This is a genomic window from Ruegeria sp. C8, assembly GCF_056537565.1.
In genome coordinates, this window is record NZ_JBQFRV010000005.1 from 173,015 (window position 1) to 266,999 (window position 93,985).

Consider the following 93,985-nt stretch of genomic DNA (forward strand, 5'->3'; position numbering starts at 1 on the left):
TCATCTGATTGTCGGCGGTGAAACCCTGTCGCTGCGTAACCGGGAACTGCGCCTGTTGGAGTTCTTCATCAACGCGCCCGGTCAGGTGTTTTCGAAACAAAAGCTGGCGGACAGGCTATTTTCCTACGACGACGATGTCTCGGACAATGCTATCGAGGTCTATGTCGCTCGCCTGCGCAAACATCTGGAGCGATCGGAGCTGAAGATTACCACGTTGCGTGGCTTGGGCTACAGGCTGGATCATGTCAGCTAGCCCCGCGGTTTCAGGATCCCTGCGCAACCGTCTGGTGCTGACCTTGATTGGGGGCGCGGCCATTCTGGCGTTGCTTTTGTTCTTTACGGTGCGCAGTTATGCCGCTCGCGTCGCGCAGCAAGGGCAGGACAATATCCTTGGTGCCTCCGTCACCTCGATCCTCGATGCCGTCGCTCTGCGGGACGGAGAGCTTGAGGTCGACATCCCCTACGCCGCCTTCTCGATGCTAAGTACGCCGTCGGATGATCGGGTGTTTTACGCCATCTTTCAGGACGGAGAACTGTTGTCCGGCTACGACGATCTTTCAGCCACGAATGGAACGCCCAATGGCGAATGGACTTTTCAATCGGGCGAGGTGCGCGGAGAGACCATTCGCCAGGTCAGCGCCAGTCGCACTCTCGTGGGTTTGGGAACCCGGACCGAAGTCGAAGTAGCCCTTGGTCAAACGCAAGACGCATTGGCCGAAACCCTCAGGCAGATTTCACGAAACGCGGCGTATCTGGGGATCGGCTTCTTCGCGCTGGTCGCCGGGTTATCGTTCTGGGCAACGTCAGCCACAATCGGACAGTTAAACAAGCTGACGACGTCGGTGACTCGCCGTGGCCCTCAGGACCTCAGCCCGTTCAGAAAGCCGGTGCCACGGGAAATGGCCCCGCTTGTGTCGTCGTTGAACTCTTTGATGGGGCGTTTGGATCAGTCGCTCAGCCAGTCCGAGGATTTTATAGCCGAGGCGGCGCACCGGGTTCGGACGCCATTGGCAACGGTTCGGTCCTATGCGGACGCGACGTTGCAACGCGTTGAAAAGGAAGAAAATCGAGAGGCTTTGCGCTCGATGGTACGGGCGATTGACGAAAGTTCTCGGGCGGCGGGGCAATTGCTGGATCACGCGATGATCACCTTTCGCGCCGATCATCTGGAGCGGGAAGAGATTGATCTAGTCGCTCTCGTCCGCGATCTGGTTCAACGCCTCACGCCCATTGCCGAGATGAAGGACCTTTCCCTGACCTTGGTCGGGGACCCTGTTGTGACCTATTCGGGCGATCCGATCCTGATCCAGAATGCGGTGCGCAACATGGTCGACAACGCGTTAAAATATGCCCCTGCCGAAAGCGTAGTCGAGATCGAGGTCTCGCAAGGGGCGCAAGCTCAGATAAGCGTACGTGATCAGGGGCCGGGCTTTCCACCAAGTGAAATTGACACGCTCACCCGGCGGTTCGAGCGCGGTAAGAATGCGGCCGGGACCATTGGCTCGGGGCTTGGCCTGACCATCGTTCAGGATGTCGCAAAGGCCCATGGCGGCGATCTGATCCTGACCAACCGAATAGGCACAGGCGCATGCGTTACCTTATTGCTTTGATCGTCACACTTCTGGCCTCGGCCTGCATGGCAGAGGAGTGGGAAGACCAGCGGGTGTTCAACGCTGCCGCTGATGGTCCGCGTTTGCGCATCATCTCCAGCACCGACACCGCGCTTTTCGCGCCGTTGATCGAGGGGTTCCTGACGCAAAATCCAGATGTCTCCGTCGAGTATCTAGTGACGGGAACCGCCGATCTGAATGCGCGTATGCGGGCAGCGCCTGAGGCGTTTGACATTGTCATTTCCAGCGCGATGGATTTACAGCTGAAACTTGCCAATGATGGGTTCGCAATGCCGCTGGAGAATATGCCCGGTTCGGACTGGGCCCAGTGGCATGACAGCCTTTTCGCCTTTACGCAGGAACCTGCGGCTATCGTCATCAACCGTGCGGCCTTCGCTGGGTATCCCGTTCCGCAAACCCGGCAGGAACTTATCGAGGCCCTGCGCGCGCGCCCCGAAGCCTTTCGTGGAAAGGTCGGCACCTATGATATCCGGCAATCTGGCTTGGGTTATTTGTTCGCTACGCAAGATGCTCGCGCGTCTGAGACCTTTTGGCGTCTGATGGAGGTCATGGGCGGGCTGGACTTGCGTCTGTATTGCTGCTCGGGCGACATGATTGACGATCTGACAAGCGGTTCAATCGCGGTCGCATATAACGTGCTTGGCAGCTACGCAACGGCGCGGGTTGAAGGCAAAGAAGCGCTCGAGGTCATTCTGCCCAGCGATTTTCAGACCACCATGATGCGAACGGCAATGGTGGTGAAAAACACGCAATATCCTGCCGCCGCCGAGGCGTTTGTCCGCCACCTGATCGTTGCAGGGCCTGAGCTGGCACCTTTACCCTTGCTCACGTCACAGCAGGAGCAAGAGGCCGCAGTTATCACGCTGGAGCCCGCTTTGTTGACCTATCTCGACACGCTCAAACGCAAGAAATTCCTGACGGCCTGGGAAGATGCCGTCATTCAGAAATAGCGTGGCCCTCAAGCGCCTTTAGCTCAAGCTGCAGGCCCTTTTCATAGTCTGTTGATCCGTTCTCAAACCGCCACAGGCAATAGGCTGCCATTCGCCACGCATACCACGGACGCAATGCTTCGTAGCGGGCAGCTGTTTCGTGCTCGCCATACGCGGTTAGGAACTGCGCGTGCTCATCTGGGTTCAGTGGTGCGCCGCGATACAGATGCTGCATGGCAGGCGATAGGAACAGGGCCAGATCCTCGCAGGGATCGCCAATTGCCGGGCATTGCCAGTCGATCAGGGTCAGGTTGGAACCGTCCACCAGAATGTTCCCGGCCACAGGGTCGCCGTGGATAAGACACGTTCTTTTTGTTGGCGGCACAGGGTCCTCGGGCCGCATCGCGGTGACGCGATCTTTAAAGCCAGAGGAACACAACGCCAAAAGCTCGGCCCCGTGGCGAGCCAGATCAGCGCTGCCGTTCCGTCCTGTAGGCAGCGGCAAGTCGACCGTAGCGCCATGCAATCTGCGCAGCAAAGAGGCGACCTGAGCCGTGTCACTTTCCCACGGGCGACCCGGCGCGTGATCGTACAGAACCCAGGCGTCGCCCTGATGTTGCCCCGTTGCCCGCAACCGGGGTACGAACCCGTCCTGCTCAAACGCGCGCAGGCACAGCGCTTCGAGGTGGGCATCATTGCGGAACAAGGGGTTGCGCAGTTTGGTTCGGTAAAGCTTCAATACCGTGTCGCCACTCTCCCCCAGAACCTTCCACACCATATTGGTCCGACCCCCAAACAGGGGTTCGAACTGCACGGACCCCGTGATCAGCCCGCGCGAGCGCAGCTGGTCAATCAAGTCTGGTAGAGGCGCGTTGGCATGGGGCAGAGGACGTACCGCTCAGCAAGGGAATCGTGATTTGCCAAGGTTTGGACTGCCTGCCCGACCAGATCAAGCGCCTGTTCGGATCGCCGTCACCTCATCCGAGCGGACAGTGGCCCCACTTTGCAGGGACAGATGCACCGTCCCATCAGCGACTTGGGCCTCAACCACGCGGTTATAGCTGGCGGCCAGACGTTGCGACAACAACTCGTCATCCCTGTAGCTCTCCAACGTGGCGGAATAGGTGCCTTGTCCCAGCGGATTGCCAGAAGCATCGGTTCCAGCCCAGAGGAATTCAGTGTCTGTGTGATTGACTGGAATGCGGTCGATCACGGTACCGGTTGAATTGCGGATCACCATGATGGCCTCATCACTTGTTGCATCGGCCTGAGCAAACAGAGTGACCGGCTGGCCTTCGAATCGAAAGGCCGAGGCTGATCGAACATCAACGCCCACCCAATTGGACAGCTCACTCAGCTTTTGCCCGCCCAAAGCCGTGCTCAAGGAAGACAGCAGGTCATTGGTTTGAACCTGCTGTTCAACCATCGAGAATTGAGCCAATTGAGACGCGTATTCCGAGGAATCCATAGGCTCCAGCGGGTCCTGGTTTCGTGCTTGTGCGGTGAGCATCAGCAGAAAGGTTTCAAAATCCGAGGTCAGCTTGGACGCTTGTGATGCGGCCGAGGTCGGGGTCTGTGCTGCCGTCTGGGCGGAACTTGTAGGAGTGATCATTGGTCAAAGCCTCATATCAATGCCACGGCCCGAAAGATTTCGGGAAATGACCGGAGCGTTTGGCGTATCCGATTCAGCCGAAAGGGAAGGGCCATAGTCGCTTGCCTTCGGGTTTGCGGTATCATCCTGCGCATCGTCCGATGTGCTTAGATCAAACGAGATGTCGCCATATCCAAGGCTTTGGAATTCGGCCTCCAACACGGCAAGATGCCGGCGCATCAGGTCCAGTGTTTCGGGGCGCTCGGCGGCTATTGCCAGGACCATTCCGTCCTCGCGACCGTTGAGCGTAATGGAGACCCGCCCCAGTTCCTCGGGGCTGAGTGCAATCTCGATCGTACCGGAACCCGCGCGAACCTGAATCGCTGCCGCCATCTGCCCGGCGATGGTTCGGGTGATTTCAGCCTTGGCAGCCTGTGTGGCTGGATGCGCAACCGAAGCCGTGTCGCGGACGTTCTGAGACAAGGGCTCTTCGCGCGTGGCAATCACGCCGTCAGTTTCGCGGATCTCTGTGGCAGTTTCGGAATCTGCGTTCCGCACAGACGCCATCACCTGCATCTGCGCGAGAGTTGGTGTGGGTTTGGAGGGCTGAGGCGCAGTTGTCACTGCATTGTTCTGGGGGGCAGCGGCCGGTTCAGTAGGTTGCATCGCAGCCAAGGTTTGTGCCCTCTCAGTTGGAACAGGCTGCCCCGCAATCGGCTTCGCAGACAGGACGTGACCGTCTGAGGCTTTGGTTGAGACCGTTTGGACGGTGTTGGGTTGTGGCTGAACAGGTGAATTGTGCTTGTTTTCGACCTCAAGCCGCTGCGGTGAAGCAACTGAAACGTTATGCATTGCGCCAGAGTCGGTCTTAGGTGCTTCTGCACCCTCGAGTTTCGATGGAATAGGTACAGTTTCAGACCCTTGCGTTACCTGCGTCTCGCTCGGCACTGGCAGTGCGGCCAAGTCCCCAAACACGTGTTCCTCAGGAGCGTCAGGCTGGGTTGGCAGAGGGTCTGCAAGAACTTCTTCTAGGGCAGAATCCTCTGGCACAATGTCCCGTGCAATGGCGGTTTCATCCTCGGCTGCTACCTCGACTTCAGGCTGCGGCGTTTCTTCCTCAAGAACATCCTGAAAGCGCGTGGACGTCTCCGATGTGGTTTCGCGCGTCCCCGGTTTCGTGGCCGTGTTTTGCGTGGGTGTCATCAGCGTAAGAGGGTTAGGCATTTTGCTCCGGCTCCGTCGTGGTTGACGGTCAAACTGCCCAAAGGAGGTTACGTTTATTTTAACCGCTTTCGTCTTTGATCAAGAAAGTTCGATGCAATTTTCGGAGAAGCCGATGAAAATCCCTCCCCTCCAGTCGATGCCGCCGCCGCCCTCAACCCATGAGCGCCTGCAAGCCGCCACAGTCGAGCTCGAGGCGGCGTTTCTGGCCGAAATGCTGAAATCCGCAGGCTTAGGAAAAGCACGCGATTCGTTTGGTGGCGGTGCCGGTGAGGACCAGTTCTCGTCCTTTCTTGTTCAGCAACAGGCCCGGCAAATGGCGCAATCCGGAGGTGTTGGCATGTCTGAACTTCTGTTTCAATCCTTGATGGAGAATTCCGATGACACATCAGCCTAACCTTCTGATCAAATCACTGGAGGAGGTCCTTGACCTTGAGCGCGCCGCGCTTGTGGACGGTGATCTAGAGCGTCTCAATCATATGGTCCCTGAAAAAGAGAAACTGATCGGTGCGATTAACGATCTTCAGGTGCTGAGCAGCGATGATCTGCTTCGCGTCCATCAAAAGGTGGAGCGCAATCAGGCGCTGCTGAACAGCGCGGCCGAGGGGATTCGCGCGGTGGCCAACCGTATGGCGGAGCTGCGCCGCGTGCGGCAGGAATTCAGCACCTATGGGGCCGACGGGCAACGCAACGGATTCACCGTGCGAGGTCAGGCAAAGCTGGAAAAACGCGCATAGGACCAGAGTTGATTCAAATCTGAAATTTCGAGTTGGGCCGCTTTAGCACTCCGTTAGGGGATCGAGGTCAAAGGTGGTGCTGCACCTGAAACAGCGGGTGGCGCGAAGGGCCGGACGGCGCATCGCACAGGTCAGAAAGACACCAAAGCCCGCTGGTCTAGCGGGGTGATCTTGGGCGCTGAAGCCCTAACGCAAAAGGATGGAACTATGTCCAGTATTCTGACAAATAACGGCGCGATGGTTGCGCTTCAGACCCTGAAATCGGTCAACAAAAACCTCGAGATGACCCAAAATGCGATCTCGACCGGCAAGGATGTCGCAACAGCAAAAGACAACTCGGCCGTCTGGGCGATTTCCAAAGTTATGGAATCGGACGTCAAAGGCTTCAACGCGATCAAAGACAGCCTCTCGCTGGGTGAATCGACGGTCGCCGTTGCGCGGAACGCGTCTGAAACTGTCACCAACCTTCTGACCCAGATGAAGGAAAAGATCGTTGGGGCGCAGGAAGACAACGTGGATCGCGCCAAGATCAACGCTGACGTGAGTGCGCTGAAGGATCAGATCGAATCTGTTGTTGGTGCGGCGCAGTTCAACGGTCTGAACCTGGTGAACGGGTCCTCGGGTCCGGCGTCGATCCTGGCGTCTCTGGATCGTGATGCGGCGGGTGACGTGACCGCGTCTTCGATCAGCGTCGCTGCTCAGGATCTTTCGGTTGGTGGCTACACCGCCAAGGGTGTTCTGGCAGGTTCGGACAACGTGACAACTGACAACGACACTGCTGGTTTCACCATGGATAAGACCGGTGGCAGCGGTGACATCGTGATCGACAGCTCGACCGACAACTTCGAAGCGGGCGACAAGATTTCAATTGCGGTGGGTGATCAGGTTGCGACCTATACCGTTCAAGACTCTGATCTCGATCCCTCGGGAACCTATGATGCCGCTTACACGGATGCGATCGTCGCCGTGGGGCTGAAGAACAAGATCGACTCCTTGGGCATCACGGGTGTCGCGATCGACTATGACTCCGGCAGCCCGGGAACCCTGAGTTTTGTGACCGGTACCGCAACGGCTGGTGCTGATGCCGATCGTGACGTGACCATCGCGGCCCAATTCACAAATGCCGGCGCGGGTGGCCTTGGTGCTCTGGATTCGATCGACGTTTCGACCGACGCAGGGGCACTGGCTGCTCTGGGTACCATCGAGGGTCTGATCGACACGGCCATCGATGCTTCGGCCTCTTTCGGTTCGGCGCAGGGCCGGATCGAGACACAGAAAGAGTTCATCTCGAACCTGTCGGACTCGTTCAAATCGGGCATCGGCTCTCTGGTGGACGCCAATATGGAAGAAACCTCGGCCCGGTTGCAGGCGCTGCAGGTGCAACAGCAGCTGGCCACCCAGTCGCTGTCGATTGCGAACCAAGCGCCGCAGTCGATCCTGTCTCTGTTCCGTTAAATCCGGAACCTGGCCGGGGCGTGAATACCGCGCCCCGGTCGTGACTGCCTGAAGACGGCCTATTGGAAGGATTTCAAGTGACACTGCAAAGCTACGCTCAACGCGCCTATGCGCAATCTACCGCTCCGACCCGCACGCCGCGGGATACGGAGTATGAGGCGATCTCGAAAATCACTCATCGGCTCAAAGCAGCAGCGGCCCGGAAGGCAACGGATTTTTCCGGATTTGTTCAGGCATTGCATGAAAATCGGCGGTTGTGGACAGTGCTGGCGACCGGCGTGGCGGACTCGGATAACTCGCTTCCGAAGGATTTGCGCGCGCGGATTTTCTACCTGGCCGAATTTACGGAGCAGCACAGCGCACAGGTTTTGGGGAACACCGCGACGGTAGAACCTTTGCTCGAGATCAACATGGCCGTTCTGCGGGGTCTGCGACACATGAGGGCCGCCGGATGAGTGGCCTGGTCCTGAAACTTGCCCCGAAAGAGCGGGTGTTGATCAATGGTGTGGTGATCGAGAATGGAGACCGCCGCAGCCGGTTTTCGATCATGACACCGCAAGCTAACGTTTTGCGTCTGCGAGATGCGATCCACCCAGACGAAGTCACAACGCCTGTGCGCCGCGTTTGCTATGCCGCGCAGTTGGTACTGTCCGGTGATATGGAGCCTGATCAGGCGCGTCAGCAATTGCTGCGCCGGGTTGAGGAGTTGAGCCAGGTGTTCACGGATTCAGACAGTCGCCGAGTCCTGAGCGAGGCGACCGAAGCGCTGGTGGCCGAACAATACTATAAATGCCTCAAGTCTCTCCGCTCCTTGCTGCCGCGGGAAGAGCGGCTGATGGCGTACCAGCAATGACGTTCCAGCCTGTCATACCCTCTGGCGGCATTGTGGGCTGGCGTTTTTTGCAGCGGACCTATGACGCGCAACTGGAGAGCTTTACGAACTCCAGCGTCAACCAGAGGGACAGGCAGTATTTTCTGGAAAACATAAGCAAGGTTCAATCCGCCGAAGACTTGGTGTCGGATCGCCGGTTGCTACAGGTGGCCTTGGGCGCCTTCGGGTTGGAAGAGGACATCAACAATCGGTTCTTTATCCAAAAGATATTGGAGGATGGAACCAGAGCCGATGATGCTCTGTCCAACCGGTTGTCCGACAAGCGGTATCGGGAGTTTTCTCAAGCCTTCGGTTTTGGCCCCGGCGAGGTGCGCAAAACCGGACTGATCACGAATATGGAGCAGATTGCCGAAGACAATCTGGTGTCCCGTTTCGAAGTTTCTGTCGGTGAGACAAATGAGACAATGCGGATTTCCCTCTATGCGCAACATGCGCTTGGCGAATTGGCTGCCGGTGACAGCAGCGCGGATACGAAATGGTTCGATTTGATGGGCTTGCCGCCCTTGCGTCGCATGATGGAGACCGCGCTTGGCCTGCCATCCTCGTTTTCGCAGCTCGATCTGGACAGGCAGCTTGAGGTGTTCAAGGACCGTTTGTCAGGCGTGACCGGATCGGATGATTTGGCCCAATTCACCGAGCCTGAAGCTATTCAGAAACTGACGGATACCTATCTGGCTCGCAGTCAGATCGCGCAACTGCAAAGCACAATATCACCGGCGCAGACCGCTTTGATCTTGTTGGGTGCGGGCTAGAGTTGTTGCATTCTGCACCAATCTTCAGGGCGGCGGGATAGGCCCCAGCTTACGTTGCGCCCCCCTTTTGTCGAAGCAGATCAAACGCAGCGAGCTTAATAATTCGCCGAGGTTAAGCTGGATCACCGACCTCAACATCAGCCGCCGTTCGTAACGCAAAACATGTGACCGGCTGGGACACGTTGCGCAGTTTGATATCGCCGAGCGGGATTGCATTGCAGCATGCGGGCTCAATATCTTGCGAGACGACAATGCGGTACCCGGTCGATTTACTATGCTCACCCAGACGCGCTGCGACGTTGGCGGCTTGTCCGATAACGGTGAAATCCAGCCGCTCGCGCGAGCCGACATTGCCATAGGTCACCCGGCCATAGGACACGCCGATTGAGCAGTCGCAGTGGATATTAGGATCCGCTGAACGCAGTTCGGCGAGTTTTTCGACGATTTCCGTTGCCGCCTGTTGGGCATTCGCGCGGGCCTGCGCGGGTTCTTCGCCCGCTGGGAAAACGGCCAGAACGGCGTCGCCGATGAATTTCAGAACTTCGCCCCCGTTTTCATCCACGATACCCGAGACCGTTTCAAAGAACTCGTTCAGCAGATTGATATAGGCATCCCGGTCAAGGCTCTCCTCCAGGCTGGTCGAGTTTCTCAGATCGCAGAACATGATGGCCGCATCAATCTCATCTCCGTCGCCGCGTCGGATCTCTCCGCCCAGCACGCGCGCGCCTGACCGTTTGCCGACATAGGTTTCCAGCAGAACTTGCGCATTTTCGCGCTGCATAAACACCTCGTAAAAGCGGGCAATAACGGCAGAGCATTCGAACACTAGACCAAGGTTCTCTGTCGTGAACCCATCGGGATGATCGCAGCTGAGCGTAAGTACGTTTGTTCGACCGTCCGAGAAGGGCAGCGGCATGGCGACATAGTCTGTGGCCCCTTTGGCGCGCAGATCCTCGATGATGGGAAAGCTGTTATGTGGGTTCTCGTCGTTCACCCTTTGGCGCACGCCTCCCAGCCCGTTCGAGACATGGCGCAACGGGCTGTTGATAAATGCGGGGTGGTCGTAGATTTCATAAGTGGGCGCGCGGGTCAGGATCTCATCCTCACCCTTTTCCCAAATGAAGTGTTTGCCCGCGATCAAGGGGTGCAAGGACCATGCAAGAATGCTGAGGCGCTGGATCGCTATACCGTGTTCCAGCATCTTTTCGGCCAGCGCCTTGGTGAATGCTTCGGGTGTATCCGAAAGGGACGCCCCACGCATAAGCCAGTCGATCAGCGGACCGCTGATATTGGTGTCTTCGGTGTCGCGCAGTTGGTTCTTGCCCAGGTCGATATCCGTATAGGCACTGGGCATGAACCCAATATGCCCTTGAATTGCAGCACTCTCTGGCAGGGCGTCGTCATAGGCCCATACCGAATTGGCCAGGCGATCTCCGGGCAGATTGATATCGTGATAGGTCGCGGTTCCTTTGAAAGGGCAAAAGGTTTGCAGGCCGGTTTCTCCGCTCAGGTCGACGCAAACATCCGAACGAGGGACGTAGATCGTCGGCGGCAGCCGGGTTTCATACATCACCTTGGCATTCTGGCTTTCGGCCAACAGAAGGCCATCGCGAAAAATCGCGATCCTGTCGGACAGATGTTCGACCGAGATGTCATAACCGTTGGATTTTGGTGTGGTGTGGACGTTCATCGCCATCCCTCCCTTGCCCGGGGTCCCTATAGAATGGGCGTTTTGGTCGGGCATTCCAAGAGGGGCGCGGGTTTTACTGCGGCCAAAAGCGTTTCAAGTTTATGTTGTATCGCTTATTCGCTGCCTCTCCCTTCGGTCGAACGCGAAAAGCGATACAGGGCGCTTCAACGAAAACTCGAAACGCTTTAAACCATCTGGATGACGTCTTTTTCGATCGAAAGCATATAGCCCTTTTTGGCGATGTTCTTGACCAGCAACTCACTGACCATCTGATTGCCCAAGGCGTCGCGCAGCCGTTTGATGCGGGTGGCGCCTGCGGCCTCGTCACAATCGGCTGCATCGCGCCCCGATATCGTCGCCTCGATCTGAGCGCCTGATAGGACCTCATCATCCAAACGGGATTCCGCCAGCACCGAGAGGGTCTCCATGGCCGCAGGGGTCAGTTTGAAATCCATGTTGTTGAGGTAGACGGTGTTCTCTTCGCGGCTAATCAGCAGGGATGTCACCTGGATGCCGGTGCGTTCGATCTGTGCCATGCGCCGGTTCAGCAGTGCAAGCATCACCAGAAACACGAGGGCCGAGATCATCATTGCGCATGCAAAAACCAGCAGCACGTAAATCACCATGCGGTAGCTGGACAGCGTATCGGCAAAGGCCGTCCCCGATTGGGCCAGAATCTCGAGCAACCGGATTTCGGTTTGTGAGGTCAGATCCGCCTCAACAAATAACCGTTCGACGCGGGCGTTGAAGGCATTGGCATCGGGCAGTGTCCAGAACAGGAACAGCGCGGCGGTGATCAGGATCACGACAATGGCGGCAATGCCCAGACCGACAAGGCGCACGCCCGAGCGTCGCGCCTCAGAAACGGAGATAGAATTTTCCGGCATTGGCCTTCCTTTGATCCAACCCTTCCGGCCCGAAAACGGACTGGACATTCAGCAGGGTCCACCCTGAACCGCTGAGGCGCTGGGCGACTTCACTCGTTGCCTGACCCTTGTCGCAGGACGACACCTGCATCACGCCGTAGTGCAGGCGCAGCGGGTTGTCCTGTTTGGCCTTGTAATCGGCATAACATTCCGCGGCCAAAGCCACCGGGGCCACCGATATCAGCGCAGCTGCGACCAGAGAAGAGAAGATCTGTTTCATAAGCTGCATCCTGCGCATGGCTTGGGCTGATATTCAATGACCAAAGGGGTTTGCAGCGCCTGATATCCAATAACACGGGGCCGATATTGCTTGTCTGAGGGGGGTGGACCCAGTGTTGAGGCATCAAAGACGCGGTCCATCACGGGGTCGCCAAAAATCTCGGAAAGGACAGGCATCATGCACAAGAAATTCATCGCTCTGATCATCGCGACGGCTATGGCGATTACCGGCGTATCGGCCTCAAAGGCGCGTGCTGCGGATACGGGGGATATCCTCGGGGGGTTGGCCGCGATCGCGATCATTGGCGCGGGGGTGCATTACTATAACAAGGAAAAGCGCAAGGACCGTGAGAAGGCCGCGCGACAGTACAACCACGTGCAAACCGCGCCTCAGGTCAAGCATACCAAGGTGAAGCCTTTGCCCAGACACGTGGCACGCTATGACCTGCCACAACGCTGCCTACGCCAGCATGACAATTATGGGCAGCGTCCGCTGCTGGGCACAAAGTGCCTCAAAAAGCACTACAAACATGCCAACAGCCTGCCGCAAGAGTGCAAGGTCGGGTTCTGGAATGGCAACAAGGTGAAGCGGGCGTATGAACCTGCATGCCTGCGCCATCACGGATACCGCGTCGTTTACAAGTAACACGGTCGAGCAGGAGCGGTGCGAAACAGCACCGCGCTGAGAGAGGGTGGCGCATGCTGCCCTCTCTTTTTTGTTGCGGCGGCTTTGAAAACGCGGTTTTCCGAAGGGATGACAAAACCGACTTTTGAAATCGAACAGGGGCTGTGCGCGCAGGGCCATATCCGGATTGCAGGCGTTGATGAGGTTGGGCGCGGCCCGTTGGCCGGACCTGTGGTTGCCGCCGCCGTGATCCTGAACCCAGACGATATTCCCGAGGGGCTGAACGATTCCAAGAAGCTCTCGCTCAAGCGACGCACAGCGTTGGAGGCAGAGTTGCGGGAACGGGCCGAGATCGCCGTGGCCGAGGCCTCGGTCGCCGAGATTGATGCGCTCAACATCCTGCGCGCCTCGCATCTGGCCATGGTTCGCGCGGTGCAGGCACTGGAACCAGCGCCCGATTACCTTTTGATCGACGGGAACATGATTCCCAATAACCTGCAGATCCCGTCCGAGGCCGTGATCAAGGGGGATGGCAAATCTGTGTCGATTGCGGCGGCTTCGATCATCGCGAAAAACTGGCGCGATCAGCTGATGGTGGATTTAGCGCAACAGCATCCCGGCTACGGCTGGGAGGCAAACGCCGGATATCCGACAAAACAGCACCGCGAGGCGCTGCAAAATCTTGGCGTGACCCCACATCATAGGCGTTCGTTCAAGACGGTACACAATATCTTGTATCAAGAGTAAATCGTAAGTCGCTGATTCAAAAAAGAAATTGACGGCGAATCGTCTTTGACTCATCCTTGTCTCAACCAAATGAGCGCAAAAGCGCCGTGGATACTTGAGGCAGTGATATGACAACGACCACCAAAAAGGGCGCAAAAGCGCTCCCTTTAAACACGATTCTATCTGGGGACTGCATCGATGTGATGAACAGTCTCCCCGAGGCGTCGGTTGATCTGATCTTTGCGGATCCGCCCTATAATTTGCAGCTAAAAGGCCAGTTGCATCGCCCCGATAACAGCCAGGTGGATGCGGTCGACGATCACTGGGATCAATTCTCAAGCTTCGGTGCTTATGACCAGTTCACGCGTGAGTGGTTGAAGACGGCGCATCGTCTGCTCAAGCCGAACGGCGCGATCTGGGTGATTGGCTCGTACCACAACATTTTCCGCGTGGGCTCGGCCCTGCAGGATGCGGGATATTGGATTCTGAACGACGTCGTATGGCGCAAGTCGAACCCGATGCCGAATTTCCGCGGCAAGCGGTTCACCAATGCGCATGAAACGATGATCTGGGCGTCGAAGCGCGAAGGCGCGAAATACACGTTCAACTACGAAGCTCTGAAAGCGCTGAACGAGGGCGTGCAGATGCGCAGTGACTGGGTTCTGCCGATTTGCACCGGGCATGAGCGCCTGAAGGACGAAAACGGCGACAAAGCGCATCCGACACAGAAGCCCGAGTCTCTGCTGCACCGCGTTCTGATTGGCTCGACCAATCCGGGTGACGTGATTTTGGATCCGTTTTTTGGCACAGGCACAACAGGGGCTGTCGCCAAGATGCTGGGCCGTGAGTTCATCGGCATCGAGCGCGAGGAAAGCTATCGCAAAGTGGCCGAGAAGCGGATCTCGAAGGTGCACAAATTCGACCGCGAGGCGCTGGAAGTCAGCGCCAGCAAACGCGCCGAGCCGCGTGTTCCTTTCGGTCAATTGGTCGAACGTGGGATGCTGCGCCCGGGCGAAGAGCTGTATTCGATGAACCAGCGCCACAAAGCCAAAGTTCGCGCCGATGGCACGCTGGTTGGCGACAACGTCAAAGGCTCGATCCATCAGGTTGGCGCACATCTTGAGAACGCCCCTTCCTGCAACGGTTGGACCTATTGGTGCTTCAAGCGCGACGGCAAAACGGTGCCGATCGACGTTCTGCGCCAGCAGATCCGGGCCGAGATGCACAACTGATATCACGAAAACCGCCGGTGCCTGTGGCCTGACACAAGGCACTACGCCTTGCCCCGCCGTTCTCGGCGGGGTCTTTTGTTTTCCGATCAGAGGTGATTGCATGGGCGCGTCGCCAGCACCGCCTCAGAGGTTCCTGTCATGAGCGAGACAACTGCCAGCCCATCCAGACTGGAACGGTTCGCCGTTACGCAGCCGGATGCTGTGGATATGGACAACAAATACACCGAAGCCGCGATGCAACGGCACAAGCAGGAGGGTCTGGAACTGGCCGTCCGCGCACGGTGGATTGCTATGGCCTTGACCGGCGTTCTACTGATCTTTCTGAACCCGCAATGGGAGGTGCTGTGGTATCATTTCATCCTGCTTCTCATCTGCGCCAATGGCTGGTTGATCCGGCGGGCAGGGCGGGTTGGCCAATCGCGAACCGAGCTGTTGCTGATCTTTGTCGATCTTCTGATCATGACGCTTGGGATGATTGTTCCGAACCCGTTCAGCGATGATGTGCGGCCGCTGGCCATGCAGTACCGGTTCGACAATTTTCAATATTTCTTCATTATTCTGGCCGCAGGCACGTTGGCCTATTCGTGGCGCACGGTTGTGGCAATCGGCTCCTGGACAGCACTGATCTGGACGGCGGGTTGGATCATTGCCTGGTGGGTGGCCACGCCGATACCGGGGATCAGCCAGAAGGTGGCGGCGGCTTTGCAGGGCTATCCGGACGTCGCAGAGCTGTTGGATCCCAACAGTTTCGATATTCCGCAGCGCGTTCAGCAGGTGATCGTGTTCGTCATGGTTGCGGTGACGCTTGGCGTGTCGATGCGACGGCTAAATCGCTTGTTGATGAGCAATGCAGGGCTGGAGCGGGAGCGGGCCAACCTGTCGCGTTACTTCTCGCCCAATGTGGTCGATGAGCTCAGCCAGAACGACGAGCCGCTAAAGCAGGTGCGCAAGGCGGATATCGCGGTGCTGTTTATCGACATTGTGGGCTTTACGAAATTTGCAGCCGGACGGGACCCCTACGAGGTGATCGAGGTTTTGCGCGGGTTTCATGCTCGGATGGAGGCTGAGGTGTTTCGCCATCATGGCACTTTGGACAAATATCTGGGTGACGGGCTAATGGCGACTTTCGGCACGCCGGTCGCAACGCCTTTGGACGCAAGCAATGCGCTGGGCTGTGCGCGCGCGATGGTTGGCGTCATCGACGATTGGAACCAGGAACGGCTTCGTGCGGGAGAGCATGATATCCACGTCGGGATCGGCGTGCATTTTGGTTCGGTCGTTCTGGGGGATATCGGGGCCAACCGGTTGGAATTTGCTGTGATTGGCGATGCGGTGAATGTCTCGGCCAAGCTGGAGGCGATGACCCGTGATTTTAACGCCCGGATCGTGGTCAGTGATGCGTTGCGGGAGCGGGCGTTGCGCGAGAATCCGAATGGTGGAGCGTTTATGGATGGGTTCCAGAAACGCCTGGGTCAGACCGTTCGCGGTGTCGAAAACCCTATGGATATCTGGGTGTTGTGAACGGCTCCCGCCTGTTTGGACAGCATCAATGATGCAGCCCCTCCAGTTGGGCCGGGCAGCGCGCGGTGCGCGCTGCGGTCACGCCCTTGGGCAGGGGTTCAGTGCTTTGTTATAGGGGTGCCAGTCCGTGATCTCGGGGTAGTAGTGCCGCCGCCAAACGCGCACGCGCGGGTTCATAACGCGGCGCCATAAGGGTGGGATCATCGCGGCGACTGTCATGACCGGGTAGCCGAAGGGCAGTTGCGGCGCGTCCTCTTGCGCGTGGTTTTGCAGCAGCGGGAAGCGACGGTTGGGTTTGTAGTGGTGGTCCGAGTGTCGCTGCAGGTTGATCAACAGCCAGTTCGACGCTTTTTGTGAGGCGTTCCATGAATGCCGGGGTAGAACGTGTTCGTATTTGCCCTCGCCCAAGTGTTTTCGCGTCAGCCCGTAGTGTTCCACGTAGTTGACCAGCTCTAACTGCCAGATCGCGACGCCCGCTTGCAGCAGGAATAGGGCGAGGCCGGGCCATCCTCCGATCAGGGCAGCGAGGATCAGCATGCCGGTTTGCAGGGCCCAGTAGCGCCAGAACGGGTTAGAGCGGTCAGTCCAGGGGCGATCCTTGCGGGCCAGCTTGTCGCGCTCGGCCCGGAAGGCCGAGATCAGGCATTGCCTCAGGACACGGGGGTAGAAGCGGTGGAAGCCTTCGTTGTAGCGCGCTGTCACCGGGTCGCGCGGGGTGCCGACGTGGCGGTGATGGACCAGCAGATGCTCGGACCGGAAATGAGAATAGAGGACCATCGCGAGAAGGAGATCGCCCAACCAACGCTCGGACCGCGATTTCTGGTGCATCAGCTCGTGACTGTAATTGATGCCGATCGTGCCTGAGATGACGCCCATGCCGAAGAACAGCCCGATTTTCGACCAGCTCGACAGGTGATCGCTGTGGGTTGCGTACCAGATCAGGCCAAACAGCGTGAAGAATTGGACAGGCACCCAGAGCTTGGTCAGCAGGATGTACCAATGCAGCGCATCATCGGGGGTTTCAGGGTCGGCGTTTTGCAGGTTTAGGCCGGTCAAGCGGTCCAGAACCGCAAAGGCCCACCATGTGGAGAGGGGGATCAGCAAAACCCACCACCCCCCTGCAAAGGCCGTGGCCCAGATCAGCGGGATCAGCAGGAAGGACACCCAATAGGGTAGGGCGGCTTGCCAGCGCGAGAGGGTTTGAGTCGCGATCATCCATGATGCTCCGAATAGGCAGGTGAACCCTAGCCGGACGGACCGGGCTTGCCCAGCGGGCTTATTGACCCCGCCACAGGTCGTAGGCTTTGCGCATCACCGTTGGCAGGTCGCTTGGTTTGAAGTCATGCTTGGGCAATATCGTCAGCCCATCGGGTTCGGTGCCCTCGGGCAGCGGTGCGATCCAGATCCGCAACACCAGATGGAAATGCGTGAACGTATGGCGCACCTCACCGTTCAGCGCGCGCCACTCTGCCGAAAACGGAGGGGTCTCGGGCGGGGCCTCGGACCAGTCCGAGCCGGGCCAGCCCAGCATGCCGCCCAGAAGACCCTTGTCGGGGCGGCGTTCCAGCAGCAACGCTCCGTTTTGGTGTTGCGCGATGTAGACATGGCCGAATCGCGTGGGTTTCGGCTTTTTGGGCGTCTTCTTTGGCAGTTCCGGCTGCGTGCCAGCAGAGCGGGCAAGGCAGGGGGTCTGTACGGGGCAGATTCCACAGGCCGGGGATTTGGGTGTGCAGATTGTGGCTCCCAGATCCATTACGGCCTGCGCGTAGTCTCCGGGGCGCCGCTCGGGTGTCAGAGCGGCCGCTTTCTCTTTCAGAACAGGTTTTGATCCGGGCAACGGGTCGTGAATGTCGTAGAGCCGCGCCATCACCCGCTCGACATTGCCGTCGAGCACGGTTTCGGGCCGGTCAAATGCAATGGCCGAGATCGCGGCGGCAGTATAGGGGCCTATACCCGGCAGGTCCAACAGCGCGACATAGGTGTCGGGGAACCGTCCGTTGTGCTTATCCGCCACTACACGGGCGCATTTCAGCAGGTTGCGGGCGCGGGCGTAGTAGCCGAGGCCCGCCCATTCCCCCATGACCTGATCATCGGGGGCGGCAGCCAGCGCCTGCACGGTCGGCCAGCGCGTGGTGAAGCGGGTGAAATAGTCCCGCACGGCGGCGACGGTTGTCTGTTGCAGCATAACCTCGGACAGCCAGACCCGGTAAGGGTCCGGCACCACGCCTGCAGCGCGATCGGCGGGGCCAACACGCCATGGCATCTCGCGCGCGTGGCGGTCATACCAGTCGAGCAATTCAGCGCTCAGGTTAAATTCGGGGCTGTCACGCAAGTTTTATCTATCTCACTGTCGGGTTTCGCTGGCGCCTGCTGGCCTGCCTACTACAATAGCGGTGCAGGAGTTGGAAACCAGATGCAGCGCAAACGTTCTTCGACACGCGGGTTCAAACGCACCGCGACATTGCTGAACGATCAGATCAGACGCGCCGGCGAAAGCCGGGGCTTTGCGGTTTCGCGCCTTCTGACGCACTGGGCTGAGATCGTGGGCCAGGACACTGCCGCCATCGCAAGACCCGTGAATGTGGGCTATGGCAGGAACGGAATGGGTGCGACCCTGACCGTCCTGACAACCGGGCCACAGGCCCCAATGCTGGAAATGCAGAAAGAACAACTGCGCGGGAAGGTGAACGCCGTTTACGGCTACAACGCGATCAGCCGTGTGCGCATCACCCAGACCGCTCCGACCGGATTTGCCGAGGGGCAGGCCAGTTTCGAGCACAAGCCGAAACAAGCGAAACCAGAGATCAAACCTGAAATCATGGCCGAAGCGGGCAGAGTCTCGCAGGATGTCCATGATGAAGATTTGCGTGCGGCCCTTGAACGTCTGGGCCGCAACGTTTTATCCAAGCAGAAACGCTGAGAAAGGGCTGAGAATGAGCCGTATTGCAACCGTAATCTGTGCGGCTGTCGCCGTGGCCGCTGGTGGTTATTGGATGACAGCTTCGAACACGACCTCCGTCAATCCTCTGGTCGGCAGCGCCATTGCGCAAGAGGCCGATCTGGACACCTCCACGATCATCGAGATGGTGCAGGGGGCCGAGGACGCGCCGGTCGAGATCATCGAATATGCCTCCTACACCTGTCCGCATTGCGCCACCTTCCATCAGGGTGCGTATAAGCAGCTGAAGAAGGACTTCATCGACACCGGCAAGGTCAAGTTCATCTATCGCGAGGTCTACTTTGACCGCTATGGCCTGTGGGCGTCGATGGTTGCGCGCTGCGCAGGGCCCGAGAAGTTCTTTGGCATCACCGATCTGATCTATCAGGGCCAGTCCGAATGGACCCAAGCAGGTGGTCCAACCGAGATAGTGGACGAGCTGCGCAAGATCGGCCGTCTGGCGGGTATCGACAATGACCAACTTGAGGCCTGCCTGCAGGACGGCACACGCGCCCAGACTCTGGTGGCGTGGTATCAGGAAAACGCTGAACGCGATGATGTGACGGGCACTCCGTCCTTTGTTGTGAACGGCAAGAAGGTTTCGAACCAGTCCTATGAGGACTTCAAGCAACTGATCGAAGACGAATTGGGCAGCTAATTGCCTTTTGGTCGGCCTGTTCTCAGGCCGACCATTCCGGTCAATTGGGAGATGGGGCCGCCTTCAGGATCATCTCTCTGACCTGCTCTGGGTCATTCACTTGCAGCCGGACGGGCAGGGTGACGACCTTGTTGCGAAAAGCTTGCGGTAAGCGCACTGCGTCTTTTTCCGTTGTAACCATCTGAGCGCCAAGCAGGCGGGCCTCGTTTTCAAGCCGGGTCATCAGAGCCGGGGTTAGCGGTTGATGATCGTCGAGTGCCTCGGCACGCAAAAGTTCGGCCCCTTGCTGGCGCAGGTTTTGAAAGAACTTCTCAGGGTGGCCGATCCCAGCAAAGGCCAGAACCCGCGATCCAGCCCAGTCCATACCGGTTTGCAACGGCGCGACAACGCCCGTTGCATGAGGCGCTGATAGCTTGTGGTCCCATTGCGCCACGAAGTCTTCTTGCGCTTGCGTATCGCCCAATGAAAGAATCAGATCGGCGCGTTTCAAGCCGACCTCTACGGGTTCGCGCAGGGGACCGGCTGGCAGGCACAAGCCGTTGCCGAACCCACGCTGGGCATCCACCACGATGATCGAGAAATCCTTTGCGACCGACGGATTCTGGAAGCCATCATCCAGAACAATCACGCTTGCGCCCGCCTCTGCCGCGGCGCGCGCACCTGCGGCACGATCCTTGGCGACCCAGACCTCGGCGAACATGGCCAGCAGAAGCGGCTCATCCCCGACCTGAGCGGCGCTGTGTTTGGCGGGGTCAACCCGAACTGGGCCTTCCAGCGACCCGCCATGTCCGCGCGTGACGACATGCGGCTCGTGCCAGGCGTTGCGCAGCTGTTCCAGTACCCAGATCACCGTGGGGGTCTTGCCGGTTCCGCCTGCGTTCAGGTTGCCGATGCAGATTACCGGCACACCCGGTTTCAACCCGGGATGAGAGCTGACCCGGCGAGCCGTCGCCGCCGCATATAGCCGCCCCAATGGGCTGAGTAGTCGGGCACGCAGCGCCGGGCGTGCGGGGTCCGAGTTCCAGAAGTCAGGGGCGCGCATCGTGGTTACTCCGCTGGTCCAAAAGGTCCTGCAGCATGTCGACTAGCCGCTCGGCCTGTGGTGCACCTTCGGTGATCGCCTGCCAACCTGCCAGCGCCATCCCCGCCGCGCGATCCGGGGCCAGAAGGGCGACGACCGCATCTCCAAGCTCGGTCGCGGTTTTGACAGGATGGGCGGCACCGGCCTCGGCAAGGCGGGCATAAACCGTCTGATAGATATCGACATGAGGGCCATAGATAACCGCCGATCCCAACGCGACAGCATCCAGCGGGTCCTGCCCGCCCGCGCCGCGTTCCAGCGAGCTGGCCATGAAGGACACAGGTGACACACGCTGCCAAAGGCCAAGATCTTCGGGCTCAGAGCTGACAATCACCTGCGTCGTGTCCTCGATAGGGCCGCCGTCATCCCAATTGGAACAGCGCAAGTCCATGGTTTCAAGCCGTCGCTGCAGCGGAGCGGCCTCGGCCCGGTCTGCCACCTGCAAGATCAACGCCAATCGCGGCAGAATGCGCAGCGCTTGCCGATGGGCGCTGAGGACCGAGATGAACTCCTTCGCCTGAACCCGCGCCGCCAGCCAAACCGGACGTCCGGCGAGGGCGTGGTTGGTCTCGATCAACTCGTCCTCGGGCCAGGGTTGCGGGTTCGGGCTGAACTGCAGCGGCGGCGCTTTGCGCACTTTGGAGGAGGCAACCCCCATTCGCCGGATCTGGCGGGCCGTTTCGTCGGTGGTGGTGAGTATATGTTCGAAGCAATCGAACGTATATCTGCTGATATCCGGCAGCCACCGCGCATTGCGGGACAAGACGACATCCAACTGCGCCTCAATCAGAAGCATCGGGATTTTGCGCTCTTCCGCGCGGGTGATGATGCTGGGCATCAATCCCCCTCCGACCCACAGACCCAGATCGGGTTTCCAATGGTCCAGAAAAGCCCGCGCTGCGCCGGTTTGTTCGGCGGGCAGGTTGACCATGGGAAAGGGGCTTCCTGTCCAGCGGCTCAGGTCGATCTCGGGCGGGGCGCTCAGCAGGATCGACAGGCCGGGTCGGGCCTGTTGCAGTCTGAGGCAAAAGTCACTGATTGCACGCAAGCGGTCGCGTGTTGCGATGTGAACCCAGACAAGCTCTCCGTCCGGGCGGGGCTGATCTGGTCGGATGTTTTGCTGTGCACCCCCCCAGGACAGGACCCGGTAGGCCGCAAGGCTTAGAGATCGCGGTTTGCTCATGGGGCGATGCCAGGGCCGTTCGGATCAAGCCGGGACGAAAGCTGGTTGTGGATATCCTGCGCCGTGGCAAGAACGCCATTCAGCTGGGGGCGCGCGTTGTTGAACCGCAGGGGCTGGCCAGCGCGGTCGGTGCATATCCCTCCAGCCTCGCGAATGATCAGGTCGCCCGCCGCGATATCCCATTCCCAACTGGGTCGCAGGGTCAACATGCCGTCAAAACGCCCCTCGCCGACCAAAGCCATGCGATAGGCCAGCGAAGGGCGATAGGCACGGTCAAACACCGGCACGTCACCATCGCGCCAATGGTGGCTGTTCATGTTGGGCTTGGCGGCAAGAATTGTGGCAGCCCCAAGCGTCGAAGCCTCCGAGGCGCGGATTGGCGCACCGTTCAGGGTGGCGCCCTGACCTTTCGCCGCCGAATAGAACAGGTCGCGCAGGGGCAGGTAGATCACAGCTGCGGTGACTTCTCCGTGCTCAGTAACGGCCAACGAATGTGCCCAGGTGCGCGAGCCTTCGGCAAAACTGCGGGTGCCGTCAATCGGGTCGATAATGAAGGCGCGGTCCCGCGATAGGCGGTCCGGACTATCCTCGGTCTCTTCGCTGAGCCAGCCATAGTCGGGCCGCGCCGTGGGCAGCATCTGTTCCAGCATTTCGTTGACGGCCAGATCGGCCTCGGTCACCGGTCCGGCACCGTCGGGCTTGTCCCAACGCTGGGCCTGCGCGCCCGAGAAACGGGTCGCGATCTCTCCGGCCTTGCGTGCGGCGTCAATCAGCAGTGGCAGGTCAGTTGCCGGCAAGGGTCATCCCTTCGATCAGCACCGAGGGCACAACGCGCGACAGATAAGTGCGCGCGTCATTGGCCGGGATGATCCGTTTCAGCATGTCGCGCAGGTTGCCCGCGATGGTGCATTCATTGACTGGATGCGTGATTTCACCATTCTCGACCCAAAAGCCAGAGGCCCCGCGCGAGTAATCCCCCGTATTGGGGTTGATCGTCGATCCGATCATCGAGGTGACCAGCAACCCGGTTCCCATATCGCGCATCAGATCCGCGCGGCTTTGGGTGCTCTGGGTCAAGCTGAGGTTCCAGTTGCTTGGCGAGGGCGGCCCCGAGACACCGCGCGCTGCATTGCCGGTTGAGGTCATGCCAAGCTTGCGGGCGCTGGCCAGATCCAGCGTCCAGCCGGTCAGCACTCCGTTCTCAACAATCGCCCGGCGGCGCGTTGCCAGCCCTTCGGCGTCAAACGGGCGTGAGCCTGAGATACGTGGGCGGTGCGGGTCTTCGATCAGCGACAGATGCTCGGGCAATACCTGTTCGCCCAGACAATCCTGCAGCCACGACGCCCCACGCGCGATCGCCGCGCCGTTGCTGGCGGCCAGCAAGTGCCCGATCAAAGATGATGAAATGCGCTCGTCAAACAGTACTGGAAAACTGCCCGTTGCGGGCTGTCGCGCGCCAACCTGTCCGACCGCGCGTTCTCCGGCCAAGCGCCCGATCTCCTCGGCGTCCCGCAGGTCGGCTTGGAAGGTGCGGCTGTCGCCGTCAAAGTCCCGCTCCATCCCGGTGCCTTCGCCCGAGATCGCAACGCAGGATGTTGACCGGCTACTGCGCGCATACCCGCCCGAGAAGCCGTTGGTGGCAGCCAGATGCACCCGATGTGTGCCATAGCCCGCCGCCGCATCCGAGACTTGCGATACGCCGGAAACAGCCAGAGCTGCGGCCTCAGCCGACAGCGCATCTTGCATCAGCGCTTCGGCAGAGGGTTCGGGGGAGGGATCAAAGAGCTCAAGCGCGTCGAGATCCCAGCTGTTGGTCAATTCCTCGCTGGCCGCCAGACCGGTAAAAGGATCTTCGGGCGCTTCGCGCGCCATGGCGACGGCCCGTTCGGCCATGGCCGTCAGCGTTTCGGGACGGCTGTCAGAGCTTGAAACAATGGCCTGTTGCTTTCCCAGAAACACCCGAAGCCCCAGATCGGTGCCTTCTGAGCGTTCCGCATGTTCCAGCGCGCCGCCACGTACCTCGACCGATACGGAAGATCCGTCGATCACGATGGCATCTGCCGCCTCTGCCCCGGCGAGGCGTGCGGCGTCAAGCAATTGCTGGCTGATTTCTTCTGGTGTGCGGGTCATGCGGCCTCCGGATGTGTTGCCAAGGACCTAGCCTTGCACCGCGCCTCTCGCAAGACCCTGACGGTATTGTGTGGGAGGGCCGATCACTAGCGGCCCTCTCTAATATCATTACTTAATGCGCTGACCATTGGCCTTAATCTGACCGTCTTCAGTGAATTCGATTGTCGAATTCAGCGTGTCGGGTTCATCACCCGGAACAGCCATCATGCCCATCATCATACGCGCACCCAAGGCGTCGTTGTCGGACATCAGGCCCATGCCGATCAGTTTGTCGATCAGTGCGTTGGCCCCAACCAATTGCAGGTTCGCAACGCCAGTCGGAATGGGCATGCCGAATTCGTCGAGATTCTCGTTGTCCAACGTAAAATCACCGTCCCCGGTCAAGCGCGCGCCAACCATCGAGACCAGCAATTCGTTGATTTTCAGCGAATGCAGCTCGGCTGGGACTTCTGCTTCTTCTTCAAGGGCTGCAGCCTGCTCAGGATCGAAGATGTTCAACAGAACTTTCGCCGTGCCGGTCGTGTCCAGCGCAATGGTGGCCGGATCGCGCGGCAGGTTGCCTGCCGGGTCGAAAATGCTCCAGAGGACATCTGACATGGTGAAATCGGTCAGGTTCAGGCCGAAGGCGAAGGGCGCGGCTTCCTCCGATTCTTGCACTGGGATGTCCAGGTTCAGACCCGCCTTAGCCATCGCGATCTCGATGGGAAAGGGCAGGTCACCGGTCGTCACTGCCAGTTTCGCGTCATTCTGTTCAAGGTCATAGGCCACACGCTCGCCATCTACGCTGGCCTCAAGTCGGCCACCTTGGGACGAGCTTGCCATGGTGAATTGCTCACCTTCGCTGACGCCGCTGATGTCTGTCTTGCCCGAGCCATAGGCGACCATGCCGGAAAAGGCGAAGCCTGCGTCATACAATGCCTGCGGATCAGCCAGATCGAACCCAGAGGGCAGGACACTGTCGCCGCTGGATGTCAGGCCGTTCAGTACCCCGTCAATCAACCCCGATTCCCCGGTTTCAGGGTCTTTGAAGCTAAACTTATAGGCCATTTGGTCGGCGTCGAGCGTCTGCGTGATCTCGCGATTGTCGCCGATCAGCATGCGCGATGTGCCAGCCATACCTGTAAATTCGATACCACCTTCCAGCGCATCTTCGGGAATTGGCTCGTCTCCGCCCTCGATCGAATCCAACACAATCCCGAGGGCTGCCGCCGTGTAGTCATAAGTCATGTCGGAAGGATCACCTGACACAACCATTTCCAGATCTGTCTGGCTGTAGGTCAGGTTTGCTGTGAACTTTTCATCTTCGACACCGCCCGAAATGACCATCGGAAAGCTACCGGGGAAGCCGACGTTGACGGTGCCATCGCCGTTTTCGGTCAACGTGACCTCGGGCATGGTCATCTGGAACTGGCCGTCCTCTTCAGGGAAGTCCATGGACAGGGTCATGTCGTTGATGGTCATGACATCGCCAGCGCTGCTGGGTTCGCCCTCGACCGTGTAACCTACGGACCGGAAATACTCTTGCCAGTCGTTCCAGACGTCATTTGCAGTCAGGTCGGCATATGCACCTTGAGTTGCGACGGCATAGGCCAGAACGGCGCCACAGCTGCGGCGGATGAAAACAGACATAAGGTAACCCTTCTTGATCAATTTGCGCGCATGGTCGGGCTTGTGGCAGGCATCGTCAAGGGGGCAAGGGCTGGACCCTTTCCCCGTTTCCGCGTTACGCCTGTAGCCAAAGGTCAGCCCAAGACGTGAGGAGCGTTAAATGCAGGGAAAAACAGTACTCATAACAGGGGCCAGCCGTGGAATCGGTGCCGAGGCCGCGCGCGTGTTTGCCGCAGCAGGGGCGAATGTCGCGTTGGTGGCCCGTAGTCATGATCAGATTGACGCGCTTGCGGCCGCTTTGGGAGACAATGCGATGGCGCTGGCCTGTGACGTCAGCGATTTCGCGCAGGTCGAACAAGCGGTGGCCGATTGCGTCGCGCGTTTCGGCGGTTTGGACGTTCTGATCGGCAATGCCGGAGTGATCGAGCCGATCTTTCACCTATCGAACGCTGATGTCAGTGCGTGGAGCCAGGCCATAGACATCAACCTCAAGGGTGTTTTCTACGGTATGCGGGCCGCTCTGCCGGTGATGCGGGCCGCAGGTGGAGGGACGGTTCTGACCGTTTCGTCAGGCGCTGCCTCGAACCCGGTTGAGGCATGGAGCCACTATTGCGCCTCGAAAGCCGGTGCGAAGATGCTGACGGAATGCCTGCATCTGGAAGAGGCTCATAATGGCATCCGCGCCATGGGCCTGTCACCGGGCACAGTGGCAACTGACATGCAGCGTGTCATCAAGGCCAGCGGCATCAACCCTGTCAGCCAGCTAGACTGGGATGTTCACATCCCGGCGGATTGGCCCGCAAAGGCACTGCTGTGGATGTGTTCTTCGGACGCCGACGAATATTTGGGGGCCGAGATTTCCCTGCGCCAAGACGATATTCGCCAAAGGATCGGCCTGACGTGATTGAACTGACTAAGGAAGACGGATTGTGGACCGTCACGATCAACAATCCGGGCAAGGCCAACGCACTGACCGGCGCGATGCTGACCGAGTTGGCCGAAATTTCCGAGGCCGCAACCGAGGCGCGCGCCCTGATCCTGACCGGCGCTGGCAACGTCTTCAGCGCCGGTGCTGATCTGGAGGAAGCCCGCGCGGGGCTTGCGACCTCGGACGTCTGGGAGCGGTTGTCGGGTGCAATCGCGGCGCTGCCCTGCCTGACCGTTGCGGCACTGAACGGAACGCTGGCGGGAGGTGCAAACGGCATGGCCTTGGCCTGCGACCTGCGAATCGCGGTGTCTTCGGCCAAGTTCTTCTATCCGGTGATGAAGCTGGGCTTTCTGCCGCAACCCTCCGACCCCAAGCGCATGGCCTCATTGATTGGTCCGGCGCGCACCAAGCTGATTCTGATGTCAGGCCAGAAGATCTCAGCTGAGGAGGCGTATGCGTTCGGTCTGGTGGATCGCATCGTCTCGCCGGACGAGCTAATGCCGACGGCACGCGAGCTAGTTGCCGATAGCCTCGCGGCCAAGCCAGAAATCGCAGCGGGGATTGCAGAGCTTTGTCGCTGAGGTTGTCCGCAGTCAGGCTGCGCGTTGCTGATCCGGCTCGTCTGGCCGGGTTCTATCGGGATGTTTTGGGTATGTCGGTGCAGGAAATCGGCGAATCCTGGCGTGTGGGATACGCCGGCGAAGATGCTGATCTGCTGCTGCTACCGGGGGGTACGGGGTATTCCCACAATCAGGGGCATCGCTATTGGAAGATCGGGATCACTCTGCCCGATGTCGATCTGGCCGCCGAGGCGCTGCGGGCCAAAGGCTATGCTGTCAGCGAACCGCGTCAGTTCCTCGATATCGGGTATATGGCGCATCTCAGCGACCCTGAAGGCTTTGTGATCGAGCTTTTGCAGCATGATTTTGAAGGCAACCGCCCGGAAAATGCCGCCGACCCCGCGGCCCCGTTTGCAGGGGCACGAGTGGGTCAGATCACCTTACGCACAGGAGATATCTCCGCCGAGGATGCGTTTTGTCGCGCTCAGGGTATGGAGCTTCTGTCGATGCAGGACGTAGCGGCCTATGGGTTTGACCTGCATTTTTATGCCTTCACGCTTGAGGCTCCGCCCGATCCTGACCTTTGGGCGGTTGAGAATCGCGAATGGCTCTGGAAACGACCCTACACAACGCTCGAGTTCCAGCATGTGCAAGACGCCCAATTCGCGCCTGTTCCCGACTATCAGGGGATCGAAGTCGAGGGGCTACCCGCCGCGCTTTCGGATGCGTTTGGCGATCCGGTTCTGCCCGGCTAAAGCGTTTTGCGTTTTAATTGAGGTGAGATCATCGAAATCCGCGTTCGACCGCAGAGAGAGGCAGCGTATTTCGATTCAAATCAAACGCAAAGCGATCTGATCAGCGCCCGCGCCGCTTGCCCGGAACTTTCGACCGGAAACCGGGCGGACGCTTGCGCACCCAGTTCAGGAATTTCTCAAGCCTTGGATGGGCGCGCAGGGCCTCAACCGTGTTGAAGCTGCGCGCCAGCTCGGCCTCGGACAGGGTGGCGTGGACCTCTTTGTGGCAGATCTGGTGCAGCAGAACGGTTGGTCCGCCCTTGCCTCCTTTGAGTTTTGGGATCAGATGATGCAGGCTGCCGCCGCCATCGGGAATGGGGCGGTCGCAAAGCGGGCAGATCGGATCGCTGTTCGTCATGATTGGGAATGATGCGCCTGCGGGCGGCGAAGGCAAGAGGGCGAGGATGGCGCAGGCAGTGGTGATCGGGGCAGGACCGGCCGGGTTGATGGCGGCCGAGCAGCTTGCCCTTGCCGGTCACTCGGTTCTGGTGGCCGAAGCCAAGCCTTCGGTCGCGCGCAAGTTCCTCATGGCGGGCAAGTCGGGTCTCAACCTAACCAAGGATGAGTCCCTTGAGACACTGATTCAATCTTATGATGAAGCCGCAGGCTGGCTTCGCCCGATGCTGGCTGAGTTCGACGCGCAGGCTGTGCAGGACTGGGCGCGCGACTTGGGGCAAGAGCTTTTCACCGGCTCAACAGGCCGTGTTTTTCCAACCGTTATGAAAGCCTCACCCTTGCTGCGTGCATGGCTGGCGCGTCTTTCGGATAGTGGTGTCGAGATCCGAACCCGCTGGCGCTGGACTGGGTGGGAGGGCGAAGCTCTGGTGTTTGATACCCCGGATGGTCCGCAACGGCTGCAGCCCGACGCAACCGTGCTTGCCATGGGCGGGGCCAGCTGGGCGCGGTTGGGCTCGGACGGGGCCTGGGCGCCATGGCTGGCAGAGAAAGGCGTGCAACTCGCACCGTTTGCACCCGCAAATGCTGGGCTTTTGATCGACTGGTCAGATCACATGACCGTGCATTTTGGCGCGCCGATCAAAGGGGTCGCGCTACAAGCCGGCACCCAGCGCACACGGGGCGAGGCGGTGATCTCGGCCCGCGGCTTGGAAGGCGGAGGCATCTACACCATCTGCAAGCCGGTGCGAGAGGGCGAGCCGCTGACGATTGACCTGATGCCTGACTTGTCGACCTCGGAAGTGGTCGCGCGCCTGGCAAAACCGCGCGGCAAGATGAGCTTGTCCAATCACCTGCGCAAAGCCCTGAAACTTGGACCGGTGCGAACTGCTTTGCTGATGGAGTTTGCCCGCCCCCTTCCAGACGCACCCGACGACGTGGCCGCACTGATCAAAGCCCTGCCGGTACGCCACGCAGGATTGCGCCCGATGGATGAGGCGATTTCGACCGCCGGAGGCATCACACGCGCTGCTGTGAACGACGAATTGATGCTAGCCGCGATGCCCGGAGTGTTCTGCGCTGGTGAGATGTTGGATTGGGAGGCACCTACCGGCGGCTATCTTCTCACCGCCTGTCTGGCGACGGGGCGCTGGGCAGGAAGGTCGGCGGGCGACTGGCTGAACCGCTAACGCGACCGGGCCAGCATCGCCAGCCGGATCATCGCGCGTTCGACCAAGGCCATCGCGGGGGCCGTTTGCCCTGCCGAGCGCAGCGACAGGTCGGTATCTGTCAGCACTGTAAGCGCCGTCTGCAGCTTTGGCGCACCCCAACCTTGAGCCTGCCGCAAAATACGGTCGCGTCGTTTGCCATAGACCGGCGGGCGCAGCTTGCCGATTCCCTGCGCTGCTCCGCCGGGGTCGGAGGCACAGGCGTAAAGCGTGCGGAAATGCCGAGTCGCGCCGATACACAGCGTCACCCCGTTGGTGCCCTGCGCCTGCAGGCGACGGATCAGCGGCCCGATCTCTCCGGCGCGGCCTTCGGCGACCACATTCAATACATCATCCAGCGCCGCTTCGGTTGAGCGGGGCGCGCAGGCTTCGATATCTTCCAGGCTGAGCTCGCTCTCGTCGTCGCGTTTATACAGCGACAGCTTTTCGACCGTTTGGGTGAAATCTCCGGGGCTGAGGCTGACCGCCAACTCTCCCAGCGCCGACATCGCGTCGCGTGGGATGTTCTGCAATCCGGCTTGAGTCAGAATCCGTTCAACCTCGGCCCGAGAGGGCGGATCGTCATAGATGCCCACCGCATAGGCTGCTGGATGCGTTTCGAAGGCCTTGCGGATTTTCGAGCTGGCTTTCAGCTGGCCAGCCGTCACGATGATCTGAGCATCTCCGGGCGTCCAATCCTCAAGCGCAGCAAGGATCGAGGGTGCGGCGGTATCGGTTGCCTCTTCCACGAACACCGCGCGGGGGCCGGGGAAAAAACCAACCGCTTTGACCGCATCCAGCAATAGCGCCGGGTCGCCGCGCAGATCGCTGCCAGGCATTCGGGTCAGACGCATCTCTTCTTCGGCATTTGCCCCAAGCAGGGCGGTCAAGACCTGTTGGCGCTTCAAAGCCACGCGCATGGTATCGGCGCCGTAGATCAAAAGCCCGGTTTTGTCCGCGTCCGGTCTGGCAAAATACCCGTCAGCCTCGCGCGGGCTCAACTTCATGAGGTCAGGTCCGGCGTCGCATAGAGGCGATTGACGATCTGGTCGGACAGAATCACCATCAGGCGCTCTCGGGCGTCGCGCTCATCCGCCAGGGTCGAAACGGTGGAACCTGCCGCCGAATAGCCCACGAAATCCGTGACTTCGCCCGAGGCCAGAATCTGCCCGGTTTCATTCGATTTCAACGTGTATTCGGCGCGCCCGTCGATGGACAAACGGTTGATTTCGTTGGTGGACGTGATCGCAGCAGCCTGGACGGCGGTCTCAACACGGACATCCAGACTGTAGGCATTGCCTGAGGTCGCGCTGCGCCCCAGCTTTTGTTCGAGGTTTTGAACCAGCAGGTAACTCTCGACCGTGTTCGGGGCCGATACCTCAACCTTGCCAAACAGTTCCGAGCCCGCCCCACCGGGCGCATAGATCGGTTCAAACCCGCAGGCGGCCCCAAGAAAACAGGCAGCCAGCGGGGCAAACAAAAAACTTCTGCGGTTAAACGACGACATTCACGATCCGGCCCGGGACAACAATCACCTTCTTCGGCGCGGCTCCCTCCAACGCCTTTTGCACAGCTTCGGTGCTGAGCGCGATTTTTTCAACCTCATCCTTAGGCATATCCTTGGGAACGCTGATTTCCGCGCGGCGTTTGCCGTTGATCTGGATCGGCAGGGTGATCGTATCATCGACCAACATCGCCTCATCCGCGACCGGCCAAGCAGCTGTTGCCACAAGACCCTCACCACCCAGCAGCTGCCAGAGTTCCTCGGACAGGTGCGGCGTCATCGGCGACATCAACTGTGCCAAAGTCTTAGCGGCTTCGCGCTTGGCCTCGGTCCCTGCTTTCGACTTCGCCAGAGTGTTGGTGAAGGCATAAAGCTTGGCAATCGAGGCGTTGAAGCCAAAGGATTCGACTCCGCCCGAGACATCATGGATCGCTTTGTGCATCTCGCGCAGAAGAGTTTCGTCTTCTCCATTGGCCGGAACGTCCGACTCGGCGATTTCGGACGCGATGCGATGGACACGGCTAAGGTGCTTGAACGCGGCCTCGGCGCCGGAGGCTGTCCATTCCACATCCCGCTCGGGCGGCGAATCGGACAGGACGAACCAACGGGCGGTATCTGCGCCGAAGGCCGAGATGATGCTGACCGGGTCCACGACGTTTTTCTTGGATTTCGACATTTTGGCCGAAGGGATGACTTCAACCTGTTCGCCCGTTGCTTTGAGAACGAAACTTGTTTCCCTGGAAACTCGGGGCGATCCGTCGGGCTTAATCACCAACCCATCGCCAGAAACCTGCACCGCTTGGGTGTTTTTGGCGAGGTTCGCTTCGTAAGCTGCCGTTGTCGTCACATCCTCGGGCAGGTGATAGACCGGGCGGCCATTGGCGTCGCGCGTCTGGTAAATCTCATGCGTCACCATGCCCTGAGTGAACAGCGCATTGAACGGCTCGATGGCCTTTTTCGGCAGATGGCCGGTGATCTGCATCGCGCGGGCGAAAAAGCGGGAATAGAGCAGGTGCAGAATCGCATGCTCAATACCGCCGATATACTGGTCGACATTCATCCAGTACTCGGCCTCAGCCAAATCAGTCGGGGTTTCCGCGCGTGGAGCGGTGAAACGGGCGTAGTACCAGGACGAATCGACGAACGTGTCCATCGTGTCGGTTTCGCGCTTGGCCGGAGCGCTACAGGACGGGCAGGGCGTATCCCGCCAGCTGGGGTGGCGGTCCAGCGGATTGCCGGGGATCGAAAAGTCGATGGCTTTGCCGTTGCCGTCATCATAGGGCAGCTCAATCGGCAGATTCTCTTTCTTTTCAGGAACCGTGCCGCATTTTTCGCAGTGGACCACGGGAATCGGGCAACCCCAGTAGCGCTGGCGGCTCAGACCCCAGTCGCGCAGACGGAATTTGGTGACACCTTCGCCCCAACCGGCCTTTTCTGCAAAATCGACGGTGGCGTTGATAGCCTCTTCGCCGGTTGCTTCGGCCAGGCCCGCGAAATGGTTCACCCAACGGACTTTCTCAGTTTTAGGTGGAACGAATGCGAGCTTGTCGACCGGAGACTCATCGTCCAGTGCAAAGAACGTATCGACCACTGGCAGGCCGTATTTGCGGCAGAAATCCAGATCGCGCTGATCATGAGCCGGGCAGGCGAAGATAGCGCCCGTGCCGTAATCCATCAGGATGAAATTCGCGATCCAGACCGGCAGTTCCCAGTTCGGGTCCAGAGGGTGCTTGACCTTGATGCCAGTGTCATAGCCCAGCTTCTCGGCGGTCTCGATGGCCTCTTCAGTGGTGCCACCTTTGCGGCATTCAGCAACGAATTCAGCAACTTCCGGGTTTTCAGCCTCAAGCTGTTTGGCAATCGGGTGATCTGGCGAGATGCCGACAAAAGACGCGCCCAGCAGAGTGTCGGGGCGAGTCGTGTATACGGTGATCGGCTCACCTCCGTCCGTGCGCTCAAAGCCAAATTGCAAGCCACGCGACTTGCCGATCCAGTTCTCCTGCATCAGGCGGACTTTGGCGGGCCAGTTTTCAAGCGTGTCCAGAGCGTCCAGCAGCTCCTCGGAGTAGTCCGAGATCTTGAAGAACCATTGCGTCAGCTCGCGCCTTTCCACCAAAGCGCCCGAGCGCCAGCCGCGCCCGTTTTCAACCTGCTCGTTGGCCAGAACGGTCATATCCACCGGATCCCAGTTCACGACGGCGTTCTTGCGGTAGACCAGACCGGCCTCTAGCATATCGAGGAACAGCGCCTGCTGCTGGCCATAATATTCCGGGTCACAGGTGGCGAATTCGCGCGACCAGTCGATCGACAGGCCCAGAGGCTTCATCTGCCCGCGCATGTCGGCGATGTTGCCATAGGTCCAGTCTTTCGGGTGGCCGCCGATTGCCATCGCGGCGTTTTCTGCGGGCATCCCGAACGCGTCCCACCCCATCGGGTGCAAGACATTGTGGCCGGTCGCCAGCTTGTGTCGCGCGATCACGTCGCCCATCGTGTAGTTGCGCACGTGACCCATATGGATTCGGCCAGACGGGTATGGGAACATCTCAAGCACGTAGTATTTCGGCTTGTCCGCCTTGTGGTCGGCGGTGAAGATTCCGGCCTTGTCCCAGGCCTCTTGCCATTTTGCTTCGATTTCACTGGCCGAGTAGCGCGACATCATGCGGTCCTTCGTAACTGAAAACGCCGGGTAGGAACCCGGCGTGGTCTTTAGAGCGATTTTGAGCGGGTTGCTAGAACTTGTTGTCTGCAATCCGTAGCTGTCTTGCACGCGAGAGGATCGCATCCTCAACCGCGCGGGTGGTTGCGGCGCTGACCGGAGAGCCCCCGCTGGACTGCAGCGCAACCGAAAGGGACCGCGCCGCAAGCGCCGGGTCACTTATATGCACGGTGGCGCGATATTGCCGCCCACCGCCCGGAGGGGTGCCGTAACCCGTTACGATTACTCCGGTAAAGGGATCGACCTCTTGCACGGGCAGGAAATTCAGAACATCCAGTGACGCCGCCCACAGGTAACGGTTCACATTGGTGGTCTGCTCGGCATTTTTGGGGCCAAAGACATCCCAGATGGTTGTGCGTTCTGGATCATCCAGCTCGCGCTCTTCCGTGCGGGTGCTGCCGGTACTTAGCAAATCCGGGTTGGTGACGGCACTGCGATTCTGTCCGCATGCTGCAAGAGTGGCAGTCAGAAAGATCAAACCCAAAGTCGTCGGCAAGCGCATCGTCGGTCGGTCCTGTTTCGCTATATTTGCGGTCATTGGAAGCTACTCCTAGCCAAGGACCCTTTGCGCAACAAGCCTATTCTTATCAAATCCCACTATATCCGCGTGACAGGGCGGTGATCAGGACTGTGGCATCCTTGCACCAATCCAACTTCAATGCGGTCCTGTTATTTAGGCCAACCTTGCGCAAAGGGGGGGAAAAGAGCGAAACGATGTCCGTGCTGAGACATGTGCTTTGCATGTGTCGAGTAGAAAAACTTTTTGAAACCGAGGGAAACAAGATGAAAAAAGTTCTCTTTGCAACGACGGCGCTGGTAGCGACCGCAGGCGTTGCAGCAGCTGAAGTGAACTTCAGCGGTTATGGTCGTTTTGGTATTGGTTACCAAGAAGACCGCACTGAAACCCAAACCTTTGAAGGTCCTGGTGCAGACGGCGTATCCGGAACTGCCGATGACGTCTTCGCGGCAGGTGTCAATGAAGACGTTGACGACACCATTTTGGTTTCGCGCTTCCGTCTGAACATCGACGCAATCGCTGAAACCGACGCTGGTGTCCGCTTCGAGGGTCGTATCCGTCTGCAAGCCGACGACGATGCTCTGGGTGAAGCCGCAGAGGATCAGGCAACCCTGAACGGCGCGCGTTACTCGGTCATCTTCGGTGGTCTGCGTGTTGACGCCGGCAACATCGCCGGTTCGTTCGACAACCTTGCAAACTACTACGGCTACGAAGTTGGTCTGGAAACATTCCTGGGTCAGTACTCGGGTGTTGACTATGGCTTCGCAACATACAGCTCGACCGGCGAAGGCGTAAACGGCGTCTTCTTCCAGTACGCTGTTGGTGACTTCGCGTTTGGCGCGTCCTACGACCAAGCGGCCACCACTGTGGCAACAGTCACCGGTACTGGTACTGTTCCTCCTGCTGATCCTGCTCCTGCAACGATCGTCAGCACTGACGCAGACCGTTGGGACATCAGCGCGACCTACACCTTCGACAACGTTACTGCCGCTCTGGCCTACGGTCAGACCGACGGTGGTGATGGCGACGACCCAAGCCTGCTCGTTTTCACCTTGGGTGCTGAGTTTGGTGACTTCGCAGGTACTCTGTTTGTTGCAGACGATAACACCGAAGTAGATGCCACCGACGGCACTGCATACGGTTTGTCGGTTGCCTACAACGTTGGCGCTGCGACCACCATCCAGTTCGTCTACGGTGACGGTTCGGCTGATGGCGATACCCGCAACGTTGGTATCGGCGCTCACTACGACCTGGGCGGTGGTGTATCGCTGCGCGGTGGTATCGGCCAGATCAAAGAAGGTGAAGCAGACAGCTATGTCCGCGCCGACTTTGGTGCCCAGTTCAACTTCTAAGTTGATCTGAACCAGACGGTTCTAGGGCGGGTCTTCGGACCCGCCCTTTTCTTTTGCACCGACTTGGTGTTTGTCTCGCTGCAAACCAGATTTGAGGATCATCATGTCGCTGTCAGAGATTTCCGCCCGTATCGCAAAAGCCGAAGCCAAAGCAGGGCGGGCTGCCGGGTCGGTGAAGCTGATCGCCGTATCCAAAGTGCAACCAAACGAGCGTGTGCAGGATGTGCTGGAACAGGGTCACCGGTGCTTTGGCGAGAACCGCGTGCAGGAGGCCGCCGGTAAATGGCCCGCGTTCAAGGAACAATTCGCCGGAATTGATCTGCATTTGATCGGCCCTTTGCAAACCAACAAAGCCCGTCAGGCGATGGAGCTTTGCGATGCCATCCACTCTGTCGATCGCCCGAAACTGGCGAAGACTCTGGCGCGGTTGACGCAGGAGCTCGGGTTCTGCCCGGACCTCTTCATTCAGGTCAATACGGGAGAAGAGGAACAGAAGGCCGGTATACTCCCCGCAGATGCGGATGGGTTCATTGCGGAATGCCGGGCGCTGGACCTGCCCATACGCGGTCTGATGTGCATCCCGCCGGTCGAGGAAGAACCCGCACTGCATTTTGCCTTGCTGGCGAAGATTGCCGCCCGCAATGACCTTAAGGGTCTTTCAATGGGCATGAGCGGCGATTTCGAACAGGCGATTGCGCTTGGGGCCACCCATGTGCGCGTCGGATCGGCGATCTTTGGCGAACGGATCAGACCTCAGGAATGATCAGGCGGGTGCCGGGCGTGATCCGCTCGGCTATCCAGCGCAGGTGATCGCGCCGGAAGGCGATACAGCCCTCGGTCGGATAACCCGGTCGCCGCCATTGGTGCAGGAAGATGGCAGAGCCTTTGCCCGGCACCGCATTCGGCCAGTTCCAATCGGTCAGCAGCACCAAGTCATAGAGAGGGTCCGCGCGGCGCAACCGTTCATGGCTGAACGGATAGGGGGCAGTGACCAGTTGATTATAGCGGCTGTCTTTCGAATCGTCTGACCACAGGTCTTGCGGGCCGATTGGAATGGCCCATGACGCAGGCGCCGATATCCGATCCGCGCGGTAGAGCATTCCAACAATGCGATGAACACCGACTGGTGTGGCGCCATCGCCTTCGCGTTTGGTGGTACTCCGCCTACCTTTCCCGATTGAGCAGGGAAAGGACCGTCCCCGGAACCGAACGCCTCGTGGGGTCAGCACCAAATCTGTGGGTGTCACAGCAAATGTCCGGATTTCGCAGCCTTGGTCTCAAGATATCCGCGGTTATGGGCGGTCTCCCCGACTTTCAGCGGAACCCGCTCGGCGACGGCGATCCCTGTGCGCTCCATCATGGCGATCTTCGCGGGATTGTTGGTCAGCAACCGGACCGAGCTGAAGCCCAGAGATTTCAGAATATCCGATCCGAGGCGAAAATCGCGCTCATCATCTTCAAATCCGAGGCGATGGTTGGCTTCGACCGTGTCAAAGCCCTGATCCTGCAGGAAGTAGGCGCGCATCTTGTTGGCCAGCCCGATTCCACGTCCTTCTTGATTCAGATAGAGCAACACGCCTGCGCCCTCGGCACCCATCTGAGCCAGTGCGCCGCGCAGCTGAGGGCCGCAGTCACATTTCAGGCTGCCCATGATGTCGCCGGTAAAACAGGCCGAATGAAGCCGAGCCAAGACGGGCTTGCTGCGATCCGGTCGCCCGACCTCGACCGCGTAATGCTCTTCCCCGCCGTCTTCAGGGCGGAAAACGTGCAACCGACCGGCCTCGGACACCTCCATCGGCAAGCGCGCGGCGACAACCGGGTGCAGGGCGCTGCGATCTGCCAGATGCGGCGCGGCCCGGGAGTGATCTATGCAAGTCAAACCGTGGGTCGCCACAAAACTACGGCCGTCTTCGACTGGCAGCACCACGGCAGCAGGCAGCAATCGGGCGGATTTGGCCAGAGCGATGGCAATGCGGTGCAGGTTGGCATTGCCCTGCCTTTCCGTCATCAGCGGGCCTTTCATCGGCGCATTCAGATCGTCCGATGGATCCGCCACGGCCTGCACCCATGCCATGTCTGCATCTGCCGGAATCAACACCCGCGCCAGATCGCCGTCGTAAGCGCGCGCTTTCAGCGTTTCCGCCCGTCGCCCGGTGATGGCCACCACAGGTGCCCCACCCAAACTGCGCAGATCGGCCAGTCGCTGGGGCGTAATCGTCTCGGCCGAGATGGCCAGAACGCTGCCGCCATTGTCATCCACCAGCACGATTGGCACGCCCATCCGCAGGTCAGCCCGCGCGCGCGCCAGCAATTCGGTGATATCGGGGATGAGACTCATCTATGTTACCCTATAACGTTCGACCCTTTTCCTAGCGCTTTCGGCTGGAATTGTGAAACATTTCCGCTGCGTCTGACACGAAGGCGTGAAACGGTTGCAGTAAATCTTGTTGATTGCATATTCCACACGCAAGTGATGGGAAAGGCTTTGGAGGACCCAAGAATGGCTCAGCTCAAGAAAATCCTGTTGGTGGATGATGACGAGGACCTGCGCGAGGCGCTCAGCGAGCAACTTGTGATGACCGAGGATTTCGACGTGTTCGAAGCCTCTGACGGAGCGTCCGCGATGGAGCGCGCGCGCGAAGCGATCTATGACCTCGTGATTCTGGATGTGGGTCTTCCCGACACGGACGGTCGAGAGCTGTGCCGCCTGATGCGCAAGCAGGGTGTCAAAAGCCCGATCCTTATGCTTACGGGCCATGACAGTGACGCCGACACGATCCTGGGTCTTGATGCCGGTGCCAATGACTATGTCCCCAAGCCCTTCAAATTCCCGGTTTTGCTGGCCCGCATCCGCGCGCAGTTGCGTCAGCATGAACAGTCCGAAGATGCCGTATTCGTACTTGGCCCCTACACGTTCAAGCCTGCAATGAAGATGCTGATCACCGAGGAAGACCGGAAAATCCGTCTGACCGAGAAGGAAACCAACATCCTCAAGTTCCTCTACCGCTCGACCGATGGTGTGGTGGCGCGCGACGTCCTGCTACATGAGGTCTGGGGCTATAACGCGGGTGTGACGACCCACACGCTCGAGACGCACATCTACCGCCTGCGTCAGAAAATCGAGCCTGATCCGTCAAATGCTCGCCTTTTGGTCACAGAGTCAGGTGGATATCGACTGGTATCTTGATCCGAGGTGGATTGATTTGGATCAAAGTGATACGCTGAAGTCATAATTAGGTTACTCCCAACCCGTGCATGTCCGGGTAATGACATGTACCTCCCTGTTGGACTGCCGGGCCAGATGGCCCGGCTTTTTTTCGTTGAGCGTGTCCACAATCGCTCATGCCCCGGCGTTGGGCTGCCTATCACTACCCGCTCAGAAAATGTTTGTTCAATCGGCAAGATGCGTCAGTTGAACCAGTGTCTGAGGTATGGGTCCTTTTGCGACCTCCGCAATTCAGGGGTTGCACTACGGTCGACGGAATGTCATTTGTTCCTGATATGTTCCATATATTTCGCGAGGTATACTATGTCCCTAAATTACGTGATGATCGGTTCAAACGATGTAGCAAAGGCGAGGGATTACTTCGATGCCGTCTTGCCCCTGATTGGTGGAACGGTGGTCATGGAATTCATGCCCCATGGGTTTTGCTATGGTCTGCGCGGTGGTGGGCGGATTTGGGTCGCTCCGCCGTACAACAAGGAAGCAGCAACGCCAGGCAATGGGAATATGGTCGGTTTGCTGTGCGAAAGCGAAGAAGAAGTGCAGGCAGCCCATGCGGCGGCTCTCTCTGCTGGCGGAACCAACGAAGGGGAGCCGGGACCACGCCCGCAATATGGCCCTGACTTCTATGGAGCTTACGTCCGAGACCTTGATGGCAACAAAATGAGTTTCGTCTATTTCGGCGACGCGGACTGAGCGCATCAAAAGCTCGTATCGCCCGCATAGCAGTCATTGACGAACCCTAGACGTTTATGGCCTGTTCTCGTGGCGCCCAACGCCGTGCCACGCCAAGCCCGGCTTCGACAAAGGATTCCCCTATTATGCCCTTCACCCTTGCCACCTGGAACATCAACTCGGTCCGCCTGCGCGAGCCTATCGTGCTGAAATTGCTGCAGGAAGAGGCTCCGGATGTGCTGTGTTTGCAGGAATGCAAGTCTCCGGTTGAAAAGATTCCGACCGAAGGGTTTGCTGAGCTGGGTTATACTCACATGGTGGCCCGTGGGCAGAAGGGATACAACGGTGTCGCCATTCTGTCGCGCATCCCGATGGAAGAGGTCGGCGACAAAGATTTCGCCGGTCTTGGCCATGCTCGTCACATCGCGGCGCGCTTGGAAAATGGCGTCACCATCCAAAACTTCTATGTCCCTGCAGGCGGGGATGTGCCGGATCGAGAGGTGAACGAGAAGTTCGGGCAAAAGCTCGACTACCTAACCGATATGCGCGACTGGTTCCATGCGGAAAAGCCTGAAAAATCCATTCTGGTTGGTGATCTGAACATCGCCCCGCGCAAGGACGATGTGTGGTCGCACAAACAACTGCTCAAGGTCGTCTCGCACACGCCGATTGAGGTTGAGGCATTGGCTGAAACACAAGATGCGGGCGGTTGGATCGATATCACCCGGCAGGACATCCCTGAAGGGCAGCTTTATAGTTGGTGGTCCTACCGGGCGCGCGATTGGGACGCTGCTGACAAGGGCCGGCGACTGGATCACGTTTGGGCCACCCCGGATATTTCGAACGCGGGGCATTCCAGCCGTGTCCTGCGCGACGCGCGCGGGTGGGAAAAACCAAGCGATCACGCCCCCGTTTTCGCCAGTTTCGACCTTTAGACCTGCAACTCGGCCCTTGGTTTCTGCAGCAAGGGACTGCATATAGGGCGCACGTTTGAACCGGAGAGTGAATGCCATGGACCTTCTGAGCGGCGCGGAAAGCACCTCAGCCACCGATCTGATCAAGGACAGCAGCGAAGCCACCTTTATGGAGGATGTTGTCGAGGCGTCTCAGGATGTTCCGGTGATCGTGGATTTCTGGGCCCCTTGGTGTGGCCCGTGCAAGACGCTTGGGCCTGCGCTTGAAGAGGCGGTGACCGCAGCCAAAGGCGCGGTCAAGATGGTAAAGATCAACGTGGACGAGGCGCAAATGATCGCATCTCAGATGCGCATTCAGTCGATTCCGACCGTCTATGCATTCTTCAAGGGTCAGCCGGTGGACGGCTTTCAAGGCGCTTTGCCGAGTTCCGAGATCAAAGCATTTATCGACCGCGTGATCGAGGCGGCCGGTGGCGAAAGCCCCGGTGGTCAACTGGAGGATGCCGTGCAGGCGGCCGAAGAAATGCTGGCAGAAGGTGCAGCCGTAGATGCGGCGCAGACCTTTGCCGCGATTCTGGGCGAAGACCCCAACCATGCTGCCGCCTATGGTGGTTTGGTGCGTGCGCATATTGCCTCGGATGATCTGGAACAGGCCGAGGCGATCCTGAACGGTGCGCCTGCCGAGATATCCAACGCTCCGGAACTCGAAGCCGCTCATGCCCAGTTGGAACTGGCCAAGCAGGCGGCGGATGCGGGTCCGGTGGCCGAGCTGACCGCAGCCGTTGAGGCCGAGCCGGACAATCATCAGGCTCGGTTCGATCTCGCACAGGCCCTACATGCCAATGGCGATGTGGAAGAGGCTGTGACGCAACTGTTGGAGCTGTTCCGCCGCGATCGTGAGTGGAACGAGGGTGCTGCCAAAACGCAGTTGTTCACGATCTTCGATGCGCTCAAGCCTAACGATCCGATTGTTCTGAACGGGCGGCGCAAACTCAGCTCGATGATATTTGCCTAATTTCGGATCAGAGCTAGACTCGGGTCTATGATTCATCCCGCCGACTTGCCGGATACGATATCCGTGTTTCCACTGCCCGGGGCGTTGCTGCTGCCCCGGTCTCGATTGCCGTTGCACATCTTCGAGCCACGCTACCTGCAGATGCTTGACGATGCCTTGAAAACAAAGGAGCGGCTGATCGGAATGGTTCAGCCGAACCCCTCGCTGAGCGATGACACAAAACTGCATCGCATTGGTTGCGCCGGTCGTGTCACGCAATTCTCAGAGACTGAGGATGGCCGCTATCTGATCACTCTGACCGGTGTTTCCCGATACCGCATCAAGTCCGAACTGGATGCATTCACGCCTTACCGCCGGTGCGAAGTGTCCTGGGAGGGGTTTGACCGCGATCTTGGCAAGGCCGAGAAGGACGATGTGTTCGACCGCAGCCGCTTTCTGAACCTGCTGGAACGCTTCTTCGAATCGCGTGATCTGTCGACGGATTGGGACTCGCTGAAAGAAGCTGATGATGAGCTTTTGGTGAATTCCCTCTCGATGCTGATGGATTTCGATCCCGAAGACAAACAGGCCCTGCTAGAGGCCCCCTGTCTGCGCACAAGGCGTGAGACACTGGTGACATTGATCGAATTCGCGCTGCGGGGCGGATCAAATGAGGAAAAACTGCAATGAGCGAGCCTGAACACGCTTTTGACCGCCACATGCTTGAAGCGTTAATTTGCCCTCAGACGCATACGACGCTGCACTATGATGCGGACAAGCAGGAGCTGGTGTCGAAGGCTGCCGGTTTGGCCTTTCCGATCCGCAACGGCATCCCCGTGATGCTGGTCGATGAGGCGCGCACGCTGGACTGACCGTTTTTGAACGCTCAAGTACGCTCTAGATTGCCCGTCCTTGCAACAGCTTCGGCAGGTCGCCGGTCAACCCGGCGGCTTCGCGAACGAAGCCCCGGCGTAGGCCGGGCAAGGATCCGACAATGCCCATCCCGATGTCCCGCCCAAGGCGTAGCAGCGGGTTGTCATTCGAAAACAGCTTGTTGAACACATCGGTCGCCATCGCCAGTGAGGCTGTGTCGAACCGCCGCCATTCCTGATAGCGCTCCAGCACCAGAACCGAGCCGATATCCTCGCCGCGCCGTCCGGCCAAGGTCAGCACTTCGGCCAAGGCACCCACGTCCCGCAGCCCGGCGTTCAGGCCCTGGCCTGCAATGGGGTGCATCCCGTGTGCGGCATCCCCCACAAGGGCAAGGCGATCGGAGATGAAGGAATTGGCGATGGTCAGGTTCAGCGGATAGGTAAAGCGGTCACCCTGCAAGCGGATATCGCCCAGAAAATCCCCGAACCGAGGGCGCAAGACCTGCAGATACTCGGCCTCGGGCAGGGCATTGATGCGCTGTGCTGCCTCGGTGCGTTCGCTCCAGACGATCGAGCTGCGATTGCCAGTCAGTGGCAGGATCGCAAGTGGGCCGGGGGGCATGAAGAACTGATGTGCAATGCCGTGATGCGGCAGGTCGTGTTCAATCGCGCAGACCAGGGCGGTCTGGCCGTAATCCCAGCCGGTACGCTTGATCCCGGCGCGGGCCGCGGTTCCGCTGCTGCGCCCGTCGCAGCCTACGATCAGATGACCCTCAACACGCGCACCATCATCCAGCGTCAACGTTACGCCGGTTGCATCGACCTGTTGCGAAACGACCGTTCTGCCGTTGATTTGGGTGATCGCTTTGTCTTTCGCCATCGCCTCAAGAAACGCGCGGCGCAGGTGGCGATCTTCGACCATGTAGCCCATCGGGCCTTCCTCGATCTCGGCATGGTCGAAATGCATGAAAAAGGGGGACGGCCCGATACCCGCATGGCCATCGGTGACCTTGATCTCAAGCATGGGCTGAGCATGGTCCTCAACCCGCTCCCACACGCCGATTGCGTCCAGCAACCGCTTTGACGCCAGCGCGAGTGCATAAGACCGCCCGTCGAATGCCGCGTTCTTGCGGAGCTTTTCGCCCAACGTGTCAATCACGCAAACAGAATGCCCGGTTTGCGCCAGTGCCAATGCCAGGGCCGCGCCGTTCAGGCCTCCGCCCACGATCAGGATATTCGATGCCCGTGTCATGCCCTGCAATATGCGCGCCCTTTCGGGATTGTCCATGTGCGGTCCTGTCGCTACCGTCCCAGAAAGTCAGACGCAAGGAGGGGTGTGATGCAGGAATGGCTAACCATGACGGCCTGTGATTTGGGCCGTGGGATCGGGAAGGGGCAAATCGACCCCGTTGAACTGACCGAGACCTATCTGGCCGCCATTGACGCCCATCCCCATCGCGACCGTATCTATGCGCGCGTCACCCATGATCGTGCCCGTTCTGAGGCAAAAGCCGCGAAAGAGCGCGCCGCCTTGGGTCTGCGTCGGTCCTTGCTGGATGGCGTGCCGATCAGCTGGAAGGATCTGTTCGACACGGCTGGTATCGGAACTGAGGCAGGCTCGGCCTTGTTGAAAGGGCGCGTGCCGGACGCGGACGCGGTGGTCCTACGCAACGCAACGGCTATGGGCACCGTGTGCCTCGGCAAAACCCACATGAGCGAGCTGGCGTTTTCTGGGCTTGGTCTGAACCCGATCACGGACACGCCGCCCTGTGTGGACGATGAGGATGCCGTACCGGGAGGATCATCCTCGGGTGCCGGGGCCTCGGTGGCTTGGGGGCTGGCGGCTTGCGGGATTGGCTCGGACACAGGTGGGTCGGTGCGAATTCCGGCGGCCTGGAACAATCTGGTGGGGCTTAAAACCACGGCCGGGCGGCTCAGCCTTGAAGGGGTCGTGCCGCTCTGTCTGCGGTTCGACACGGTTGGCCCTCTGGCGCGTTCTGTCGAAGATGCCGCCCATATGCTGGCCTTGCTGGAAGGCGGCTCACCTGCGGATCTGCGCGGTGCCAGCCTGAAAGGTCGCCGCTTTGCCGAGTTGCAGAACGTCGCCAAAGGCGACCTGCGAGATGCGCCGCGAAAGGCGTTCGACGATGCGCTGGATCGCCTGCGCGATGCCGGGGCCGAGATTGTGCCGCTGGAGGTGCCTGAACTGGACGATGCAATGGCGCTTTCGGGTGTTCTCTATACGACCGAGGCCTACGGGCTGTGGAAAGACGTTATCGAGGCCAACCCCGAGGCGATGTATCCCGAGATTCTTGAACGGTTCCGCACCGGAAAAGATGTGTCAGGCCCCGACTATGTGGCCGCGTGGTCCAAGCTCAAGGCCTGTCGCGCGGCATGGGATGCAGCGACCGCCGGGTTTGATGCGGTTCTGGCGCCAACCGCACCCATCCTGCCGCCCAACCTGGAACGGCTCCTCAGTGATCACGACTATTACGTGACCGAGAATCTGCTGGCTTTGCGCAACACGCGCATCGGCAATCTGATGGGGCTTGCGGCGCTGACCCTGCCGACGGGAACTGCGGGTTGTGGGTTGATGATGCTCGGCTATCCCGGCTCGGAAGAAGCACTACTGCGGTTGGGTTCGGCGGCGGAAACCGCATTGGCGTGAATGCCACAATCCCCTGATTCGGAACCTCTTTGTCTGGACGGGGCGGGGTCTGATCTGTAATCTGCCAATCAAACGGGGCGAAAACGATCCCGATATTGAGGCAGTAGATATGAATTTCCCCGAGCGGTTTTCGAACCTACCGGAATACGCATTCCCGCGTCTGCGCACCCTGTTGGACCATCATCAACCGGGCGGAGACGTGATTCACATGACCATCGGCGCGCCGATGCATGACTTTCCCGCTTGGGTCACAGACGTCATCACAGAAAACGCGGCCGGGTTTCAGGGCTACCCCCCGAATGAAGGCTCGCCCGAGCTGCGAGGTTCGATCACCGACTGGATCAAGCGTCGCTATGGCGTGACGATGGACCCCGATACCAACGTGATGGCCCTGAACGGCACTCGTGAGGGGCTTTACAATGCTGCCATGGCGCTGTGCCCCGAACAGAAGAACGGGCAAGATCCCATCATTCTGTGTCCGAACCCGTTTTATCAGGTCTATATGGTCGCCTCGATCTCGGTCCGGGCGCAGCCTTATTTTGTGTCCGCTACCGCCGCGACCGGCCATTTGCCGGACTATGCCAGCCTGTCTGAGGATGTGCTGAACCGGACGGTTGCCGCCTATATCTGCTCGCCCGCGAACCCGCAGGGTGCTGTCGCCTCGCGCGACTATTGGGCCGAGTTAATCGACTTGGCCGAAAAATACGATTTCCGTATCTTCGCAGACGAGTGCTATTCCGAGATCTATCGTGATGAGGCACCGACAGGTGCTTTGACCGTCGCACAAGAGTTGGGCGCCGATCCTGAGCGGGTCTTGCTGTTCAACTCTCTGTCCAAGCGCTCGAACTTGGCAGGGCTGCGCTCGGGCCTGATTGCGGGCGGGCCGGACAGTATCAAACGGGTCAAACAGCTGCGTAACTATGCGGGCGCGCCTTTGCCGCTGCCGCTGCAGGCTGCCGCCGCGCGCGTCTGGGCCGACGAGACGCATGTGGTCGAGAACCGCGCGCTCTATCAGGAAAAATACGCCATCGCGGATGAGGTCTTCTCAGGCCTGCAGGGCTATATGCCGCCCGAGGCCGGGTTTTTCCTGTGGCTGCCCGTCGAGAACGGCGAGGAAACCGCATTGAAGCTGTGGCAGGAGACCGGCGTTCGGGTCCTGCCGGGCGCATATCTTTCTCAAGGTGATCCGGGGCAAAACCCGGGCGAGCAATTTATCCGGGCCGCTTTGGTGGCTCCAAAAAAAGAGTTGCAGCAGGGGCTGATCAAGCTTCGTGACTGCATCTATTCGTGAGGTACGAGGGCAAAATGGCATCATTGAACGCGCGCAACCGCGATCCGTTACTGGACAGCACGACTCAGGCCGCGATTGAGCGGCGTACTAAGGAACTGATCGGGATCGCTCTGATTCTGTTGGGGCTGGCCGCTGCGGCAATGATCTGGTCCTACACGCCGGAAGATCCGAACTGGATGGTCTCAACCGACGCGCCGGTGCAGAACTGGATGGGCCGGATCGGCGCCTCGATCGCTGCGCCGTTGTTCATGATCGTCGGCTGGGGCAGCTGGGGGATCGCGCTGGTTCTGATCGGCTGGGGTGTGCGTTTTGCCGGTCATTTCGGCGAAGATCGCGCCGTGGCTCGGCTGATCTTTGCGCCGATCTGGATTGCCATTGTCTCGGTTTACGCCGCCACTCTGGTTCCGGGCGAGGTCTGGCGCGCGACCCATAGCTATGGGTTGGGCGGACTGTTTGGCGATACCGTCATGGGGGCTTTGCTGACGCTTCTGCCGATCTCTTCGCATTTCCTGGTTAAGCTGATGTCGCTGGCCATGGCCGTCGGAATGCTGGCGCTGGGTATCTTTGTTCTGGGCTTCACCAAAGCTGATGTCGCGCGTGGAACGCGGGCGTTCCTGCTTGGGCTGGTCATGTCTTACGACATGCTGATGAACCTGTTGGGTCGGGGTGCCTCGGCCACGGTACAGTCTGCGCGAGAGCGTCGCGAGCAATGGAAAGAAAACCGCGCCGCGCGGATCGAGCCCGTTTTCGACGACGAGATCGCATTCGAAGACCCAATCTTCGAAGAGGTCGAGGAAGAACCCGAACCCGCCCCCAAAACCGGCCTGCTGGCCCGGATGCCCGCGCTGATCCGTCGCCCCGAGCCGCTGCCAGAGCCTGAATTGGTCGAAGCCATGCCTGTGCAGGGTTTCGATGAAATGCCGGGTGAAGATCGCATCCGCTCGAAGATTTCGGCGGCGGTGCGCAATCGCAAGGTGGCGACCGGCGAGATGGCCCCGGAATATGACCCCAACCTGCCTCTGACCAAGGGCCGGGGTCGTGGGCCGGACCCGCTGATCTTTAATCCCAGAGGGGCGGATGAATTGCCGCCCGAGCCGCCCATGACCGCTGCTGGCCTGCCCCCCGAACCTGTTTTGTCGGCTGAGCCGAATTGGCAGGACACGGCGCATGACTATCAGCCAGAGCCGGGCTATGCGCCCGAGGATGACTATGCCGCGCATGCCTACGACGATGACGCCGTGTTCGAAGATACGGCGACACCTGAGCCGGTTGTGCCGCAGCGCCCGGCTGTGAAAATCCCGGTGGCCGAGCCGCGCAAGCCGGTAGTGGCCCAACCCGTCCGTCGCACTCCGCCACCGTCCCGTCGGGCACAGGCCGAGGCGCAGCCCACTCTGTCCTTCGAGGAACGGCATTCCGATTTCGAACTGCCGCCGTTGGGCCTGTTGTCCAACCCGGCCAGCATTCAGCGTCACCACCTGAGTGACGAGGCGCTGGAAGAAAACGCACGGATGCTGGAGAATGTGCTGGATGATTATGGCGTGAAGGGTGAGATCGTCAGCGTCCGCCCCGGCCCCGTGGTCACCATGTACGAGCTGGAACCTGCTCCGGGCCTGAAAGCCAGCCGGGTGATCGGTCTGGCCGATGACATCGCGCGGTCTATGTCGGCGCTGTCGGCACGGGTTTCGACCTTGCCGGGCCGCTCGGTAATCGGCATCGAACTGCCCAACGAAAACCGTGAGATGGTGGTGCTGCGTGAAATTCTCGCCAGCCGCGATTTCGGGGATGGCAACCATGCGCTGCCTCTGGCGCTGGGCAAGGATATCGGGGGTGAGTCCGTTGTCGCGAACCTGGCGAAGATGCCCCACCTGCTGATCGCGGGGACGACCGGCTCGGGTAAGTCGGTGGCGATCAACACCATGATCCTGTCGCTGCTCTATAAGCTGACCCCGGACGAGTGCCGCCTGATCATGATCGACCCAAAGATGCTGGAACTGTCGGTTTATGACGGCATCCCGCATCTGTTGTCGCCCGTTGTGACCGACCCGAAAAAGGCGGTTGTGGCCTTGAAATGGGTCGTTGGCGAGATGGAGGATCGCTATCGCAAGATGTCCAAAATGGGTGTCCGCAACATCGCAGGCTACAATGGCCGGGTGAAAGACGCGCTGGCTAAAGGCGAGATGTTCAGCCGCACGGTCCAGACGGGCTTTGACGATGAAACCGGGGAACCCACCTTCGAGACGGAAGAGTTCGCGCCTGAGGCGATGCCCTATATCGTCGTCATCGTCGACGAGATGGCTGACCTGATGATGGTCGCAGGCAAGGAGATCGAAGCCTGCATTCAGCGTCTGGCGCAAATGGCGCGGGCTTCGGGTATCCACCTGATCATGGCCACGCAGCGCCCCTCGGTCGACGTGATCACCGGTACGATCAAGGCGAACTTCCCGACACGGATTTCGTTCCAGGTGACATCGAAGGTCGACAGCCGCACCATTCTGGGTGAGATGGGCGCCGAGCAACTTCTGGGGCAGGGTGACATGCTGTATATGGCTGGCGGTGCCAAGATCACCCGCTGCCACGGCCCGTTTGTCTCGGACGAAGAGGTCGAAGAAATCGTCAACCACCTGAAGCAATTCGGTCCGCCCGATTACATGAGCGGTGTGGTCGATGGCCCGGCTGAGGAAAAGGCAGATAACATAGACGCCGTCTTGGGTTTGAGCACCGGTGGCAACACCAACGGCGAGGATGCTCTATATGACCAAGCGGTGGCGATTGTGATCAAGGATCGCAAATGCTCGACCTCTTACATCCAGCGGAAACTTGCCATCGGCTACAACAAGGCCGCCCGGCTGGTTGAGCAGATGGAGGACGAAGGCGTTGTTTCGGCAGCAAATCATGTCGGTAAGCGGGAAATCCTCGTCCCCGAGCAGTAGGATATTTAATAACAAGGTCAGAAGCCTTATCTGAGACGTATGAAACAGATTGCTTTTGCCCTTGCTTTGACACTGGCCGCGCCTGCCGCTTGGGCGGCGGACAAGCTGCCGCTGTCGGAGATCTCTAGTTATCTGAACAAGATGAAAACGGTTCAGACCAGCTTTACACAAGTAAATGATGATGGCTCGCTGAGTACCGGCAAGCTATGGATCCAACGACCCGGAAAGATGCGGTTCGAATATGATCCGCCCGACAGCGCGGTTGTCCTTGCGCGTTCGGGGAGTGTTCAGATCTTTGACCCGAAATCCAACCAGCCGCCCGAACAATACCCGCTGAAGCGGACGCCTCTGTCACTTGTGCTGGCCCGGAATGTGAATCTTGGGCAGGCCAACATGGTCGTTGGTCACGACTTTGACGGGACCGCGACCGTGGTAACGGCTCAGGATCCTAAAAACCCCGAGTCCGGGCGGATTGAGCTGATGTTCACAGACAACCCGGTCGAGCTGCGGAAATGGGTCATCTATGACAACGCAGGCACGCAAACCACGGTTCTTCTGGGGGAACTGACCGAGGGGGGACGCCTCGATCAGAGCTTGTTCTCAAACGGAAAACGGGTCGGGTCCAGCGACCGCTGACCCGCCCAAGTCAGTAGCGGCAGCTGGCCAGCTGAGCTTGATACAGGTTGGCCCGTGCATCGACATCGCTGGCCACATTCAATAGCCAGGATTTCTGGTTGTAGCTGCCGCGCGCATAGCCTGTATGACCTTCGTGATAGGCCAGATACTGGTTGCGCGTGTCGCCCAGGTTGATGCCGTTCCGCTCGTAGGTTTTGTTCATGTACCAGCCGATGAAATCGGACGCGTCGCGAATTCGGTCCCGCTTGGCGCGGCGTTTTCCGGTTTCACGCTGGTATTCTTCCCAAGTGCCGTCCAGAGCCTGGCTGTAGCCAAAGGCGCTGCTCTGCCGACCCATCGGGATCACGCCCAGCACATAGCGGTGCGGGGTGCGCGCATCATGACGATAGCGGCTTTCCTGATAGATCGTCGCCATCTGAACGTGAACGGGGACACCCCATTTCCGCTCGGTTTTTTTGAAGGCTTTGATGTAGTCAGGTTTCTCGCGCGCAATGCTGCACGCGTCATTTAGTCTGCTGGGTGGCTGTTTAGACCCGCCACCACAGGATGCCAAAAGCAGCACCCCTAGGAGTACGAATAGAATTCTGCTCATGTGCCTCGTGCCTTTTTTCTGGCATTCTAGCGCAGATTGAGCGCTGAGGAAATCACAATCGTTACAGAACGATAGCCAAAACACCCGGTAACGCGGCGACAGACAGCACCGTTGAGACCATAACCATGCCTGCTACGGCGTCTGCGTCGGCCTCAAACCGCTCGGCCAGCAGGTATGAAGTGACAGCGACCGGGGTACACATTTGCAAGACCAGAACACCGAATGCGATGGTTTCAAGCCCGAAGAGGATGGCAACGCCCCATCCGAGGGCAAAGCAGACCACCAGCTTGAGAAGCGACAGCCAAATGGCCTGGTGAAGACTGCGAGAGGTTAGTCGCGCGATTGCCACACCAACGGTTACAAGCATCATCGGAACAGCCATTTGCCCCAGCAAATCCAAGGTGTTGGTTAGGAACAGAGGTGTTTCCCAGTCTTGCCACAAGAACAGCGCCCCCAGCAGCGTGGCCCAGACCATGGGCTGACGGATGACCTGTCCAAAAGCGCCTTTACCCGCGACCAGATAGATCCCGTAGGTAAAGGAAAACAGCGCGGTCACGGCCAGAAAGATCACGGCATATCCCAAACCGGCCTGACCAAATGCAAAGATGCATAGGGGAAGGCCCAAATTGCCGGTGTTTCCGAAGATCAGCGGCGAAAGGTAGGTGCGTTGCTCAAGCTTTAGCACCTTTACAATAAACCAGAACACGACCGCGAGAACCAGATTGGCCGCAATGGTGGCCAGAGTGAACCTTGACAGGTCACCACCCGGAATTTCGGTCTGCATCAAGGCCACGAAAATCAGGCTGGGGACTGCCAGCGTCATTGCAAAGCGCGTCACAAATTGTAGGCGGTATTCAAAGCCAAGCTTGACCCAGACAAAGCCGATTGCTGACAAAAGGAACACGGGTGCCGCAATTTCGAACACTGTCAGTAAGAGGTTCACAGACTGTTTCCCTTAATTTCACATCAATGATTGGCTTTTCTGCCCGGAAAGAGGTAGTAACTTCTTTGGGGGCTGAAACAATGCTAAAGACACGCGCCAAGTACGGCCTGGGACAAGTAGTGCGACATAAAAAACATCCCTTCCGAGGGGTGATTTTTGACGTGGATCCAGAGTTTTCGAATACCGAGGAATGGTATGAAGCCATTCCCGAAGACAGTCGGCCGATCAAGGATCAGCCGTTCTATCACCTGTTGGCTGAGAACGACCAATCCTTCTATGTAGCTTATGTTTCTGAACAAAATCTGATCGAGGACCGATCGGGTGAGCCGGTTGAGCATCCTGACATCCCCAACATGTTCGGCCCTTTCGAGGATGGGTCCTACCCGCTGCACTTCCATCTGAACTGATCGGGGCGTCGCGTCGGCGCGTTGATCAATATCCCAACGCGCAACCGTCCTTTCTGGGGTCACTGGCCCCCTCCAAAACACCGTCTTCACGGATTCGTATGGCCTGTGCGCCACCCAGTGGAGTTTCTGGGGCCTCCACAGTGTGACCCATTTCGCTTAATTGTTGAGCAACCGCTTCGGGGAACCCGCGCTCGAGCTTCAGAATACCTCCGTCGGCGAAGGCGCGGGGGGCGTTGATGGCCTCTTGCAGGTCAAAGCCGAAATCCATCAGGTTTGACACGAACCGCGCATGTCCTGTGGGTTGATACGCCCCGCCCATTACGCCGAAGGGCATCGTAACGCGGTTGTTCTCGGCCAGTATGCCGGGAATGATCGTGTGCATCGGGCGTTTGCCTCCGCCCAACTCATTTGGGTGCCCGGCTTGTAGGGTAAAGCCTGCGCCGCGGTTTTGCAGCAAGATCCCGTATTTCTCGGACGCGATCCCCGAGCCGAAGCTGTGGAAGATCGAATAGATCAGAGACACGGCCATCTGATCGCGGTCGACGACGGTAATGTAGACGGTGTCCTTGTGAATCGCTTCGGTCAGCCGGGCGGCAGCGGGCATGGCCCGTTTAGGGTCGATCAAAGCCGCGAGGGATGCGGCGATGTCTTTGTCCAAAAACCGCTCGGCCCGCGCCATATGGTCGGGATCTGCGATGAAACGGTTGCGTGCGTCATAGGCCAATTTTGTCGCTTCGGCCTCTATATGCACCCGTTCCGCGCCCAATGGGTCCATGCTGGCAAGGTCAAAATGCTTGAGAATATTGAGCAGCAAGATCGCCGTTGCGCCTTGGCCGTTGGGGGGATGCTCGACCAGATCAACGCCGTGATAGGTGCCGCGCATCGGTTCGGAGGGGGTGCATTGGGTCGATTGGAAATCCTCGGCGGTGTGGAGGCCCCCCAAGGCAGAAAGGGTGTTGATCATATCCTCCGCGATTTCACCTGAATAGAAGGCATCCCGCCCATCTTTTGCGACCCGTCGTAGAGCCTCGGCTTGTTTTGGCGCGCGGAAGACCTGGCCTGTCTTTGGGACTTGCCCATGGATCAAAAAGTGATCCCGCGCAGCCCCCTGAAGGGTCGGTTCGCCATTGCGCCAGTCAAAGGAAACGCGTGGAGCAACCGGCACACCCTTTTCTGCATAGTGAATGGCCGGTTGCAGAATGGCATCCAGCCCCAGTCGGCCTTCGGTCTGGCTGAGATGACAGAACGCGTCGACCGCGCCCGGGATCGTAACCGCGTCTGGGCTGGTCAGAGGCACCGAGGTCAAGCCTTGTTCCCGCAGCGCGCTGGCTTGCGCAGCAGCAGGTGCCCGGCCCGAGCCATTTAACGCTCGGATCTGGTTTTCCCCCGCACGGTTGTAGAGGACAAAGCAATCGCCACCCAAACCGGTCATCTGCGGCTCGCAAATCCCCAGCAAGACCGCTCCGGCAATGGCTGCATCCATGGCATTACCGCCGCGTTCCAGAATGTCGACGGCGGCTTTCGCGGCAAGGGGGTGCGAGGTCGCGCACATCCCGTTTGTGGCCAAAACTTCGGAGCGGCCCGGCTTGTGTAGATCCCGCATCATCATCCCCTTACTTTGAACATAGCGAAACTATCGCGCAGGGAATGATTGTCCAGTTCTTCAAAGAGAGGAGGGAGGTTCCTCGGCGCCGTTCACTGGGTGGGGGCTGTGACACTTGACGCCGAGGGAAGCTATCTGAGCTACGGTGATATGTTTGACAGTCGTTTGGGGCGGCGCAATGGTTCGAAAAAGGCCTTATTGTGGCCATTTCGCGTCAAATCCCTTGGTTCATTCGGGCATAGGGACGTCGAACCGCAGTGACAACAGATTGCAACCATCGCGACGCTCATACCGAATCTCGCTTGTCAGTTCGTGAATCAGATACCAACCAAAACCCCCTTCTGGCAGGTCCTGCAGGCTGGTCTCAACCGAGGCCGGGGTCCCATCTGGAGGTTTGCATCCGGGCAGTGGCCGCCCCGTATCCGATATCAGAATGTCCAGCTGGTTGTGCTCCAACCGGCAACAGACCTGCACTTTGGCGGGTTCAATACCAGAATAGGCATGTTCGACGACGTTGTTGATCGCTTCCGCCAAGGCAATCTTCACGTCGTCCGCTTTTTCGACAGGCAAGCCGTGGTGGGCCAGGCCTGCGCTCAACTCCGCAATGCCAGCGCTGGCTTCCGCTTCAATCGCCGGAAAACTCAGTTGCAGGCAGGTTTGATCACTGGACGGCGTTACACACATCTACGTTGGCCGCATTACTCTGGCTTCGCCGACAACGCGTCGTCGAGGGAGTCGAACAACCTGAAAACGGTGTCCATTCGCGTTAGGCGAAACACTTTTTCGACCACGGGTTGCACCCCGGCCAGATCCAGCCGGCGTTCGCCGCCGATTTGTTTCATCGAGGCGACGATGGCTCCCAAACCACTTGAATCAATGAATTCCACGCCTGCCAGATCCAGAACGATGCGCGTTGCGTCGGTTTCTGTTTCGCGGCGCATGTCTTCCTTGAACTGGATCGCGATGGCCGCATCTATCCGTTCCGAATGAACGGTGATAATCTGTGCCCCTTCGGTAGTTGTGCTGGTCAGCCCCATGATTGACCGCCCTTTTCAGCTGAAATTGCGTCGTAGAAATACGCTAGACGGCAAATCTTACCATTCGGTATTCAAGTTCCGGCAAGAGGAGGGAATTCCGATGAAAAACGTAGTGATCGCAGGCGCGGCCCGTACACCTATGGGAGGGTTCCAGGGCATGTTCGATGGTGTTCCCGCTGCTGACCTTGGCGGAACCGCGATTCGCGGCGCCTTGCAGCAGGCGGGTGCGGAGACTGTCGACGAAGTCCTGATGGGCTGCGTGCTTCCTGCAGGTCAGGGACAGGCCCCGGCGCGTCAGGCGGGGTTTGCCGCCGGTTTGGGAGAAGAGGTGCCCGCCACGACCCTCAATAAGATGTGCGGTTCAGGTATGAAGGCCGCCATGATCGCGTTTGATCAGATCGCTTTGGGCCACACAGATACCATGATCGCGGGCGGGATGGAGAGTATGACAAACGCGCCCTACATGCTGCCGAAGATGCGCGGCGGAGCGCGGATCGGGCACGGACAGGTCGTAGACCATATGTTTCTGGACGGGCTTGAAGATGCCTATGACAAAGGCCGCCTGATGGGAACGTTTGCCGAAGACTGCGCCGAGACCTATCAGTTCACCCGCGAAGCGCAGGATGAATACGCGCTGCGATCTCTCTCGAACGCGCTGGCCGCTCAGGACAGTGGCGCTTTTGATGGGGAAATTGCTGCGGTCACCGTGCAAACCCGCAAGGGGACGCTGGTGCTTGAGGCGGACGAGCAACCCAAATCCGCCCGACCCGAGAAAATCCCGACGCTAAAACCGGCCTTCCGCAAAGACGGCACGGTGACGGCGGCAAATTCCTCCTCCATTTCCGACGGAGCGGCGGCTCTCGTTCTGGCCGCTGCAGACGCCGCTGAGGCGAAAGGACTAACCGTCCGCGCGCGCGTTTTAGGCCACGCCAGCCATGCGCAGGCCCCGGGCCTGTTCACAACCGCTCCGGTTCCTGCGGCGCAAAAGCTGCTTGAGCGTCTGGGCTGGACCAAAGATGATGTGGACCTGTGGGAGGTGAATGAAGCCTTCGCCGTGGTTCCGATGGCTTTCATGCACGAAATGGGGCTGCCGCGTGACAAGGTCAACGTCAATGGTGGCGCCTGCGCCCTGGGCCATCCAATCGGCGCATCTGGTGCCCGGATCATGGTCACCCTTCTGAATGCCCTGGAAAAACGCGACCTGAAACGCGGGATCGCAGCGATCTGTATCGGTGGCGGAGAGGGCACGGCAATCGCCATCGAACGCGTTTGACCCTCTGCGCTTTTGCAAATACTCCGGGGACTGGGGTCGTCGCCCCCCAAGACCTGGATCGGAGCAACGCCAATATGACCGTCGACTATGACACCCTCGCCAAAAACATCGCCTCCCTGACCGAAGGCGAAACCGATCAGGTCTCCCTGATGGCGACCATCGCGTGCGAGGTGCATCACGCCGATAATCGCTTTGACTGGACGGGGTTCTACCGCGTCACCGAACCGGGCCTGCTGAAGATCGGCCCGTATCAAGGCGGTCACGGCTGTCTAGTCATCCCGTTCGAGCGCGGCGTGTGCGGCGCAGCCGCGCGCACGGGTGAGGTGCAACTGGTTCCGGATGTGGATGCCTTTCCTGGTCATATCGCCTGCGCATCTTCCACAAGGTCAGAGCTTGTTTTGCCCGTACGCGATGCCTCGGGCGCCGTTGTTGCCGTGTTTGACATCGATAGCGACCAGCCGGATGCTTTCACGGATGTTGACGCGTCCGAACTGACCAAAATTCTTCAGAACGTTTTCTCCGCCTAGCTGCAACCCTAACTAAATCCTTGTGTTACTTGGGTTTGGTCTCTGGTCTATGATTTGTCGTGAAAAAATGCTTTGAAATTTCACGGAACTGAGGCATCGTGAAAAACGTAGAAGGAATTTCACGAGAATCGGAGTCTGGCTTTGAACACGCAAACCCCTCAGCGCGCGACGCTCGGAGCGGACTTGCGAGCCTTGCGAAAGGCAAGGGGTTTGACGCTGACTGAAATTGCCGATCGCCTGAACCGCTCGGTCGGCTGGCTGAGTCAGGTCGAGCGGGACATGTCCGACCCTTCAATCTCGGACCTGCGTCAGATCGCGGAATGTCTGGGTGTTCCCATGTCGATGCTGTTTTCGCATTCTGCCGCTCCGGTTGAGGAGCAAGGCTATGTGGTTCGCGCCGTTTCACGACGTCCTATGGGCTCGGGTGAAGAAGGTCTGATCGAAGAACTGCTGTCGCCAGACCTGACCGATGATTTCGAGATGGTGCATTCCACGTTTGAGCCCCGATCCAAAATGCAAAAACCCGCGGACCGACCTACGCAGGAGGTCGGATATATGATCTCGGGCCAACTGGACCTGACGATCGGCGCGCGGCACTTCACGGTCGGCCCGGGCGACAGTTTCCGGATCAAGCACGAACCCTATCAATGGGCAAACCCCTATGATGAGCCCGCCGTGGCCATCTGGGTCATTGCACCACCGGTATACTGATGAGCTTTGAGGCCTGGACCATATTCGCGCTGTTCTGGGTGGTGTTCGTCATCACTCCGGGGCCGAACGCGGTCAATTGTATCTCAAACGGCATGAGCTTGCCCTTCCCGAAGGCGATGCTTGGTGTGCTTGCGATCCTGACGCAGGCCAGTGCGTTTTTGAGCTTGTCGGCATTGGGCGTAACCGCCCTGATCGCAGCCTCACCCACCGCGTTCTTCATTGCCAAATTGGTCGGGGCGGGGTTTCTGATCTGGGTCGGTATTCGCGGATGGATCAACGCGAAACGGCCAGCGCCTGCCACTGAGCGCCCTGCGCGGCATGTCTATCTGCATGCGCTGGCGGTGGCGACGATCAACCCCAAAAGCGTTGCTGGCTATCTGGCGGCTTTCTCGCAATTTGTGCAGCCCGACGTGCCGATCTGGCAGCAGATGGGGGTGATCATGCCGACCGCTCTGATCATCACGACGCTCAGCTATACCGGCTTTACCCTGCTGGGCGCGCTGATGGGCAAGGCGGCATTGGGGGCTGTGTTCAATATCTGGGTCCGCCGGATCATGGCGACCTGTTTCATCATCTATGGCGTGTTGCTGGGTGCCAGCTCTTCGCCCGCAGCAAGGGGGTAGCTATATGCAGACGGGATCCTGCCTTTGCGGCAAAGTCGCGTTTACGATTGACGGAGACCTCTCGCCGCCCTCTGCCTGCCATTGCGGTCAGTGCCGCAAACAATCGGGTCATGTCTGGTCATCGACTTGGACACATCAGGACAACTTAAGCTTCACCGCCAGTAACACGCTACGTTGGTTCCGCTCCTCAGAAACGGCACGGCGCGGGTTCTGCAGCGAATGCGGCTCATTCCTGTTCTGGCAGCACAATGAAGAAGACACGATTTCGATCTCGATGGGGGCGCTCAGCGAACCGACGGGACTGAAACTCTCAAAGCACATCTTTGTCGCGGACAAGGGTGACTACTACGACATCTCAGACGATCTGCCCCAGCGGGCACAGTAACAGAGGATCAAAACACATGAGTGATTTTCCAACCAAGGCCCGTGTGGTCATCATCGGTGGCGGCGTTGTCGGCTGCTCGTCCTTGTATCATCTGGCGAAAAAGGGCTGGACGGACTGCGTTCTGCTGGAAAAGAACGAACTGACTGCGGGGTCTACATGGCACGCGGCGGGTAACGTGCCGACCTTCTCGACTTCGTGGGCGATCATGAACATGCAGCGCTATTCGACCGAGCTGTATTCGCGTCTGGCCGAAGAAGTCGACTATCCGATGAACTACCACGTTTCGGGGTCTATCCGTTTGGCGCACAGTAAAGAGCGCATGCAGGAATTCGAACGCGCGATGTCGATGGGTCTGTACCAGGGCATCCCGATGGAGATGTGGACCCCAGAGCAGGCGAAAGAGCGCTACCCGTTCCTTGAAACCCATGATCTGGAAGGCGTGCTGTACGACCCGACCGATGGCGACATTGATCCGGCGCAGCTGACACAAGCCTTCGCCAAAGGCGCGCGTGATCTGGGCCAAAAAATCATCCGCTTCTGCCCGGCCACCGATGTAACGCAACACGATGACGGCACTTGGACCGTTCACACCGAAAAGGGCGACATTGCCTGTGACTATGTCGTCAACGCAGCCGGATATTACGCGCAGCGTGTGGGTGAGATGTTCAAACCCTATGGCGGCCGCATGGTGCCCGCCATGGTCATGAGCCACCAGTACCTGCTGACCGATGAAGTCCCCGAGGTTGAGGCATGGTCGAAGGAGAACGGTGGCAAACTGCCTCTGCTGCGCGACGTGGATATCTCATACTACCTGCGTCAGGAAAAGAACGGCTTCAACCTTGGCCCCTACGAGCCCAACTGTAAGGGCGAATGGATGACCGAAGACGACCCGATGCCCGAGGATTTCAGCTTCCAACTTTGGAACGACGATCTGGACCGGATTGAGGACATCATCACGGACGCGATGGAACGGGTTCCGCTGATGGCAACCTCGGGGGTTGGTCGCGTGATCAACGGCCCGATCCCTTACGCGCCGGACGGTCTACCGATGATCGGCCCAATGCCCGGTGTGAAGAACGCATTTGAAGCGCACAGCTTTACCTTCGGCATCGCGCAAGGTGGTGGTGCAGGCAAAGTACTGGCCGAATGGATCGTTGATGGCCACACCGAGTGGGATATGTGGGCCGTCGATCCGCGCCGCTACACCGACTACACCGATCAGGACTACTGCAACCAGAAGGGCATGGAGGTCTACGGCAACGAATATGCCATGCACTTCCCGCACCACGAATGGCCTGCTGCGCGCGACAAGAAGCTATCGCCAGTCCATGCCAAGGTCAAAGAGCTCGGCGGTGTCATGGGGGCCTATAACGGCTGGGAACGTGCCAATTGGTTTGCCAAGCCGGGCGACGACACCTCGCTTGAGGCCACGCATACATGGGGTCGCTCGGGCCCGTGGGAGCAGCGCATCAAGGAAGAATGCGAAGCCGTGCGCGACAATTGCGGTGTGCTGGACCTGCCGGGCTTCTCGCGTTTCATGGTCAAAGGTGAAGGTGCTGCCGAAACTCTGCGTGGCCTGATCACCGGTGGTCTGCCCAAGATTGGCCGCATCAACCTCGTCTACATTTCGGACGACCGTGGCCGTATCCTGACCGAGATGTCCTGTATTCGCCTGGGCGAGGATGAGTTTGTGATGATCACAGCCGCCACCGCGCAGTGGCACGACCGCGACATCCTGATGTCCGCCATGCCCTCTAGCGTTTCAGTCGAGGACGTCACTACCACTCGTGACACGCTGATCGTGACCGGCCCGAAATCGCGCGAGATCCTCTCGGGCCTCAGCGATGCGGACCTGTCCACTGGCTGGCTAACGCATCAGTCCGCGACGGTTGCGGGCAAACCAGTCTTCCTGATCCGCGTCTCCTTCGCCGGAGAGCTGGGTTGGGAGGTTCACGCCCTCAACGAAGACATGCCCGCGATCTACGAAGCGATCCTCGACGCGGGTGCGACCCCGTTCGGCATGTACGCCCTGAACTCTCTGCGTATCGAGAAAGGCTACCGTGCGTGGAAGGGCGATCTGTCGACCGACTACTCGCTACTGGAAGGCGGGCTGGAGCGGTTTGTTAAACTGGACAAACCGCAAGACTTCCCCGGCAAGGCCGCGATCCTGAACGAAAAGCAACAGGGCGTGAAGAAATCCTTTGTCACGCTGACAGTGGACGCAGGCGATTGCGACGCGCCTTACATGTCCTGCATCTGGCAGGGCGATCAGATCGTGGGCGAGACCACCTCGGGCGCATGGGGCTATCGCGTTGGCAAGTCCATCGCGTTGGGCATGGTCAAGACCGACGTCGCAAACCCGGGTACTGAGCTTGAGGTTGAGATCTACGGCCAGAAGTACCGCGCCGTTGTTCAGGAAGACCAGCCGCTCTGGGATCCCGCCAACGAGCGTCTGCGCGCTTGATCCCTTTGGGGATTGCCAAATTGGCACAAAACTCCAAGCTGGGGCCCATGGTGGGCCCCAGTCTGCCTTTCACCAAAGTCCAAATCGGAAGGCTGAAATGACGATCCCTGCACATATGTCCGGCGTATACCTCATTCATCACGGCGGGCCGGAGGCTTTGCAGTGGCGCGAGGATATTCCCGTTCCAACGCCCGGTCCCGGGCAGGTTCTGGCCCGCGTCGCAGCTGCCGGGGTCAACAACACCGATATCAATACGCGGGTCGGGTGGTACTCCTCGGACGTGACCGGGGCCACCGATGACGTCGATCAGGATGTCGACGCCGGAGGGTGGGGCGGTGCGCTACAGTTTCCTCGAATTCAAGGCGGCGACCTGTGCGGCATTGTCGAAGCAGCCGGTCCGGGTTCAGGGTTTCAACCCGGTCAGCGCGTGACCTGCCCGATCAATCTGCCGCGCCCGCGACCTGGCCATCCACAGGGGTTTATTGCCTTAGGCTCTGAGATTGATGGCGCCTTTGCCCAATATTGTCTGGTCGAGGCGGATGTTCTCTACGATGTCTCTGCCTCGCCCCTGTCAGACACCGAGATCGCGGCCATTCCCTGCGCCTTTGGCACGGCCGAGAACCTTTTGACCCGCGCCGGGGTCACTGCTGGCCACAAGGTGCTGATCACGGGGGCTTCGGGGGGTGTCGGTCTGGCGGCAGTGCAACTGGCCCGCCTGCGCGGCGCGTCCGTCTGGGGCATAACCAGTGCCGCCAAGGCCGAGGTTGTGAAATCCCAAGGCGCGGTTGAGACCTTTGATCGCGATGCTGTGTTGCCTGCAGATATGTTCGACGTCGTGATCGACGTGGTTGGAGGCCCTAAATGGGCGGGCCTCGTGCTGGCCCTGAAACCCGGCGGGCACTACGCTGTATCAGGTGCGATTGCAGGCCCGATGGTGCAGGCCGATCTGCGCGACATCTACCTGCGCGATATCACCATTCACGGCTGCACTCACCAATCGCCTGAGGTGTTTGGCCGTCTGGCTGAGCTAATGAATGCCGGTCGGATCAAGCCTTTGATTTCCCGCACCTATCCCCTAAGGGATATTGCTAAGGCACAAGAGGATTTCCAATCCAAAGCGTTGCCGGGGAAATTGGTGCTGATCCCGTAAGGAGTTTATGACATGGCCGAAATTACTCTGTTAGATGGCTCGATCGGGCAGGAGCTGGTCAAGCGCAGCGGCAAACAACCGACGCCGCTCTGGTCGACGCGGGTGATGATCGATCATCCGGAGTTGGTGCGTGAGGTGCATGCCGAATACTTCCGGCGTGGGGCTACTGTTGCGACGACCAACACCTATGCCGTCCACCGCTCGCGCCTTGTGCGCGAAGGGATCGAGGATCAGTTGGCGCAATTGATCCATACGGCCGTATCTCAGGCCGATCTGGCGCGCGAAGGAAGTGGTGGGCGCATCGCAGGAGCGCTTGGGCCGTTATTGGCCTCCTACAGACCCGATCTTGAGCCTGATCCGGAGGAGGCCGGACGCAAATTCGCTGAACTGGTCGCGCTTATGGGGGATGGTGTGGACCTGATCCTGATCGAAACCGTCTCGTCGGTGATGGAGGCCGAAGGCGCCCTGAGGGGCACTGCTGGCTGCGGGAAACCTGTGTGGCTGGCACTGTCTCCGATGGATGAAGACGGAACGCGTCTGCGATCTGGTGAGCCGTTGGATCAGATTGCCCCCTTGGTCAAGCGTTACAATCCGCAAGCCGTGCTGATCAACTGCACCCGTCCCGAAGCGGTTCCAGCCGGGCTTGAAATATTGTCAGGGATGGGACTGCCATGTGGTGCCTATGCAAACGGCTTCACCCATATCGCCGAGGGGTTTTTGCAAGATGCCCCCACGGTTGATAGTCTCGCACAGCGCCACGACCTAAGCCCCGAGGCCTATGCCGACCACGCGATGGCCTGGGTCGAGCAAGGCGCAACAATCGTTGGCGGATGCTGCGAGATCGGCCCGGATCATATCGAGGCCCTCGCGCGCCGCCTGGAATCAGCCGGTCATCGGATCGTCTGAACCGACAAGGGAACGGTATGTCCGAGACATCATCGCCAGCCACTGACAGGCGTCAGACCAACCCCGTGCATTTCGACATTCTGGTCGCGCCGGGCTTTGTGCTGCTGGAACTCGCGTCGCTGGTGGATGTTCTACGGATTTCCAATCGGGTGTCTGCAACGCCACCGTTCACCTATACCTACCGATCCCTACGCGGTGGTCCAATTGCCAGCAGCAGTGACGCAACGGTTCGGACCGAAACCGTGCCAACCCAACCCGATGCCACCTATCTGTTTGTGATCGGCAATTCGGACCCGGATCACCCCGACCTGTCTTTGGGTCGGGTGGTGTCGAACTATACCTATCGCGGCGCGCAGGTGTTTTTGTTGGCCGAAGCGGCAAGCCGGTATATCGACGAGCAGGGCACAGCCGATCTGGCAACCCATTGGGAAAACGCCTCATTCCTGCGTGAACGCGGCGCGCGGTTCGAGGCGAAACTGTCCATCGCAACCGAGCGCGGCGCAGTCGTCACTTGTGCAGGTATGGGGGCCACCACCGATATCGCGCTGGTCGTGATCGGGCGGCATATCTCGGGGCCCACGCAATTGACCGTGGCGGACGTCATGCTGCATGAAAATATACGCGATTTTTCGTCGATGCAGCCGTTCTCAGGCGCAAAAAACACCGCGACTGGGGACAAGAAACTGGATCATTGCATCAAGCTGATGCAGGCCAACATCGAAGACCCTTTGCCAATCCAGGACCTTGTGGACAGCCTGAATATCTCGAATCGATCGCTCGAGAGGAAGTTCAAGGCGTTCTTCGGCACCACACCCAATGGGTTCTATCGTGAAATGCGGTTGGCCAAAGCGAACAACCTTTTGCTGAACACCACTATGAGCGTGCGCGAAATAGGTTTGGCCTGCGGTTTCCCGAACGGGTTCTCATCAGTTTACCGGAGTTTTTTCGGTGTGACGCCGTTTGTGATGCGCCATCAAAAGCGACAAGCCGCGCAGAGATGATTTTTGCGGATGCGATGACGTTTTTGATGGATTCCGCGCCGATTTTTCATGCCATTCAGGGACAAACCTGAACGAACGGAGTCTTCACTATGGTTGATCTTCCCAGCAAGACCCGCGTGGTCATTATCGGCGGCGGCGTGATCGGATGCTCGGTTGCCTATCACCTGACCAAGAAGGGCTGGAAAGATGTTGTGCTGCTTGAGCGCAAGCAACTGACCAGCGGTACAACCTGGCATGCGGCTGGTCTGATCGCGCAGCTGCGCGCGACGGCGAACATGACCAAGCTGGCGAAGTACAGTCAGGAGCTCTACGGCTCGCTTGAGGAGGAAACCGGTGTCGCGACGGGCTTCAAACGCTGCGGCTCGATCACTGTCGCGCTGACCGAAGAGCGTAAGGAAGAGATCTACCGCCAGGCCGCCATGGCCCGCGCCTTTGGGGTCGAAGTCGAAGAGATCTCGAATGAGCGCGTGGCCGAGCTATATCCGCACCTCAACATCGAAGACGTCAAAGGGGCTGTGTATCTGCCGCTGGACGGGCAGGGCGACCCGGCGAATATCGCGCTGGCTCTGGCCAAAGGTGCGCGCCAGCGCGGTGGCATCGTGAAAGAGCGTGTGAAGGTCACCGATATCGTCAGGCAAGGTCGCAAGGTCACCGGCGTTGACTGGGTTGCCGACGATGGCAGCGCCTCGGGCCATATCGAATGCGATATGGTGGTGAACTGCGCCGGGATGTGGGGCCACGAAGTGGGTCGCATGGCGGGCGTGAACGTTCCTTTGCATGCCTGCGAGCATTTCTACATTGTCACCGAGGGCATCGATGGCCTGACACAGCTGCCGGTTCTGCGCGTCCCGGATGAATGCGCTTACTACAAGGAAGACGCAGGCAAAATTTTGCTCGGCGCGTTTGAACCGAACGCTAAGCCCTGGGGCATGAATGGTATCCCCGACAGCTTTGAGTTCGATCAACTGCCCGAGGATTTCGACCATTTTGAACCAATCCTCGAAGCGGCGGTGAACCGTATGCCGATGCTGGCCGAAGCCGGTATCCACACCTTCTTCAACGGACCTGAATCTTTCACTCCCGATGATGCCTATCACTTGGGTCTTGCGCCCGAGATGGACAATGTCTGGGTCGCGGCAGGCTTCAACTCGATCGGTATCCAGTCGGCCGGTGGCGCGGGCATGGCGTTGGCCGAATGGATGGACAGCGGTGAGAAGCCGTTTGATCTGGGCGATGTCGACATCAGCCGGATGCAGCCCTTCCAAGGCAACAAGCAGTACTTGTTCGAGCGTTCGAAAGAGACGTTGGGCCTGCTCTACGCCGATCACTTCCCCTACCGTCAGAAAGCCACGGCACGCGGAGTGCGGCGAACTCCGTTCCACCATCACCTGTTGGAACAAGGCGCGGTCATGGGGGAATTAGCCGGTTGGGAGCGGGCCAATTGGTTCGCCAACGACGGGCAGGAACGCGAATACCAGTATAGCTGGAAGCGTCAGAACTGGTTCGAAAACTCTGCCGCAGAACACCGCGCTGTGCGCGAGAATGTCGGCATGTATGACATGTCCTCCTTCGGGAAAATCCGCGTCGAAGGTCCGGATGCCGAGGCATTCATGAACTACATCGGCGGCGGCGACTACTCGGTGCCGAACGGCAAGATTGTCTACACCCAGTTCCTGAACCGCACCGGCGGGATCGAGGCCGACGTAACCGTGACCCGCCTGACCGAGACCGCCTATTTAGTCGTCACGCCAGCCGCGACCCGTCTGTCAGATCAAACATGGATGCAGCGCTATGCAGGCAACTTCAACGTCGTCATCACGGATGTGACCGCAGGCGAAGGCGTTCTGGCCATCATGGGACCGAACGCGCGCGCTTTGCTCGAAAAAGTCTCGCCCAACGATTTCTCAAACGCGACCAACCCATTTGGTACCGCGCAAGAGATCGAGCTTGGCCTGGGCCTCGCCCGCGCGCACCGCGTCACCTATGTGGGAGAGCTGGGGTGGGAGATCTATGTCTCCTCTGATATGGCAGGTCATGCCTTCGAGACGCTGCACGCAGCCGGGCAGGATATGGGTCTAAAACTGTGCGGCATGCACATGATGGACAGCTGCCGCATCGAAAAGGGCTTCCGCCATTTTGGGCATGACATCACCTGTGAAGACCACGTGGTTGATGCCGGGCTTGGTTTTGCCGTGAAGGTCGACAAGGGCTGTGACTTCATTGGCCGCGAAGCCGTGATTGCGCGCAAAGAGACTGGCCCCAAAAACCGCCTCGTGCAGTTCAAGCTGACTGAGGCCGAGCCGCTGTTGTTCCACAACGAACCTATCGTGCGTGACGGTGAATATGTCGGCTATCTGAGTTCCGGCAACTACGGCCACACTCTGGGTGGTGCTATCGGTCTGGGCTATGTGCCGTGTGAAGGTGAAAAAGCTGCGGATGTTCTGGCATCGAGCTACGAGATCGACGTTTGTGGTGTCAAAGTGAAGGCCGAGGCGTCTTTGAAGCCCATGTATGATCCCAAGTCCGAGCGCGTGAAAGTTTAACCCGCAGAACAGGGGGCTCTGCCCCCGTCGCGGTAAGCCGCGACTCCCCTGAGATACTTAGGGCCAGATGAAGCAGGGGATCCAGTCTTCATCTGGCTAAAAATATCCCGGAGCGCGAGGCAGAGCCTCGCAAAATTGCGCGGTTTCGAAGTCGACCCATCACAATTCGTTATGTGCGACTTCACTGTTTTCAGAGTTTTCAACCCTTCCGGAACTGCCGTAAATGGGTCCGATACTTGTCGGAGATTTCCCGTGGCGACTGCCTCCTCACCTTTACAAAACGCGGACACTCCAAAGGGGTTTGTACTGGCGGTTTCAGCCTATGTCATGTGGGGTTTCCTGCCTCTCTATATGAAAGCGCTGAGCCATATTGGCCCGGTTGAGGTTGTGGCGCATCGGGTCATCTGGTCGGTGCCGGTGGCAGGGCTTCTTCTGGTCATTCTGGGGCGGACCCGAGACCTTAGGGCCGCGTTGGGCAATCCCAAGATGTTGGGAATGGCGGCTTTGACGGCGGCGCTGATCTCGGTGAACTGGGCGATTTATGTCTGGGCGATCTCAACCGGCCATGCGTTGGATGCGGCGCTCGGGTATTATATCAACCCTTTGTTCAGTATCGCCTTGGGCGCTGTGTTGCTGCGAGAACCTCTGACGCGCATGCAATTGGTTGCTGTCGGTCTGGCGGCTTTGGGCGTTTTGGTTCTGGTGGTCGAGGCTGGGCGTCTGCCTTGGGCGGCGCTGGGTTTGATGGTGAGTTGGGGTTTCTATGCCTTCTTCAAAAGGTCTCTGCCGATTGGTCCCAATCAGGGATTTCTGCTTGAGGTTCTTATCCTTTTGATCCCCGCAATCGCCTATGTGACGTGGCTGGGTGTTCAGGGAACTGGGCACTTCGGGATGTTGGCCTCGGATACTCTCTTGCTGTCCTGCGCTGGTGTCGTGACGGCGGTGCCGTTGCTGGTCTATGCCAATGGGGCCAAGCTCGTCAGGCTGTCGACGATGGGTATCCTGCAATACATCGCGCCCACCATGATCTTCATCACCGCAGTCGCCGTGTTCGGAGAACAGATTGACCGCGGCCGCATGATTGCCTTCCCTCTGATCTGGGCAGCGCTTGTGGTGTATTCGATCCCGATGATCCGGCAGGCGCGGGCTCAGGCCTGAAGGAGAAGCCGCGCTGCGCTTTCGGCCCAAATCGCGTAGGTTTTGGGGCTGGGGTGGTATCCATCCGGCGCCGCCAGAGCGGGATCATCCGGTAAATCCAGTGACAAGTGTCGGAGTTGCGGATGGGCGGCAACGACCTGTTGCAGACCCCGATCCAGGCGCGCGGATTGTCGACCCAAAACCCAAGCCAAGGGATGGGGCAGGGACGGAAAGCGGTTCATCTGCGGCACTGCTGTCGCCACAACGCGTCGCGCGCCGAGGTGTTGGGTCAATATCCTGGCCAACTGGTTTTGCCGTTCGACGAAGCGTTTGTAGGTCACGCCTCGGGTCACGTCGTTTACGCCGAGCGCTGTCACAACCGCATCGAATGTGCCATCAATCGCTTGCAACCTCTCAAGCGTGTCTCGTGTCGTGTGTCCGGTTGTTGCCTCCAACCGCCATTCGACCGAGTGATGCCGCGCCAAGTGTTTGACCAAATGGCCTGACAGCGCCTGTTCTTGCGTGCCCGCGCCTACGCCGGCGGCAGAACTGTCGCCCGCAATCAACAGGCGCAGGCGAGGCCCACGGCCCGTTCGCCCTTCGCGTGGACCGATTGGTTCCGGCAGCAGCTGGGCCTTGCGGCGCACAGCCAATCCCTGCGCCGCCAGAACCGGCAGAAGGGGCACACGCAGAATCTGATCGGCGGCAAGCGGATTTGACATGATCAGCTTAGGGCGGATTTGAATTCCAGAAACCGCGGGTCGGTCATCACACGGGCCATCATCGCCTCACGCAGGGCGCCGATGGTCTTGTGAGGGCGCATGACGACTTCAAATTGCTGGATCAATCCGTCGTCGTTCAGTGTGATCAGGTCCACGCCAACCGCATCCAGATCTCCGACCTTGCATTGAAACTCCAGCGCCCAGTCATTGCCACTGCCCATGATCCGTCGATAGCGGAAGTCGGCAAATACCTTGCCCACATGGCCCAACACGGCCGCGACCGGCGCGCGGCCGGTCCATGTGCTGTAGTAGGTGGGCGGCATGAAGCGGACGTCCTCGGCCAAAAGCGCGTGAATGAGGTCTTCGTCCCCTTTGGCGACAACCTCTTGCATGCGTTCGATTGTTGGATGCATGACCTCTCCCCTTTTGCCTCAACGGTTCACGATACGCGTGCCGCGCGCAAGGACGACGTTGCGGGAAGTGGCGCTGTGGGATAGGCACGCGGGCATGAATGAGACCTACGATCCCCCCCAGACACCGCTGGATGTGCTGCATGAAGATGCGCAACTCATTGTGGTGAACAAGCCCTCGGGCTTGTTGTCGGTGCCGGGGCGAGGTGCGCATTTGGCGGATTGCCTGCTGACCCGCGTGCAGGCGGTGTTCCCTCAGGCCCTGTTGGTGCATCGGTTGGATAGGGATACCTCGGGCGTGATGGTGTTTGCGCAGACACCCCACGCGCAACGCAACCTGAGCATGCAGTTCGAGCAGCGCCAAACCCGTAAAACCTACATAGCGCGCGTTTGGGGGCGGCTGGAGGCCAAGACGGGCACGGTTGATCTGCCGCTCATCGTCGACTGGCCGAACCGACCGCGTCAGATGGTGTGTCATGATACAGGCAAGCAAGCCGTCACTGACTGGCGTGTTGTCAAATACGAAGGTGATACGACGCGCGTACGTCTGTTTCCGAAAACCGGCCGCTCGCATCAGTTGCGCGTTCACATGCTGGCCTTGGGCCACCCGATTCTGGGTGACCCGTTTTACGCCGAAGGCGCAGCGCGCGATTTCCCGCGCCTTATGCTGCATTCTGAAGAGCTGCGCCTGAAAAGCCCCGAAGGGGGCGTGGCGATGAAGTTTCGTGCCAAGGCGGATTTCTAGGTTCAGGCCACGTTGGTCCACAACAGTTTCAGGTTCCCGAGGGAAAACCGCCGCGAACGTTTGCGGCGCGCGGGTTGTGCGCGGTGTCGATCTGCGGCTAGTTCACGCTCGATCTCATAGGCGCGAAGGGTGTGATCCTGCGACCAACGTTCAAGTTTCAGGTGCATCAGAACATGGTTGTCTAGACTGGGCATATTGGGCCTCCGGGTTTTTGAAATCTGACCCAATCTCGCGCACCACTCCTGACACCCCCTTGTCAGGGGGATGTGCTAGGTTGTCAGCAGTTTGACAGGAGACCCCGACATGAGCCGCTCGACCCGGTTGTTCGAAATCATCCAGATGCTCAGGGCCGCAGATGCGCCCGTGACGGCCGATCAACTGGCCGAAAAGCTCGAGGTCTCCACGCGCACGGTCTACCGTGATATCGCCGAGCTACAGGCGCAGCGCACGCCGATCGAGGGCGAGGCAGGCGTTGGCTATCTGATGCGGCGCGGCTATGATCTGCCACCGTTGAATTTCGACGCCGAAGAGGTTGAGGCGCTGTGGGTCGGGCTATCGATGCTGGCGCGCACCGGTGACAGTCATCTGCAACGGGCAGCGCGGCGCATCTGTGACAAGATCGACGCGCTCCATTGTCCTGCCGATTGGCTGCAGGTCTCGACCTGGGGTGCGCCGGTTGATGATCCCGCGAAAGGATGCATCCCTGTGGCCAGTTACCGCGAAGCGATACGGGCCGAGCAGAAACTGCGCATCACCTATGTCAACGGTGCGGGCGAACGCTCTGAGCGAGTCATTCGGCCTGTGGCTCTGATCTACCACATCGAATGCACGATGCTGGCCGGGTGGTGCGAGCTGCGGGGCGGGTTCCGGCATTTCCGGACCGACCGTATCTGGGCCTGTGAAGACACGGGCCAAAGTTTCCGTGGCCAAGGCAGTTCGCTCCGGGATTTGTGGAACGAGCAGGAGGGCAAAGATCCGGCCGCGCAGACCGTCTGAACAAGTATGGGCGGGGATTCGCCGACTTCACCGCTTTGTTGCTTGAGCCCGCGCAACGCTGCCGTGATATACTGATCTGCAACAAGGCAAACCCGATCAACGGGTGCCCGAGCAGAAGGTGATACCATGACGATTTCCAAGTTTTTTCTGGCAACCGGGCTATGCTCGGCCATGACTCTGGCGGCCTGTACCGATCCGGGCACGTTGAACCTGCCCTCCGATCCGAATCAGAATGCCAAGCAGGGCGCGGTTTTGGGTGGTTTGGTTGGTGCTGGTGTCGGCGCAATCGCGAACAACTCGAACCCTCTTTTGGGCGCGGTAGCAGGCGGTGCGATCGGTGCGGCTGGTGGAGGCCTGATCGGCAACCAACTTGATAAACAGGCGGCAGAGTTGCGTCAGCAGCTGGCCAATGACGGGATCACCATTGTCAACTCGGGCGACCGGCTGATTGTGACCGTTCCCAATGACATCACCTTCGACACTGACAGTGCGACGGTCCGCCCGGCCTTGCGCGCCGATCTGGTGCGGGTTGGTCAGAACCTCGTGAATTATCCGAACTCCAACGTGCAAATCATCGGTCACACCGACAGTGACGGCGAGGCCTCGTACAACCAAGGCCTGTCCGAGCGTCGCGCCAATGCGGTTGCAGACGTCCTTCAGGCGAACGGTGTGAACTACAGCCGGATCGTCACCATCGGGCGCGGTGAAGATAACCCGGTTGCCTCAAACCTAACGCCGGAAGGCAAATCGCAGAACCGCCGGGTCGAGATCGTGATCGTACCCAGCGCAAACTCGTAATCCTATGTGCATTTCGGGCGGCCTTCGGGCTGCCCCTTTGCGCACGATCTGTGCAAGAAATGGGGTTTGGATCGGGCGCGTCTCGGTCTACCTATTGGGAAACACTGAAACGGAGTTTCCCGCAATGTCCCAACCGACCCTTCTTGGCCTGTCCGGTTCCCTGCGTCAGTCAGCAACAAACCGTAAACTACTGCGAGAGGCGGCTCGCCTTTTTGATCCTGCCAGCTTTGTCGAAGCGGATCTGAACCTGCCCCTCTATGATGGGGATCTGGAAGAGGGTGAGGGTATCCCAGCCGCCGTGCAAACGCTGGCCGACCAGATCGCGCAAGCGGATGCGGTGATTATATCCACACCGGAATACAACAAGGGGCCGTCGGGCGTGCTGAAAAACGCGCTGGACTGGGTCAGCCGCACGTCGGGCAAACCTTGGGCCGACAAGCCGGTTGCAGTAATGTCAGCCGCAGCGGGCCGGGCCGGAGGGGAGCGCGCCCAGATGGTCCTTCGCGCCTATTTGGTGCCGTTCCAACCGCGCATTCTGCAAGGCCCCGAGGTCCATCTGGCCGACAGCTCCAACGCGTTTGACGACGTGGGACGGCTGACAAGTGAGCGCTATGAAAAGACCATACATGCGTTGATGCAAAAACTACGGGCTGAGGTCGGGCGTCTTTAGGCGGGTACGGTATGCGTGAGGATCGGCAAAGCGATGTGATGGACCCGGCCCGGGCAGCGGCCTTGCAGGTTGCGCTGGGGTTAGAGCCTACGATCTCTGACGGTTCTGCGTTGCCGCCGTTCTTTCATCAGCTTTATTTCTGGTCCCCGCGCGCGCCGTCTGATTTGGGGCGCGATGGGCACCCTCGGGTCGGGATTGATCTGATCCCGGACATGGGCCTGCCGCGCCGGATGTGGGCCGGGGGGCGGTTGCACTTCCATACCCCCTTGCGGGCAGGCGCAGAGGCACAGCGGCATTCCGTTCTCGAGAAGCAGAGCCGAAAAACCGGGCGCACTGGGCCGTTGGGGTTTGTCACGCTCAAGCATGAGATCTGGCAGGATGGTGCGCTCTGCGTCACCGAATGGCAGGATCTGGTCTATCGTGAAGATCCCGCTCTGGACGAGGTGAAGCCAACGCCGCCCATGGCGCGACGTGACGAAACTGAGCGCCGCGAGGTGCGCTTCGACAGCACCCTGTTGTTCCGATACTCCGCACTTACCTTCAATGGCCACCGGATCCACTACGATCTGGACTATGCGCGCGATGTCGAAGGGTATGGCGGGCTGGTCGTACACGGGCCGCTATTGGCGCAGTTGCTTATGTTGTTTGCGGAGGAGATGATCGGCCCGCTGACGCGCTTTTCGTTCCGGGCAACCGCGCCGCTTTTGCACTTTGAGACGGCCACACTCTGCCGCAACGGGCCGGACCTGTGGGTTCGAGGCCCCGATGGGCGGCAGTGCATGCAGGCAGAAGCGCGGTCAGAGTGATGCTTCGGGCCGAAAATCGTCGGGGATTACATCGCGACCGTCCAGCATGAGGTCCGCCATCACCTCGGCCACTTTCGGGGCCATGCCGAAGCCGATCTTGAAGCCGCCATTGGCGATGAACTGACCGTCGTGCAGCGGGTGTGTACCCAGCATCGGAGCGCGGCTTTTGCTGCGGGGGCGAACGCCGGCCCAACGCTCGATCACCTCGGCTCCGTGCAGCACGGGAACGGCGCGGGTGGCGCGGTCGATCAAATTGTTAAGCGCGTCGTCAGTGCTGGTCGGATCATCATAGTCTCGCTCAGAGGTCGAGCCGATGGCGAGCGTTCCGTCTGCATGCGGAACGATATGGATCGCATCTGCGAAAAGCTGCGGCACTTCGCCCGCATCAAAGCGCAGCAGGGCCGCCTGTCCCTTGATGCCATTGCCAACAGTTTTCCCGAAGCTCTGGCTGAGCTCCTGCAATCCGGCGACACCTGTTGCATGTAGAACGTGGCCCTTGTCGGGGGCCTCAGCGACCACCTCAACCCCCATGACCGAGAGCGCCGCAACCAGCGCGGCACAGGCCCTGCGCGGGTGCATCCGCGCGGTCAGGGTGTCGTGGATGACATAGCCGGTCGGGCTGGGCGGGCACCATTGGCCTGCCTCCGTCGTGGATAGCACCTGCCACTCGGCCTGGCCTTGCCAGAGCTCTTGCGCGGTGGCATGCCGTTGGTGCGCCAGCTGCAGGCTGCGCTCATCCATGATCGGTTGCAGACGTCCCAGACGCCCATAACCGGCTGAGACCCCTCCGGTCGCTTCGACCTGCGCCCAAAAGGGTTCGGCCATGATCAGGCTATCGAACTGAAAAGCTTTCTTGGCATTCCAGTTCTCGGGCACATGCGGGGCCAGGGCGCCGACCAACCCTCCGCTGGAGCCCGCGCCGGGGCCAAAGGGATCGACAACCTGCACCTTTGCGCCGCGCCGGGCGCAGGTCCAGGCGATGGACAGGCCAAAAATGCCCGCGCCGCGTACCGTCACATCGACCATTGCCAAACCCCTCTTCCTTGTTCAGTGTCGCGCCGCTTAGCTACAGGATTCCCCGATGGCAGACCAGCACGCCGAATTGACATGGAGAGAGGACCGGATTCCGGTTTCGGACCAGTTCGATGACCCCTATTTCTCGTTGCAGAACGGGTTGGAGGAGACGCGGCATGTCTTTCTGTCGGGTAACGATCTGCCCGCACGCTTTGCTCCGGGGTTTCATATTGCCGAACTGGGCTTTGGCACCGGCCTCAACCTGCTGACTGTCTGGTCCACGTGGGAGGCCGCGGGCCAGACCACCCCGCTGCGATTCACCAGTTTTGAGGCCTTCCCCATGGCCCCCGAGGATATGGCGCGCGCCTTGGCCGCTTTCCCCGAATTGCAACCTTGGACCGACCGCTTCCTGTCGCAATGGCGCGGCGGATCCTGTCAGTTCGACACGCTGCACCTTGAGGTGATCGAGGGCGACGCTCGCCAAGCGCTGCCGGGCTGGATCGGCAAGGCCGATGCGTGGTTTCTGGACGGCTTCTCGCCCGCCAAAAACCCCGAACTCTGGGGCGCGGATCTGATGCAGCAGGTATCCGATCACACGACACCGGGCGGCACCGCGGCCACCTACACCGCAGCAGGTTTTGTCCGTCGCGGGTTGGAAGAGGCCGGTTTCGCAGTCACCCGCGCGCCCGGATACGGTCGCAAACGGCATATGACACGGGCGGTAAAGGCGTGACGCAGCAGAACAATATCTCGGCCGGGATCGCGCTGATGGTCGCCTCGACAGTGGTTTTCGCCTTGCAGGACGGGATCTCGCGCCATCTGGCGGGGACGTATAACACCTATATGGTGGTGATGGTCCGCTATTGGTTCTTCGCGGCTTTTGTCATCGCATTGGCGGCGCGCGCTCCGGGTGGCTTGAAGGCTGCGGCGCGCACCGATCAGCCGAAACTCCAGATCTTTCGTGGTGTTCTGCTGGTGACTGAGATCTGTGTCGCCGTTTTCGGCTTCACCAAGCTGGGTCTGATAAACAGTATGGCGGTCTTTATTTGCTACCCCCTTTTGGTCGCGGCCCTCAGCGGCCCGGTTCTGGGTGAAAGCGTGGGTTGGCGACGCTGGACGGCGATCGGGGTCGGCTGCGTCGGCGTGCTAATCATCCTGCAACCGGGGGTCGGCGTGTTTAACCCGTGGGCGATCATTCCGCTGATCTCGGCCTTTCTGTTTGCGGTTTATTCGCTGCTCACCCGCTATGCCGCGCGTCGAGACAGCGCCGCCACCAGCTTTTTCTGGACCGGCGTCAGCGGAGCCGTTGCCATGACGCTGGTCGGCATGTGGTTCTGGGAGCCGATGGCAAAGGCAGATTGGGCCTGGATGGCAACGCTCTGTGTCAGCGGTGCCTTTGGCCATTGGCTACTGATCAAGTGCTATGAGGCGGCCGAGGCCAGTGCGGTGCAGCCCTTTGCCTACCTCCATCTGGTCTGGGTGGCGATCCTTGGCATCGCAATCTTCAACGAGGTCCTGCGCCCCGAAGTTGTTGTCGGCGCAGGGCTGGTTGTTGCTGCGGGGCTGTTCACCCTATGGCGCGAACGCCGCAAGGGTTGACCCGGTCAGCTCCTGTGAGAAGGGCACGGGCAGGGCGGGTTTGCCCAATCGAGCGCGGTAGACCGGCAGGCTTTCGGTCACGCGCATCACATAGTTGCGCGTTTCGCTGAAGGGGATGGTCTCGATCCAGTCGACCACATCCACCTCACCGGCGCGGGGGTCGCCATAGCGCTCCATCCATGAGATCGGCCGCCGGGGTCCGGCGTTGTACCCGGCAGCCATCATGACCACATTGCCGTTGAAATCCGACGCAAGGCTGGACAGGTAGTTGGCCCCCAGCTTGGCATTGTATTCCCAGTCCGTGGTCAGCCGCCCGGTCTGATGCCCGCTGAGGATCCCCAGCTCCTGAGCGACCAGTTTGGCCGTCGCTGGCATCACTTGCATCAAGCCGCGCGCGCCTGCGCCGCTGATCACCACCGGATCAAATTCGCTTTCACGCCGAGCAATGGCCAAGGTCATCTCTTTGGCCATCGGCAGGCCGATATCTGCGACCGGATGCACGGGGTAATAGGCTGCGGGCAGAACCGTTCCTGTGGTCGCGGCGCGTTTGGCGATCATCACGGCCAGATGTGGCTCTTTCAACTCGATGACCAGATCGCCCAGTTGATTGGCTTGCGCTGTATCGAGGCTTTCGACCAAATGGGTCAAAAACCGTTCAGAGAGATTATCCTCCCCTGCCTTGAGCAGTAGCAGACCGGCCTCCAACACGCTGGAGTTCGCAAATTCGGCTTGCCGCCAATGCGCGGCGCGGGGCGGGTTGGCGAGGGTGCTGTCAAACGGTCGCCCGATCTGCTCGGCTGCCAGAATGCCGTAGAAAGACGTCTGATAATCTGCACCCATTGCATAAGCGTCATAGGCTTTCTCAGCATCCCCTTGTGCCGCGTAGGCGCGACCCAGCCAATAGCCAGCGCGGCCACGTGATATCGGAGACTTCACTGCGCCTTCGAAGTTCTGGAAATGCCGAACCGCCGTCGCGGGGTCGTTCAGTTTGCGCAAAGCCAAAAACCCGGCCAGCCATTCCAGATCGGCGTATCCATAGCCCATCTCGGGCGTCATGTGGTGGTTGGCGGCGACTTCATAGGCACGGGCCGCACTGCCCTGCCGCATCTCAAGCCGGGCCAGTCGGCGTCGCCCCTCGGCCCATTTGTCGGGCTCACCCAGGGCGTCTGGGCCAGTTGAGCGCGCCAACATCAGATCAATGGCGCTGTCGTCCAACTCTTTCTTGTCGCGCCAGACAAAGCGATCAAAAGCCAGTCCCGGAGACCCTGCCAGAGCCTTGGGTACGGCGGAAATCTTGCCGTCCACGCCCGGTTCGCGTTTTTGCAGGGCAATTCGGGCTTCCGCCAGCTTGCGCTGATCGGCGCTGACCAGAGGCAGCATACGCCCGGCGCTGACCAGATGATTGTCCCACAGCATCCGATCCAGTCGGGCAGTGTGGTGCGGTTTTAGCAACTTGCCGAAATTCTCAAGATAATCCTTCTGCAAGCCCGAGCCCATGGGCATGGTGCGCCAGGCCGTTACGATATCGGCCTCGGCGTCCCCAATCCGGCCCTTGGCTTTCAGGGCAACGGCATAGTTCAGCGCGCCTTCGGCCGTTTGCGGCGGCTGGTCGGCATAGAAGTTCACCACCCGATCCGGATCGGCCCCGGTAAAGGCCGGCTCGCTCTTGCGGCGCAACCAGGCCAGTCCGGGCCAGTCGGGGCGACGTTCCAGAAACACGAGAACATCGCCTGAGCTACCAAAGCCCTCTCGCAGCCAGTGCCACACGATGATGTCACGCGTAACCGAGCCGCGTGCGCCAGAAACCGCTAGCGCTTCGTTCCAGTCACCTTTGCGCATTTCGGCCAGCCCGGCGCGCAGATCACCGGCAGCATCGGCCCGCGCGACGCTTGCCTGCATCCCAAAACACAGAATCACTGTTGCCAAAAAGGCCAGAACGCGTGTCATCCCTTGCATTTCCCAACCAACCGAGGATAGAGCCATTCAGGATAAACCTTGCGCCGCCAGTATCAACTCACAAAGCCAAAAACGTGAGCGAGGATGGCGCAAATACTGCAACCGCACTTCAAGGAGCGCGACCCATGTTCAAAGGCTCAATGCCAGCCCTCGTCACCCCGTTCAGCAACGGCGAGTTGGACCTGGATACGCTCAAACACTTGGTAGAGTGGCAGATAATGGAAGGCTCAACTGGTCTGGTTCCCGTAGGCACCACTGGCGAAAGCCCGACACTAAGCCACGAAGAGCACGAAACCGTCGTAGCCGAAGTGGTCAAAGCTGCCGCAGGTCGGGTGCCGGTGATTGCGGGCGCAGGTTCGAACAACACGGTCGAGGCAGTTCGATTCGTCCAGTTTGCCAAGAATGTCGGGGCCAATGCGGCACTGGTGGTCACACCATATTATAACAAGCCGACCCAGAAAGGTCTGTTGGCCCATTTCCGCGCCCTGCACGATTGCGCCGAGATTCCGATCATCATCTACAACATCCCGGGCCGTTCGGTCATCGACATGACCCCTGCGACCATGGGTGAACTGGCAAAACTGCCACGGATTGTCGGTGTCAAAGACGCGACGGGCGATCTGGCGCGCGTCAGCCAGCAGCGCGCAAGCTGTGGCGCCGACTTCTGTCAGCTGTCGGGCGAAGACGCCACCGCGCTGGGCTTCAACGCGCATGGCGGGGTAGGCTGTATCTCGGTCACGGCCAACGTGGCTCCGAAACTTTGCGCTGAGTTCCAACAGGCCACGCTGGCGGGCGACTATGCCAAGGCTCTGGACTATCAGGACCGCCTGATGCCTCTGCACGAAGCCATCTTCATCGAGCCCGGCCTGGTCGGCGCGAAATACGCGCTGAGCAAACTGGGCCTGTGCAGCACCGAAGTTCGTTCGCCTTTGACCGAACTGGAAGACAGCACCAAGACTGCGATCGAAGCCGCGATGGCGCATGCAGGTCTGATCTAAATTAGACTTTCTAATGAAAAGGGCGGCCTCGAATATCGAGCGCCGCCCTTTTTTGTGTGTTGCAAAGGTTCTCACCGCTTGCCGTAGTAGAGCCCGACAACATGCTCCGCCTGCGCGAAGAACAGCCAGCGTGACGCGGCAACCCCAGCCAAGTGCGAAACCACGGCCAGCAGCGCAAGAAGGTGTTTTAGTGCGAACCCTTCCAATGGGATCGCGATGAAGACGACGGGCAGAACAAAAGCCAACAGAAACGAGATGATCCGCAGCTTCTCGGCATGTTTGCGGCCAACCACGTGGACGAACTCGCGTAGCAAGTAGTTGGTCCCGGTATGCGGAGGCTCAAACGCCCGCACCGACCCGCGCTGACCCAACCCTGTTGCTGTCCCAAGGTCAGTCCCCGAACTGGCAAGCGCCTTGCCCCCCTGACGCCAGTACAGAATCTGCACCAGAGCAGCGATCAACAGCAAGGGTAGAGCGACCGAGGTCTGCCCGGCCATCAAGGCCCCACCGGCCAGGCTGAAGCTGAGGAACATGGCCGGTGTCAGTTTCATGTTCCAACGGGGGATCGTCTTGAGTTGGGTGTAGATCATTGATGTGGTGAACACCGTGGCCAGCGAGAACAACGCGCCGAGCCAACCCAAAAGGCTCCAGCGTTCGCCCATGAAAACTGAACCGATTGCGAATAGGCCCATTAGGACCAGTGCGATCACCGCGCACCAGCCCTCGCGGCTGAGCCAGCTAGAGCGCCATTGCGTGAACGCTTTCCACGCCCGTTCTGGGTGACCGAGGTGGAAGGTCGATGCAAGCAACCCGCCAACAGCCAGCCCGTAGGCAATCAGGAAAAATACAAAGGCGACCCAGCCTGTAACCTCGGGCATGCCAAGGCCCAGGAAGAACAGCAGTCCAAAGCCGAGGCCGGACAGTGTGGTGAAGATGATAACGGAAGGGGCCGGATGCATCAGAGCTTCTCCAGAGTTTTGTCGAGCCAGCCGAGGAACCCTTTGGGCTCTTCCGCGACGGGGGCCAGCAGTGGGGCCAGAATGTCGATCTGGTCCTCGATCTGATCCTTGGGGCGGGGCGGCAGGTATTTGTTGACGGGCTTGGTGCCCATTTCGGGCATCAGGTCCATGCCGTCCCGTTCAGCGACCAGCTTGCTGACATCGCTGTCTGGATCGCCGAGGTCCCCGAAATGGCGGGCACCGGCCGGGCAGGTGCGGACGCAGGACGGAACACGATCTACTTCGGGCAGGTTTTCGTTGTAGATGCGATCGACGCAAAGAGTGCATTTCTTCATCACGCCCTCGGCCATGTCCATTTCCCGCGCGCCATAAGGGCAGGACCAGGCGCAGAGGCCGCAACCGATGCAGTCGCTTTCGTTGACCAAAACGATCCCATCCTCGACCCGTTTGTAGCTGGCCCCGGTTGGGCAGACCGTGACGCAGGGAGCGTCTTCGCAATGCAGGCAGGATTTGGGGAAGTGGATCAGTTGGGCGGGGCCCTCGGTCGGTGTGACCTCGTAGGAGTGCACACGGTTCAGGAATGTGCCCGAAGGGTTGCCGCCATAGGCATCCTGATCAGACAAGGGTGCGCCGTAGTTTTCGGTGTTCCAGCCTTTGCAGGAAATCACGCAGGCGTGGCACCCGACACAGGTGTCGAGGTCGATGACGAGGCCCATTTTGCGTTCGGTAGATTGGGGGAGTTGCGTCATGTCAGGGAACCTCGGCTTTGGTGGGCGGGGCAGGGGGCCAGCCCCCTCTTGAGCCTTCGGCTCAATTCACCCCCGAGATATTTTTGGCCAGATGAAGATTGGATCATTTGCCTACCTTCCACGCAATATCCTTCGGGCCGGTGCCGACGGGAGAATTGATCGGGGCGAATTCGGGTTGGCTTTCGGTATCCGCCGGAGGGGCGGCCTTTTCGATCCTGACTTTCAGGTCGAACCATGCGGCCTGGCCGGTGATCGGGTCCGAGTTGGCCCATCGCATACCGTCGCCCTTAGGCGGTAGCAATTCGTGGATCAGGTGGTTGAGCAGGAAACCCTTGGTCGCCTCAGGCGCGTCTTCCTGCAAAGCCCATGCGCCTTTGCGTTTGCCGATGGCGTTCCATGTCCAGACGGTGTTTTCATTCAGCGCGGCCATTTCCATCACGAGTACGGTGATCTCGCCGTGAGGAGAGGTAACCTTGGCCCAGTCGCCGTCTTGCAGCCCGTGTTCGCGCATCAGCTTGGTGGGGACGTAGAGCGGGTTGCGCCCGTGCAGTTGCCTTAGCCACGCGTTTTGGGTGCCCCAGCTGTGATACATCGCCATGGGGCGCTGAGTAAGAGCGTTGACGGTGAAGCCCTCGTTGCCTTGCTGGTCGGTCTCGTACCAAATGGGCAGTGGGTCCATGGCATCCTTGATGCGTTGTCGCAAGTGGTCGGGGGGCTGGTTCGGTCCGTGCCCTTCGGCAGCCAGTTGGAATTTGCGCATCGGCTCAGAGTACAGCTGAAACAGGTAGGGCTGCGGGCTGTCATAAAGACCCATTCCAACGGCCCAATCCTGATAGGCGGCGTTCCAAGGTTTGTAATAATCCGCGCCTTCGGGGATATGCGCGACGTAGAAGCCTCCGTTGTCGATATAGCGGTTCAGTTGGTCCGGGTTGACCTCTCCGCGGCCTTCCTTGGAGCCGTCCTCGCCCCGGAACCCGGCCAGAGGGCCGATGCCCGGCTTGCGCTGGTGATTGACGATATAGTCGGCATAGTCCTTCCACTTGGGTGTGCCGTCTTCGTTGGTAAAGCCAGGCAGGCTCATGCGGTTGGCGAGTTGGATCAGAACCGACTGGAACCCGCGCACGTCGCGGTCGGGTTCGACAACTGGCCAGCGGATGGCATCGGCGGCGGCGTCGGCCTCGCAGATCGGGCGATCCAGCAGCGAGATACAGTCGTGCCGTTCCAGATAGGTCGTATCTGGTAGGATCAGGTCGGCGTAGGCGACCATTTCCGAGGAATAGGCATCCGAGTAGATGATATGCGGGATGACGTATTTGCCATCTTCGGTCTTGGCCGACAGCATCTCCATCACACCTTTAGTGTTCATGGAGGAGTTCCAAGACATATTCGCCATATACATGAACAACGTGTCGATCTTGTAGGGATCGCCTGCGGCGGCGTTCGAGATCACCATATGCATCAGCCCGTGGGCTGACATCGGGTTTTCCCACGTAAAGGCTTTGTCGATACGCTGAGCGGTGCCGTCTTCGTCTAGCAGCAGGTCCTCGGGGCCGCGCGGGAAGCCAAGGTGAGGGCCTTCCAGCGGGCGGCCCGGGCGGCGGTCTCCGTGTGGCGTCGGGTGCGCCTCGACGGGTTTGGGGTAGGGCGGTTTGAAGCGAAAGCCGCCGGGAACCTCGACCGTACCCAGCAGGATCTGCAGCACATGCAGCGCGCGACAGGTCTGGAAGCCGTTGGCATGGGCCGAGATTCCGCGCATGGCGTGGAAGCTGACCGGGCGGCCTGTCATTTTGGAGTGCTTTTCGCCGCGGAAATCGGTCCATTCCTGGTCAAGCTCGATGGCCTCATCAAAGGCGACGCGGGCGATTTCGGCGGCGATGGCGCGGATTTTCTGGGCCGGAATACCACAGCGCTCGGCCACCTGTTCGGGGGCGTGATCGTCCGAGAGGTATTTCTCGGCCATCTGATGGAAGACCGGTCGGTGAGTTACGCCATCTTTGTCGTAGGTGGCGGACAGATCCGGGCGCACGCCGGGTTTGTCAAAGGCGGTCGGCTCACCGGTCACACGGTCGATCACCAAAGGCTTTCCGTCTGCATCGCGCAGGAACAGGCCCTTCTCCGGGCCGTCAGAAGCATTCACCAGAACCGGCGCGTTGGTGTAGCGGGCAAGGTAGTCGAGGTCGATCTTGCCAGCCTTCATCAGCACATGGATCAGCGACAGGATGAAAAGCCCATCGGTGCCCGGCGTGATCCCGACCCAATCGTCAGCCACCGCGTTGTAGCCCGAGCGGATCGGGTTCACCCCGATCACCCGCGCGCCACGCGCCTTGATCTTGCCGATGCCCATCTTGATCGGGTTACTGTCGTGGTCTTCCGCCACGCCGAACAGCATGAACAGCTTGGTGTGGTCCCAATCGGGCTGGCCGAACTCCCAAAACGCGCCGCCCATTGTGTAGATGCCGCCCGCTGCCATGTTGACCGAGCAGAACCCGCCATGGGCTGCATAATTGGGCGTACCGAAATTCTGTGCCCAGAAGCTTGTGAAGCTCTGACTCTGGTCGCGGCCGGTGAAGAAGGCCAGCTTGTGCGGGGCAGTCTCGTGCAGCTCGTTCAGCCAACCGACGGCGGTGCTGATCGCCTCGTCCCATTCTATCTCGCGGAACTCGCCCGAGCCGCGTGGACCGACGCGCCGCAGAGGCTTGCGTAGACGCGAGGGCGCGTTGACCTGCATGATGCCGGCGCTGCCCTTGGCGCAAAGCACGCCTTTGTTGACTGGATGGTCGCGGTTGCCTTCGATATAGGCAACCTTTCCGTCCTTCATGTGAACATTAATGCCGCAGCGACAGGCGCACATATAGCAGGTGGTGCGCCGGATCTCGTCCGAGACTTTCGGGCTGGTGTCGATCTTCGGTTGCTGGATTGTCATCTGGCGTCCTTATGTCGGGGCGGCGGGTCAGGTTAGGAATGTTAGTCCGGCGAGGATAATTCCTGCAATAAAAAGAGTTTCCACGACGATCAGGGCGATGGCTGCGCCTCCGACCGATAGGATTTGTTTCAGGTTCGTCTTCATTCCAACCGCCGCGATCGCGATCAGAAGCAACCAGCGGGAGGTCTGGCTCAGCAACTCGGACAGGAAGGGCGGGATCAGGCCGAATGAGCTGGCCGCAGCCAGCACCAGAAACCCGATCACAAAGCCGGGCAGGATCGGAGGGCGCTTGCCTGCTTCGTCCATGTCGGTGACGCTGCGGATGATCAGCGAGGCGACCAGAACCACCGGGGCCAGCATCGCCACGCGGAACAGTTTGACCAGCGTGGCGGTGTCGCCGGTTTGTTCCGAGATTGAGAACCCCGCGCCGACAACCTGTGCCACGTCGTGGATCGTGCCACCCAGAAATACGCCGCCTGCCACGTCATCCATGCCCAGCGTGCGCACCAGAATCGGATAGGCGATCATGGCGATGGTCGACAGGACGGTGACGCCCAGAACGGTAAAAATCAGGCGTTCTTCGGATCGTTCGTCCTTGGGCAGGATGGCGCTGATCGCCATTGCCGCAGACGCGCCGCAGATGGCGACAGAGCCCGCCGTCAGGAATGCAAAGCGCCATTTGTGACCAAAGAACCGTGCGATCAAAAGGCCGAATCCAATGGTGGCCAATACGCCGCCAACCACAAGGGCGATCAGGTCCCAACCCAATCCCATCATCAGCGTCATCGAGATACGCACACCCAAAAGCGCCACGCCAAGGCGCAGCAGGGATCTGGCTGCAAAACCAATGCCGGGGACGGTTTTTCCGTCTTCGCCCAGAAAACTGAGCGCGATGCCAAGCAGCAAGGCCATCAGCATGGCTGGGGTCGCGTAATGCTCCGACAGGAATTTTGCCGTTACAGCAACAGTGATTGCCACCATAACCCCGGGGAACAATGTTCGAGCCGTCTGGGCGACATCCGCGCCGAAGGAGCTTTTGAGTTCAGTCTTACCCAGCATCGGTTCGTTGATCTTTCTTGAACACGTTTATAGTTAAGCGGCAAAGCCGCAGAGGTTATGCAGTAGCTGGATGAGCTGGCTCTTGCGATGAACCCACTTGTTGTGCCTGCACGGCGGTCACGGCGATCATGTGCAGCACATCGTCCGAAGAACAGCCGCGCGAGAGGTCGTTTGCGGGTTTGGCCAAGCCTTGTAGAACGGGCCCAATGGCCTCGGCCCCGCCAATGCGTTGGGCGATCTTATACCCTAGGTTGCCCGCATCGAGGTTGGGGAAGACAAACACGTTTGCTTTCCCTTCCAGTGGCGAATTCTTGGCCTTTTTACTGGCGACCTCTGGCACATAGGCCGCGTCGAACTGCAACTCTCCGTCGATGATCAGGTCCGGCTTAGCGGTTTTGGCAATTTGTGTAGCCTCAACCACCTTGGACACTTTCGGATGGCTGGCACTGCCGCTCGTCGAGAAAGACAGCATCGCAACACGAGGCTCTTTTCCGGTGAGTGTAAGATAGGACGCAGCAGAGGCCTGAGCGATCTCAGCCAACTCGCGTTCGTTCGGATCAACGACCAATCCGCAGTCGGCGAAAATATGGGCGCCCTGAACTGTGTGATGGTCGCGGTCATAGATCATCAGAAAGAAACTAGACACCATATGGGCGTCAGGTGCTTTGCCGATGATCTGCAAAGCGGCACGAACAGTGTCCGAAGTGGTTTCCACAGCACCGCCGACCGTGCCGTCAGCCAGCCCGAGATGGACCAACATGGCGGCGTAGTTCAGACGGTTTTGGACCAGCGACTTCGCAGTCTCAGGCGTTACGCCTTTGTGTTTGCGCAGTTCGAAATAGGCATCGGCAAAGCGATCCAAGTGGGGCGAAGTTGCCGGATCGTGAATGTCTATCCCGGCTACATCGGTTCCGCCTTTTTCAGCCAGCAAAGAGGCAACTTTGGTCTGATCGCCGACAAGGATAATATCGGCTGCATCTTCGGCACGTGCTTTCAACGCACCTTCTACAACACGTGGATCATCGCCCTCAGCAAGGGCGATGATCTTTTTGGAACTGGTCGCAGCCCCGAGAATTTGATGTAGGGGCTTCACCGCGATCAGGCCTCGACTTGCGGCTTCATGTCTGCTGCTTCGATACCCGCAACCGCAACCGGCTTTTTCATCGCGTCGCGGCGGAACGGCTCACCCAGTTCTTGATTGATCATGGCTTCGATCAAGGTGGTGATACCGTTCTTCTGGTCTTCGATGGCCTGGTTCAGAGCCGCTGTCAGTTCGTCCTGCGTACGTGCGACAACGCCTTTCAGGCCACAGGCCTCTGCGATACCGGCGTAAGAGACCTTGGTATCCAACTCGGTGCCGACGAAGTTGTCGTCGAACCAAAGGGTCGAGTTCCGCTTTTCCGCACCCCACTGGTAGTTGCGGAAGACGATCTGGGTCACGGCGGGCCATTCCTCACGTCCGATCGCCGTCAGCTCGGTTACGGCGATGCCAAAGGCACCGTCGCCCGAGAAACCAACAACGGGCACATCCGGGCAGCCGATCTTGGCGCCGATCACCGACGGCAGACCATATCCACAGGGGCCGAACAGGCCAGGGGCCAGATATTTTCGACCTTCTTCAAATGAGGGGTAAGCGTTGCCGATGGCGCAGTTGTTGCCGATGTCGGACGAGATGATCGCCTCTTTCGGCAGTGCGGACTGAATCGCACGCCACGCCATGCGCGGGCTCATCCAGTCCGGCTTGGCTGCACGGGCGCGTTCGTTCCAGGTGGTGCCCGGGTCGTCCTGCTCGTGGTCCATAGAGGTCAGTTCCTGCGCCCAACGCGACTTGGTTTCAGCGATTTTCGCCTTACGCGCATCGCGGCCTTCATCGCCCGCAGTGCCCGAAAGCTGTGCCAGGATGCTGGTTGCAACGGTGGCTGCGTCGCCAACGATACCAACGGAGACTTTCTTGGTCAGGCCGATGCGGTCTGGGTTGATGTCGACCTGAATGATTTTTGCTTCGGTCGGCCAGTATTCCATACCGTATCCGGGCAGGGTCGAGAACGGGTTCAGACGGGTGCCAAGGCACAGAACAACGTCCGCTTCCTTGATCAGCTCCATCGCAGCCTTCGAGCCGTTGTAACCCAGAGGGCCGGCAAACAGCGGGTGCGAGCCGGGGAAAGCGTCGTTGTGCTGGTAGCCAACGCACACTGGGGCGTCCAGACGCTCGGCCAGTTCTTTTGACGCTTCGATGCCACCTGCTGACAGCACCGTGCCAGCACCGTTCAGAATGACCGGGTTCTTGGCATCGGACAGCAGAGCGGCGGCTTCGGTCACGGCAGAGGCGCCGCCCGAAGGCAGTTCGAATTCGACCACGGCAGGCAGTTCGATATCGACGACCTGAGTGAAGAAGTCACGGGGCACGTTGATTTGTGCCGGGGCTGAGGCGCGCTTGGCTTTGGTGATCACGCGGCTAAGAACTTCCGCCATACGCGACGGGTCGCGCACTTCCTCCTGATAGCAGACGCAGTCTGCGAACATCCGCATCTGTTCCATTTCCTGGAAACCGCCCTGGCCCATGGTCTTGTTCGCGGCCTGAGGAGTGACCAGCAGCAGCGGGGTGTGGTTCCAGTAGGCGGTTTTGACGGCGGTAACAAAGTTGGTGATGCCGGGGCCGTTCTGCGCAATCATCATCGACATTTTGCCGGTGGCGCGGGTGTAGCCGTCGGCCATCATGCCGCCAGAGCCTTCATGCGCGCAATCCCAGAAGGTGATGCCAGCTTTCCCGAAAATATCCGAGATCGGCATCATGGCAGAACCGATGATGCCAAAGGCATGCTCGATCCCGTGCATCTGCAGAACCTTAACAAAGGCTTCTTCCGTGGTCATTTTCATCGGTGGCTCTCCAAAACTGAATGCGTGAATTGGCCGGGGGGTTCAGCCCGGCCTTTGATACGGTTTTGGCGTATGGGTGCGGATGGCGTTAGGGCCAGATGAGGCGGCGGAATACGTCCAGCCGAGGGTTAACTGGCCCGGATCGCATCCGCGATCAGCTTCACCCCGGCCTCGATACGGTCAGGCGCAATTGAGGAATACCCAAGACGGTAGAAATTCCGAGGCGGCTTCGGCCCTGAAAAGAAGGGCGCGCCGGGTTCGATATGCACCCCTTGCGCCTGCAATGTGGCGGCCAGTTGCGCGGTGTCCACATGCGCGGGGGCCTGCATCCATATGGAGGACCCGCCGAGCACGCCGCGCCCCGCGACCTGCAGCGCATGGGTCTGAACGGCTTCGTCCAACGCCTCGCGCCGTTGGGCCAGGGCGTTAGACATGCGCCTGATCTGAGCGTCGTAGTGCCCGAGTGACAGGAAATAGGCCGCCGTGCGCTGAACATGCCCCGGAGGATGCCGCAACACGAGCGACCGCAGCGCGCGGGCTTCGCGGATGAAGGTCTCGGACCCGACCATGTAGCCCAGACGCAACCCCGGAAATAGCGATTTAGAGAAGCTGCCCACATAGATTACTCGCCCGTCGCGATCCATCGACTTGAGCGCGGGTGAAGGCGCGCCCAGATAGGCCATCTCGAACTCGTAGTCGTCCTCAACAATCATGGCGTTCAGCGCGGACGCGCGTTCCAAGAGGGCGGTTCTGCGGCTGACGGGCATGGTGGCCGTTGTGGGGCTTTGGTGGCTGGGGGTGGTAAAGATAACATCGGTGTAGTCTGGCAAAGCCCCGGGCGGCAGCCCGTCGCCATCAACGCGGATTGGGGCCATGGTGCAATCCGAATGGCTTAGCAGCTCACGCAGAGCGTAGTAGCAGGGGTCTTCGATTGCCGCGGTGCGCCCTCTTTTCAAAAGAATGCGCGAGGCCAGCCACAACGCGTTCTGCGCGCCCAGCGTGATCAGGATCTCTTCGGGGCGGGCGGTGATGCCTCGGCGTGGCAGGGTGTGGCGGGCAATAAACTCGACCAGCAGAGGATCGTCCTGATCAGCGTAGTCAGTCGTAAGGGACTCGAAATCCTTGTGTCCCAGCGCCCGAACCGCGCAAAGTCGCCAGTTCGCGTGGTCAAACAGTGTCCTGTCGGCCTGCCCGTAGATGAACGGGTATTTGTAGTTGCGCCAGTCCTGAGGTTTGGTCAGCACATTGCCGCCCGAGAACCGCCGGGCCAGCGCGTTGTCCCAGTCGACCGTCTCTTCGCTGCGCGGGACGGGCGTGTATTTCGGCGGGACCGGCGCGTTTTCGGATACATAGTAGCCCGAACGCCCTTTGGCGGTCAGGTAGTCATTGGCCAGAAGTTCGGTATAGGCCAGTGTCACCGTAATCCGACTGACGCCCAGATGGGTTGCCAGCTTGCGGGACGACGGTAGCTTTTCCCCAATGTGGAACCGACCCGACAGAATGCCTTCGGCGATCATCTGCTGGATTTGCGCCTGCAGAGTCCCCTGTCCGTTCAGCTCAAGAAAAAAAGTGTCAACCGAGATAGCCATGAGCGCTTATAGATTGGACTTAAGGCGGTGGCAATCTGGACTTACATGCCTCGGAGTGAATTTGTGATGCGGCTTGACGAGGAAATTCGAATCGCCTAAATAACTAGAAATCTAGTTTAATGGAGAATTCAGATGTGGGAAACCGCTGCAGCAGGATTTTCGGCCATGGGGTCCGAGGCCCGGTTGAAGGTTCTGAAAACACTTGTGAGGGCCGGGCAGGCCGGTCTGACCGTGGGTGAGATCCAGACACGTACCGGCATCGCCCCCTCCACCCTTGCGCATCACCTTCGGTTTCTGGCTGCAGGTGGTGTGGTTGAACAGGAAAAGATCGGGCGCACGACGATCAATCGCGCCTGTTTCAACGAGTTGCGAAACCTGGCGCAGTTTATTCTAAGCGAATGCTGCGCAGACGAAGTCGGAAAGGCCGCAAACGATGGCTGAACTATCACAAAACCCAAAAGCCTCGGCCAAACTCGCGCTGGATGTGATCAAAACGCCTTGGGCTTTGATCGTCGCGATACTGGCGTTGGTCGCAGTTTTCGATCCGGGCAACTGGGCTGAGGTCGTAACCTTTGCCGCCAAGGCGCTGGCGCATACGGGCCAGTACATCCTGTTCGCCGTTCTCCTGCTGTCCTATCTCAAGGCCACCGGGGCGGAAGTCATGGTAGCGCGCGCCTTTGAGGGGCGAGAAACCCGGATGATTTTTCTGGCCGCCCTGTTCGGAGGGCTTGCGCCGTTTTGTTCCTGCGAGGTGATCCCGTTCATCGCCGGGCTTCTGGCACTGGGCGCGCCGCTCTCGGCCGTGATGGCCTTCTGGCTCAGCTCGCCACTGATCGACCCGCCGACATTGCTGATCACCGCAGGCGCATTGGGGTGGCCCTTTGCCATCGGCAAGGCCGTTGCGGCGGTTGCCTTGGGTCTGTTCGGCGGGTTCGCCGTGCGCCTTCTGATGCGCAACGGAGCCTTCGCACAGCCCCTGCGCGAATACAAACCCGCCGGATGCTGTGGGTGCGGCCCCAAGCTGGATGACAAACCCGTCTGGACATTCTGGCAGGAACCCGAACGCCGTCAGCGTTTCCGGTCAGAGTTCGTGCATAACGGTCTCTTCCTGCTGAAATGGCTTGCTCTGGCCTATGTGCTTGAGGCGCTTCTGGTCAGCTATGTGCCTGCAGATCTGATCGCGCGCGTCGTCGGCGGAGAAGGTGTCCTGCCCATCGTCGTTGCCGCGCTGGTCGGAATGCCCGCCTATCTGAACTCCTATGTCGCGCCGCCGCTTCTGGCGGGACTGATGGAGCAAGGCATGACGGCGGGCGCGGCCATGTCCTTCATGGTGGCCGGGGCGGTCAGCTCAATCCCGGCCATGGCTGCGGTCTGGTCATTGGTGAAACCGCGCGTCTTTGCAACCTATCTGACCCTTGGGGTTGGGGGCGCGATTGTCGCCGGGATCCTGTTCCAGATGCTCTGAAAAAGAAAACGCCCGGCGTATTGCCCGGGCGTTTTTCCCTGGTCCGCTAGGGATCACCCAGCCTCGCAGAACCGAGGCAGTTTGAACCGGTATCGTGCCTCTCCGCTGTCCACGTAGACGCGTTTTTCCACGCAGGCGCTGGTGCCCACCGATTGGGAAACCGGCGCCTCGGTCGAGGTGATCGACGTGGCCGTCCCATCGGGCAGACGAACCGAAGCGATGACCCCGTTCTTTAGATCCCCATTGATCGCCGTAGCTGACAGAACCGGGACTGTTATGAAGGAATGATGCTCATGCTCTCCGTCATCCCCCAGCAGGAACAGGCCGCCGACAATGACCGCCATAACCACAGCAGCAGCCAGACCCAACCCCCAGGTTTTAAGGAAGGCATAGATCGTTACGGCGCGGTGTGGGCCAAAGATGGCAGATAGAATGCTGAGCATGAGAGGTCCCAAGAAAACGCCCCGGCCAGTTTAGACTGGGACGGGTCAGAAATCAGGGGCGCAGATCGTCTTCTTCTTCGTCGTCCCCACCGCCTTTGGGCAGGTTGAAGAAGCTGTCGGCGTCCACGATCGGATCACTGTCTTCCTTCTCGGCTTCCGGCTCGTCCGACAGCGAGAAGGTTTCCAGACCTTCAATCGCGGTCGGGATCTTCGGTGCTGCGTCCATTTCCAGCGACTGCTCGGTCGAGACCAGCTTGCGGCGCTCGTCATCGCTCATCACGCCGCCTTCAGCGGCTTTCTTCGCAGCGGCCTTCTGCACTACGGCGTCCAGCTCGGACTGTTTACACAGGCCAAGGGCAACCGGGTCGATGGGCTGCATGTTGGCGATGTTCCAGTGCGTACGCTCGCGGATCGACTGGATGGTGGGCTTGGTGGTGCCAACCAGCTTGGCGATCTGACCGTCGCTAAGTTCGGGGTGGAACTTGACCAGCCACAGGATCGAGTTCGGACGGTCCTGACGCTTGGACAGTGGGGTGTAGCGCGGGCCACGGCGCTTTTCCTCGCCCGTTGCCGACGGGTTGAACTTGAGCTTCAGTTTGTGCAGCGGGTTGTTCTGCGCTGCATCGATCTCTTCCTGCGTCAACTGGTTGTTGGCAAGCGGGTCGAACCCTTTGACACCAGCGGCCACATCGCCATCGGCAATGCCCTGCACTTCAAGCTCGTGCATCCCTACGAAATCCGCGATCTGCTTGAAGCTGATCGTGGTGTTGTCCACCAGCCATACGGCTGTTGCCTTGGCCATAAGCGGTTTTGCCATCAGCCCGTCTCCTATACATACATCTGTCCCGTCGCCGGAATTCGGCGGCCCCGGGGTTTTGGGGCAGGTTTCCGTTGTCGGGGAACTTGGGGTGTATATAGTCGCCGCGACGCAAGAAGGGAAGAGGCGAATGCGCCAAGGGTTTTTAGCGCTGGTTTTGTGGGCCATAAGCGCAGTCGCCGCGCTGGCCGAGGGCGAGAAAGCGGGTGAGTTCGACTATTACGTCCTCGCGCTGAGCTGGTCTCCGAACTGGTGCGCGCGCGAAGGGGATGCGCGTGGATCAGATCAATGCGACGCCCGGCATGACCACGGTTGGATATTGCACGGGCTCTGGCCGCAGTTCCATCAGGGCTGGCCCTCCTATTGCCGCACGCCCGAGGCCCCGCCGTCGCGCGCGATGACCCGCGCGATGGAGGATATTCAGGGCAGTGCCGGCCTTGCATGGCATCAATGGAAGAAACACGGCACCTGTTCGGGCCTGTCGGCGCGGGGCTATATGGATTTGTCGCGCTTAGCGTATGGTCGCGTGACCCGGCCCGAGGTGTTCCGCCAGCTTGATACCTCGGTCAAACTGCCCGCGTCGATCGTCGAAGGGGCCTTTCTAAAGGCCAACCCTAAGCTCGAGCGCGACATGATCACCATCACCTGCAAACAGGGTTACATCGAAGAGGTGCGCCTGTGCCTGTCCCGCGACCTTGATCCTGTGCCCTGCGGCCGCGATGTCATCCGGGACTGCTCGGCCAAAGACGCCCTTTTCGACCCGATTCGTTAGAGCTTTTTGTTCTGACAGTCTCGCGCGTATTCCAGCGCTTTGGCGGTGCCTTTGAGGTCGATGGCCATCACCACCTCGCCCGCCGGGTTGTAAACGGTCATCGTCTTGTTCTGAGCAATCGCGGTCACGAAATTCCTGTCCGTGAAAAAGACGGTCGCGCCGGGGACGTCACGCTCGTTGAAGCCAATGGCGGTGGCGTCATAGCTTTTGCCGTCCAGAGCAAATCGGATCGGATAAGATTTGCCCTGTTCGATTTCGCCCCAGGCCTTGTTGTAGACGGCGAAATACCCGCGATTGCCTAGCGCGTCGTAACCGATCCGCACCACCGAGAGGTCCTGATACACCGTCTGGATCAGACACCCATTGCCCAACGCCGGGTCCATCATGATGTTCCAGCCGTCGACAAAGCCTTTATCGATCAGTTGCTGAGAAATCGCCGCAGTGGCTGTAAAGGCGGCAAGTGTGAGGGCAAAAAGGCGTTTCATAACAGTTCCTAAAATCAAACGGATGAAGTCTTAGCCATAGTACACGCCGCGTGCGGCAGGCAAAGGCCATTCTTGACTGATGGCACCACGAAAGAAGACCTGTGTGCATGGCGGAGCCCGGCTATGCCCTACCAGGTAGGCGCTTGAAACTCGGCTGCGGCACAATAGTTTTCGCCCCATAAAACAAGGAGCGAGCCATGCCGCAACATCCAAGAACATTCTCTCACATCGGATTGTCCGTCCCAAACGTTGACGAGGCTGTAAAGTTCTACTCCGAAGTCCTTGGTTTCTACGTGATCATGCCACCGACTGATGTTGTAGAGGATGACACGGATATTGGTGTCATGTGCACAGATGTGTTTGGTCCGGAATGGAAAAAACTACGTATCGCGCATCTCGCGACTGCTGATCGCATCGGGTTCGAGCTTTTCGAGTTTGACGGGAATTATGTACCGGAAAACAATATCGATTTTCGCCAGAATGGGACGTTCCATTTTTGCGTCCAAGACCCGGATGTCGAAGGCCTCGTAGAAAAAATCGTTGCAGCGGGTGGCAAACAACGTATGCCGATTCGATACTATTATCCCGGAGAGAAACCTTACCGAATGGTCTACGTCGAAGACCCCTTTGGTATTGTCTTCGAGATCTACAGCCATTCCTACGAATTGACGTACTCGTCTGGTGCTTACTCCTGAAAAACGAGGCAGAGTCTCGTGTGCAACCGGAAGGGGTGAAAGCGTTCCGGTTGCTGTCATATCGCTATACTCAGAGCTCTTTTCGGGCTCTCAGTGCTGCTGTAATCGTTCCGTCATCCAGATAGTCCAGCTCTCCCCCAATCGGCACACCTTGCGCTAGTGAGGTCAGGCGGACCTGCCCCTCCAACTGATCGGCAATGTAGTGCGCCGTGGTCTGGCCGTCGACAGTGGCGTTCAAGGCCAGAATGATCTCGGTTACGCCTTCGGCCACCACCCGGTCTTTGAGGCGGGGGATGCGCAGCTCATCCGGGCCGACGCCATCCAGCGCCGAGAGCGTGCCGCCCAACACGTGATAGCGGCCTTTGAACACGCCTGAACGCTCCATCGCCCAGAGGTCGGCGACGTCCTCGACGACGCAAAGCTCTCCGGTCGCGCGGGCCTCATCGTTGCAGATGTCGCAAATGTCGGTGGTGCCCACATTGCCGCAATTCAGGCACTCGCGGGCAGTGATGGCGACCTGCTGCATAACGTCGGACAAGGGGGTCAGCAGCAGGGACCGTTTGCGGATCAGGTGCAGCACCGCGCGGCGGGCCGAGCGAGGGCCGAGGCCGGGAAGTTTGGCCATCAGGTCAATCAGATTGTCGATGTCGCTGTTGGAGCTCACGGCCTGTCCTGTCTGGCGCCGGAGGGAGCCTCCGGCGGTAGTATTATTGAAAAGATGGAGATCAGAACGGCAGCTTGATGTCTGCGGGCAGGCCCATGCTTTCGGTCAGTTTGGCCATCTCGGCCTGCGAGCGCTCGGCGGCTTTGGTCTGAGCGTCCTTGATGGCCGCAAGGATCAGATCCTCGACCACTTCCTTGTCGTCGCCATTGAAGATCGACGGGTCGATATCCAGGCCCTTCAGCTCTCCCTTGGCGGTTGCGGTTGCCTTGACCAACCCTGCGCCGGATTCACCGACAACCATAAGGTTGTTCAGCTCTTCCTGCATCTCGGTCATCTTGGTCTGAAGATCCTGCGCGGATTTCATCATCTTGGCCATATCGCCCAGGCCGCCTAGTCCTTTGAGCATGTTGCTTCTCCTGTAGGTCCGGTTTTTGACTAGATACGGGGGTCACCGTGGTGACACAAGAGCAGAGCACACTCCCGCCCGTCGTCAAGGTCTTGGGCAAGACCTTTCCTCCCGTTGGGCCCGGCAGCGCTCGGGCAAAGCTCGAG

General features: G+C 59.5%; 98 protein-coding genes (1 of these 98 only partly in view). 55 read left to right on the top strand and 43 right to left on the bottom strand.

Annotation, left to right across the window (positions count from 1 at the left end; all coding sequences use genetic code 11):
• The 3 genes in view from ACR0KL_RS09065 to ACR0KL_RS09075 are tightly spaced (each overlapping or abutting the next) and all read left to right on the top strand, a layout consistent with a single transcriptional unit that may run on beyond the window.
• Positions 1–253, top strand: partial view of a response regulator transcription factor gene (locus ACR0KL_RS09065; protein ID WP_170460004.1) — the 3' end only. Its footprint begins 416 nt before the window's first position; only the last 253 of its 669 coding nucleotides appear in the window; the start codon falls outside the window, past its left edge; the stop codon is at positions 251–253.
• Complete coding sequence (locus ACR0KL_RS09070) at positions 243–1,610, top strand: sensor histidine kinase (protein ID WP_480776902.1); 1,368 nt, start codon at positions 243–245, stop codon at positions 1,608–1,610. The genes ACR0KL_RS09065 and ACR0KL_RS09070 overlap by 11 nt, the downstream gene beginning before the upstream one ends.
• Complete coding sequence (locus ACR0KL_RS09075) at positions 1,589–2,581, top strand: ABC transporter substrate-binding protein (protein WP_480776903.1); 993 nt, start codon at positions 1,589–1,591, stop codon at positions 2,579–2,581. The genes ACR0KL_RS09070 and ACR0KL_RS09075 overlap by 22 nt, the downstream gene beginning before the upstream one ends.
• Here the strand turns inward: ACR0KL_RS09075 and ACR0KL_RS09080 are convergent.
• The 3 genes from ACR0KL_RS09080 to ACR0KL_RS09090 all read right to left on the bottom strand — a co-directional run bounded on the left by ACR0KL_RS09080 (position 2,568) and on the right by ACR0KL_RS09090 (position 5,375).
• The gene (locus ACR0KL_RS09080) at positions 2,568–3,416 is read right to left on the bottom strand and encodes a phosphotransferase family protein (protein WP_480554802.1); all 849 of its coding nucleotides are present in this window, start codon (positions 3,414–3,416) and stop codon (positions 2,568–2,570) included. The genes ACR0KL_RS09075 and ACR0KL_RS09080 overlap by 14 nt on opposite strands.
• A 93-nt stretch (positions 3,417–3,509) precedes the next feature.
• Positions 3,510–4,172, bottom strand: a complete 663-nt coding sequence (locus tag ACR0KL_RS09085; RefSeq protein ID WP_170678055.1) for a flagellar hook capping FlgD N-terminal domain-containing protein — start codon at positions 4,170–4,172, stop codon at positions 3,510–3,512.
• Between the two features lie 3 nt (positions 4,173–4,175).
• Positions 4,176–5,375 carry a flagellar hook-length control protein FliK gene (locus ACR0KL_RS09090; RefSeq protein WP_480776904.1) on the bottom strand — a complete coding sequence of 400 codons (1,200 nt, stop codon included), beginning with the start codon at positions 5,373–5,375 and terminating at the stop codon, positions 4,176–4,178.
• Between the two features lie 112 nt (positions 5,376–5,487).
• Between ACR0KL_RS09090 and ACR0KL_RS09095 the strand changes: the two genes are divergently transcribed.
• The 6 genes from ACR0KL_RS09095 to ACR0KL_RS09120 all read left to right on the top strand — a co-directional run bounded on the left by ACR0KL_RS09095 (position 5,488) and on the right by ACR0KL_RS09120 (position 9,208).
• Entirely contained in the window at positions 5,488–5,769 is a 282-nt protein-coding gene (locus ACR0KL_RS09095; protein WP_170678051.1) for a rod-binding protein, read from the top strand.
• Positions 5,753–6,109 carry a flagellar biosynthesis protein FlgN gene (locus ACR0KL_RS09100; protein WP_170552283.1) on the top strand — a complete coding sequence of 119 codons (357 nt, stop codon included), beginning with the start codon at positions 5,753–5,755 and terminating at the stop codon, positions 6,107–6,109. Before ACR0KL_RS09095 ends, ACR0KL_RS09100 begins: the two co-directional genes overlap by 17 nt.
• A 207-nt stretch (positions 6,110–6,316) precedes the next feature.
• Positions 6,317–7,564: a flagellin gene (locus ACR0KL_RS09105; protein WP_170678049.1), complete on the top strand. Its 1,248-nt coding sequence runs from the start codon at positions 6,317–6,319 to the stop codon at positions 7,562–7,564.
• Between the two features lie 77 nt (positions 7,565–7,641).
• Positions 7,642–8,019: a flagellar biosynthesis regulator FlaF gene (gene flaF, locus ACR0KL_RS09110; protein ID WP_170678047.1), complete on the top strand. Its 378-nt coding sequence runs from the start codon at positions 7,642–7,644 to the stop codon at positions 8,017–8,019.
• A complete protein-coding gene (gene flbT / locus ACR0KL_RS09115; protein ID WP_170375637.1) occupies positions 8,016–8,417 on the top strand; it encodes a flagellar biosynthesis repressor FlbT in 402 nt (133 codons plus the stop codon). The genes flaF and flbT overlap by 4 nt, the downstream gene beginning before the upstream one ends.
• Positions 8,414–9,208 carry a DUF1217 domain-containing protein gene (locus tag ACR0KL_RS09120; protein WP_480776905.1) on the top strand — a complete coding sequence of 265 codons (795 nt, stop codon included), beginning with the start codon at positions 8,414–8,416 and terminating at the stop codon, positions 9,206–9,208. Before flbT ends, ACR0KL_RS09120 begins: the two co-directional genes overlap by 4 nt.
• A gap of 112 nt (positions 9,209–9,320) precedes the next feature.
• On the opposite strand, the gene ACR0KL_RS09125 is transcribed toward ACR0KL_RS09120, so the two are convergent.
• From ACR0KL_RS09125 to ACR0KL_RS09135, 3 genes are all read right to left on the bottom strand, one after another.
• Positions 9,321–10,898: a DUF427 domain-containing protein gene (locus ACR0KL_RS09125; RefSeq protein ID WP_170678043.1), complete on the bottom strand. Its 1,578-nt coding sequence runs from the start codon at positions 10,896–10,898 to the stop codon at positions 9,321–9,323.
• Positions 10,899–11,083: 185 nt separating this feature from the next.
• Positions 11,084–11,785, bottom strand: a complete 702-nt coding sequence (locus tag ACR0KL_RS09130) for a winged helix-turn-helix domain-containing protein (RefSeq protein ID WP_170460025.1) — start codon at positions 11,783–11,785, stop codon at positions 11,084–11,086.
• The gene (locus tag ACR0KL_RS09135; RefSeq protein WP_170375633.1) at positions 11,757–12,044 is read right to left on the bottom strand and encodes a hypothetical protein; all 288 of its coding nucleotides are present in this window, start codon (positions 12,042–12,044) and stop codon (positions 11,757–11,759) included. The genes ACR0KL_RS09130 and ACR0KL_RS09135 overlap by 29 nt, the downstream gene beginning before the upstream one ends.
• 177 nt (positions 12,045–12,221) lie before the next feature.
• Here ACR0KL_RS09135 and ACR0KL_RS09140 point away from each other — a divergent pair, with 177 nt between their 5' ends.
• From ACR0KL_RS09140 to ACR0KL_RS09155, 4 genes are all read left to right on the top strand, one after another.
• Complete coding sequence (locus tag ACR0KL_RS09140; RefSeq protein WP_170678041.1) at positions 12,222–12,689, top strand: hypothetical protein; 468 nt, start codon at positions 12,222–12,224, stop codon at positions 12,687–12,689.
• A gap of 108 nt (positions 12,690–12,797) precedes the next feature.
• A complete protein-coding gene (locus ACR0KL_RS09145) occupies positions 12,798–13,415 on the top strand; it encodes a ribonuclease HII (RefSeq protein WP_170678039.1) in 618 nt (205 codons plus the stop codon).
• A gap of 107 nt (positions 13,416–13,522) precedes the next feature.
• Positions 13,523–14,626 carry a DNA methyltransferase gene (locus ACR0KL_RS09150; protein WP_480776906.1) on the top strand — a complete coding sequence of 368 codons (1,104 nt, stop codon included), beginning with the start codon at positions 13,523–13,525 and terminating at the stop codon, positions 14,624–14,626.
• A 138-nt stretch (positions 14,627–14,764) separates the two neighbouring features.
• Positions 14,765–16,147, top strand: coding sequence for an adenylate/guanylate cyclase domain-containing protein (locus ACR0KL_RS09155; protein ID WP_170678035.1), 1,383 nt, complete (start codon positions 14,765–14,767; stop codon positions 16,145–16,147).
• 78 nt (positions 16,148–16,225) lie between these two features.
• On the opposite strand, the gene ACR0KL_RS09160 is transcribed toward ACR0KL_RS09155, so the two are convergent.
• Both ACR0KL_RS09160 and mutY read right to left on the bottom strand, forming a co-directional pair.
• On the bottom strand, positions 16,226–17,362 hold the full coding sequence (locus ACR0KL_RS09160) for an alkane 1-monooxygenase (RefSeq protein WP_170678033.1): 1,137 nt from the start codon (positions 17,360–17,362) through the stop codon (positions 16,226–16,228).
• 61 nt (positions 17,363–17,423) lie between these two features.
• Complete coding sequence (gene mutY / locus ACR0KL_RS09165; RefSeq protein ID WP_170678031.1) at positions 17,424–18,479, bottom strand: A/G-specific adenine glycosylase; 1,056 nt, start codon at positions 18,477–18,479, stop codon at positions 17,424–17,426.
• 81 nt (positions 18,480–18,560) lie between these two features.
• Between mutY and ACR0KL_RS09170 the strand changes: the two genes are divergently transcribed.
• Both ACR0KL_RS09170 and ACR0KL_RS09175 read left to right on the top strand, forming a co-directional pair.
• Positions 18,561–19,067 (top strand): DciA family protein, encoded by a 507-nt coding sequence (locus ACR0KL_RS09170; RefSeq protein ID WP_170678029.1) that lies wholly within the window; start codon positions 18,561–18,563, stop codon positions 19,065–19,067.
• 13 nt (positions 19,068–19,080) lie between these two features.
• Complete coding sequence (locus ACR0KL_RS09175; protein WP_170678027.1) at positions 19,081–19,743, top strand: DsbA family protein; 663 nt, start codon at positions 19,081–19,083, stop codon at positions 19,741–19,743.
• A gap of 40 nt (positions 19,744–19,783) precedes the next feature.
• Here the strand turns inward: ACR0KL_RS09175 and lpxK are convergent, their stop codons facing one another.
• The 5 genes from lpxK to ACR0KL_RS09200 all read right to left on the bottom strand — a co-directional run bounded on the left by lpxK (position 19,784) and on the right by ACR0KL_RS09200 (position 25,766).
• Positions 19,784–20,785, bottom strand: a complete 1,002-nt coding sequence (lpxK, locus tag ACR0KL_RS09180; protein WP_170678025.1) for a tetraacyldisaccharide 4'-kinase — start codon at positions 20,783–20,785, stop codon at positions 19,784–19,786.
• On the bottom strand, positions 20,772–22,007 hold the full coding sequence (locus ACR0KL_RS09185) for a 3-deoxy-D-manno-octulosonic acid transferase (protein ID WP_480776907.1): 1,236 nt from the start codon (positions 22,005–22,007) through the stop codon (positions 20,772–20,774). Before ACR0KL_RS09185 ends, lpxK begins: the two co-directional genes overlap by 14 nt.
• On the bottom strand, positions 22,004–22,804 hold the full coding sequence (locus ACR0KL_RS09190) for a 3'(2'),5'-bisphosphate nucleotidase CysQ (RefSeq protein WP_170678021.1): 801 nt from the start codon (positions 22,802–22,804) through the stop codon (positions 22,004–22,006). The genes ACR0KL_RS09185 and ACR0KL_RS09190 overlap by 4 nt, the downstream gene beginning before the upstream one ends.
• Positions 22,791–24,137 (bottom strand): TldD/PmbA family protein, encoded by a 1,347-nt coding sequence (locus ACR0KL_RS09195; RefSeq protein ID WP_480776908.1) that lies wholly within the window; start codon positions 24,135–24,137, stop codon positions 22,791–22,793. Before ACR0KL_RS09195 ends, ACR0KL_RS09190 begins: the two co-directional genes overlap by 14 nt.
• 108 nt (positions 24,138–24,245) lie before the next feature.
• A complete protein-coding gene (locus ACR0KL_RS09200; protein ID WP_170375610.1) occupies positions 24,246–25,766 on the bottom strand; it encodes a DUF2125 domain-containing protein in 1,521 nt (506 codons plus the stop codon).
• Positions 25,767–25,905: 139 nt separating this feature from the next.
• Between ACR0KL_RS09200 and ACR0KL_RS09205 the strand changes: the two genes are divergently transcribed.
• The 3 genes from ACR0KL_RS09205 to ACR0KL_RS09215 are packed head-to-tail and all read left to right on the top strand — an operon-like array spanning position 25,906 to position 27,988.
• Positions 25,906–26,649: an SDR family oxidoreductase gene (locus ACR0KL_RS09205; protein WP_170375609.1), complete on the top strand. Its 744-nt coding sequence runs from the start codon at positions 25,906–25,908 to the stop codon at positions 26,647–26,649.
• A complete protein-coding gene (locus tag ACR0KL_RS09210; RefSeq protein ID WP_480525727.1) occupies positions 26,646–27,254 on the top strand; it encodes an enoyl-CoA hydratase/isomerase family protein in 609 nt (202 codons plus the stop codon). Before ACR0KL_RS09205 ends, ACR0KL_RS09210 begins: the two co-directional genes overlap by 4 nt.
• A complete protein-coding gene (locus ACR0KL_RS09215; RefSeq protein WP_480525728.1) occupies positions 27,245–27,988 on the top strand; it encodes a VOC family protein in 744 nt (247 codons plus the stop codon). Before ACR0KL_RS09210 ends, ACR0KL_RS09215 begins: the two co-directional genes overlap by 10 nt.
• Positions 27,989–28,088: 100 nt before the next feature.
• Here ACR0KL_RS09215 and ACR0KL_RS09220 read toward each other — a convergent pair whose 3' ends face one another.
• Positions 28,089–28,385, bottom strand: a complete 297-nt coding sequence (locus ACR0KL_RS09220) for an HNH endonuclease (RefSeq protein WP_170483195.1) — start codon at positions 28,383–28,385, stop codon at positions 28,089–28,091.
• A gap of 46 nt (positions 28,386–28,431) precedes the next feature.
• Between ACR0KL_RS09220 and ACR0KL_RS09225 the strand changes: the two genes are divergently transcribed.
• Entirely contained in the window at positions 28,432–29,610 is a 1,179-nt protein-coding gene (locus tag ACR0KL_RS09225) for a TIGR03862 family flavoprotein (RefSeq protein ID WP_170376041.1), read from the top strand.
• On the opposite strand, the gene holA is transcribed toward ACR0KL_RS09225, so the two are convergent.
• From holA to ACR0KL_RS09245, 4 genes are all read right to left on the bottom strand, one after another.
• The gene (holA, locus tag ACR0KL_RS09230; protein WP_170678009.1) at positions 29,607–30,635 is read right to left on the bottom strand and encodes a DNA polymerase III subunit delta; all 1,029 of its coding nucleotides are present in this window, start codon (positions 30,633–30,635) and stop codon (positions 29,607–29,609) included. The genes ACR0KL_RS09225 and holA overlap by 4 nt on opposite strands.
• The gene (gene lptE, locus ACR0KL_RS09235) at positions 30,632–31,135 is read right to left on the bottom strand and encodes an LPS assembly lipoprotein LptE (RefSeq protein WP_170375600.1); all 504 of its coding nucleotides are present in this window, start codon (positions 31,133–31,135) and stop codon (positions 30,632–30,634) included. Before lptE ends, holA begins: the two co-directional genes overlap by 4 nt.
• Positions 31,122–33,788: a leucine--tRNA ligase gene (gene leuS, locus ACR0KL_RS09240; RefSeq protein WP_480776909.1), complete on the bottom strand. Its 2,667-nt coding sequence runs from the start codon at positions 33,786–33,788 to the stop codon at positions 31,122–31,124. Before leuS ends, lptE begins: the two co-directional genes overlap by 14 nt.
• Positions 33,789–33,861: 73 nt before the next feature.
• The gene (locus tag ACR0KL_RS09245; RefSeq protein ID WP_170552624.1) at positions 33,862–34,350 is read right to left on the bottom strand and encodes a DUF3576 domain-containing protein; all 489 of its coding nucleotides are present in this window, start codon (positions 34,348–34,350) and stop codon (positions 33,862–33,864) included.
• Between the two features lie 281 nt (positions 34,351–34,631).
• On the opposite strand from ACR0KL_RS09245, the gene ACR0KL_RS09250 reads away from it, so the two are divergent.
• Both ACR0KL_RS09250 and ACR0KL_RS09255 read left to right on the top strand, forming a co-directional pair.
• On the top strand, positions 34,632–35,717 hold the full coding sequence (locus tag ACR0KL_RS09250; RefSeq protein ID WP_170678252.1) for a porin: 1,086 nt from the start codon (positions 34,632–34,634) through the stop codon (positions 35,715–35,717).
• 103 nt (positions 35,718–35,820) lie between these two features.
• Complete coding sequence (locus tag ACR0KL_RS09255; protein WP_170678005.1) at positions 35,821–36,480, top strand: YggS family pyridoxal phosphate-dependent enzyme; 660 nt, start codon at positions 35,821–35,823, stop codon at positions 36,478–36,480.
• On the opposite strand, the gene ACR0KL_RS09260 is transcribed toward ACR0KL_RS09255, so the two are convergent.
• Together ACR0KL_RS09260 and ribA are read right to left on the bottom strand one after the other, a co-directional pair.
• Complete coding sequence (locus ACR0KL_RS09260) at positions 36,464–36,964, bottom strand: L,D-transpeptidase family protein (protein WP_480776910.1); 501 nt, start codon at positions 36,962–36,964, stop codon at positions 36,464–36,466. The genes ACR0KL_RS09255 and ACR0KL_RS09260 overlap by 17 nt on opposite strands.
• Entirely contained in the window at positions 36,961–38,055 is a 1,095-nt protein-coding gene (ribA, locus tag ACR0KL_RS09265) for a GTP cyclohydrolase II (protein ID WP_170678001.1), read from the bottom strand. The genes ACR0KL_RS09260 and ribA overlap by 4 nt, the downstream gene beginning before the upstream one ends.
• Positions 38,056–38,217: 162 nt before the next feature.
• Between ribA and ACR0KL_RS09270 the strand changes: the two genes are divergently transcribed.
• The 6 genes from ACR0KL_RS09270 to ACR0KL_RS09295 all read left to right on the top strand — a co-directional run bounded on the left by ACR0KL_RS09270 (position 38,218) and on the right by ACR0KL_RS09295 (position 42,395).
• Positions 38,218–38,904 (top strand): response regulator transcription factor, encoded by a 687-nt coding sequence (locus tag ACR0KL_RS09270; protein WP_170375588.1) that lies wholly within the window; start codon positions 38,218–38,220, stop codon positions 38,902–38,904.
• A gap of 342 nt (positions 38,905–39,246) precedes the next feature.
• Positions 39,247–39,636 carry a VOC family protein gene (locus ACR0KL_RS09275; RefSeq protein WP_170471399.1) on the top strand — a complete coding sequence of 130 codons (390 nt, stop codon included), beginning with the start codon at positions 39,247–39,249 and terminating at the stop codon, positions 39,634–39,636.
• Positions 39,637–39,761: 125 nt separating this feature from the next.
• Positions 39,762–40,550 (top strand): exodeoxyribonuclease III, encoded by a 789-nt coding sequence (locus tag ACR0KL_RS09280; protein WP_170552374.1) that lies wholly within the window; start codon positions 39,762–39,764, stop codon positions 40,548–40,550.
• 76 nt (positions 40,551–40,626) lie between these two features.
• Positions 40,627–41,544: a thioredoxin gene (gene trxA / locus ACR0KL_RS09285; RefSeq protein ID WP_480776911.1), complete on the top strand. Its 918-nt coding sequence runs from the start codon at positions 40,627–40,629 to the stop codon at positions 41,542–41,544.
• A 27-nt stretch (positions 41,545–41,571) separates the two neighbouring features.
• Entirely contained in the window at positions 41,572–42,213 is a 642-nt protein-coding gene (locus ACR0KL_RS09290) for an LON peptidase substrate-binding domain-containing protein (protein WP_170677997.1), read from the top strand.
• Positions 42,210–42,395 carry a Trm112 family protein gene (locus ACR0KL_RS09295; RefSeq protein WP_170471391.1) on the top strand — a complete coding sequence of 62 codons (186 nt, stop codon included), beginning with the start codon at positions 42,210–42,212 and terminating at the stop codon, positions 42,393–42,395. Before ACR0KL_RS09290 ends, ACR0KL_RS09295 begins: the two co-directional genes overlap by 4 nt.
• A gap of 25 nt (positions 42,396–42,420) precedes the next feature.
• On the opposite strand, the gene ACR0KL_RS09300 is transcribed toward ACR0KL_RS09295, so the two are convergent.
• Positions 42,421–43,683: an FAD-dependent monooxygenase gene (locus tag ACR0KL_RS09300; RefSeq protein WP_480554795.1), complete on the bottom strand. Its 1,263-nt coding sequence runs from the start codon at positions 43,681–43,683 to the stop codon at positions 42,421–42,423.
• A 51-nt stretch (positions 43,684–43,734) separates the two neighbouring features.
• Here ACR0KL_RS09300 and ACR0KL_RS09305 point away from each other — a divergent pair, with 51 nt between their 5' ends.
• The 4 genes from ACR0KL_RS09305 (at position 43,735) to ACR0KL_RS09320 (ending at position 49,920) form a co-directional block, all read left to right on the top strand.
• Positions 43,735–45,063, top strand: coding sequence for an amidase (locus ACR0KL_RS09305; protein WP_480776912.1), 1,329 nt, complete (start codon positions 43,735–43,737; stop codon positions 45,061–45,063).
• A 109-nt stretch (positions 45,064–45,172) separates the two neighbouring features.
• On the top strand, positions 45,173–46,354 hold the full coding sequence (locus ACR0KL_RS09310) for an aminotransferase class I/II-fold pyridoxal phosphate-dependent enzyme (protein ID WP_480776913.1): 1,182 nt from the start codon (positions 45,173–45,175) through the stop codon (positions 46,352–46,354).
• Between the two features lie 14 nt (positions 46,355–46,368).
• Positions 46,369–49,284, top strand: a complete 2,916-nt coding sequence (locus ACR0KL_RS09315) for a DNA translocase FtsK (RefSeq protein ID WP_480776914.1) — start codon at positions 46,369–46,371, stop codon at positions 49,282–49,284.
• A 39-nt stretch (positions 49,285–49,323) separates the two neighbouring features.
• Entirely contained in the window at positions 49,324–49,920 is a 597-nt protein-coding gene (locus ACR0KL_RS09320) for an outer membrane lipoprotein carrier protein LolA (RefSeq protein ID WP_170677989.1), read from the top strand.
• 10 nt (positions 49,921–49,930) lie between these two features.
• Here the strand turns inward: ACR0KL_RS09320 and ACR0KL_RS09325 are convergent, their stop codons facing one another.
• Together ACR0KL_RS09325 and ACR0KL_RS09330 are read right to left on the bottom strand one after the other, a co-directional pair.
• Positions 49,931–50,512 (bottom strand): transglycosylase SLT domain-containing protein, encoded by a 582-nt coding sequence (locus ACR0KL_RS09325; protein WP_170375559.1) that lies wholly within the window; start codon positions 50,510–50,512, stop codon positions 49,931–49,933.
• A gap of 61 nt (positions 50,513–50,573) precedes the next feature.
• Positions 50,574–51,455, bottom strand: a complete 882-nt coding sequence (locus tag ACR0KL_RS09330; RefSeq protein ID WP_170552416.1) for an AEC family transporter — start codon at positions 51,453–51,455, stop codon at positions 50,574–50,576.
• Positions 51,456–51,535: 80 nt separating this feature from the next.
• Here ACR0KL_RS09330 and hspQ point away from each other — a divergent pair, with 80 nt between their 5' ends.
• Complete coding sequence (gene hspQ / locus ACR0KL_RS09335; protein ID WP_170677987.1) at positions 51,536–51,862, top strand: heat shock protein HspQ; 327 nt, start codon at positions 51,536–51,538, stop codon at positions 51,860–51,862.
• 25 nt (positions 51,863–51,887) lie between these two features.
• Here the strand turns inward: hspQ and ggt are convergent, their stop codons facing one another.
• The 3 genes from ggt to ACR0KL_RS09350 all read right to left on the bottom strand — a co-directional run bounded on the left by ggt (position 51,888) and on the right by ACR0KL_RS09350 (position 54,502).
• Positions 51,888–53,465 carry a gamma-glutamyltransferase gene (ggt, locus tag ACR0KL_RS09340; protein ID WP_170677985.1) on the bottom strand — a complete coding sequence of 526 codons (1,578 nt, stop codon included), beginning with the start codon at positions 53,463–53,465 and terminating at the stop codon, positions 51,888–51,890.
• Positions 53,466–53,693: 228 nt separating this feature from the next.
• Positions 53,694–54,149 (bottom strand): ATP-binding protein, encoded by a 456-nt coding sequence (locus ACR0KL_RS09345; protein WP_170701174.1) that lies wholly within the window; start codon positions 54,147–54,149, stop codon positions 53,694–53,696.
• Between the two features lie 14 nt (positions 54,150–54,163).
• Complete coding sequence (locus ACR0KL_RS09350) at positions 54,164–54,502, bottom strand: STAS domain-containing protein (RefSeq protein ID WP_170638267.1); 339 nt, start codon at positions 54,500–54,502, stop codon at positions 54,164–54,166.
• A 100-nt stretch (positions 54,503–54,602) separates the two neighbouring features.
• Here ACR0KL_RS09350 and ACR0KL_RS09355 point away from each other — a divergent pair, with 100 nt between their 5' ends.
• The 11 genes from ACR0KL_RS09355 (at position 54,603) to rarD (ending at position 67,243) form a co-directional block, all read left to right on the top strand.
• On the top strand, positions 54,603–55,775 hold the full coding sequence (locus ACR0KL_RS09355) for an acetyl-CoA C-acyltransferase (protein ID WP_480776915.1): 1,173 nt from the start codon (positions 54,603–54,605) through the stop codon (positions 55,773–55,775).
• Between the two features lie 74 nt (positions 55,776–55,849).
• Positions 55,850–56,302 carry a GAF domain-containing protein gene (locus tag ACR0KL_RS09360; protein ID WP_480776916.1) on the top strand — a complete coding sequence of 151 codons (453 nt, stop codon included), beginning with the start codon at positions 55,850–55,852 and terminating at the stop codon, positions 56,300–56,302.
• Positions 56,303–56,443: 141 nt separating this feature from the next.
• Complete coding sequence (locus ACR0KL_RS09365) at positions 56,444–57,013, top strand: helix-turn-helix domain-containing protein (RefSeq protein WP_170375545.1); 570 nt, start codon at positions 56,444–56,446, stop codon at positions 57,011–57,013.
• Positions 57,013–57,636, top strand: a complete 624-nt coding sequence (locus ACR0KL_RS09370) for a LysE family translocator (protein ID WP_170375543.1) — start codon at positions 57,013–57,015, stop codon at positions 57,634–57,636. Before ACR0KL_RS09365 ends, ACR0KL_RS09370 begins: the two co-directional genes overlap by 1 nt.
• 4 nt (positions 57,637–57,640) lie before the next feature.
• Positions 57,641–58,021, top strand: coding sequence for a GFA family protein (locus ACR0KL_RS09375; RefSeq protein WP_480776917.1), 381 nt, complete (start codon positions 57,641–57,643; stop codon positions 58,019–58,021).
• Positions 58,022–58,037: 16 nt separating this feature from the next.
• Positions 58,038–60,485, top strand: coding sequence for a GcvT family protein (locus ACR0KL_RS09380; protein ID WP_480776918.1), 2,448 nt, complete (start codon positions 58,038–58,040; stop codon positions 60,483–60,485).
• Positions 60,486–60,582: 97 nt separating this feature from the next.
• Complete coding sequence (locus tag ACR0KL_RS09385) at positions 60,583–61,635, top strand: zinc-binding dehydrogenase (RefSeq protein WP_170677973.1); 1,053 nt, start codon at positions 60,583–60,585, stop codon at positions 61,633–61,635.
• Between the two features lie 12 nt (positions 61,636–61,647).
• Positions 61,648–62,541: a homocysteine S-methyltransferase family protein gene (locus ACR0KL_RS09390; RefSeq protein WP_170677971.1), complete on the top strand. Its 894-nt coding sequence runs from the start codon at positions 61,648–61,650 to the stop codon at positions 62,539–62,541.
• A gap of 17 nt (positions 62,542–62,558) precedes the next feature.
• Positions 62,559–63,542, top strand: a complete 984-nt coding sequence (locus ACR0KL_RS09395) for a GlxA family transcriptional regulator (RefSeq protein WP_480776919.1) — start codon at positions 62,559–62,561, stop codon at positions 63,540–63,542.
• An 89-nt stretch (positions 63,543–63,631) separates the two neighbouring features.
• Positions 63,632–66,085 carry a GcvT family protein gene (locus ACR0KL_RS09400; RefSeq protein ID WP_480776920.1) on the top strand — a complete coding sequence of 818 codons (2,454 nt, stop codon included), beginning with the start codon at positions 63,632–63,634 and terminating at the stop codon, positions 66,083–66,085.
• A gap of 252 nt (positions 66,086–66,337) precedes the next feature.
• A complete protein-coding gene (rarD, locus tag ACR0KL_RS09405) occupies positions 66,338–67,243 on the top strand; it encodes an EamA family transporter RarD (protein WP_480554790.1) in 906 nt (301 codons plus the stop codon).
• Here the strand turns inward: rarD and ACR0KL_RS09410 are convergent.
• Positions 67,234–67,944: an SGNH/GDSL hydrolase family protein gene (locus ACR0KL_RS09410; RefSeq protein ID WP_170642652.1), complete on the bottom strand. Its 711-nt coding sequence runs from the start codon at positions 67,942–67,944 to the stop codon at positions 67,234–67,236. The genes rarD and ACR0KL_RS09410 overlap by 10 nt on opposite strands.
• A 2-nt stretch (positions 67,945–67,946) precedes the next feature.
• Complete coding sequence (locus ACR0KL_RS09415) at positions 67,947–68,357, bottom strand: nuclear transport factor 2 family protein (protein ID WP_170677965.1); 411 nt, start codon at positions 68,355–68,357, stop codon at positions 67,947–67,949.
• A 94-nt stretch (positions 68,358–68,451) separates the two neighbouring features.
• Here ACR0KL_RS09415 and ACR0KL_RS09420 point away from each other — a divergent pair, with 94 nt between their 5' ends.
• A complete protein-coding gene (locus ACR0KL_RS09420; protein ID WP_170677963.1) occupies positions 68,452–69,099 on the top strand; it encodes an RluA family pseudouridine synthase in 648 nt (215 codons plus the stop codon).
• 2 nt (positions 69,100–69,101) lie between these two features.
• Here ACR0KL_RS09420 and ACR0KL_RS09425 read toward each other — a convergent pair whose 3' ends face one another.
• A complete protein-coding gene (locus ACR0KL_RS09425; protein ID WP_170471344.1) occupies positions 69,102–69,293 on the bottom strand; it encodes a hypothetical protein in 192 nt (63 codons plus the stop codon).
• Between the two features lie 109 nt (positions 69,294–69,402).
• Between ACR0KL_RS09425 and ACR0KL_RS09430 the strand changes: the two genes are divergently transcribed.
• The 4 genes from ACR0KL_RS09430 to ACR0KL_RS09445 all read left to right on the top strand — a co-directional run bounded on the left by ACR0KL_RS09430 (position 69,403) and on the right by ACR0KL_RS09445 (position 72,369).
• Complete coding sequence (locus ACR0KL_RS09430) at positions 69,403–70,095, top strand: helix-turn-helix transcriptional regulator (RefSeq protein ID WP_170375494.1); 693 nt, start codon at positions 69,403–69,405, stop codon at positions 70,093–70,095.
• A 126-nt stretch (positions 70,096–70,221) separates the two neighbouring features.
• Entirely contained in the window at positions 70,222–70,893 is a 672-nt protein-coding gene (locus ACR0KL_RS09435; protein WP_170471320.1) for a YiaD family glycine zipper/OmpA-like lipoprotein, read from the top strand.
• Positions 70,894–71,017: 124 nt separating this feature from the next.
• Positions 71,018–71,563: an NAD(P)H-dependent oxidoreductase gene (locus tag ACR0KL_RS09440; protein WP_170677961.1), complete on the top strand. Its 546-nt coding sequence runs from the start codon at positions 71,018–71,020 to the stop codon at positions 71,561–71,563.
• A gap of 11 nt (positions 71,564–71,574) precedes the next feature.
• Complete coding sequence (locus ACR0KL_RS09445) at positions 71,575–72,369, top strand: FAS1-like dehydratase domain-containing protein (protein WP_170677959.1); 795 nt, start codon at positions 71,575–71,577, stop codon at positions 72,367–72,369.
• On the opposite strand, the gene ACR0KL_RS09450 is transcribed toward ACR0KL_RS09445, so the two are convergent.
• Positions 72,361–73,395: an NAD(P)/FAD-dependent oxidoreductase gene (locus ACR0KL_RS09450; protein ID WP_480776921.1), complete on the bottom strand. Its 1,035-nt coding sequence runs from the start codon at positions 73,393–73,395 to the stop codon at positions 72,361–72,363. The two genes, ACR0KL_RS09445 and ACR0KL_RS09450, sit on opposite strands and share 9 nt — an antisense overlap.
• A gap of 55 nt (positions 73,396–73,450) precedes the next feature.
• On the opposite strand from ACR0KL_RS09450, the gene mnmC2 reads away from it, so the two are divergent.
• Entirely contained in the window at positions 73,451–74,116 is a 666-nt protein-coding gene (gene mnmC2 / locus ACR0KL_RS09455; RefSeq protein ID WP_170677955.1) for a tRNA (5-methylaminomethyl-2-thiouridine)(34)-methyltransferase MnmC2, read from the top strand.
• Positions 74,113–74,982, top strand: coding sequence for a DMT family transporter (locus tag ACR0KL_RS09460; protein WP_480540233.1), 870 nt, complete (start codon positions 74,113–74,115; stop codon positions 74,980–74,982). Before mnmC2 ends, ACR0KL_RS09460 begins: the two co-directional genes overlap by 4 nt.
• On the opposite strand, the gene ACR0KL_RS09465 is transcribed toward ACR0KL_RS09460, so the two are convergent.
• A complete protein-coding gene (locus ACR0KL_RS09465) occupies positions 74,956–76,929 on the bottom strand; it encodes a lytic transglycosylase domain-containing protein (protein WP_170677953.1) in 1,974 nt (657 codons plus the stop codon). The genes ACR0KL_RS09460 and ACR0KL_RS09465 overlap by 27 nt on opposite strands.
• 134 nt (positions 76,930–77,063) lie before the next feature.
• Here ACR0KL_RS09465 and dapA point away from each other — a divergent pair, with 134 nt between their 5' ends.
• A complete protein-coding gene (gene dapA, locus ACR0KL_RS09470; RefSeq protein ID WP_170677951.1) occupies positions 77,064–77,936 on the top strand; it encodes a 4-hydroxy-tetrahydrodipicolinate synthase in 873 nt (290 codons plus the stop codon).
• Positions 77,937–78,007: 71 nt separating this feature from the next.
• Here the strand turns inward: dapA and ACR0KL_RS09475 are convergent, their stop codons facing one another.
• The 7 genes from ACR0KL_RS09475 to pdxR all read right to left on the bottom strand — a co-directional run bounded on the left by ACR0KL_RS09475 (position 78,008) and on the right by pdxR (position 88,092).
• On the bottom strand, positions 78,008–78,895 hold the full coding sequence (locus tag ACR0KL_RS09475) for a DmsC/YnfH family molybdoenzyme membrane anchor subunit (RefSeq protein WP_170677949.1): 888 nt from the start codon (positions 78,893–78,895) through the stop codon (positions 78,008–78,010).
• Positions 78,895–79,644: a 4Fe-4S dicluster domain-containing protein gene (locus ACR0KL_RS09480; RefSeq protein WP_170677947.1), complete on the bottom strand. Its 750-nt coding sequence runs from the start codon at positions 79,642–79,644 to the stop codon at positions 78,895–78,897. The genes ACR0KL_RS09475 and ACR0KL_RS09480 overlap by 1 nt, the downstream gene beginning before the upstream one ends.
• Before the next feature lie 103 nt (positions 79,645–79,747).
• Positions 79,748–82,567: a molybdopterin oxidoreductase family protein gene (locus tag ACR0KL_RS09485; RefSeq protein ID WP_170677945.1), complete on the bottom strand. Its 2,820-nt coding sequence runs from the start codon at positions 82,565–82,567 to the stop codon at positions 79,748–79,750.
• Between the two features lie 27 nt (positions 82,568–82,594).
• A complete protein-coding gene (locus ACR0KL_RS09490; protein ID WP_170677943.1) occupies positions 82,595–83,626 on the bottom strand; it encodes a putative sulfate exporter family transporter in 1,032 nt (343 codons plus the stop codon).
• A gap of 55 nt (positions 83,627–83,681) precedes the next feature.
• Positions 83,682–84,719 (bottom strand): phosphate acetyltransferase, encoded by a 1,038-nt coding sequence (gene pta, locus ACR0KL_RS09495; protein WP_170677941.1) that lies wholly within the window; start codon positions 84,717–84,719, stop codon positions 83,682–83,684.
• A 5-nt stretch (positions 84,720–84,724) separates the two neighbouring features.
• Positions 84,725–86,503 carry a sulfoacetaldehyde acetyltransferase gene (gene xsc / locus ACR0KL_RS09500; RefSeq protein ID WP_170642664.1) on the bottom strand — a complete coding sequence of 593 codons (1,779 nt, stop codon included), beginning with the start codon at positions 86,501–86,503 and terminating at the stop codon, positions 84,725–84,727.
• Between the two features lie 128 nt (positions 86,504–86,631).
• Positions 86,632–88,092 carry a MocR-like pyridoxine biosynthesis transcription factor PdxR gene (gene pdxR / locus ACR0KL_RS09505; protein ID WP_170677939.1) on the bottom strand — a complete coding sequence of 487 codons (1,461 nt, stop codon included), beginning with the start codon at positions 88,090–88,092 and terminating at the stop codon, positions 86,632–86,634.
• Between the two features lie 132 nt (positions 88,093–88,224).
• Between pdxR and ACR0KL_RS09510 the strand changes: the two genes are divergently transcribed.
• Both ACR0KL_RS09510 and ACR0KL_RS09515 read left to right on the top strand, forming a co-directional pair.
• Positions 88,225–88,533: an ArsR/SmtB family transcription factor gene (locus tag ACR0KL_RS09510; protein WP_170375462.1), complete on the top strand. Its 309-nt coding sequence runs from the start codon at positions 88,225–88,227 to the stop codon at positions 88,531–88,533.
• Positions 88,526–89,557: a permease gene (locus tag ACR0KL_RS09515; protein ID WP_170677937.1), complete on the top strand. Its 1,032-nt coding sequence runs from the start codon at positions 88,526–88,528 to the stop codon at positions 89,555–89,557. The genes ACR0KL_RS09510 and ACR0KL_RS09515 overlap by 8 nt, the downstream gene beginning before the upstream one ends.
• A gap of 53 nt (positions 89,558–89,610) precedes the next feature.
• On the opposite strand, the gene ACR0KL_RS09520 is transcribed toward ACR0KL_RS09515, so the two are convergent.
• Both ACR0KL_RS09520 and ACR0KL_RS09525 read right to left on the bottom strand, forming a co-directional pair.
• Positions 89,611–90,000, bottom strand: a complete 390-nt coding sequence (locus ACR0KL_RS09520) for a hypothetical protein (RefSeq protein WP_170677936.1) — start codon at positions 89,998–90,000, stop codon at positions 89,611–89,613.
• Positions 90,001–90,052: 52 nt separating this feature from the next.
• Positions 90,053–90,817 carry a DUF1013 domain-containing protein gene (locus ACR0KL_RS09525; protein ID WP_170375456.1) on the bottom strand — a complete coding sequence of 255 codons (765 nt, stop codon included), beginning with the start codon at positions 90,815–90,817 and terminating at the stop codon, positions 90,053–90,055.
• A 130-nt stretch (positions 90,818–90,947) separates the two neighbouring features.
• Here ACR0KL_RS09525 and ACR0KL_RS09530 point away from each other — a divergent pair, with 130 nt between their 5' ends.
• Positions 90,948–91,589: a ribonuclease T2 family protein gene (locus tag ACR0KL_RS09530; protein ID WP_480776922.1), complete on the top strand. Its 642-nt coding sequence runs from the start codon at positions 90,948–90,950 to the stop codon at positions 91,587–91,589.
• On the opposite strand, the gene ACR0KL_RS09535 is transcribed toward ACR0KL_RS09530, so the two are convergent.
• Entirely contained in the window at positions 91,586–92,074 is a 489-nt protein-coding gene (locus ACR0KL_RS09535) for a hypothetical protein (RefSeq protein ID WP_170677932.1), read from the bottom strand. The two genes, ACR0KL_RS09530 and ACR0KL_RS09535, sit on opposite strands and share 4 nt — an antisense overlap.
• 197 nt (positions 92,075–92,271) lie before the next feature.
• Here ACR0KL_RS09535 and ACR0KL_RS09540 point away from each other — a divergent pair, with 197 nt between their 5' ends.
• On the top strand, positions 92,272–92,769 hold the full coding sequence (locus ACR0KL_RS09540) for a lactoylglutathione lyase family protein (protein WP_170677930.1): 498 nt from the start codon (positions 92,272–92,274) through the stop codon (positions 92,767–92,769).
• Between the two features lie 70 nt (positions 92,770–92,839).
• Here the strand turns inward: ACR0KL_RS09540 and recR are convergent, their stop codons facing one another.
• Together recR and ACR0KL_RS09550 are read right to left on the bottom strand one after the other, a co-directional pair.
• Complete coding sequence (gene recR, locus ACR0KL_RS09545) at positions 92,840–93,433, bottom strand: recombination mediator RecR (protein ID WP_170677928.1); 594 nt, start codon at positions 93,431–93,433, stop codon at positions 92,840–92,842.
• 61 nt (positions 93,434–93,494) lie between these two features.
• A complete protein-coding gene (locus ACR0KL_RS09550) occupies positions 93,495–93,839 on the bottom strand; it encodes a YbaB/EbfC family nucleoid-associated protein (protein WP_170328851.1) in 345 nt (114 codons plus the stop codon).
• Positions 93,840–93,985: the final 146 nt, after the last annotated feature.

What these genes read in the sequence shown, in the direction of transcription:
- ACR0KL_RS09430 (WP_170375494.1), top strand. Translation starts at nt 69,403, where the DNA reads ATGAGCCGCTCGACCCGGTTGTTCGAAATCATCCAGATGCTCAGGGCC.
- ACR0KL_RS09540 (WP_170677930.1), top strand. Translation starts at nt 92,272, where the DNA reads ATGCCGCAACATCCAAGAACATTCTCTCACATCGGATTGTCCGTCCCA.
- ACR0KL_RS09320 (WP_170677989.1), top strand. Translation starts at nt 49,324, where the DNA reads ATGAAACAGATTGCTTTTGCCCTTGCTTTGACACTGGCCGCGCCTGCC.
- ACR0KL_RS09525 (WP_170375456.1), bottom strand. Translation starts at nt 90,817, where the DNA reads ATGGCAAAACCGCTTATGGCCAAGGCAACAGCCGTATGGCTGGTGGAC.
- ACR0KL_RS09490 (WP_170677943.1), bottom strand. Translation starts at nt 83,626, where the DNA reads ATGCTGGGTAAGACTGAACTCAAAAGCTCCTTCGGCGCGGATGTCGCC.
- ACR0KL_RS09305 (WP_480776912.1), top strand. Translation starts at nt 43,735, where the DNA reads ATGCAGGAATGGCTAACCATGACGGCCTGTGATTTGGGCCGTGGGATC.
- ACR0KL_RS09530 (WP_480776922.1), top strand. Translation starts at nt 90,948, where the DNA reads ATGCGCCAAGGGTTTTTAGCGCTGGTTTTGTGGGCCATAAGCGCAGTC.
- ACR0KL_RS09410 (WP_170642652.1), bottom strand. Translation starts at nt 67,944, where the DNA reads ATGTCAAATCCGCTTGCCGCCGATCAGATTCTGCGTGTGCCCCTTCTG.
- ACR0KL_RS09420 (WP_170677963.1), top strand. Translation starts at nt 68,452, where the DNA reads ATGAATGAGACCTACGATCCCCCCCAGACACCGCTGGATGTGCTGCAT.
- ACR0KL_RS09075 (WP_480776903.1), top strand. Translation starts at nt 1,589, where the DNA reads ATGCGTTACCTTATTGCTTTGATCGTCACACTTCTGGCCTCGGCCTGC.
- ACR0KL_RS09130 (WP_170460025.1), bottom strand. Translation starts at nt 11,785, where the DNA reads ATGCCGGAAAATTCTATCTCCGTTTCTGAGGCGCGACGCTCGGGCGTG.
- ACR0KL_RS09400 (WP_480776920.1), top strand. Translation starts at nt 63,632, where the DNA reads ATGGTTGATCTTCCCAGCAAGACCCGCGTGGTCATTATCGGCGGCGGC.
- ACR0KL_RS09485 (WP_170677945.1), bottom strand. Translation starts at nt 82,567, where the DNA reads ATGACAATCCAGCAACCGAAGATCGACACCAGCCCGAAAGTCTCGGAC.
- ACR0KL_RS09385 (WP_170677973.1), top strand. Translation starts at nt 60,583, where the DNA reads ATGACGATCCCTGCACATATGTCCGGCGTATACCTCATTCATCACGGC.
- ACR0KL_RS09380 (WP_480776918.1), top strand. Translation starts at nt 58,038, where the DNA reads ATGAGTGATTTTCCAACCAAGGCCCGTGTGGTCATCATCGGTGGCGGC.
- ACR0KL_RS09160 (WP_170678033.1), bottom strand. Translation starts at nt 17,362, where the DNA reads ATGATCGCGACTCAAACCCTCTCGCGCTGGCAAGCCGCCCTACCCTAT.
- ACR0KL_RS09390 (WP_170677971.1), top strand. Translation starts at nt 61,648, where the DNA reads ATGGCCGAAATTACTCTGTTAGATGGCTCGATCGGGCAGGAGCTGGTC.
- ACR0KL_RS09225 (WP_170376041.1), top strand. Translation starts at nt 28,432, where the DNA reads ATGGCGCAGGCAGTGGTGATCGGGGCAGGACCGGCCGGGTTGATGGCG.
- ACR0KL_RS09345 (WP_170701174.1), bottom strand. Translation starts at nt 54,149, where the DNA reads ATGTGTGTAACGCCGTCCAGTGATCAAACCTGCCTGCAACTGAGTTTT.
- ACR0KL_RS09395 (WP_480776919.1), top strand. Translation starts at nt 62,559, where the DNA reads ATGTCCGAGACATCATCGCCAGCCACTGACAGGCGTCAGACCAACCCC.
- flbT (WP_170375637.1), top strand. Translation starts at nt 8,016, where the DNA reads ATGAGTGGCCTGGTCCTGAAACTTGCCCCGAAAGAGCGGGTGTTGATC.
- ACR0KL_RS09535 (WP_170677932.1), bottom strand. Translation starts at nt 92,074, where the DNA reads ATGAAACGCCTTTTTGCCCTCACACTTGCCGCCTTTACAGCCACTGCG.
- ACR0KL_RS09295 (WP_170471391.1), top strand. Translation starts at nt 42,210, where the DNA reads ATGAGCGAGCCTGAACACGCTTTTGACCGCCACATGCTTGAAGCGTTA.
- ACR0KL_RS09415 (WP_170677965.1), bottom strand. Translation starts at nt 68,357, where the DNA reads ATGCATCCAACAATCGAACGCATGCAAGAGGTTGTCGCCAAAGGGGAC.
- ACR0KL_RS09250 (WP_170678252.1), top strand. Translation starts at nt 34,632, where the DNA reads ATGAAAAAAGTTCTCTTTGCAACGACGGCGCTGGTAGCGACCGCAGGC.
- ACR0KL_RS09150 (WP_480776906.1), top strand. Translation starts at nt 13,523, where the DNA reads ATGACAACGACCACCAAAAAGGGCGCAAAAGCGCTCCCTTTAAACACG.
- ACR0KL_RS09360 (WP_480776916.1), top strand. Translation starts at nt 55,850, where the DNA reads ATGACCGTCGACTATGACACCCTCGCCAAAAACATCGCCTCCCTGACC.
- ACR0KL_RS09290 (WP_170677997.1), top strand. Translation starts at nt 41,572, where the DNA reads ATGATTCATCCCGCCGACTTGCCGGATACGATATCCGTGTTTCCACTG.
- xsc (WP_170642664.1), bottom strand. Translation starts at nt 86,503, where the DNA reads ATGAAAATGACCACGGAAGAAGCCTTTGTTAAGGTTCTGCAGATGCAC.
- ACR0KL_RS09140 (WP_170678041.1), top strand. Translation starts at nt 12,222, where the DNA reads ATGCACAAGAAATTCATCGCTCTGATCATCGCGACGGCTATGGCGATT.
- ACR0KL_RS09100 (WP_170552283.1), top strand. Translation starts at nt 5,753, where the DNA reads ATGACACATCAGCCTAACCTTCTGATCAAATCACTGGAGGAGGTCCTT.
- ACR0KL_RS09445 (WP_170677959.1), top strand. Translation starts at nt 71,575, where the DNA reads ATGCGTGAGGATCGGCAAAGCGATGTGATGGACCCGGCCCGGGCAGCG.
- pdxR (WP_170677939.1), bottom strand. Translation starts at nt 88,092, where the DNA reads ATGGCTATCTCGGTTGACACTTTTTTTCTTGAGCTGAACGGACAGGGG.
- ACR0KL_RS09350 (WP_170638267.1), bottom strand. Translation starts at nt 54,502, where the DNA reads ATGGGGCTGACCAGCACAACTACCGAAGGGGCACAGATTATCACCGTT.
- ACR0KL_RS09255 (WP_170678005.1), top strand. Translation starts at nt 35,821, where the DNA reads ATGTCGCTGTCAGAGATTTCCGCCCGTATCGCAAAAGCCGAAGCCAAA.
- holA (WP_170678009.1), bottom strand. Translation starts at nt 30,635, where the DNA reads ATGAAGTTGAGCCCGCGCGAGGCTGACGGGTATTTTGCCAGACCGGAC.
- ACR0KL_RS09325 (WP_170375559.1), bottom strand. Translation starts at nt 50,512, where the DNA reads ATGAGCAGAATTCTATTCGTACTCCTAGGGGTGCTGCTTTTGGCATCC.
- lpxK (WP_170678025.1), bottom strand. Translation starts at nt 20,785, where the DNA reads ATGCGCGCCCCTGACTTCTGGAACTCGGACCCCGCACGCCCGGCGCTG.
- ACR0KL_RS09475 (WP_170677949.1), bottom strand. Translation starts at nt 78,895, where the DNA reads ATGCATCCGGCCCCTTCCGTTATCATCTTCACCACACTGTCCGGCCTC.
- ACR0KL_RS09095 (WP_170678051.1), top strand. Translation starts at nt 5,488, where the DNA reads ATGAAAATCCCTCCCCTCCAGTCGATGCCGCCGCCGCCCTCAACCCAT.
- ggt (WP_170677985.1), bottom strand. Translation starts at nt 53,465, where the DNA reads ATGCGGGATCTACACAAGCCGGGCCGCTCCGAAGTTTTGGCCACAAAC.
- trxA (WP_480776911.1), top strand. Translation starts at nt 40,627, where the DNA reads ATGGACCTTCTGAGCGGCGCGGAAAGCACCTCAGCCACCGATCTGATC.
- ACR0KL_RS09450 (WP_480776921.1), bottom strand. Translation starts at nt 73,395, where the DNA reads ATGGTCGATGTGACGGTACGCGGCGCGGGCATTTTTGGCCTGTCCATC.
- dapA (WP_170677951.1), top strand. Translation starts at nt 77,064, where the DNA reads ATGTTCAAAGGCTCAATGCCAGCCCTCGTCACCCCGTTCAGCAACGGC.
- ACR0KL_RS09355 (WP_480776915.1), top strand. Translation starts at nt 54,603, where the DNA reads ATGAAAAACGTAGTGATCGCAGGCGCGGCCCGTACACCTATGGGAGGG.
- ACR0KL_RS09085 (WP_170678055.1), bottom strand. Translation starts at nt 4,172, where the DNA reads ATGATCACTCCTACAAGTTCCGCCCAGACGGCAGCACAGACCCCGACC.
- ACR0KL_RS09315 (WP_480776914.1), top strand. Translation starts at nt 46,369, where the DNA reads ATGGCATCATTGAACGCGCGCAACCGCGATCCGTTACTGGACAGCACG.
- ACR0KL_RS09205 (WP_170375609.1), top strand. Translation starts at nt 25,906, where the DNA reads ATGCAGGGAAAAACAGTACTCATAACAGGGGCCAGCCGTGGAATCGGT.
- ACR0KL_RS09370 (WP_170375543.1), top strand. Translation starts at nt 57,013, where the DNA reads ATGAGCTTTGAGGCCTGGACCATATTCGCGCTGTTCTGGGTGGTGTTC.
- ACR0KL_RS09280 (WP_170552374.1), top strand. Translation starts at nt 39,762, where the DNA reads ATGCCCTTCACCCTTGCCACCTGGAACATCAACTCGGTCCGCCTGCGC.
- ACR0KL_RS09220 (WP_170483195.1), bottom strand. Translation starts at nt 28,385, where the DNA reads ATGACGAACAGCGATCCGATCTGCCCGCTTTGCGACCGCCCCATTCCC.
- ACR0KL_RS09515 (WP_170677937.1), top strand. Translation starts at nt 88,526, where the DNA reads ATGGCTGAACTATCACAAAACCCAAAAGCCTCGGCCAAACTCGCGCTG.
- ACR0KL_RS09175 (WP_170678027.1), top strand. Translation starts at nt 19,081, where the DNA reads ATGAGCCGTATTGCAACCGTAATCTGTGCGGCTGTCGCCGTGGCCGCT.
- ACR0KL_RS09170 (WP_170678029.1), top strand. Translation starts at nt 18,561, where the DNA reads ATGCAGCGCAAACGTTCTTCGACACGCGGGTTCAAACGCACCGCGACA.
- leuS (WP_480776909.1), bottom strand. Translation starts at nt 33,788, where the DNA reads ATGTCGCGCTACTCGGCCAGTGAAATCGAAGCAAAATGGCAAGAGGCC.
- ACR0KL_RS09135 (WP_170375633.1), bottom strand. Translation starts at nt 12,044, where the DNA reads ATGAAACAGATCTTCTCTTCTCTGGTCGCAGCTGCGCTGATATCGGTG.
- ACR0KL_RS09510 (WP_170375462.1), top strand. Translation starts at nt 88,225, where the DNA reads ATGTGGGAAACCGCTGCAGCAGGATTTTCGGCCATGGGGTCCGAGGCC.
- ACR0KL_RS09310 (WP_480776913.1), top strand. Translation starts at nt 45,173, where the DNA reads ATGAATTTCCCCGAGCGGTTTTCGAACCTACCGGAATACGCATTCCCG.
- ACR0KL_RS09245 (WP_170552624.1), bottom strand. Translation starts at nt 34,350, where the DNA reads ATGCGCTTGCCGACGACTTTGGGTTTGATCTTTCTGACTGCCACTCTT.
- ACR0KL_RS09375 (WP_480776917.1), top strand. Translation starts at nt 57,641, where the DNA reads ATGCAGACGGGATCCTGCCTTTGCGGCAAAGTCGCGTTTACGATTGAC.
- ACR0KL_RS09200 (WP_170375610.1), bottom strand. Translation starts at nt 25,766, where the DNA reads ATGTCTGTTTTCATCCGCCGCAGCTGTGGCGCCGTTCTGGCCTATGCC.
- ACR0KL_RS09145 (WP_170678039.1), top strand. Translation starts at nt 12,798, where the DNA reads ATGACAAAACCGACTTTTGAAATCGAACAGGGGCTGTGCGCGCAGGGC.
- ACR0KL_RS09120 (WP_480776905.1), top strand. Translation starts at nt 8,414, where the DNA reads ATGACGTTCCAGCCTGTCATACCCTCTGGCGGCATTGTGGGCTGGCGT.
- ACR0KL_RS09300 (WP_480554795.1), bottom strand. Translation starts at nt 43,683, where the DNA reads ATGGACAATCCCGAAAGGGCGCGCATATTGCAGGGCATGACACGGGCA.
- mnmC2 (WP_170677955.1), top strand. Translation starts at nt 73,451, where the DNA reads ATGGCAGACCAGCACGCCGAATTGACATGGAGAGAGGACCGGATTCCG.
- ACR0KL_RS09275 (WP_170471399.1), top strand. Translation starts at nt 39,247, where the DNA reads ATGTCCCTAAATTACGTGATGATCGGTTCAAACGATGTAGCAAAGGCG.
- lptE (WP_170375600.1), bottom strand. Translation starts at nt 31,135, where the DNA reads ATGTCGTCGTTTAACCGCAGAAGTTTTTTGTTTGCCCCGCTGGCTGCC.
- ACR0KL_RS09155 (WP_170678035.1), top strand. Translation starts at nt 14,765, where the DNA reads ATGAGCGAGACAACTGCCAGCCCATCCAGACTGGAACGGTTCGCCGTT.
- ACR0KL_RS09070 (WP_480776902.1), top strand. Translation starts at nt 243, where the DNA reads ATGTCAGCTAGCCCCGCGGTTTCAGGATCCCTGCGCAACCGTCTGGTG.
- ACR0KL_RS09195 (WP_480776908.1), bottom strand. Translation starts at nt 24,137, where the DNA reads ATGACCCGCACACCAGAAGAAATCAGCCAGCAATTGCTTGACGCCGCA.
- ACR0KL_RS09465 (WP_170677953.1), bottom strand. Translation starts at nt 76,929, where the DNA reads ATGACACGCGTTCTGGCCTTTTTGGCAACAGTGATTCTGTGTTTTGGG.
- ACR0KL_RS09520 (WP_170677936.1), bottom strand. Translation starts at nt 90,000, where the DNA reads ATGCTCAGCATTCTATCTGCCATCTTTGGCCCACACCGCGCCGTAACG.
- ACR0KL_RS09480 (WP_170677947.1), bottom strand. Translation starts at nt 79,644, where the DNA reads ATGACGCAACTCCCCCAATCTACCGAACGCAAAATGGGCCTCGTCATC.
- hspQ (WP_170677987.1), top strand. Translation starts at nt 51,536, where the DNA reads ATGCTAAAGACACGCGCCAAGTACGGCCTGGGACAAGTAGTGCGACAT.
- ACR0KL_RS09185 (WP_480776907.1), bottom strand. Translation starts at nt 22,007, where the DNA reads ATGAGCAAACCGCGATCTCTAAGCCTTGCGGCCTACCGGGTCCTGTCC.
- ACR0KL_RS09125 (WP_170678043.1), bottom strand. Translation starts at nt 10,898, where the DNA reads ATGAACGTCCACACCACACCAAAATCCAACGGTTATGACATCTCGGTC.
- ACR0KL_RS09090 (WP_480776904.1), bottom strand. Translation starts at nt 5,375, where the DNA reads ATGCCTAACCCTCTTACGCTGATGACACCCACGCAAAACACGGCCACG.
- ACR0KL_RS09440 (WP_170677961.1), top strand. Translation starts at nt 71,018, where the DNA reads ATGTCCCAACCGACCCTTCTTGGCCTGTCCGGTTCCCTGCGTCAGTCA.
- ACR0KL_RS09435 (WP_170471320.1), top strand. Translation starts at nt 70,222, where the DNA reads ATGACGATTTCCAAGTTTTTTCTGGCAACCGGGCTATGCTCGGCCATG.
- ACR0KL_RS09550 (WP_170328851.1), bottom strand. Translation starts at nt 93,839, where the DNA reads ATGCTCAAAGGACTAGGCGGCCTGGGCGATATGGCCAAGATGATGAAA.
- ACR0KL_RS09105 (WP_170678049.1), top strand. Translation starts at nt 6,317, where the DNA reads ATGTCCAGTATTCTGACAAATAACGGCGCGATGGTTGCGCTTCAGACC.
- ACR0KL_RS09270 (WP_170375588.1), top strand. Translation starts at nt 38,218, where the DNA reads ATGGCTCAGCTCAAGAAAATCCTGTTGGTGGATGATGACGAGGACCTG.
- ribA (WP_170678001.1), bottom strand. Translation starts at nt 38,055, where the DNA reads ATGAGTCTCATCCCCGATATCACCGAATTGCTGGCGCGCGCGCGGGCT.
- ACR0KL_RS09425 (WP_170471344.1), bottom strand. Translation starts at nt 69,293, where the DNA reads ATGCCCAGTCTAGACAACCATGTTCTGATGCACCTGAAACTTGAACGT.